At 35.9% G+C, this 115,343-nt stretch carries 116 protein-coding genes, 6 tRNA genes and 4 pseudogenes (2 of these 126 running past the window's edge); 30 read left to right on the forward strand and 96 right to left on the reverse strand.

The genetic code is table 11. The features are described 5' to 3' along the window. From gltX to O99_RS01845, 6 genes are all read left to right on the forward strand, one after another. A protein-coding gene (gene gltX, locus O99_RS01820) for a glutamate--tRNA ligase (RefSeq protein WP_035006686.1) crosses the window boundary here: on the forward strand, positions 1-281 show its 3' portion. 1,135 nt of this gene lie to the left of the window's left edge; only the last 281 of its 1,416 coding nucleotides appear in the window; its start codon lies beyond the left edge, outside the window; it ends in the stop codon at positions 279-281. 261 nt (positions 282-542) lie between these two features. After that, positions 543-1,847 carry a citrate synthase gene (gene gltA / locus O99_RS01825; RefSeq protein ID WP_035005979.1) on the forward strand — a complete coding sequence of 435 codons (1,305 nt, stop codon included), beginning with the start codon at positions 543-545 and terminating at the stop codon, positions 1,845-1,847. A gap of 712 nt (positions 1,848-2,559) precedes the next feature. Next, positions 2,560-3,312 carry a transporter substrate-binding domain-containing protein gene (locus O99_RS01830; protein ID WP_035005980.1) on the forward strand — a complete coding sequence of 251 codons (753 nt, stop codon included), beginning with the start codon at positions 2,560-2,562 and terminating at the stop codon, positions 3,310-3,312. A gap of 81 nt (positions 3,313-3,393) precedes the next feature. After that, on the forward strand, positions 3,394-4,107 hold the full coding sequence (locus O99_RS01835; protein ID WP_035005981.1) for an ABC transporter permease: 714 nt from the start codon (positions 3,394-3,396) through the stop codon (positions 4,105-4,107). Between the two features lie 4 nt (positions 4,108-4,111). After that, entirely contained in the window at positions 4,112-4,819 is a 708-nt protein-coding gene (locus tag O99_RS01840) for an ABC transporter permease (protein ID WP_035005982.1), read from the forward strand. An 80-nt stretch (positions 4,820-4,899) separates the two neighbouring features. After that, positions 4,900-5,679, forward strand: a complete 780-nt coding sequence (locus tag O99_RS01845) for an amino acid ABC transporter ATP-binding protein (protein ID WP_035005983.1) — start codon at positions 4,900-4,902, stop codon at positions 5,677-5,679. Between the two features lie 9 nt (positions 5,680-5,688). Here the strand turns inward: O99_RS01845 and lpxB are convergent, their stop codons facing one another. The 14 genes from lpxB to O99_RS01910 form a co-directional block, all read right to left on the reverse strand. Then, entirely contained in the window at positions 5,689-6,882 is a 1,194-nt protein-coding gene (gene lpxB, locus O99_RS01850; protein ID WP_035005985.1) for a lipid-A-disaccharide synthase, read from the reverse strand. Next, on the reverse strand, positions 6,875-7,747 hold the full coding sequence (locus O99_RS01855) for an LpxI family protein (protein ID WP_035005986.1): 873 nt from the start codon (positions 7,745-7,747) through the stop codon (positions 6,875-6,877). Before O99_RS01855 ends, lpxB begins: the two co-directional genes overlap by 8 nt. A 9-nt stretch (positions 7,748-7,756) precedes the next feature. Continuing rightward, complete coding sequence (gene lpxA, locus O99_RS01860; RefSeq protein WP_035005987.1) at positions 7,757-8,572, reverse strand: acyl-ACP--UDP-N-acetylglucosamine O-acyltransferase; 816 nt, start codon at positions 8,570-8,572, stop codon at positions 7,757-7,759. 22 nt (positions 8,573-8,594) lie between these two features. After that, positions 8,595-9,062 (reverse strand): 3-hydroxyacyl-ACP dehydratase FabZ, encoded by a 468-nt coding sequence (fabZ, locus tag O99_RS01865; RefSeq protein WP_035005988.1) that lies wholly within the window; start codon positions 9,060-9,062, stop codon positions 8,595-8,597. 1 nt (position 9,063) lies between these two features. Further along, positions 9,064-10,110 carry a UDP-3-O-(3-hydroxymyristoyl)glucosamine N-acyltransferase gene (gene lpxD, locus O99_RS01870; protein WP_035005989.1) on the reverse strand — a complete coding sequence of 349 codons (1,047 nt, stop codon included), beginning with the start codon at positions 10,108-10,110 and terminating at the stop codon, positions 9,064-9,066. Positions 10,111-10,177: 67 nt separating this feature from the next. Next, positions 10,178-12,574, reverse strand: coding sequence for an outer membrane protein assembly factor BamA (gene bamA / locus O99_RS01875; protein ID WP_035005990.1), 2,397 nt, complete (start codon positions 12,572-12,574; stop codon positions 10,178-10,180). A gap of 169 nt (positions 12,575-12,743) precedes the next feature. Then, a complete protein-coding gene (locus tag O99_RS07205) occupies positions 12,744-12,968 on the reverse strand; it encodes a site-2 protease family protein (protein ID WP_407636707.1) in 225 nt (74 codons plus the stop codon). A 522-nt stretch (positions 12,969-13,490) separates the two neighbouring features. After that, a complete protein-coding gene (locus tag O99_RS07210) occupies positions 13,491-13,793 on the reverse strand; it encodes a site-2 protease family protein (protein WP_407636702.1) in 303 nt (100 codons plus the stop codon). 139 nt (positions 13,794-13,932) lie between these two features. Beyond that, positions 13,933-14,742 carry a phosphatidate cytidylyltransferase gene (locus O99_RS01885; protein WP_035005991.1) on the reverse strand — a complete coding sequence of 270 codons (810 nt, stop codon included), beginning with the start codon at positions 14,740-14,742 and terminating at the stop codon, positions 13,933-13,935. Positions 14,743-15,205: 463 nt separating this feature from the next. Then, entirely contained in the window at positions 15,206-15,766 is a 561-nt protein-coding gene (gene frr, locus O99_RS01890; protein WP_035005993.1) for a ribosome recycling factor, read from the reverse strand. Positions 15,767-15,803: 37 nt separating this feature from the next. Then, positions 15,804-16,523, reverse strand: a complete 720-nt coding sequence (gene pyrH / locus O99_RS01895) for a UMP kinase (protein WP_035005994.1) — start codon at positions 16,521-16,523, stop codon at positions 15,804-15,806. A 145-nt stretch (positions 16,524-16,668) separates the two neighbouring features. Continuing rightward, the gene (gene tsf, locus O99_RS01900; RefSeq protein ID WP_035005996.1) at positions 16,669-17,592 is read right to left on the reverse strand and encodes a translation elongation factor Ts; all 924 of its coding nucleotides are present in this window, start codon (positions 17,590-17,592) and stop codon (positions 16,669-16,671) included. Between the two features lie 103 nt (positions 17,593-17,695). Continuing rightward, a complete protein-coding gene (gene rpsB / locus O99_RS01905) occupies positions 17,696-18,496 on the reverse strand; it encodes a 30S ribosomal protein S2 (RefSeq protein ID WP_035005998.1) in 801 nt (266 codons plus the stop codon). Positions 18,497-18,669: 173 nt separating this feature from the next. Further along, positions 18,670-19,506 carry an EipB family protein gene (locus O99_RS01910; RefSeq protein WP_035005999.1) on the reverse strand — a complete coding sequence of 279 codons (837 nt, stop codon included), beginning with the start codon at positions 19,504-19,506 and terminating at the stop codon, positions 18,670-18,672. 136 nt (positions 19,507-19,642) lie between these two features. Between O99_RS01910 and O99_RS07215 the strand changes: the two are divergent. The 4 genes and pseudogenes from O99_RS07215 to O99_RS01925 all read left to right on the forward strand — a co-directional run bounded on the left by O99_RS07215 (position 19,643) and on the right by O99_RS01925 (position 23,272). Further along, positions 19,643-20,068: pseudogene (locus O99_RS07215) on the forward strand (RidA family protein). Positions 20,069-20,228: 160 nt separating this feature from the next. Beyond that, a complete protein-coding gene (locus O99_RS01915; protein WP_035006002.1) occupies positions 20,229-20,663 on the forward strand; it encodes an HIT family protein in 435 nt (144 codons plus the stop codon). 952 nt (positions 20,664-21,615) lie between these two features. After that, a complete protein-coding gene (locus O99_RS01920; RefSeq protein WP_035006003.1) occupies positions 21,616-22,965 on the forward strand; it encodes a D-alanyl-D-alanine carboxypeptidase in 1,350 nt (449 codons plus the stop codon). Between the two features lie 31 nt (positions 22,966-22,996). Beyond that, positions 22,997-23,272 (forward strand): hypothetical protein, encoded by a 276-nt coding sequence (locus tag O99_RS01925; RefSeq protein ID WP_035006005.1) that lies wholly within the window; start codon positions 22,997-22,999, stop codon positions 23,270-23,272. A 364-nt stretch (positions 23,273-23,636) separates the two neighbouring features. Here the strand turns inward: O99_RS01925 and O99_RS01930 are convergent, their stop codons facing one another. The 15 genes from O99_RS01930 to O99_RS02000 form a co-directional block, all read right to left on the reverse strand. Continuing rightward, positions 23,637-25,034, reverse strand: coding sequence for an L-serine ammonia-lyase (locus O99_RS01930; protein WP_035006007.1), 1,398 nt, complete (start codon positions 25,032-25,034; stop codon positions 23,637-23,639). Between the two features lie 316 nt (positions 25,035-25,350). Further along, complete coding sequence (locus tag O99_RS01935) at positions 25,351-26,037, reverse strand: nitroreductase (protein WP_035006008.1); 687 nt, start codon at positions 26,035-26,037, stop codon at positions 25,351-25,353. Between the two features lie 1,150 nt (positions 26,038-27,187). Next, complete coding sequence (locus O99_RS01940) at positions 27,188-27,574, reverse strand: MerR family transcriptional regulator (protein WP_035006010.1); 387 nt, start codon at positions 27,572-27,574, stop codon at positions 27,188-27,190. A gap of 470 nt (positions 27,575-28,044) precedes the next feature. Next, positions 28,045-32,256, reverse strand: a complete 4,212-nt coding sequence (rpoC, locus tag O99_RS01945; RefSeq protein ID WP_035006011.1) for a DNA-directed RNA polymerase subunit beta' — start codon at positions 32,254-32,256, stop codon at positions 28,045-28,047. 172 nt (positions 32,257-32,428) lie between these two features. After that, on the reverse strand, positions 32,429-36,577 hold the full coding sequence (gene rpoB, locus O99_RS01950) for a DNA-directed RNA polymerase subunit beta (RefSeq protein WP_035006013.1): 4,149 nt from the start codon (positions 36,575-36,577) through the stop codon (positions 32,429-32,431). 282 nt (positions 36,578-36,859) lie between these two features. Further along, a complete protein-coding gene (gene rplL, locus O99_RS01955) occupies positions 36,860-37,228 on the reverse strand; it encodes a 50S ribosomal protein L7/L12 (protein ID WP_035006015.1) in 369 nt (122 codons plus the stop codon). A 113-nt stretch (positions 37,229-37,341) separates the two neighbouring features. Then, positions 37,342-37,851 (reverse strand): 50S ribosomal protein L10, encoded by a 510-nt coding sequence (rplJ, locus tag O99_RS01960; protein ID WP_035006016.1) that lies wholly within the window; start codon positions 37,849-37,851, stop codon positions 37,342-37,344. A gap of 359 nt (positions 37,852-38,210) precedes the next feature. Next, complete coding sequence (gene rplA / locus O99_RS01965; protein WP_035006018.1) at positions 38,211-38,915, reverse strand: 50S ribosomal protein L1; 705 nt, start codon at positions 38,913-38,915, stop codon at positions 38,211-38,213. 4 nt (positions 38,916-38,919) lie between these two features. Then, positions 38,920-39,348: a 50S ribosomal protein L11 gene (gene rplK, locus O99_RS01970; RefSeq protein ID WP_035006020.1), complete on the reverse strand. Its 429-nt coding sequence runs from the start codon at positions 39,346-39,348 to the stop codon at positions 38,920-38,922. 171 nt (positions 39,349-39,519) lie between these two features. Then, positions 39,520-40,050: a transcription termination/antitermination protein NusG gene (nusG, locus tag O99_RS01975; RefSeq protein ID WP_035006021.1), complete on the reverse strand. Its 531-nt coding sequence runs from the start codon at positions 40,048-40,050 to the stop codon at positions 39,520-39,522. A gap of 20 nt (positions 40,051-40,070) precedes the next feature. Continuing rightward, on the reverse strand, positions 40,071-40,283 hold the full coding sequence (gene secE / locus O99_RS01980; RefSeq protein ID WP_035006022.1) for a preprotein translocase subunit SecE: 213 nt from the start codon (positions 40,281-40,283) through the stop codon (positions 40,071-40,073). A gap of 215 nt (positions 40,284-40,498) precedes the next feature. Continuing rightward, positions 40,499-40,571: transfer RNA gene (locus tag O99_RS01985), tRNA-Trp, on the reverse strand. 48 nt (positions 40,572-40,619) lie between these two features. After that, on the reverse strand, positions 40,620-41,795 hold the full coding sequence (gene tuf / locus O99_RS01990) for an elongation factor Tu (RefSeq protein WP_035006025.1): 1,176 nt from the start codon (positions 41,793-41,795) through the stop codon (positions 40,620-40,622). A 168-nt stretch (positions 41,796-41,963) separates the two neighbouring features. Then, a tRNA-Gly gene (locus O99_RS01995) sits at positions 41,964-42,037 on the reverse strand. Between the two features lie 23 nt (positions 42,038-42,060). Beyond that, positions 42,061-42,144 (reverse strand) — tRNA-Tyr (locus tag O99_RS02000). 220 nt (positions 42,145-42,364) lie between these two features. Here O99_RS02000 and O99_RS02005 point away from each other — a divergent pair. Next, positions 42,365-43,183 carry a TrmH family RNA methyltransferase gene (locus O99_RS02005; RefSeq protein ID WP_035006026.1) on the forward strand — a complete coding sequence of 273 codons (819 nt, stop codon included), beginning with the start codon at positions 42,365-42,367 and terminating at the stop codon, positions 43,181-43,183. A gap of 34 nt (positions 43,184-43,217) precedes the next feature. Here the strand turns inward: O99_RS02005 and O99_RS02010 are convergent, their stop codons facing one another. Beyond that, positions 43,218-44,003 (reverse strand): ATP12 family chaperone protein, encoded by a 786-nt coding sequence (locus tag O99_RS02010; protein ID WP_035006028.1) that lies wholly within the window; start codon positions 44,001-44,003, stop codon positions 43,218-43,220. A gap of 838 nt (positions 44,004-44,841) precedes the next feature. After that, positions 44,842-45,825, reverse strand: coding sequence for an RluA family pseudouridine synthase (locus O99_RS02015; RefSeq protein ID WP_035006030.1), 984 nt, complete (start codon positions 45,823-45,825; stop codon positions 44,842-44,844). A 200-nt stretch (positions 45,826-46,025) separates the two neighbouring features. Between O99_RS02015 and O99_RS02020 the strand changes: the two genes are divergently transcribed. Next, entirely contained in the window at positions 46,026-47,813 is a 1,788-nt protein-coding gene (locus O99_RS02020) for a glucan ABC transporter ATP-binding protein/ permease (RefSeq protein WP_035006032.1), read from the forward strand. A 94-nt stretch (positions 47,814-47,907) separates the two neighbouring features. Here O99_RS02020 and alaS read toward each other — a convergent pair whose 3' ends face one another. From alaS to rpsL, 35 genes are all read right to left on the reverse strand, one after another. After that, positions 47,908-50,571: an alanine--tRNA ligase gene (alaS, locus tag O99_RS02025; protein ID WP_035006034.1), complete on the reverse strand. Its 2,664-nt coding sequence runs from the start codon at positions 50,569-50,571 to the stop codon at positions 47,908-47,910. Between the two features lie 204 nt (positions 50,572-50,775). Next, positions 50,776-51,819 carry a recombinase RecA gene (recA, locus tag O99_RS02030; protein WP_035006036.1) on the reverse strand — a complete coding sequence of 348 codons (1,044 nt, stop codon included), beginning with the start codon at positions 51,817-51,819 and terminating at the stop codon, positions 50,776-50,778. 372 nt (positions 51,820-52,191) lie between these two features. Further along, positions 52,192-53,511, reverse strand: a complete 1,320-nt coding sequence (locus tag O99_RS02035; protein ID WP_035006038.1) for a replication-associated recombination protein A — start codon at positions 53,509-53,511, stop codon at positions 52,192-52,194. Positions 53,512-53,520: 9 nt separating this feature from the next. After that, complete coding sequence (locus O99_RS02040; RefSeq protein WP_035006039.1) at positions 53,521-54,915, reverse strand: DegQ family serine endoprotease; 1,395 nt, start codon at positions 54,913-54,915, stop codon at positions 53,521-53,523. 295 nt (positions 54,916-55,210) lie between these two features. After that, complete coding sequence (gene rplQ, locus O99_RS02045) at positions 55,211-55,639, reverse strand: 50S ribosomal protein L17 (RefSeq protein WP_035006041.1); 429 nt, start codon at positions 55,637-55,639, stop codon at positions 55,211-55,213. Positions 55,640-55,662: 23 nt separating this feature from the next. Next, positions 55,663-56,676: a DNA-directed RNA polymerase subunit alpha gene (locus O99_RS02050; RefSeq protein WP_035006046.1), complete on the reverse strand. Its 1,014-nt coding sequence runs from the start codon at positions 56,674-56,676 to the stop codon at positions 55,663-55,665. Positions 56,677-56,771: 95 nt separating this feature from the next. Then, positions 56,772-57,161, reverse strand: coding sequence for a 30S ribosomal protein S11 (rpsK, locus tag O99_RS02055; protein WP_035006048.1), 390 nt, complete (start codon positions 57,159-57,161; stop codon positions 56,772-56,774). 134 nt (positions 57,162-57,295) lie between these two features. Beyond that, positions 57,296-57,664: a 30S ribosomal protein S13 gene (gene rpsM, locus O99_RS02060; protein WP_035006050.1), complete on the reverse strand. Its 369-nt coding sequence runs from the start codon at positions 57,662-57,664 to the stop codon at positions 57,296-57,298. A 183-nt stretch (positions 57,665-57,847) separates the two neighbouring features. Further along, positions 57,848-58,426 carry an adenylate kinase gene (locus O99_RS02065; protein ID WP_035006051.1) on the reverse strand — a complete coding sequence of 193 codons (579 nt, stop codon included), beginning with the start codon at positions 58,424-58,426 and terminating at the stop codon, positions 57,848-57,850. After that, a complete protein-coding gene (secY, locus tag O99_RS02070) occupies positions 58,423-59,769 on the reverse strand; it encodes a preprotein translocase subunit SecY (protein ID WP_035006053.1) in 1,347 nt (448 codons plus the stop codon). The genes O99_RS02065 and secY overlap by 4 nt, the downstream gene beginning before the upstream one ends. 152 nt (positions 59,770-59,921) lie before the next feature. Continuing rightward, positions 59,922-60,389, reverse strand: coding sequence for a 50S ribosomal protein L15 (gene rplO / locus O99_RS02075; protein ID WP_035006055.1), 468 nt, complete (start codon positions 60,387-60,389; stop codon positions 59,922-59,924). A gap of 20 nt (positions 60,390-60,409) precedes the next feature. Beyond that, positions 60,410-60,616 carry a 50S ribosomal protein L30 gene (gene rpmD, locus O99_RS02080; protein WP_035006056.1) on the reverse strand — a complete coding sequence of 69 codons (207 nt, stop codon included), beginning with the start codon at positions 60,614-60,616 and terminating at the stop codon, positions 60,410-60,412. A gap of 30 nt (positions 60,617-60,646) precedes the next feature. After that, a complete protein-coding gene (gene rpsE / locus O99_RS02085) occupies positions 60,647-61,195 on the reverse strand; it encodes a 30S ribosomal protein S5 (protein ID WP_035006058.1) in 549 nt (182 codons plus the stop codon). 116 nt (positions 61,196-61,311) lie between these two features. Further along, positions 61,312-61,674 (reverse strand): 50S ribosomal protein L18, encoded by a 363-nt coding sequence (gene rplR / locus O99_RS02090; RefSeq protein ID WP_035006059.1) that lies wholly within the window; start codon positions 61,672-61,674, stop codon positions 61,312-61,314. Between the two features lie 12 nt (positions 61,675-61,686). After that, positions 61,687-62,220: a 50S ribosomal protein L6 gene (gene rplF / locus O99_RS02095; protein ID WP_035006061.1), complete on the reverse strand. Its 534-nt coding sequence runs from the start codon at positions 62,218-62,220 to the stop codon at positions 61,687-61,689. A gap of 39 nt (positions 62,221-62,259) precedes the next feature. Further along, a complete protein-coding gene (rpsH, locus tag O99_RS02100; RefSeq protein ID WP_035006063.1) occupies positions 62,260-62,658 on the reverse strand; it encodes a 30S ribosomal protein S8 in 399 nt (132 codons plus the stop codon). Positions 62,659-62,672: 14 nt separating this feature from the next. Then, a complete protein-coding gene (gene rpsN, locus O99_RS02105; protein ID WP_035006064.1) occupies positions 62,673-62,978 on the reverse strand; it encodes a 30S ribosomal protein S14 in 306 nt (101 codons plus the stop codon). Between the two features lie 24 nt (positions 62,979-63,002). Then, positions 63,003-63,560 carry a 50S ribosomal protein L5 gene (rplE, locus tag O99_RS02110; RefSeq protein WP_035006066.1) on the reverse strand — a complete coding sequence of 186 codons (558 nt, stop codon included), beginning with the start codon at positions 63,558-63,560 and terminating at the stop codon, positions 63,003-63,005. Continuing rightward, positions 63,553-63,867 (reverse strand): 50S ribosomal protein L24, encoded by a 315-nt coding sequence (rplX, locus tag O99_RS02115; protein ID WP_035006067.1) that lies wholly within the window; start codon positions 63,865-63,867, stop codon positions 63,553-63,555. Before rplX ends, rplE begins: the two co-directional genes overlap by 8 nt. A gap of 12 nt (positions 63,868-63,879) precedes the next feature. Then, positions 63,880-64,248: a 50S ribosomal protein L14 gene (rplN, locus tag O99_RS02120; RefSeq protein WP_013545242.1), complete on the reverse strand. Its 369-nt coding sequence runs from the start codon at positions 64,246-64,248 to the stop codon at positions 63,880-63,882. Positions 64,249-64,395: 147 nt separating this feature from the next. After that, positions 64,396-64,635, reverse strand: coding sequence for a 30S ribosomal protein S17 (rpsQ, locus tag O99_RS02125; RefSeq protein WP_035006070.1), 240 nt, complete (start codon positions 64,633-64,635; stop codon positions 64,396-64,398). An 11-nt stretch (positions 64,636-64,646) separates the two neighbouring features. Continuing rightward, positions 64,647-64,847, reverse strand: a complete 201-nt coding sequence (gene rpmC, locus O99_RS02130) for a 50S ribosomal protein L29 (RefSeq protein ID WP_035006072.1) — start codon at positions 64,845-64,847, stop codon at positions 64,647-64,649. A 12-nt stretch (positions 64,848-64,859) separates the two neighbouring features. Further along, positions 64,860-65,273: a 50S ribosomal protein L16 gene (gene rplP / locus O99_RS02135; RefSeq protein WP_035006073.1), complete on the reverse strand. Its 414-nt coding sequence runs from the start codon at positions 65,271-65,273 to the stop codon at positions 64,860-64,862. A 36-nt stretch (positions 65,274-65,309) separates the two neighbouring features. Next, the gene (gene rpsC, locus O99_RS02140; RefSeq protein ID WP_035006075.1) at positions 65,310-66,020 is read right to left on the reverse strand and encodes a 30S ribosomal protein S3; all 711 of its coding nucleotides are present in this window, start codon (positions 66,018-66,020) and stop codon (positions 65,310-65,312) included. Then, positions 66,020-66,409, reverse strand: a complete 390-nt coding sequence (gene rplV, locus O99_RS02145) for a 50S ribosomal protein L22 (RefSeq protein WP_035006076.1) — start codon at positions 66,407-66,409, stop codon at positions 66,020-66,022. The genes rpsC and rplV overlap by 1 nt, the downstream gene beginning before the upstream one ends. 2 nt (positions 66,410-66,411) lie before the next feature. After that, a complete protein-coding gene (gene rpsS / locus O99_RS02150; protein ID WP_035006078.1) occupies positions 66,412-66,690 on the reverse strand; it encodes a 30S ribosomal protein S19 in 279 nt (92 codons plus the stop codon). 15 nt (positions 66,691-66,705) lie between these two features. Continuing rightward, entirely contained in the window at positions 66,706-67,539 is an 834-nt protein-coding gene (rplB, locus tag O99_RS02155) for a 50S ribosomal protein L2 (protein WP_035006080.1), read from the reverse strand. A 20-nt stretch (positions 67,540-67,559) separates the two neighbouring features. After that, entirely contained in the window at positions 67,560-67,853 is a 294-nt protein-coding gene (locus O99_RS02160; protein WP_035006081.1) for a 50S ribosomal protein L23, read from the reverse strand. Next, positions 67,850-68,470 (reverse strand): 50S ribosomal protein L4, encoded by a 621-nt coding sequence (gene rplD, locus O99_RS02165; protein WP_035006083.1) that lies wholly within the window; start codon positions 68,468-68,470, stop codon positions 67,850-67,852. Before rplD ends, O99_RS02160 begins: the two co-directional genes overlap by 4 nt. Beyond that, complete coding sequence (rplC, locus tag O99_RS02170) at positions 68,470-69,210, reverse strand: 50S ribosomal protein L3 (RefSeq protein WP_035006084.1); 741 nt, start codon at positions 69,208-69,210, stop codon at positions 68,470-68,472. The genes rplD and rplC overlap by 1 nt, the downstream gene beginning before the upstream one ends. 27 nt (positions 69,211-69,237) lie before the next feature. Next, positions 69,238-69,546, reverse strand: a complete 309-nt coding sequence (rpsJ, locus tag O99_RS02175; RefSeq protein WP_007477064.1) for a 30S ribosomal protein S10 — start codon at positions 69,544-69,546, stop codon at positions 69,238-69,240. Positions 69,547-69,613: 67 nt separating this feature from the next. Beyond that, positions 69,614-70,789, reverse strand: a complete 1,176-nt coding sequence (tuf, locus tag O99_RS02180) for an elongation factor Tu (protein WP_035006025.1) — start codon at positions 70,787-70,789, stop codon at positions 69,614-69,616. 75 nt (positions 70,790-70,864) lie between these two features. Next, positions 70,865-72,949 (reverse strand): elongation factor G, encoded by a 2,085-nt coding sequence (fusA, locus tag O99_RS02185; RefSeq protein ID WP_035006086.1) that lies wholly within the window; start codon positions 72,947-72,949, stop codon positions 70,865-70,867. A 31-nt stretch (positions 72,950-72,980) separates the two neighbouring features. Then, positions 72,981-73,451, reverse strand: a complete 471-nt coding sequence (gene rpsG, locus O99_RS02190; protein ID WP_035006087.1) for a 30S ribosomal protein S7 — start codon at positions 73,449-73,451, stop codon at positions 72,981-72,983. Positions 73,452-73,472: 21 nt separating this feature from the next. Further along, complete coding sequence (gene rpsL, locus O99_RS02195; RefSeq protein WP_035006089.1) at positions 73,473-73,844, reverse strand: 30S ribosomal protein S12; 372 nt, start codon at positions 73,842-73,844, stop codon at positions 73,473-73,475. A gap of 453 nt (positions 73,845-74,297) precedes the next feature. Here rpsL and xth point away from each other — a divergent pair, with 453 nt between their 5' ends. From xth to O99_RS02220, 5 genes are all read left to right on the forward strand, one after another. Continuing rightward, the gene (gene xth / locus O99_RS02200; protein WP_035006091.1) at positions 74,298-75,080 is read left to right on the forward strand and encodes an exodeoxyribonuclease III; all 783 of its coding nucleotides are present in this window, start codon (positions 74,298-74,300) and stop codon (positions 75,078-75,080) included. Positions 75,081-75,205: 125 nt separating this feature from the next. Beyond that, positions 75,206-76,111, forward strand: coding sequence for a transporter substrate-binding domain-containing protein (locus tag O99_RS02205; RefSeq protein WP_035006092.1), 906 nt, complete (start codon positions 75,206-75,208; stop codon positions 76,109-76,111). A gap of 140 nt (positions 76,112-76,251) precedes the next feature. Then, entirely contained in the window at positions 76,252-77,004 is a 753-nt protein-coding gene (locus tag O99_RS02210; protein WP_035006094.1) for an amino acid ABC transporter permease, read from the forward strand. Between the two features lie 2 nt (positions 77,005-77,006). After that, positions 77,007-77,714, forward strand: a complete 708-nt coding sequence (locus tag O99_RS02215; protein WP_035006096.1) for an amino acid ABC transporter permease — start codon at positions 77,007-77,009, stop codon at positions 77,712-77,714. 14 nt (positions 77,715-77,728) lie between these two features. Next, positions 77,729-78,475: an amino acid ABC transporter ATP-binding protein gene (locus O99_RS02220; RefSeq protein WP_035006097.1), complete on the forward strand. Its 747-nt coding sequence runs from the start codon at positions 77,729-77,731 to the stop codon at positions 78,473-78,475. A 475-nt stretch (positions 78,476-78,950) separates the two neighbouring features. Here the strand turns inward: O99_RS02220 and O99_RS02225 are convergent, their stop codons facing one another. The 5 genes from O99_RS02225 to O99_RS02245 all read right to left on the reverse strand — a co-directional run bounded on the left by O99_RS02225 (position 78,951) and on the right by O99_RS02245 (position 84,926). After that, positions 78,951-81,674: a valine--tRNA ligase gene (locus O99_RS02225; protein ID WP_035006099.1), complete on the reverse strand. Its 2,724-nt coding sequence runs from the start codon at positions 81,672-81,674 to the stop codon at positions 78,951-78,953. A gap of 163 nt (positions 81,675-81,837) precedes the next feature. Continuing rightward, complete coding sequence (locus O99_RS02230) at positions 81,838-82,392, reverse strand: DUF2497 domain-containing protein (protein ID WP_035006101.1); 555 nt, start codon at positions 82,390-82,392, stop codon at positions 81,838-81,840. Between the two features lie 242 nt (positions 82,393-82,634). Then, complete coding sequence (locus tag O99_RS02235) at positions 82,635-83,936, reverse strand: TolC family outer membrane protein (RefSeq protein ID WP_154655482.1); 1,302 nt, start codon at positions 83,934-83,936, stop codon at positions 82,635-82,637. 50 nt (positions 83,937-83,986) lie between these two features. Then, complete coding sequence (locus tag O99_RS02240) at positions 83,987-84,661, reverse strand: protein-L-isoaspartate O-methyltransferase family protein (RefSeq protein WP_035006104.1); 675 nt, start codon at positions 84,659-84,661, stop codon at positions 83,987-83,989. Between the two features lie 191 nt (positions 84,662-84,852). Next, positions 84,853-84,926: transfer RNA gene (locus O99_RS02245), tRNA-Cys, on the reverse strand. Between the two features lie 183 nt (positions 84,927-85,109). On the opposite strand from O99_RS02245, the gene O99_RS02250 reads away from it, so the two are divergent. After that, positions 85,110-85,184 (forward strand) — tRNA-Asn (locus O99_RS02250). Positions 85,185-85,943: 759 nt separating this feature from the next. Here O99_RS02250 and O99_RS02255 read toward each other — a convergent pair. Continuing rightward, entirely contained in the window at positions 85,944-87,191 is a 1,248-nt protein-coding gene (locus O99_RS02255; protein ID WP_035006107.1) for a DEAD/DEAH box helicase, read from the reverse strand. Positions 87,192-87,456: 265 nt separating this feature from the next. Further along, positions 87,457-87,987 carry a hypothetical protein gene (locus tag O99_RS02260; RefSeq protein ID WP_035006109.1) on the reverse strand — a complete coding sequence of 177 codons (531 nt, stop codon included), beginning with the start codon at positions 87,985-87,987 and terminating at the stop codon, positions 87,457-87,459. Between the two features lie 1,122 nt (positions 87,988-89,109). Between O99_RS02260 and O99_RS02265 the strand changes: the two genes are divergently transcribed. Beyond that, positions 89,110-89,195: transfer RNA gene (locus O99_RS02265), tRNA-Leu, on the forward strand. Positions 89,196-89,496: 301 nt separating this feature from the next. On the opposite strand, the gene O99_RS02270 is transcribed toward O99_RS02265, so the two are convergent. From O99_RS02270 to O99_RS02295, 7 genes are all read right to left on the reverse strand, one after another. Further along, positions 89,497-89,763 (reverse strand): helix-turn-helix transcriptional regulator, encoded by a 267-nt coding sequence (locus tag O99_RS02270; RefSeq protein ID WP_035006111.1) that lies wholly within the window; start codon positions 89,761-89,763, stop codon positions 89,497-89,499. Positions 89,764-89,849: 86 nt separating this feature from the next. After that, entirely contained in the window at positions 89,850-90,473 is a 624-nt protein-coding gene (locus O99_RS02275; RefSeq protein ID WP_035006113.1) for a lambda exonuclease family protein, read from the reverse strand. Between the two features lies 1 nt (position 90,474). Then, the gene (gene bet, locus O99_RS02280; RefSeq protein ID WP_035006115.1) at positions 90,475-91,266 is read right to left on the reverse strand and encodes a phage recombination protein Bet; all 792 of its coding nucleotides are present in this window, start codon (positions 91,264-91,266) and stop codon (positions 90,475-90,477) included. Positions 91,267-91,345: 79 nt separating this feature from the next. Further along, positions 91,346-91,660, reverse strand: coding sequence for a hypothetical protein (locus O99_RS02285; RefSeq protein WP_035006117.1), 315 nt, complete (start codon positions 91,658-91,660; stop codon positions 91,346-91,348). 112 nt (positions 91,661-91,772) lie between these two features. Beyond that, positions 91,773-91,910 (reverse strand): hypothetical protein, encoded by a 138-nt coding sequence (locus O99_RS07185; protein WP_328286234.1) that lies wholly within the window; start codon positions 91,908-91,910, stop codon positions 91,773-91,775. 69 nt (positions 91,911-91,979) lie between these two features. Continuing rightward, positions 91,980-92,153, reverse strand: a complete 174-nt coding sequence (locus O99_RS07190; protein ID WP_328286235.1) for a hypothetical protein — start codon at positions 92,151-92,153, stop codon at positions 91,980-91,982. Between the two features lie 192 nt (positions 92,154-92,345). Beyond that, a complete protein-coding gene (locus tag O99_RS02295) occupies positions 92,346-92,657 on the reverse strand; it encodes a helix-turn-helix domain-containing protein (RefSeq protein ID WP_035006118.1) in 312 nt (103 codons plus the stop codon). 447 nt (positions 92,658-93,104) lie between these two features. Between O99_RS02295 and O99_RS02305 the strand changes: the two genes are divergently transcribed. Next, positions 93,105-93,323 carry a hypothetical protein gene (locus O99_RS02305; protein WP_035006120.1) on the forward strand — a complete coding sequence of 73 codons (219 nt, stop codon included), beginning with the start codon at positions 93,105-93,107 and terminating at the stop codon, positions 93,321-93,323. Positions 93,324-93,330: 7 nt separating this feature from the next. On the opposite strand, the gene O99_RS02310 is transcribed toward O99_RS02305, so the two are convergent. Further along, positions 93,331-93,759 (reverse strand): hypothetical protein, encoded by a 429-nt coding sequence (locus tag O99_RS02310; RefSeq protein ID WP_154655484.1) that lies wholly within the window; start codon positions 93,757-93,759, stop codon positions 93,331-93,333. 358 nt (positions 93,760-94,117) lie between these two features. Between O99_RS02310 and O99_RS02315 the strand changes: the two genes are divergently transcribed. The 7 genes and pseudogenes from O99_RS02315 (at position 94,118) to O99_RS02340 (ending at position 97,584) form a co-directional block, all read left to right on the forward strand. Further along, positions 94,118-94,450: a dATP/dGTP diphosphohydrolase domain-containing protein gene (locus tag O99_RS02315; RefSeq protein WP_035006123.1), complete on the forward strand. Its 333-nt coding sequence runs from the start codon at positions 94,118-94,120 to the stop codon at positions 94,448-94,450. Then, a pseudogene (locus O99_RS02320) lies at positions 94,440-94,902 on the forward strand (crossover junction endodeoxyribonuclease RuvC). Before O99_RS02315 ends, O99_RS02320 begins: the two are co-directional and overlap by 11 nt. Before the next feature lie 22 nt (positions 94,903-94,924). Beyond that, complete coding sequence (locus tag O99_RS07035) at positions 94,925-95,287, forward strand: DUF1376 domain-containing protein (protein ID WP_235692186.1); 363 nt, start codon at positions 94,925-94,927, stop codon at positions 95,285-95,287. Between the two features lie 164 nt (positions 95,288-95,451). Then, the gene (locus O99_RS07040; protein ID WP_235692187.1) at positions 95,452-95,982 is read left to right on the forward strand and encodes a hypothetical protein; all 531 of its coding nucleotides are present in this window, start codon (positions 95,452-95,454) and stop codon (positions 95,980-95,982) included. 23 nt (positions 95,983-96,005) lie between these two features. Further along, positions 96,006-96,392, forward strand: a complete 387-nt coding sequence (locus O99_RS02330) for a hypothetical protein (protein WP_035006688.1) — start codon at positions 96,006-96,008, stop codon at positions 96,390-96,392. Positions 96,393-96,545: 153 nt separating this feature from the next. Continuing rightward, the gene (locus O99_RS02335) at positions 96,546-97,004 is read left to right on the forward strand and encodes a hypothetical protein (RefSeq protein ID WP_035006125.1); all 459 of its coding nucleotides are present in this window, start codon (positions 96,546-96,548) and stop codon (positions 97,002-97,004) included. A 47-nt stretch (positions 97,005-97,051) separates the two neighbouring features. Further along, positions 97,052-97,584 (forward strand): annotated as a pseudogene (locus O99_RS02340) (hypothetical protein). A gap of 9 nt (positions 97,585-97,593) precedes the next feature. Here the strand turns inward: O99_RS02340 and O99_RS02345 are convergent. Beyond that, the gene (locus O99_RS02345; RefSeq protein WP_035006126.1) at positions 97,594-97,887 is read right to left on the reverse strand and encodes a HigA family addiction module antitoxin; all 294 of its coding nucleotides are present in this window, start codon (positions 97,885-97,887) and stop codon (positions 97,594-97,596) included. 16 nt (positions 97,888-97,903) lie between these two features. Continuing rightward, positions 97,904-97,987: a type II toxin-antitoxin system RelE/ParE family toxin gene (locus O99_RS07220; RefSeq protein WP_407636708.1), complete on the reverse strand. Its 84-nt coding sequence runs from the start codon at positions 97,985-97,987 to the stop codon at positions 97,904-97,906. 401 nt (positions 97,988-98,388) lie between these two features. On the opposite strand from O99_RS07220, the pseudogene ssb reads away from it, so the two are divergent. Together ssb and O99_RS02360 are read left to right on the forward strand one after the other, a co-directional pair. Beyond that, a pseudogene (gene ssb, locus O99_RS02355) lies at positions 98,389-98,834 on the forward strand (single-stranded DNA-binding protein). Positions 98,835-98,941: 107 nt separating this feature from the next. After that, the gene (locus O99_RS02360) at positions 98,942-99,385 is read left to right on the forward strand and encodes a hypothetical protein (RefSeq protein WP_407636703.1); all 444 of its coding nucleotides are present in this window, start codon (positions 98,942-98,944) and stop codon (positions 99,383-99,385) included. A gap of 3 nt (positions 99,386-99,388) precedes the next feature. On the opposite strand, the gene O99_RS02365 is transcribed toward O99_RS02360, so the two are convergent. Further along, positions 99,389-99,811 carry a hypothetical protein gene (locus tag O99_RS02365; RefSeq protein ID WP_035006129.1) on the reverse strand — a complete coding sequence of 141 codons (423 nt, stop codon included), beginning with the start codon at positions 99,809-99,811 and terminating at the stop codon, positions 99,389-99,391. 20 nt (positions 99,812-99,831) lie between these two features. Further along, positions 99,832-100,014, reverse strand: coding sequence for a type II toxin-antitoxin system HicA family toxin (locus O99_RS02370; RefSeq protein ID WP_019220217.1), 183 nt, complete (start codon positions 100,012-100,014; stop codon positions 99,832-99,834). A 348-nt stretch (positions 100,015-100,362) separates the two neighbouring features. Here O99_RS02370 and O99_RS02375 point away from each other — a divergent pair, with 348 nt between their 5' ends. Then, complete coding sequence (locus O99_RS02375) at positions 100,363-100,560, forward strand: hypothetical protein (protein ID WP_035006131.1); 198 nt, start codon at positions 100,363-100,365, stop codon at positions 100,558-100,560. Here O99_RS02375 and O99_RS07050 read toward each other — a convergent pair. The 11 genes from O99_RS07050 to miaA all read right to left on the reverse strand — a co-directional run. After that, complete coding sequence (locus tag O99_RS07050; protein ID WP_328286244.1) at positions 100,540-101,037, reverse strand: DNA adenine methylase; 498 nt, start codon at positions 101,035-101,037, stop codon at positions 100,540-100,542. The genes O99_RS02375 and O99_RS07050 overlap by 21 nt on opposite strands. A gap of 21 nt (positions 101,038-101,058) precedes the next feature. Next, complete coding sequence (locus O99_RS07055; protein WP_235692188.1) at positions 101,059-101,412, reverse strand: DNA adenine methylase; 354 nt, start codon at positions 101,410-101,412, stop codon at positions 101,059-101,061. A 769-nt stretch (positions 101,413-102,181) separates the two neighbouring features. Next, entirely contained in the window at positions 102,182-102,835 is a 654-nt protein-coding gene (locus O99_RS02390) for a hypothetical protein (RefSeq protein ID WP_035006134.1), read from the reverse strand. Between the two features lie 279 nt (positions 102,836-103,114). Then, the gene (locus tag O99_RS02395) at positions 103,115-104,299 is read right to left on the reverse strand and encodes a tyrosine-type recombinase/integrase (RefSeq protein WP_235692189.1); all 1,185 of its coding nucleotides are present in this window, start codon (positions 104,297-104,299) and stop codon (positions 103,115-103,117) included. Between the two features lie 1,247 nt (positions 104,300-105,546). Then, the gene (locus O99_RS02400) at positions 105,547-106,461 is read right to left on the reverse strand and encodes a YopJ/AvrA family T3SS effector serine/threonine acetyltransferase (RefSeq protein WP_035006135.1); all 915 of its coding nucleotides are present in this window, start codon (positions 106,459-106,461) and stop codon (positions 105,547-105,549) included. A 2,010-nt stretch (positions 106,462-108,471) separates the two neighbouring features. Further along, the gene (locus tag O99_RS02410) at positions 108,472-110,097 is read right to left on the reverse strand and encodes a BID domain-containing T4SS effector (RefSeq protein ID WP_035006139.1); all 1,626 of its coding nucleotides are present in this window, start codon (positions 110,095-110,097) and stop codon (positions 108,472-108,474) included. A gap of 413 nt (positions 110,098-110,510) precedes the next feature. Next, a complete protein-coding gene (locus O99_RS02415) occupies positions 110,511-111,362 on the reverse strand; it encodes a YopJ/AvrA family T3SS effector serine/threonine acetyltransferase (RefSeq protein ID WP_035006140.1) in 852 nt (283 codons plus the stop codon). 152 nt (positions 111,363-111,514) lie between these two features. After that, complete coding sequence (locus O99_RS02420; RefSeq protein WP_035006142.1) at positions 111,515-112,318, reverse strand: outer membrane protein; 804 nt, start codon at positions 112,316-112,318, stop codon at positions 111,515-111,517. A gap of 486 nt (positions 112,319-112,804) precedes the next feature. Further along, on the reverse strand, positions 112,805-113,539 hold the full coding sequence (locus O99_RS02425; RefSeq protein ID WP_035006144.1) for a pyridoxine 5'-phosphate synthase: 735 nt from the start codon (positions 113,537-113,539) through the stop codon (positions 112,805-112,807). Positions 113,540-113,619: 80 nt separating this feature from the next. Continuing rightward, positions 113,620-114,741 (reverse strand): ATP-dependent DNA helicase, encoded by a 1,122-nt coding sequence (locus tag O99_RS02430; RefSeq protein WP_035006145.1) that lies wholly within the window; start codon positions 114,739-114,741, stop codon positions 113,620-113,622. A gap of 275 nt (positions 114,742-115,016) precedes the next feature. Next, positions 115,017-115,343 carry the end of a tRNA (adenosine(37)-N6)-dimethylallyltransferase MiaA gene (gene miaA / locus O99_RS02435; protein ID WP_035006147.1) on the reverse strand. 549 nt of this gene lie beyond the right edge of the window, so the window shows 327 of its 876 coding nt (coding positions 550-876); the start codon falls outside the window, past its right edge — the gene reads right to left on this strand; its stop codon occupies positions 115,017-115,019.

Below are 115,343 nucleotides of genomic sequence, written 5' to 3' on the forward strand. Positions count from 1 at the left end.
TGCCTCTTAATGAACAAGCAAAAACACTCTTAGATGAAAATGGTCAAACTATTTTAAAAGGAATTTATCCTATTCTAATGTCATGCCAAAAATGGGATGCAAAAACTTTGGATGAAACCATCCGACATTATGCACAAATACAAAAACTTAAATTTGGAGCTGTTGTTCAACCACTTCGAGCCGCCCTCACAGGACGCGTAACATCACCAGGAATTTTTGATATGCTTATCTTATTAGGAAAAGATGAGTCCCTGAACCGCATTAATGACCAAATTACCTGAACAGTATATTAATTTAATATATAAAACTAGAAAATATTAAAGTATAATTCTCTCAATGAAAAATAAATTTGTTTTTTAATTTAAAAAATTGAAATAAATATTAAAAAAAACTATGCTAAACAATATTTCAGATTGCATAAACAAAATTTTAGATTCAATCTATTCTTAAAATAGGTAGGAAAAGCTTTAACTATAAATTGCTATAGCTAATAAAACAGCATATCAATTTAAAAAAATGGAAGCACTGAAAGGAAATATTTAATGTCCGAAAATAAAGCATATATGACTGTCAATGGTAAAAAAATAGAATTACCTGTCCGTAAAGGTACCATTGGCCCTGATGTCATTGAGATTGCATCTCTTTATAAAGAAACTGATACCTTTACTTATGATCCTGGCTTTACCTCAACTGCCTCTTGTGAATCAAAAATCACGTATATCGATGGTGACAAAGGAGTCCTACTTTATCGCGGTTATTCTATTGACCAACTTGCTGAAAAAGGTGACTTTCTCGAAAGCTGTTATCTTTTGCTTTATGGAGAACTACCAACCAAACAAGAAAAAATTGATTTTGACTACCGTATTATGCAACACACGATGGTGCATGAACAATTTGCAAGATTTTTCCATGGCTTTCGTCGTGATTCTCATCCTATGGCTGTTATGGTTGCTTGCCTTGGAGCAATGTCTGCATTCTATCATGATTCCATTGATATTACAGATTCCCAACAGAGAATGATTGCTTCTATTCGTCTTATTTCCAAAGTACCAACCCTTGCTGCGATGGCATATAAATACAGTATTGGGCAACCATTTATTTATCCCCGTAACGATCTCAGTTATGCTGCAAACTTCCTTCATATGTGCTTTTCTGTTCCTTGCCAAGAATATAAAATTAATCCAGTACTTGCTCGAGCTATGGACCGAATTTTCACCCTTCATGCAGATCATGAGCAAAATGCATCTACATCAACGGTACGTCTTGCTGGTTCATCAGGAGCTAATCCATTTGCGTGTATAGCAGCAGGTGTAGCATGCCTTTGGGGACCAGCGCACGGTGGTGCTAATGAAACATGTCTAAAAATGCTGCAAGAAATAGGCACTGTTCAAAAAATTCCTGAGTTTATCGCACGTGCAAAAGATAAAAATGATCGTTTTCGTCTTATGGGTTTTGGTCATCGTGTCTATAAAAATTATGATCCACGTGCAAAAATCATGCAACAAACCTGCCATGAAGTCTTAAAAGAACTCAATATTCAAGATGATCCACTTCTTGATATTGCTATGGAACTTGAAAAAATTGCTCTAAATGATGAATACTTTATTGAAAAAAAGCTTTATCCTAATGTTGATTTCTATTCTGGTATCACATTAAAAGCCTTAGGTTTTCCAACTGAAATGTTTACTGTTCTCTTTGCGTTAGCACGTAGTGTTGGCTGGGTTGCACAATGGAAAGAAATGATTGAAGATCCAGCACAAAAAATTGGCCGTCCACGCCAACTGTATACAGGTCCTTCAACACGTGAATATATTCCGATAAACGACCGCACAAATTCAAAAAAATAAAAAATCAATTAATAAAGCCTTAATTTATTGGGGCTTTATTTTTTTTTGGTATTTCCTTCCAATTACCAATCTCATTTTTATCAGATAGAGTATATTGATCTTTCTATTTTTAAAAACATAAAGACGTCATATTAAGTTAAAATAAGGTCTTATATTACATTTAATTCTTCCTAGCCGCGGCTTAACTTGCATTCTAATAGACCATGCTCTTTAAAGATATGTTATGTCAATAACAAATAAAGAGGCTATAGAAACTACTTCAAACCGTGAAAGATTTAATCATTTTACTAAAAAATGACGTTAAGCTAGTAAATCTATTCTATCACTACTTTTTATCGATATTTTACCATTCTTAAAATTATTTATCATGTTTTCTATGCTTGATATGTTTCTTACTAAATGCAAACTGACGACATTAAAACATGTTTATTGCAACATAATAGAACAGTGCCCAGCCATTCCCAAAATATTAAACTATAGCATCATTAATTTAAAATAATGCTTATATAGAGATAATGAAAATACAACTCATATTTTACTTACTGTGAATTTCTTCCTGTACAGATATTATATACTCCTAACATGATAAAGACTTGTTATGATTATAATTAAATCAATACCAATAAATTTTTGTATTGCTCTTCATAAAGCTTACAGATTATAAAATATGTCATAGCATAGTATCTCTTTGTGCACTTCATAGGAGAGGATAATGAAATTATTGGCTGCAGCTTTCATAATAAGTGCAACACTATTTTCCCAATTCGTTAATGCTAAAACGTTGACAATTGCAACTGAAGGCTCCTATCCTCCATTCAATTATATTGACTCAAATAATAAACTTCATGGTTTTGATATTGATATAACTCATGCGCTTTGCAAAAAGATGAAAATTGAATGTGTTATCACTATTCAAGATTTTGATGGAATTATCCTAGGCCTTCTTGCTAAAAAATATGATGCTATTATTGCATCTCTATCCCCTACACAAGAGCGACTAAAAAAAATTGACTTTACAGATGCTTATTACAGTACAGAATTAGCTGCAATTGTTCCTAAAGATTCACAAATTAAAGAAATCTCAGTAGAAGCATTTAAAGGAAAAAATCTTGGTGTACAATTAAACACAACACAAGCTATATATGCAGAAAATCATTATGCATCTAAAGGGGTGAATATTAAACTCTATCCCACAACAAAAGAAGTAATACGTGATTTGTTAAGTAACCGCCTTGATGTCGTTATTCTTGATAAATTACAAATATTAGATTGGTTTAAACACAAAGGAAAAGATTGTTGCCATTTTTTAGGAAGTATTGAAGGAACTGAACTTCCTATTGCAATTGCTATACGCCAAAACAATGACGATCTTAAAAATCAGTTCAATAAAGCCATAAAAGAAATCCGTAATGATGGAACATATGATAAAATTACTAAAAAATACTTCCAAATTGATACTTATTAAGTATAAAATTAATTACAAATTGAGCAAATGATTTACGTTTTCAGCAAATAATTACTTTAAACCTTTATTAGGAGAATGGAGATGATTGACAGTTTATCATTGCTATCATTTAGCAATGGTGGGTGGGGTATGGTAATCCTGACAAGTGCAGGAATGACATTATCATTAGCTCTATGCTCCATAATTTTAGGTCTTCCTTTAGGGCTTATGAACGCAACAATGATTCAATCCAATATCAGGATACTTAAAGCTATAGCAACTTTATTTTCATCCGTATTTCGCGGACTACCAGAAATTTTAACATTGTTTTTCGTTTATTATGGCTTACAAAACTGTATTCAAGCTATATTTGATTTCTTAAATATTGACATAATATTTAGTATTAATGCTTTTATTGCTGGTGTTCTTGCATTCAGTATGGTTTTTGCAGCTTTTTCTTGTGAAGTTTGGCTTGCGGCATTTAAGATGTTTGATAAAAGCCAATATGAAGCAGCGCAAGTTCTAGGTCTCTCACGCTCAACAACATTTTTCCGGATTGTTTTTCCTCAACTTCTCCACAATGCTTTACCAGGCCTGTCTAACAATTGGCTTACTCTGCTTAAAGATACATCCCTCGTTTCAACTATCTCACTGCTTGATCTCATGCGACAAACTAATTTAGCTGCTACAGCAACCAATGAACCTATTTTGTTTTATCTTGTAGCATGCTTACTCTATCTATTATTTTCAGCAGTTTCTTCAGCAATTTTACGTTATCTAGATAAAATGCACTCAAGTAGGAATAAAAGGTACTAATCTAATGATTTCTGATGCGCCCTATTTTCTTTTTAATCCTGCACTTTTAAACCGTTATAGCCTAAAATTATTTGATGGCTTTATTGTTACTTTAAAACTTGTTTCTATTTCTTGTTCAATAGGACTTCTTCTTGGCATATTGATCACATTCATACGTTTATCTAATAATAAACCCTTACAATATTTGGCGCGTGCTTATATCTACTTTTTTCGCAGTTCTCCTTTATTGGCACAGCTCTTTCTCTTCTACTATGGACTTGGATCGTTGAGTAGCTTCTGGCAACAAATTGGCTTATGGTGGTTTTTTCAAAATGCTTGGTATTGTTGTCTTTTTATTTTTTCGCTTAATTCTGCTGCCTATCAAGCTGAAATCTTTAGAGGCAGCTTATTAGCAGTAGCAGCAGAACAGCGAGAAGCATCAAAAGCTTTAGGACTGAATCGCTCTACAACATTTTTCAAAATTATTTTTCCACAAGCGATGGTAGTAGCATTACGCCCCTTAGGAAATGAATTTATTTTAATGACTAAATCTAGTGCTATTGCTTCACTCGTAACTGTCTATGATTTAATGGGTACAACTAAACTAATTTACTCACGTACTTTTGATTTCCAAGTTTATGTTTGGGCTGCTATTATTTATCTTATTATCGTCGAGCTTATTCATCGAGTTATTATTTTGATTGAACACTATCTAACCCGATATTTACGATAGATAAAAAATCATTATAAAAGCTTTTCGCCCAATCAAAATGCTAAATTAATCTATTTATTTATCAATTGAGAAAATGAAAAATGAATCTAGAAAATAAAAATAATCATCCTATTGATAATACAAAAAGTTTGATTATCTCTATCCGCCACTTAAATAAATGGTATGGGGATTTTCAGGTACTATGTGATATCAACTTAGATATAGAAACTGGCGAACGTATTGTTATTTGCGGTCCGTCAGGATCAGGAAAATCAACTCTAATTCGTTGTATTAATCAATTGGAGCAAGCACAAGAAGGTTCAATTTTAGTCAACAATGTTGATATTAATACAGCTCCCATACAACAACAAAAAAATATTTTACGTACAATAGGAATGCTTTTTCAAAACTTTAATTTATTTCCTCACATGACCGTTATACAAAATTGTATCTTAGCACCTATAACCGTTCACAAACTTTCTAAACAACAAGCAACAGAAAAAGCAATCCATTACCTTACACAAGTTGGTGTTGAAAAACACTGTAATAAGTATCCTTTACAACTATCTGGTGGACAAAAACAGCGTGTAGCTATAGCACGTGCTCTTTGTATGGAACCTCAAATAATGCTTTTTGATGAACCAACGTCAGCACTTGATCCAGAAAGCGTTGGAGAAGTCTTAGAGGTTATGGCTCAACTAGCAAATACCGGAATAACAATGCTTTGCGTTACCCATGAAATGGGGTTCGCTCACAAAGTTTCAGAGAGGATACTCTTTTTAGAAAACGGAAAAATTATTGAAGACACAACATCGAGCACATTTTTTACTAATCCTAAAAGCCAACGTGCTCGTGATTTTCTAGCTAAAATCAAACATTAGCCATAAACATTATGGTATCAGCAATTTTTTATGCTCTGTTTTTTCCTTAAGAAAGCGTATAATCGTTTGAGCAGCAATATCTTCTGATGGCACTTCTGTTTTCATTTTCGTCTCTATTATATCAAAGGAATCAAATTGTACATGCCGTAATAAATGGTTATGTAAAAGTTGTTCTATCTGCCTTGCTAACATGCCAGGTCGCAAAAATTCATTAAAATATTCGGACACAACAGGCTTATCAGCAATAATATTCGGAAGAGCAGAACTCCATAGTAATACTTTTGAAAAAAAAAATAATTTAAAAAAATAATCAAGCTTATAGCAAAGAATCATCGGAATTCTTGCCAGCGCTAATTCAAGTGAAACTGTTCCTAACGCTGCAAGTGCAACATCAGCTTCTGCAAAAGCAGACCATTTCTCATCTTCACCAACAACAATCTCAACCTCATTTTTCCAATCTTGCGTTAAAAGATGAATCTCATTTATTAAATACGGTAAAGTTGGTAAAATAATACGTAAATGAGGAATACGTTGTTTAACAATTTCTATTGCTTGTCCAAAAATAGGCATCAAACTGCGTATCTCTGACCTCCGTGATCCTGGCAAAACGACAATTGTAGGTTGCAATATTGGTTCATTACGTAAACGCTTTTTTTTCGATTGAACAGCTAAAAGCGGGGGATAGGTTAAAAGACGATGCCCAACATAAGTTGTATCTGGTCCATTCAAATCTTTTATAATCTTTTCTTCAAACGGAAAAATAGCCAATATATGATCAACAAATTTACGCATAATTTTAGCACGTTCTGGCCGCCATGCCCAAACAGTTGGCGCAACATATTGAATAATAGGAATAGAAGGTGCTAAAGTGCGTACTCTTTTTGCAACACGATGAGTAAAATCAGGACTGTCAATAATAATTAAACAATCAGGTTGTTCCTGTACAATGAACTTAGACAAATTACGAATATGCATCAATAGTAATGGCAGTTTCTTTAATACTGCTCCTAAACCTATTAAAGCAATATCATTAAAGTCAAAAAAACTTTTCAAGCCTAATGCTTCTAAATGTCTGCCTCCAACACCAATCAAATAAATATTGCATTCTGTCTGTTTAGATAAAGAAGAAATCAAGTCTGCTCCAAGTAAATCACCAGATTCTTCACCTGCAATAACAGCAATTTTTAAAGAACTATTATTCATTATCCGTTGTCCTAAATGTTTCTATAAACAAAGAACGTTTATTTGCTTCCTCTATCGTTTTTTCTAAAGATAATATCAAACTTTTCTTTGCTTCCACTGCAATACCAGACAATCCACTTTTAGCAGCATTAATTACTGTTGTAGGTCCAATTGATGGCAAATCCACCCGATGATCTTGTTGTGGTTTTACACATTTCACAAGAACACCACCTTGCGGGACAATTTTCTGCCTTTCCCGCATTTCCTGAACTCGCTTTAACATATTATCAGTTCCCTTTGAATCTTCTACTGCTACCACTCGGCCATCAATAGCTACAGCTGCTTGTCCAATATCTAATCGACCTAAGCTTCTTGCTGCTTCAGCCGCCAAAAGAATATCAGCATTCTGCTTGGAATTAGCACGTTGCACTGTTAAATTAAATTCTATTGGAGCGAGTAAATCTGGTACAACTTCATGAGCACCAATAACACAAAAACCATAGTCTTCCAAAATACGGATAAAAGCTCTTAATAATGTATCATCTCCACTTCTCAATGCCTTAAATAACTTTGATAAAACCGACAAAGTTGTCCAATCAGGCCGTAATTGCAAAAGAGATGGACGCTTTTTCACACCACCTGCTAAAATAATATTGTGAATTTCAGCCGCTTTTAAAATTTTAAATAATCGTGCTAATTCTACAATTGATAGTTCACAATGCTCATAATCATAAAGTGCCATATCAGCTTCACCACGCAAAAGAACAAGAAAAGGATTTTGTCCACGTTTTTCAAGTTCTTGAGCAACTACAGTAGGTAAAACACCGTTTCCAGCGATTATGGCAGTTCTACCGGAAAGAAAACTTCTGGCATTAGAAGAAGGCACTTTTAGTCCTTATGAATCTATCACGTTATCTTCAAATTTAGGCGTACAATAAAAACGTTTTCCCTTTTCTTGAATAAAATTAATTACATCAATTACAGATTGCGAAGTAGAATAAGAAGAAAAAACGTCATTAACACGTTCTTTAAACGGTTTATTGCGATCAAAAAGCATAGAAACTGCGTGACGTAAAGCGTGAATCTCTTTACGTGCAAGACCAGCACGCTTCATACCAATAATATTGAGTCCAGCAAGTCTCGCTTGTACACCAACAGCCGTTCCATAAGGAATCAAATCTCCAACCAATGCAGATACACCACCAATAAATGCATGATGTCCGATACGAACAAACTGATGAACAGCTGCACCACCACCAATAATAACATAATCACCAACTATAACATGACCGCCAATCATTGCATTATTTGCGAATGTCACATGATTTCCTACACAACAATCATGTGCAACGTGAGAATAAGAAAAGAATTGACAATTATCACCAACAACTGTTGTTCCTGAGCTTGAATCCGAGCCTCTATGCATCGTAACACCCTCACGAATCATACAGTTTTTACCAATAAAAAGAGTTGTATGCCCCCCTTTATGTTTATTATTCTGTGGCTCTGCACCTAAAACTGCATGAGGAAATATCTTACTATTCGCACCTATCACTGTCTCGCCCATTATGACAACATGACTCATTAAATGACATCCATCATCAATTACAGCTTTTGGACCAATATGACAAAACGGCCCTATTGATACATTTTTACCAAGTTGCGCTCCTTTTTCTACAAAAGCAGTTGGATGGATTTTTGTATCAGACATTCCCACATTCCTATTACATTATTTACTTTGATTCAACAATCATTGCAGAAACTTCTGCTTCAGCAACGCGAACATCTTCTACTTTTGCAATACATAAAAAACGTCTAATATTTGACCGTTTTTTTAATAATCGGACATGAATTTTCAGTTGATCACCGGGTGTAACCGGTTTACGAAATTTCGCATTATCAACAGTCATAAGATAAACTAAGCCTAATTCCTTACTATTTAAACTTAAAAGTGAAATCGCTCCCGCTGTTTGTGCCATAGCTTCTAAAATCAAAACACCAGGCATAACTGGCTTTTCAGGAAAGTGTCCCGTAAAATGGGGTTCATTAATTGTTACATTTTTAATGCCGATAGCTTCTTGATCACCATCAATTTCGATTATACGATCGATCAATAAAAATGGATAACGATGTGGTAATATTGACAATAATTTATCAATATCCATAGATTCTAGACTTTTAGTTTCTTCAGTATCGGTCATATCACCGTTTCTCCCTTTTTACTTTTCCGATACTACGCAATGCTGCCACTTCGCGAAACCATTGTTTAAATGGCCGTGCTGGACTGCCTCCCCATTTTTCTCCATCTGGAATATCATTCATAACACCACTGCCAGCAGCAATTTGAACACATTCACCTATTGTAATATGATCCGCAATGCCAACACTTCCCCCCAGCTGAGACATATCTCCTATAGATGTGCTTCCAGCGATTCCACATTGAGCAGCAATAAGGCAATAACGACCAATTTTCACATTATGAGCAATCTGCACCAAATTATCAATTTTGCTCCCCTCGCCAATAATTGTATCATCAAATGTACCGCGATCAATCGTTGTGTTTGCACCAATTTCTACACCATCTTGAATGATCACACGGCCAAGATGAGGAATTTTTTCAACACCAATAGCACTTCGAACGTAACCAAAACCATCCTGCCCAATACAAACACCAGGATAAATATAAACTCTATCACCGATTAAAGAATATTGAACTGTTACCTTAGGAGCAATATAGCAATCACGTCCAATACGACAATTTTCTCCAATAACAGCTGTTGATGAAATAAGAGTACCCGAACCAATTTCAACGTTTCTACCAATAACAGCTCCTGCCTCAACACACACATCATTTTCAAGTTTAGCACTTGGATGAATATGAGCATGCAGTGAAATTTCTTTTTGACCGAACCAAGGTGTTGGCCTAACAGAAGCAGGAAATAAAATACGTCCTACTTGAGCAAAATCACGTTGCGGTGTAGATGTCACCAAAACTGCAATAGTTTCAGGCACTTTAAAAACAATATCACTCGTACAAAAGACAGCAACCGCAGAGCTCCCTAATAAAGCATCAGAAAACTTTCGATTCTCTATAAAAACAAGAGAGCCCTCCCCAGCACTCTCTACAGAAGAAAGAGTATTTATAACTGTATTAGAAAACTCTGGATTAAGAAGCTTCGCACCTGTCAACTTTACTACGTCAGCAACTGTCAACCGCCGAGACGGCGTAAAAAAAAATGTATCCGCCATCAAAATACTCTCTCTCCCGGTCTAATGTAATTTCCCTTAAAGTTTACTCTCCTAGAGAAAATCCAAATTAAAACTTAGTAGAAATACCAAAGTTCAGATTTTGTACATTATCGCCTTCTTGCTTAGTTAATGGCCAAGCATAATCAAAACGCAACGGACCAAATGGAGATTCCCACATTAAACTAATACCCGCAGATGTTCGCCATGAACTATGAGAATTTGTAACTGGCGTTTCATCTTTCAAAACAGGCTTATAATTATTACCATAAAGTGTCGCAGCATCTAAAAATACAGCACCACGGAATCCTAAACTATCAGGAACAATAGGTATAGGAAATTGCACTTCAGCAGTTCCATTCATATATGTTGTACCACCTAAGAAATACACTTCACCCAACTGAGAAACCTGACGCGGCCCTATTCCATTATATTTAAAGCCTCGAATCATATCATTGTTGCTTTTAAACATATCAAAAATACGAAGACCATCATCTCCTATTCCATATATATAACCCGCTCCAACAGAAAATAAACTGACCATATCCATTCGATCAGAGAGTGTCTTGTACATCATTGCCTTACCAGTTGTCTTCAAGAACTGCGCATCTCCACCAAGCCCTGCATATTCCTGAAGAAGACGAGCATATATACCATCATGGGGATTTTTCATATCATCGATGGAATTATAAGTTAAACCATAACTAATAGACGAGCGATGCCAAGGGCTATGCTTAGCAGCTTGAACGATTGCACCAGAATATTTTCCGTACAATTCTTTTACGACTTGGTCATCAGTTAAATCATATTGTGCACCAAAATCATATTCTTCTTGTACATAAGAATAAGCTAAATTAGCAGATAATTTATCATTAATTGGCAACCCAAATCGAAGCGAGCCACCTGTTTGCCGTACATCATATGCTTTATCAGCGCGATAAGTACTGCGAAAAATATCAAGACCCGCAGATGAACGATAACCTAAGAAATGAGGATCAACAAACGATAAATTATAATTACGAGATTTTTCTTGACCAGCCCCTAACCCCAAACGTACATATTGACCACGCCCTCCAAGGTTACGCTCAGTGACAGATACTTCAAGTGACATACCTGGACTCGTACCACCTGTCGTATACCCTCCAGAGAAAGAAAGATCTCCTGTTGGAACTTCTACTACATCTATAACCAATGTAACCTGATCAGGTTGATCGGTCGTAACCATTGAAATATTAACTGATTTAAAAAATCCTAGAGATTCTAGTCGACGTTTTGCACGTTGCACCATTGTTTGATTGTAAGCATCGCCTTCATTTAAATCAAGTTCACGCCGAATAACATAATCACGAGTCTTTTCATTACCACGTATCTCAATTCGCTGGACATACGCTCGAGGACCTTGCTCAATGTTATAAACAATTGAAATTGTATTATTCTTAAAATTACGGTTTCCTCTTGGATCAACTTTAGCAAAGGCATATCCAGAGTCAGCAACTTTATTATTAATAATTGCTACAGACTGCTCAACATGTTCCGCATTATAAACATCGCCTGTACGAGTTTTAATAATCTTTTTCAGAGACTGAGTATCAACTCCAGCAATATCACTTTCAATCTGAATATCACCAATTTTATAGCATGCCCCTTCATCAAGAATAAAATGAATTTTATAGGCATTATTTTTTTCATCATAAACTGCCTTAGATGAAATAACGCGAAAATCAGCATAACCACGACTATAATAAAAACGGCGAAGGGCCTCTTCATCTGCAGCTAGACGATCCTCTGTATAAACGTCACCCTTCAACAATAACGAAAATATTCCTGAAGGCTTCGTTAAAATCACATCACGCAAACGACGCACTCCAAATGTATTATTCCCTTGAAACGTAATATCGGCAATCTTTGTCCTCTGGCCTTCAACGATATTGAAAACCACATTTACACGTCCTTTACCCAAATTAATAGTTTGAACTGTAACAGAAACATTGTTGCGACCAACAGTCTTATATGCTTCACGAATCACTTTTATATCGGCTGAAAGCTTATCAGAACTGAAAGTTTCATTTTGTTTTAGAGTAATGAAACGTTTAAGATCAGGATCTTTAAATGTTTTATTCCCTTGAAAGAGTATCCGATTAACAACCTCATATTCTTTAACGGCTACAACAAGCTTATTGCCTACCTGATTTATTTTAATATCATAAAATAATCCTAGCTCAAAAAGACGTTTCACTTCAGCATCAATATCGCCTTCAGAAAAATTTCTTCCAGCTTTAATTCTCATATTATCTCTAATAGTCTGAGCAGCTACATACTTGTTACCACGAACTTCAATAGAATGAACAATTGATGCTTGTGTTTCCTCAACCATTGCAATTGACATAACAGCTGCTGCTGGAACAACTGCAACTATAGCTAGCACCAATGCAGATGTTGCGTTTAAAAATCTCGAATTCGCAGTCATTAGCCTCTTCACCTTAATACTCTCTTTGTTTTTAGGCACATATCCCTATAAGTTAAGTTACAGCAACTTCTTATTAGGAACTATTTATGCACTTAATTACCATCCCTAGCTTACTACGCCACAATATCTTGCGAATATAGTAAACAACCTGCTAATCTTTAATTATTCCTCAATTTATACAATATTCTCCATAAATAATAGCAAAACCAACAAAATAATCATTAAATAGCGCAAAAATCATAAATACAATGACAATAAAAAATCCTATACGAAAAACAATTTCCTGAATTTTAGCTGGAACTGACTTACCAGTCATAGCTTCAGCAATATAAAACAATAAATGTCCACCATCAAGCGGTGGAATAGGAAAAAGATTAATAAGCCCAATGCGAATTGAAAAAAAGTTGTAAAATGCAACATAGAGGACAAACCTGTTTCACTAATTTTCCAAGCAATCTAAACAGTTTTAGAGGGACCGCTTAATTGGCAATGGTCTTCCTTACACACCGATTAAACAACTAAAAAAGATTTTTTTTGGATAATAATCAATGTTGTACTCTTTAATGACTCTGCTATTGATTCTATCCAATTATAGCAAATATGTTTCTTATAAATTGGATCTAAACGCTCAGAATTATAGAAAACAATAGAAACTCTCACACCAATCATATCGACCTAAACCTGATTGCCAAATCCATCATCTCGCTTGATTACTATAGGTTTAATTAATACCGTTAAAATTTGATCTACATACTCTATTTTAATTCTATAGAATCTCTACCATGTAAAATTACATAAGCTACTAAATCTCCAAAACTTTCAATCTGTTTACCATCCATTTCAACCAAAATGATTCCCCCGTATTAAAACAGCTTGAATAACTGAAGAATCTTTTTCTAGATAACCAAAAACCGGTTCAACAACTACACGTCCATAAAAAAGAAAAAAATGTTAAAATAACAACAGTAAAAAAAACCTTGAATAAGGGACCAGCAAAAACAGTCATTGCTCTTTTCCAAGCATGAGCGCCCATAAATGAACCAGGTGTAAATGAAGATGATTTGGACGATGATGTTAGTCCATTATTATCTTCAATGAATTTTACATATCCTCCTAATAAAAAAAGCTCTAAACACCACCTTGTACCTCTCTTATCTGTATAACTCAGAAATTCTGATCCAAATCCAATCAAAAAACAGACACCCGAATACCACACCATCTTCCAATAAGATAATGTCCCATCCCATGTACAAAAACGATAATTAAAATGGTTAAAATAACATTTAAGCCTCTTAAAAAGAGACCACCCACATTAAGTATATGACCTAAAAATTCCAAAGTATCATTTTCCAATAAAATCACATAAAAAAGATTAAAGGAGTATTCATATCAAACATAAACGAGCCAATTATATAAAAAAGAGAAGTAGCACCCACCAACCCGTCCATACGATCCATAAATCCTCCATGTCCAGGTAATAAAAAACCAGAATCTTTAACAGAGAATCGCCTTTTTAGCCATGATTGCCATAAATCACCTATTTGTGAAATAATGGATAATATTAAAGCAAGGAAGAATACAAAATAATTCACTGCACTGATACCAAAAACATAAATCACAACCACTATGCCACTAGAAAGCCCAGCAAGTGTTCCAACGATTGCCCCTGACCATGTTTTGTTAGGAGAAAATCGTGGTGCTAACTTCGGGCCACCAAAAACACGACCACCGAAATACGCAGCGATATCTGTACTCCACACTACTGCAAATAAAAAAATCACTCTCCAAAAACCCAATAAATCGTAGCCTCGTAAACAAGACAAAGCCACTACTGGAAAAGATGCGTATATAAATCCTCCAAAAATCCAACCAGCATTCCCAATAGACAGGAGAGCTAACAATACTGCTAGAATCATTAAAACACTGAACACTAATGAAGCAGATGTACTAAAAATCAACAAGAAACCACAAACACAATAAAAAACACTAGCTAATATTTTTTGTAAGAGGCCCCATTTCTCTTCAGTGATATCAATCCACTCATAAAGAATAAAACCACCAATTCCCCACGTAAACAAAAAAAACAAAGTTCCGCCACACCACGTTAGATACAAAGTAATAGTACCCAAAATAATGGCTGTCAGAATGCGAGACATAAGATTAGACAAAACAATCTCCAAACGATAAAAAAAGAAGAATCAAGTGAAGAGATAATATCCAAAATTTTCTATGCAATATTTTATACCCGTACTTTTCTAAGATTTACTAATAATGATAGTAAAATTCGATAAAAAATGACACTTATAAAACTAACATCATCTATAATTACTTCAAAATTTTATCGATTAAAATTAAAATAAAAACAAAAAGAAAAGAGAGTTAAAATATGTTACCCAATTTTAAAAATCAGAAAACTTCTGCTCATTACTCATGAAAAATTTACGCAAATAATTAAATTTGATATCTATATTCTGTTCACATAAGATATTTTATTATTACAATCGTAAGTCATTTACTGAAGAATTAAAAGATTATCAAAAAAATTGCGAAATAATATATTTTTACCATTCTCTTAATCTATAGTAAATGGCAGATAACAAGAATATGATATCCTTGTCCAATGATAAAAATCTAAACCTGCATAATTTCAGTTTCTTTCAAAACCAAAATTTTATCAATCTCAGCTATAGTTTCATCCGTAAGCTTTTGAACTTTCTCAGACAAACTACGTGCTTCATCTTGTCCAATTTTTCCTTCCTTTTCTAACTTCTTTAAATTATCCATACCATCACGACGAACATGGCGAGCAGCAATACGAGCTTGCTCTGTATATTGATATGCAATTTTTACTAATTCCTTTCGACGCTCTTCATTTAATTCAGGTAAAGGAATACGCAAATTCACACCATCAGTAATAGGATTTAAACCAAGACCAGAATCACGAATAGCACGCTCAACAGCCCCAACCATCGTTTTATCCCATACAGAGACTGACAGCATTCGTGATTCCGGAACAGAAATATTGGCAACTTGATTTATTGGAACAATAGAGCCATAAGCCTCAACTGTCAAATGTTCTAATAAACTAGCCGATGCTCGCCCAGTCCGCAAACTACCTAATTCATGTTTAAAAGATGAAATAGCACCTTCCATGCGACGTTTCAGATCATCCATAATTAGTGTTATATCCATATTTATGCTTCCCTTCATTGTATCCTGAAAATCACTTTCATTCTGATACTATCGTAAACTGTCCCTCTCCATTCAACACCTTAGCCAAGCCACCCTTTTCATGAATAGAATATACAATAATAGGTAAATTATTCTCACGTGCTAAAGTCACAGCTGTTGTATCCATAACAGATAACCCCCCTTGTAAAATCTCAATATGCGTTAATTTATCAAAACGCTTAGCCATGGGATCTATTTTAGGGTCTGCAGAATAAATACCGTCCACTTGTGTTCCTTTCAACAACACATCTGCACCTATTTCTGCTGCACGTAAAGTAGCTGCAGAATCAGTGGTAAAAAATGGATTACCTGTACCACCAGCAAAAATAACAACTTTTCCTTGATTCATATAGCTTATTGCTTTGCGCTGCGAAAAACTTTCGCAAATTTGCGGCATAGCAATTGCCGATAAAACAACTGATTCAATCTTTAATTTCGTCAATGATGTCCATAATGCCAGAGAATTAATAGCAGTTGCAAGCATTCCCATATGATCGCCAGTTACACGATCCACACCACGTGAAGCAACAGCAACGCCACGAAAAATATTACCTCCACCTATAACAATAGCAACCTCTACGCCCATTGCTCGGACTTCAGCAATATCAGTAGCAATACGATCTACAACTGAAACATCAATGCCAAAACTTTGTCCTCCCATAAGTGCTTCACCAGACACTTTCAATAAGACACGTTTATATCGAAGAGCTAATGTCATTATAATCTCCCAAAAAGCATTTGTACTTTTTGTCTTCGATACACTAAGGGCACCATCTTGTCACGTAATACCCCTGAAATAATTACAATTTTTAATATTTATTGTGCTATAATTTGATGTTTCTAACAAATAATTCGGAAAATAACTAGCTCTTAACTACAGCTGCAACTTCTGCAGCAAAATCAGACTCTTCTTTCTCTATACCCTCGCCTAAAGCAAAACGGATAAAGCCTGTGATTTTAGCTGGTGCGCCAATGGATTGCTCTGCATTTTTCAAAGCAGTTTCAACAGTAATATCGGGATTCATAACAAAAGCTTGAGAAAGCAAAACCACTTCTTCATAAAACTTGCGCATGCGCCCTTCCACCATCTTTTCAATGATATTTTCAGGCTTTCCAGATTGACGTGCTTGATCTGAAAAAATCGACTTTTCCCGTTCAATAGCACTAGCATCAATATCTTGCGCTGTTAATGCTAATGGGTTAGTTGCAGCAATATGCATAGCAACTTGACGACCAAAAGCAGCAGCAGCTTCTTTATTCCCAGAAGTCTCAACAGCAACTAAAACACCAAGCTTACCAAGACCATCAGCAACAGCATTATGCATATAGGAAGCAACAACACCATCAGTAACAGATAATTTAGCTGAACGACGAAATGTCATATTCTCGCCAATTGTACCAATTGCATCTTTAATAACTGTCTCTACAGTCTCTTTAGAACCTGGATAAACAGATACAGAAACAGACTCAGCATCTCCTTTCGTATCTAAAGCAGCAATTGCTACATTGCGCACTATTTCCTGAAATGCATCGTTACGAGCAACAAAATCTGTTTCAGAATTAACTTCAACCAAAACAGCACTTAAACCTTTTGATAAAACGCCAATCAACCCCTCAGCTGCTGTACGGCTAGCCTTTTTGTCTGCTTTGGCTATTCCTTTTTTACGAAGCCAATCAACTGCAGCCTCCATATCACCATTGCTTTCTGCTAAAGCTGCTTTACAGTCCATCATACCAGCACCTGATAATTCTCGAAGTTCTTTCACTTGTGCAGCGGTAATACTCATATTTTCCTCTTTAATTTGATAATAATGAAAGCGCGTACAGAGAAATCCAACGCACACTCAAAACCTTTTCTATAAAAAAAGTGCTTTAACAGAAGTTTTCAAATTATTCTTCAGTAACAGTAGCCGAATCTTCTAAAACAGGCTCCACAGGCACATCTAACACAGGCTCCATAGGCGCATCAACTTGAGCTCCTAAATCAACTCCCATCGTACTTTGCTGACGAGCAATACCGTCAAGAGCAGCACGCGCAATAAGATCACAATAGAAAGTAACTGCACGCGAAGCATCATCATTACCCGGAATTGGATAATCAATATTATCAGGATCACAGTTAGTATCAATAACAGCAACAACTGGAATACCTAAACGCTTCGCTTCTTGGATAGCAATATTCTCTTTATTCGTATCAATGATAAACATAAGATCTGGAACAGATCCCATATCTTTAATACCACCAAGCGCTCGATTAAGTTTTTCACGATCACGTTCAAGATTTAAACGCTCTTTTTTAGTAAAGCCCTGCACCCCAGAAGAAAGAGTTTTATCCAACTTTCGTAAACGATGGATCGAATTAGAAATTGTTTTCCAATTTGTTAGCATACCACCAAGCCAACGTGCATTAACATAGTATTGTGCAGAGCGATTTGCTGCATCAGAAATAATATCAGATGCCTGCCGTTTAGTGCCAACAAATAAAACACGCCCTCCACGTGCAACTGTATCTGAAACAACCTTAAGCGCTTGATGTAAAAGTGGAACAGTCTGAGAAAGATCAATAATATGAATATTATTACGCTGACCATAAATATAGGGAGCCATCTTTGGATTCCAGCGATGCGTCTGGTGACCAAAATGCACACCCGCCTCTAAAAGCTGGCGCATAGTAAAATCTGGTAATGCCATAATTTTATCCTTTCCGGTTTGACCTCCGCGGAAAAAGTAAGCAAGCCTACTACCGGTGGACATTTTCCAGAATCACTCTGCACTAGAATCACTCCGTAAACACCCAAAAATCCGCGTGTGAGATAATGCTACCATAATAACATTTGATTTTTTTTCAAGTTATTTTCTGCACATCATTTAATGTTATTAAGTTTGCAGTTATGCAGATCATTTTTCTCATCGAGAAATTGAAGACTCTTCAATTTTAAACGTATTGAGAAATCCCCATAATCTATAAGCAAGTGACGCACTACACCATTTTCATATAAATGAAAACTCTGACGATAAATCGGTAAACCATCCTTGTTTTTTGTATCATCAAAATGAGAAACTATAACATGCCAATAGCCACTCTCATCTAATTTTTTCAATTCCTTTATCTCAGAATCAGATACTGACTTTTTCTTTTCTCCAATAACAACACTTTCTTTTATCACTCTATCGCCACCATTATCTCCATCAAACAAAGTTGTATTATAAAAACGATGACCAGCCTTTGCGTGTCGAATAATATTTTTCAGGCTTGTAATTGGAAAATCAGCTTTCTCAAGCCTATACACATTTTCTTCTGGTTTCTTTAATTTAACTAAAGTTCCATTTTTAGTAAGCTCAGCAATTCCTTCGGTACTCTTTCCCACATTTTTTTCCATTACCTTTTTTATGTCAAAGTGGAATCTGTGACCATCACCTGTTGTATAAGTTTTTACCTCCTGACTCATTAAACGAACAGGCATACCTTCCGTATAAACGCGAACACCAAGGCTAGTATGTGTTGTATATCCCTGACATGCAGACCCCTTGATCTCATGAACCATGCGCCCAGACATTCCTATAACGACCGGATCCCAAGAAGCATTATCCATCTGAAAATCATAAACTACTCGATGAGGAGCTAAAAAAATAGCTTCTTCAGCTCTTACAGAACATAAATAAATAATATAAAAACCTATTATAAACAACAACTTAAGCATTCTTAACTTCCAGACTTATCTCATACCCATCAAATAATCAAAAATCAAGAAAAGCTTCTATCTTAATTAACGACAGCATTTTCATTAAATCAAAACTATGCAGCAGGTTATTATATAATAATCATGAGACTAAAATATGACCGAATCAATTGAAAATCATTTAGAAAAATTCAACACTATTATTCTTGAAGTATTACAACCTGTTACAAACTGTAATAGTATTACAAAATGGTAATCAGCTTTTTATCTCTAGTCAGTTACCTCTTACTAATGAAAACCAGTAGAAATTGGGAAAATTGCTGCAACTGTCAACAATAAACAAGCCCAAAACTCAGCACAAGTGTAAGCTATTCCCTGCACAAATAAAAACAGCCCTTGGTAATTTAAATAAAATAAAAAAGTACTTAAAATCAGCGTCTTTGTTGCAGCAGATTCCAACTTTACCAATATTTCTCTCGTTGCTAATGGAGCTTCTGATCTACTTGTAAACCTCCTTGGTGATGAGCCTGGAAAACATGCTTGCTCTGCTATTGGGGTTGCTGTTCTTCCTATGATCGAGTAGAAATAGAAGCCCTTCTTTATAGAAATCTAATATCTTAGATAAAAACAAAAAATTCATTCATATTCTACCAAGTTTTCACATTTCTTCTTTTGCTTTAAGATCTAAACCATTGTAACTAACACTCTTTCTGGATTAAGGACGCTATCAAAGGAAATGCTTCATGCAACAAATTTATGATAATAATAATATTTTTGCTCGATTAATTCGTAATGAAATTCCATCTATTAGAGTCTATGAAAATAAAGATATTATTGCATTTATGGATATCATGCCTCAAGCGGAAGGTCATACGCTAGTCATTCCTCGAAAAAGCTGTAGAAATCTATTGGATGCAGATCCTGAAATATTATTTCCAGTTATTAAAGCTGTTCAAAAAATCACCAAAGCAGTAAAAAAAGCCTTTGAAGCAGATGGAGTAACCGTTATGCAATTTAATGAAGCAGCTAGCAAACAAACAATTTACCATCTTCATTTCCATATTATACCGCGTATGGAAGGAGTAGAGCTCAATGCCCATACTAATGTAATAACACCCACAGAAATACTTGAAGAAAATGCAAAAAAAATCCGAGCAGCCCTTTTAATGCACCCTTAGATTGCAAAAGTTCCTCTGATCTGTCTCTTTGACAGAAACAAATGAAATACTATCAACTTTTCCCACTTTGAGACAAGTAAACATACTAGAAGGTGAAGTTTTAGCAACAGCTCCCCTTCTCCTCCATCCAATTTGAAGATAATTATACTGATTGTACTATTATTTCATAGTTTACCAAATAAAATTTCACCAGTTATTATAAAATTAGTTATTTTAAAATTGGCGTCTCGATCCATCAACTGTGCCTTAAGCTAAAAAGTAGATTTTTGCACAGTCTAACTGATGATTAATTGAGATAAATTTCAAATAAAACAATAGTATCGGACTAATTATGAAATTTCGATATAGATAACTAATTAGTTGCTTATATATTAGCATCGTTGCGATACATTTCAACAACTTCAACGACCTGATTGTGCTATATTTGAGTTAAGCACTAATAGCATAATTAAAATATACAATAATCAAATTTTCTTACTATTCTATTCTGTTAATTGACTATAATGTACCATCGACAATAAAATATTAAATAATTTTAGATGAATCTTCTCAACATCATTTAATAATGATAACTGTTTAAAAATTTTGGTCAATGATCTTTATAAAAAGATCCTTAAATATAATTAATTTAAACCTTTAAAATTTTGAATAATATAATGTATAATAGCGACAATTTTTTTATTCCCCAATTTTTGCCTTTTTCATTATTATAATCTTTTTATTTAGATAATTTCATTATAAATTTAAATTACAATTATTGTAATGTGATTACACATAGAATAAAAGCCCTCTCTGACGGCGATATTTTTTATAATTAGATTAAATTGGGTATAAAAATTCATAAAATGATGTTTATAAATAAATTAGTAATATCATTCGTTTAAATTATATAAAATCAACTAAAAATGTAAATATTAATAAAAAATTTTTAGCATAAATAGGATGTTATTAAGTGTATATCAACTGGTCAGAAATTGTGCATTGCTATAAAAAAGTAGGAATTGCTCTCACTGTTTTAGTTATTTTTTGCTCTTGGGCAATAGCCACTCCTAAAGAAGCTTATCCTGATAAATATGCAGCTATTGTTATAGATGCAAATACAGGAAAGACATTATTTCAAGCCAATGCAACTTTAAAGCGTTATCCTGCTTCTTTAACAAAAATGATGACAGTATACATGATCTTTGAAGCTATAAAAAACGGTCGCGTAACACCAAATACACCCATTCCTATTTCTAATTATGCAGCAACACGCCCACCAACAAAAATTGGTATTAAGGCAGGACAAACAATTTCTATAGAAGCCGCTACTAAAGCTCTTATTACAAAATCAGCAAATGATGTAGCTACCGCTATTGGCGAATATCTTGGTGGAAGTGAACAAAAATTTGCTCAAATGATGACAATAAAAGCGCGCACACTTGGTATGAAAAATACTCATTTTGCCAATGCTTCAGGCCTCCCAGATACACGTAATTATTCTACAGCGCAAGACATGGCCACCTTAGCGTTAGCCTTACGTAGACATTTTCCGGAACAATACAAGCTATTTAAAACAACACATTTTACATTTCGTGGACAGACAATTAATAACCATAATACATTAATCAAAACAATAAAAGGTGTTGACGGAATCAAAACAGGCTATACACAAATGTCAGGCTCTAATTTAGCAACATCAATGCGTATCAATGGACGTTCTGTTGTTGCTGTCGTTATGGGAGGAAAATCATCTAATACACGTAACATTCACATGGCTAATTTATTAAAGCAGTATTTGCCAAAAGCAAGCCGTGTAGAGAGTAATGAACATTTGGTGGCTACTGCTCGCTATAAATTACCTACTGGAGCTGCTACACCTATACCTCTTACAAAAAACAATTTAATTAATTCTGATGATGAAATTTCTAGCCTTTTAACAGCACTTGCAGAACAGCCTAACGATTCTAATACAGCTGTAGCTGCCGTAAACCAGGTTATTATACCAATTCCTAATCCTCACAAAACTGAGACTGTTAAAATGAATACAGTTATTTCTGCTTCTTTATCTAAAAATAGTGGATGGGCTATCCAAATTGGCTCTCTTCCTAGTGAAAAGCAAGCTAAGATCATGCTTTCAAAAGCAACAAATGCTGCTCATTCTACCTTACGATATGCATCTCCGCAGATGCAACCTTTTCAAAAAGATGGACATCATTATTATCGCGCTCGATTTATTGGCTTTCCATCAAAAAAAGCTGCACTGAATACTTGTATGGCTTTAAAGAAAGCAAATTTTAACTGCTATACTGTAGCTTATTAAAAATTTTGAATTCCATGTTAAGGATAGTGCTATGACACATAATGCTACTAACCAATCTGAAAAAGAAAAGCTTTTCAAACAACCATCTCTTCTTTCATTACGATCACTTCACGAAGCTGCAACAAAACTAGCTAATTTAAAACATAACTCAACTACATTGAATACTCATTCTCTTGTCAGCCTTCTCATTTGCCAAACAACTCGAAATCGTCGTTTAGCCATGCCTTCTGTACATATCCACTTACGTGTCGCAAGTAAAACTGGCAATGTACCTATTAAACTCCGCCTAGGAGCAACAAATAAATAGTTTACAATTAAATTTCAGAAAAATATTTTATAAATTTGAATAATTCTTATCTTAAAATCTATAAAGATTATAATGAGCCTGACATTTTTTACTGTCAGTTTTAAAATAATATTATCCTTACAATAAAAGCTGAGAATAGAAAAATATTATATTTCCTTAGTCTATTAAGACCTAAAAAACTCAATTGTATTTTTCATTATCAGAAAAGAAAATCCTATAGAAATTAACAAAAATATTCAGTATTTCTGCTCAATAACTTAAAAACTTTCTTAATAGTGCATTACTGCTTAAGTAAGAAAGCATACATTACTGATATTATTGAATTTCTTTACTAGGTTGATGACTTTCTTACACACTAAATGATTTAACAAGATAAAACATTCAACGCAAGACCACCTTTGCTTGTTTCTTTATAACGTTCACTCATATCATGCCCTGTCTGACGCATTGTTTCAATACAAGTATCAAGAGAAACAAAATGGTTTCCATTACCGTGCAAAGCAAGAGAAGAGGCTGTTACAGCTTTAACAGCACCCATCGCATTACGTTCAATACAAGGAACCTGAACAAGACCAGAAACTGGATCACACGTCATACCTAAATGATGCTCAAGAGCAATCTCAGCTGCGTTTTCAATCTGCGCTGGCGTTCCACCCAATGCAGCTGTCAACCCTGCTGCTGCCATAGCAGACGCTGCTCCAACTTCACCCTGACAGCCGACTTCAGCACCAGAGATAGAAGCATTATGTTTAATAATACCACCTATAGCTGCTGCTGTTAATAAAAAATTATGAATTCCCTCTTTATCTGCACCATCATGAAATTGAGTATAATAGCGCAAAACAGCAGATACAACACCAGCTGCACCATTTGTCGGAGCCGTAACAATACGACCACCCGCAGCATTCTCTTCATTTACTGCCATAGCATATACAGAAAGCCAATCATTTGCTAAAAGTGGTTTATTGCAATTTTTTTTCTGATCCTCCAACAGCTTATCATGAAGTCTTTTAGCTCGTCTTGGGATACATAATCCACCTGGTAACTCACCTTCTTGTAAAAGCCCCCTATCAATACAATTTATCATAGCAGAAAAAATCTCATCAAGTGCAGTATTCAAAGCAGCACGGTCCATTTTGGTTTCTTCATTTATACGTTTCATTTCAGCAATTGAAAAACCCGAAGCTTTAGCCATTGATAACATTTTATCAGCCGAATCAAAGGGATATGGCACCTGTGATGTTTTTACTTTTGTGTTATAATCTGCACGATTTAATTCATCCTCAGTTACAACAAAACCACCACCAATAGAATAATAAATCTGTCGTAAAAGAACACTTCCCTCAGCATTAAGCCCTTCAAATGCGAGACCATTAGCATGTCCAGGCAAAATCCTTTTTCTTTCAAAAATGAGATCACTTTCTAAATCAAAGCGATAAACAGGATGACCTTCTGGCCATACTTTTTTTTCACGTTTCACTTGTTCAAAAAGCAACCCTATACAATCAGGATCAACAGTAGATGCTTTTTCCCCTAAAAGCCCTAATACAACAGCTCTATCGGTAGCGTGACCTATTCCTGTAAAAGCTAATGAACCATGAAGATAAACTCGAATATGAGAAATCTTAAGACGCGATGGCTGAGAAAGATTCCTTGCAATAATCTCCTGCAAAAACATATTAGCAGCTAGCATTGGACCCATTGTATGAGAACTAGAAGGACCAATGCCAATCTTAAAAATTTCAAAAACAGATAAAAACACCGCCCACCTCAAAATCAAACGCGGATCTTGAGTACACGTTTTTCATTAAAATTAAATTGTAAAGTAAATAAAAAAAATAATAGCTACAAACATAAACGTAGCACGTCTTGCTACCATCCAGCAATCCTTTTCTATAGCATTTTCCATATCTAACCCTTAAGGAGTAAACAATAACCTAAAACACCCCCATCTCACTATATGAAATATAGTAAAATAAGTATTAAGACGCAATATTAAAATAAAATGTAAAATGAAAAGTTTCATAAAACATTTTGTGTAATTCTTCATTTTATACTCAAACAAATAAAAATAACTCCTAACATGACTGAATAAAACGCACAAAGTTTCTGATCGGTTCGCGCTCAGTCTCAAAATTATTTTCTGGAGCATTTGCATCACGATAACCAAGAGCCATACCACAAATAATACGCTCTTCGGAAGGTACTGACAAAAGTGCACATAATTGCTTATGATAATCAGCAAATGCAGCTTGGGGACACGTATCTAATCCAAAGCCACGCGCAACTAACATAATGGTTTGCATAAACATACCTAAATCAAGCCAACTCCCAATCTCCATATCTTGGTCCATTGTGAATAAAAATCCAACAGGTGCACCAAAAAATGAAAAATTCCGTGCTTGTTGGCGTAACATTTTTTCTTGCTCACCTTTTTGAATTCCAAGACTTTTATAAAGATCTAAACCAACTTTTCTACGTCGAGAAAGATAAGGCTCACGCCATTGACGTGGATAATATTGATATTCACGCTCCCCTTTTATACCCGATAATACCAATTGTGAAAGCTCCTCTCCAACTTTCTGCAACGCTTCCCCTGTCAAAACAATCACTTTCCAGGGTTGAAGATTTGTTCCAGATGGAGCCCGTGCTGCAAATCTTAATATTTGCTCAATTACTTCTCGCTTAACAGGTTGATCAGTGAAAGCTCGAATTGATTTTCGTGATAAAACAGATTGAAAAACATCAACAATAGAACCCTTCATTGTACTTACTTTCTCTTATATGAAAGATAATTTAAATGCCGCTCTTCTTTAATGAAAAAAAAACTCTTATACTTCCTAATTTAGGATCTCTAGTACACTGGATAAGGCAAATTTGTTGGTTACATGCTTTATCTGCTAATCTTATCTCTTTTTTTCTGCTTACTATGGCTTTCTCTCACCAATGAATTATATAAAAATGGGATAAAATCAATAGATTCTATATTTTTAAAATCATTTGCAGAAACTATACTTTAATGCATATTTCAATTGCCTAATCTTTATAAAATATAAAAACTCACCAAGCTTTAACAAAAACAATAAGGAAAAAATAGCGCGAGTATCATAATGCACATAAATATTCAATAAAGCATAAAATAACCTTTATTATTACAACATTAAACCGCATAATCTGCTCTTATTATGGTATTAAGAAGAACTCATTAAAATTATCAATAAAATCAACTATATGTATTTCTGAAAATCTTATTTTATTTAACAACGGGAACCATTAATTGCAAAAAATATGATTATGTAAAAATTTATAAACACATAGAATATTAAATAAAGAACAAGACAAAATACATCGTACCAAACATAAACAGAAATACGGTGGTATCTCTTGAATGCTTATTGTTTACATTATTTTGCGAAAAAATCCTATCATAAAGTATGATAACTGCATTTAAAATTGTTATTTGACTGCTATAATCTCTACAACTTCTCTTGTAAGTTTTTATTTCCTTACAAAAATATTATAATACATAGAACAGATAGTAATTCTATGATATAATTTCCGTGTTTATACAACAAATTAATTTTTGATACTGTAATCAATAATTTAAGTGTTTCATGCACTATATCAATATGTATTACTTATTCTTGAAAAGACATAAAAATTGTTCACACTAAGTTTGCTCTTATTCCTAGATCAAAAAAAGAGGATAACCGTCTGCCCCAATTCCGGCTACTGCAACAGCTAAAATTACTCAAATCAATTTTGAGTTTAGTGTTTCTCAATCCAAGTTTTGATATTTAGTATTTTAGTGTTACACGTAATTTCTTTTTATATTAGTATAAATATCACTAAAAGACACCTTAATTTTGAGATAGAATTTTACTAAGTTTTTAGTCAAACTTATAAAACTTAAAGTTAACGATTAACTCCTAATTCAGCTAAACTCTCAAAAAAAGTCTCTTCGATACATTCTAAATCATTTAATAAATCAGTAATATCGCTCTGCATCTGCCGCAAATCAGCACGTTTTTTATTGATAGTTTCAATTAATTCTTTAAGTTTTTTTTCATTATCAGGTGGTTTTCTATCTATTGCGAATATATTGGATATCTCAGATAAGGAAAAATTAACCCTCCTAGCCTGTAATATTTGCTTCAATTTACAACGGTCCATTTGCGTATACAACCGCTTACGCCCACGCCGAAAAGGCGTAAGTAATCCTTCTTCTTCATAATAACGCAAAGTCCGAGCAGTTATTGAAAACTCTTGAGTTAAATCATCAATTGAATAATATCCTTGCATTCTAATATCTGTTCAATAAATCAACTACATTGTTATCCAAAACGTATAGGCTTTTTATCAAATCTTAGTTAGAATTTTCTTATTGTTTTCTTTTGAAAGATAAAAAATATAAACTGAAGAAAACTTTCTAAAAAGAATACCTTTTTTATCAAATAATCTAACTTCTTTATCTTATCCCTTGAAAGGTAACAAACAACTACCATTTATTTTATAGATCTTTCAATTTTCAATATACAAAAATAAATTTCTCTTCCTAATTACCTAAATATCGCAAACTTATAGTAGAACAATCAAAATACTAAATATTATAATTAAAAATTTTAATTTACATTAAAATTTCTTAAATCTAAGATCACCTTATAAAACTTTTATAAAAACACATTTATCAGAAATGCTATTCTGAATTTTAAAGCCTAATAAAAATGCCTAATTTTATTTCAGGCGCTTTACATCTTTCTTAGCATTATTAATCATTCTGCAACAGTACTAGTTGTCATATTTGTTAACATAGCTTTCGTGGTTTCGTCATCACTGGATTTTCGGCGCTCATTCATAATCAAATCATCACGAACAGTAGCAATACGACGAATTTGGGCAATCGCACCACCTGTACCTGCAGGTATAAGCCGACCAACAATAACATTTTCTTTAAGCCCTTGCAGAGTATCAATTTTTCCAGAAACTGCCGCTTCAGTAAGCACACGCGTTGTTTCCTGAAATGACGCTGCTGAAATAAAAGAGGGTGTCTGAAGAGATGCTTTTGTAATTCCAAGAAGTATAGGATTACCTACTGCAGGTTTTTTACCTTCCGCAATTAGATTATCATTGATTTCGTCTAACTCAATACGATCAACATGATCACCTGCAATATAACCAGAATCACCAGCTTCAGTAATTTCAACTTTTTGCAACATCTGGCGAACAATCACTTCAATGTGCTTATCATTAATCAAAACACCCTGTAAACGGTAAACTTCCTGAATCTCATTAACAAGATAAGACGCCAAAGCTTCAACACCTTTAATTGCCAAAATATCGTGAGGCGCTGGATTACCATCAAGGATATAATCACCTTTCTCAATCTGATCACCCTCTTGCAAATGAAATAATTTACCCTTTGGAATTAAATATTCTATTGGTTCAAGGGATTCATCATGTGGTTCAATAATAATACGGCGTTTATTTTTATAACCACGACCAAATCGAACTGTACCACTAATTTCAGCAATAATAGCATGATCCTTTGGACGACGTGCTTCAAAAAGCTCAGCTACACGTGGCAAACCACCGGTAATATCCTTAGTTTTAGCGCTTTCCATTGGCAAACGTGCAATAACATCGCCTGCCTTAACATAAGAACCAGGCTCAACAGAAAGAATTGTCTCTACCGACATCATATAACGGGCCTCGCCACCTTTATACAATTTAGCAATAGTTTCGCTTTTCTTATCTGTATAGATGATAATCGCTGGTTTTAGCTCAGCACCACGTGGGTTAGCACGCCAATCAATCACCAAACGCTTAGTAATACCTGTAGATTCATCAGCTGTTTCAGTAACTGATAAACCATCAACCATATCTTCAAAACCTATATAACCATCGACTTCAGTCAGAACTGGCCGTGTATAAGGATCCCACTCTGCTATACGTTGACCGCATTTTACAACATCACCATCATCAACAAAAATACGTGCTCCATAACTAATACGATGTACAACACGTTCTTTACCAGCTTCATCCTTAATAATAATAGCCATATTGCGCCCCATAACCACCAAATGGCCTTCAGAATTCCTAACCACGTTGCGGTTACGAATTTCTATTGTACCCTCATAAGACGCCTCAAAATAAGATGAATCAACAACCTGTGCTGTTCCACCTAAGTGGAAAGTACGCATCGTAAGTTGAGTTCCTGGCTCACCAATTGATTGAGCTGCAATAACACCAACTGCTTCCCCCTGATTAACCAATGTTCCACGTGCTAAATCACGACCATAGCACTTAGCACAAACACCAAGACGCGTTTCACAGGTCAAAGCAGAACGTATTTGAACAGACTGAATCCCTGCCTCTTCAATCTTAGCAACATCAGATTCTTCAATCATTGCACCACCTTCAAGAATAACCTCACCAGAAACTGGATGCAAAATATCAAGAAGTGCCGTACGACCAAGAATTCTCTGACCAAGAGAAGCAACAATTTGTCCTGAATCAACGATTGGCTGCATAGTAAGGCCTTTCATAGTACCACAATCAACCGTTGAAATAATAGCATCTTGCGCAACATCAACAAGACGCCGCGTTAAATAACCAGAGTTAGCAGTTTTTAAAGCAGTATCAGCAAGCCCTTTACGTGCACCGTGCGTTGAATTAAAGTATTCATTAACAGTCAAACCTTCTTTAAAATTAGAAATAATTGGTGTTTCAATAATTTCACCCGACGGTTTTGCCATTAACCCGCGCATCCCAGCCAACTGCCTCATCTGATTAGCAGAACCACGCGCACCGGAATGTGACATCATATAAATTGAATTCATTTGCCGTTTACGACCTGTCTTAGGATCAAATTCAATTGCTTGAATACGCTTCATCATCTCATCGGCAACACGATCGGTACATTTACCCCAAGCATCAACGATTTTGTTATATTTCTCACTTTGGGTAATTAAACCATCACTATACTGCTGCTCATATTCCTTAGCAAGAGCTTCCGTTTCTGCTACTAAATGAGACTTACTATCAGGAATAACCATATCATCTTTACCAAATGAAATTCCAGCACGACAAGCATGAGAAAAGCCAAGCTGCATGATACGATCACAGAAAATCACAGTTTCTTTTTGCCCACAATGTCTATAAACTTGGTCAATCATTTTAGAAATATTCTTTTTAGTCATTTCTTGATTAACAATATCAAACGAAATATTCGGATTTTTTGGTAAAAGTTCACCAATAATTAAACGACCAGGTGTTGTATCATAGAGTTTCGAAACAACTTCACCATCCTTATTAAGATCCTTAAAACGGCCTTTAATTTTTGTATGCAAAGTTACAATTTTATTTTCTAGAGCATGATGCAATTCACCCATATCTGCAAAAGCCATCCCTTCACCTGGTTCTTTTTCAGAAACAATTGAAAGGTAGTAAAGACCAAGAACCATATCCTGTGATGGAACAATAATCGGTGCACCATTAGCTGGATGAAGAATATTATTGGTTGACATCATCAAAACACGAGCTTCAAGCTGCGCTTCAAGAGAGAGAGGGACGTGAACAGCCATCTGATCACCGTCAAAATCTGCGTTAAATGCTGTACACACTAACGGATGAAGTTGTATAGCTTTCCCTTCAATCAAGATAGGTTCAAAAGCCTGAATTCCTAAGCGGTGAAGTGTCGGCGCACGATTCAGCAACACAGGATGTTCACGAATAACCTCATCTAAGATATCCCAAACTTCTGGATGTTCCTTTTCAACAAGCTTCTTGGCCTGCTTTACAGTAGATGAATATCCCTTTGCATCAAGTCGCGCATAAATAAAAGGCTTAAATAACTCAAGAGCCATTTTTTTCGGAAGACCACATTGATGTAATTTCAATTCAGGACCTGTTACGATAACAGAGCGACCTGAATAATCAACACGCTTCCCAAGTAGATTCTGACGGAAACGTCCTTGCTTACCTTTTAGCATATCTGAAAGGGATTTTAATGGACGCTTATTTGCGCCAGTAATCACACGCCCGCGACGACCATTATCAAATAACGCGTCAACGGCTTCTTGCACCATACGCTTTTCATTGCGGATAATAATTCCAGGAGCACGCAACTCAATTAATCGCTTTAAGCGGTTGTTCCGGTTAATAACACGTCGATAAAGATCATTCAAATCTGAGGTAGCAAAACGACCACCATCTAATGGAACCAATGGACGCAAATCTGGTGGAATGACTGGAATAGTTTTCATAATCATCCACTCTGGTTTATTACCAGATTCAAGAAAATTCTCAACGATCTTAAGCCGTTTAATCAGTTTTGCCTGTTTTAATTCTGAAGTTGTTTCCGCTAACTCCATACGCAAATCATTAGCAATTTTATCCAATTCCATTCCCGCAAGAAGCTCATAAATAGCCTCTGCACCAATCATAGCTGAAAATTGATCCTCTCCAAATTCATCAACAGCAAGCATATATTCTTCTTCTGATAAAAGCTGATGTAACTTAAGAGATGTCAATCCTGGTTCTGTAACAATATAATTCTCAAAATAAAGAACTCTTTCGATATCTTTTAAAGTCAAATCTAAAAGAGTAGAAATACGACCAGGTAATGACTTAAGAAACCAAATATGAACTACGGGAGCTGCAAGCTCAATATGACCCATACGCTCACGACGCACCCGTGAAAGAGTGACTTCTACACCACATTTCTCACAGATAATACCCTTATATTTCATACGTTTATATTTACCACATAAACATTCATAATCTTTAATAGGGCCAAATATACGAGCACAAAAAAGACCATCACGCTCTGGCTTAAATGTCCGGTAGTTGATAGTCTCTGGTTTTTTAATTTCACCATATGACCAAGACAGAATCTTCTCAGGACTCGCAATAGAAATACGAATAGAGTCAAATGTCTGCACTGGTGCCTGAGGATTGAAAAGATTCATGACCTCGTGGTTCATGCTGTTCTCCTTCAAAGATTCTAAAACTAGCCACAATAGCTTTTCTCTTTGTTAAAGCTTTATTTGAGACTTGTTTTCACTTTTAAAATGTTCCGCCATCTAATAGAAATTTCTCTATTATAACTTTATAAAAAAATCAGAGCATACTATTTTAAAATATGCTTCCTCAAAATTAACCTTCTGAATCAGATATTACTCGTTGTGCAATAAGTTCACGTGCATCATCAAGCTCTACATTAAGACCAAGAGAACGCATTTCCTTAACTAATACATTAAAGCTTTCAGGAATACCTGCTTCAAATGTATCATCACCACGAACAACAGCTTCATAAACTTTCGTTCGACCGGCCACATCATCTGATTTAACCGTCAACATCTCCTGCAAAGTATACGCAGCACCATAAGCTTCAAGTGCCCAAACCTCCATCTCACCAAAACGTTGACCACCAAATTGAGCCTTACCTCCTAACGGCTGCTGTGTAACAAGTGAATAAGGTCCAATTGAACGCGCATGTATCTTATCATCAACAAGGTGATGCAATTTAAGCATATAGATATATCCTACAGTCACTGGACGATCAAAAGGCTCTCCAGTACGACCATCATAAAGCGTAACTTGTCCTGAACTATCTAAGCCTGCATCTTCCAACATCATATTAATATCAGCTTCATGGGCTCCATCAAAAACAGGTGTTGCAATCGAAACGCCTTGCTTCATCTGAAGTGCTAACTTAATAAGACTTTCATTATCATAGTGGCGAACCGGCTCATTACGATCATCATCAGGAATGAGATTTTCAATACGTTGACGCAAAGGCAATATATCTCCGGTTTCCTGATAAAGCTTTATTAAATCACCAATTTTTTTACCCATACCCGCACACGCCCAACCAAGGTGTGTTTCAAGAATTTGGCCAACATTCATACGACTTGGCACACCCAAAGGATTCAAAACAATATCGGCATGCGTTCCATCCTCAAGAAATGGCATATCTTCTACTGGAAGAATACGTGACACAACACCTTTATTACCGTGACGTCCTGCCATTTTATCTCCTGGTTGAATTTTGCGCTTCACTGCAACAAAAACCTTCACAATCTTCATAACACCAGGAGGCATTTCATCGCCTCTTTGAACTTTTTCAACCTTATCCATAAAACGACGTTGCAGTGCTTTTTTTGATTCATCATACTGCTTATGCAAAGCTTCAATTTCATTCTGAAGTTTCTCATCCTCAACAGCAAACTGCCACCACTGATATCGTGGATACTGTTCCATCACTGTACTATCAAGAGTCTTTCCTTTGGAAAAACCTTTTGGACCTTCTATCGCAACTTTACCCGTTAATATATCCGCAAGACGTGCATAAACACTCCGATCCAAAATTGATTGCTCATCATCACGATCTTTAGCCAAACGCTCAATTTCTTCACGTTCAATTGCCATTGCGCGCTCATCTTTTTCTACGCCATGGCGGTTAAAAACACGAACTTCTACAACAGTACCAAAAGTTCCAGGAGGCATTCGCATAGAAGTATCACGAACATCCGAAGCTTTTTCACCAAAAATCGCACGTAAAAGCTTTTCTTCCGGCGTCATTGGACTTTCACCTTTTGGTGTAATTTTACCAACTAAAATATCACCTGGATGAACTTCAGCACCAATATAAACAATACCTGCTTCATCAAGATTTCTTAATGCCTCTTCTGCAACATTAGGAATATCGCGGGTAATTTCTTCTGGCCCAAGCTTTGTATCACGTGCAGCAACCTCAAACTCTTCAATATGAATCGAAGTAAATACATCATCAGCAACAATGCGCTCAGAAAGTAAAATAGAATCCTCATAATTATAACCATTCCAAGGCATAAATGCCACAAGAACATTTCTCCCAAGAGCTAAATCACCAAGATCTGTAGATGAACCATCAGCAATAATATCACCCTTTTCTATCCGATCTCCTACGTGTACGAGAGGACGCTGATTAATACAGGTAGACTGATTGGAACGCTGAAATTTCTGCAAACGATAGATATCAACACCAGACTTTGAAGGATCTAAATCCTCTGTTGCACGAATAACAATACGCATTGCATCAACTTGATCAACAATACCACCACGTTTTGCACCAATAGCAGCACCCGAATCACAAGCAACTATTGCTTCCATACCTGTACCAACAAGAGGTGCCTCTGCACGCAAAAGTGGAACTGCTTGACGTTGCATATTAGATCCCATCAGCGCACGATTTGCATCATCATTTTCTAAAAATGGAATAAGGGCAGCAGCTACAGAAACTAACTGTTTTGGCGAAACATCCATCAAATCTATATGATCACGCGGCGCCATTAAAACTTCACCAGCATGACGACAGACAACAAATTCTTCCGTAAAACGTCCTTCTGCATCCAATGAAGAGTTTGCCTGAGCCACATAATGTTTTGATTCTTCCATAGCAGAAAGATAAATAACTTCTTTCGTTACCTTACCATCAATAATCTTTCGGTATGGACTTTCAATGAAGCCATATTTATTAACCCGAGCAAATGTTGCTAAAGAATTAATCAGACCAATATTCGGTCCTTCCGGTGTTTCAATCGGACAAATACGACCATAATGCGTAGGATGCACATCGCGTACTTCAAAACCTGCCCGCTCACGGGTTAAACCACCTGGACCAAGAGCAGAAAGACGACGCTTATGGGTAATTTCTGACAATGGATTGGTTTGATCCATAAATTGCGATAATTGTGAGGACCCAAAAAACTCGCGAACTGCAGCTGCTGCTGGCTTTGCGTTAATCAAATCCTGTGGCATAATGGTATCAATTTCAACCAACGACATACGTTCTTTGATTGCACGCTCCATACGAAGTAAACCAATCCGATATTGATTTTCCATCAATTCTCCAACCGACCGAACACGACGATTGCCAAGATTATCAATATCATCAATCTCACCACGACCATCACGCAATTCAACTAACATTTTAACAACAGCAAGAATATCTTCTTGGCGCAAAATGCGAACTGTATCTGGACAATCAAGCCCCATACGCAAATTCATCTTAACTCGCCCAACAGCTGAAAGATCATAACGCTCTGGATCAAAAAACAATGAATGAAACATAGCCTCTGCTGTATTAATTGTTGGCGGTTCACCTGGACGCATTACTCGATAAATATCAAATAAAGCATCCTGCCGGCTTTCATTTTTATCCACTTTTAAGGTATTACGAATGTATGCACCAACATTCATATGATCAATATCAAGAATATTAATCTGATCAGCACCAACATCAGACAAAATCTTTAATGTTTTTTCATCAATTTCATCTCCAGCTTCAAGATAAATCTCACCTGTTTGATAATTTACGATATCTTCTGCAAGATAGGATCCCAACAAATCATCTTCACTAACTTCAATCGCTTTTAAACCTTTTTCTTCTAAAAGCTTTGCAGCGCGAACTGTTAGTTTTTTACCAGCTTCTGCTACAACCTCACCACTATCTGCATCAACAAGATCAGAAACCAGTTTCATGCCCCTAAAACGATCAACTGAATAAGGAGTACGCCACCCATTCTTAGTACGTTCATAAGAAACTTTATTATAAAATGTCGACAAAATATCTGATGCATCCATACCCAGTGCCATTAAAAGACTTGTCACTGGAATCTTTCGCCGCCGATCAATACGAACATAGACAATATCTTTAGCATCAAACTCAATATCAAGCCACGAACCACGATAAGGAATCACACGAGCTGCAAAAAGAAATTTACCTGATGAATGAGTTTTTCCTTTATCATGATCAAAAAAGACACCTGGAGAGCGGTGCATCTGCGAAACAATAACACGCTCTGTACCATTAATTACAAACGTACCATTATCAGTCATTAAAGGCATGTCCCCCATATAGACACCTTGCTCTTTAATGTCTTTAATATCTTTTGAACCAGTATCTTCATCAACATCAAAGACAATTAAACGCAATATCACCTTTAATGGCGCTGCATATGTCAAATCACGTTGATGACATTCTTCTACATCAAATTTAGGTGGATCAAATTCGTAACGAACAAATTCAAGCATAGCTGTTCCGGAAAAATCCGAAATAGGAAACACCGATTTAAAAACAGCCTGCAAACCTTCATCTAAACGCCCGCCTTCCGGTTCCTCAATCATAAGAAATTGATCATATGAAGCTTTCTGAACTTCAATAAGATTCGGCATTTCTGCTACTTCAGGAATCTTACCAAAAAATTTACGCACACGTCTACGGCCATTAAATTGGGACATCATCGCTAAAGTCTGAGCCATTGTTGCTCCTCGATCTTTACTGCTCAAGGTAGACTAAACCTTGATAGCTTTATGTCATCAGTCTGCATACATACAGACCAGCTCATTTGATACCCTTTTAAGTATCTCTAATTTTTATATATCTAAACAACCAATATATCTACTTAATTTGACTTTACCATTAGGCCGTTTACAACAGCCCATTCCCTTACAGCTACTAAACTGTAAGGAAAAGGATTATCTCAATCAAGCCCCTTTTCTCAGGGAAATTGGCACACATCAATATTTACCAATAAAATAAACTTACTTAAGCTCAACCTTAGCACCAGCAGCTTCAAGTTGGGCCTTAATTTTTTCTGCTTCTTCCTTAGAAGCACCTTCTTTAATAGGCTTAGGCGCTCCCTCAACTAAGTCTTTTGCTTCTTTAAGTCCAAGCCCCGTAAGAGCCCGAACTTCTTTAATAACATTAATCTTTTGAGCACCACCATCTGTAAGAATAACATCAAATTCTGTTTTCTCTTCGGCAGCTGGAGCAGCAGCACCAACAGCAGCAACCGCCACAGGAGCAGCAGCAGAAACACCCCATTTTTCTTCAAGTAATTTTGAAAGCTCTGCAGCCTCCAAAACAGTAAGGTTAGAAAGATCTTCTACGATCTTTGCTAGATCAGCCATTTTAAAATTCCTTCACTTAAAAGATTTGAATTATTGTTTAGAAATTATCCAAAAAAACAGAAAACTATCAAGAATTTCTGTAAGCTTAGATTACAAAAAACAGCATAGCTGCTTCATCCTCCTCGAGCATATGCACCAATAACACGCGCAACCTGACCAGCAGGCGCATTAATAACCTGAACAATACGGGTTGCAGGAGTAGAAACCATACCCAAAATTTTTGCCCGCAATTCGTTCAATGAAGGCAATGAAGCCAAAGATTTTATAGCATCAACACTTAAACTTGTTTCACCCATTGAGCCACCAAGGATAACAAATTTATCATTAGCCTTTGCGAAATCAACAGCAACTTTCGATGCTGTAATTGGATCTTCTGAATAAGCAATAAGTGTTTGCCCAGTGAACAGATCCATCATTTCTTCAGATTTTGTACCCTGAAGAGCGATTTTAGCAAGACGGTTTTTGGCGACTTTAATAGCACCACCTGCTTCACTCATTTTTGAACGAAGATCGCTCATTTGCGAAACAGTCAAACCAGAATAATGTGCAACAACAACAGAACCTGACTCTTGAAAAGTCTTGTTAAGCCATGCAACAAATTTTCCTTTTTCCGCTTTATTCACTGTCTTTCTCCATTTAACAGATCTATTAAAACAAATCTGTTGGTTACCTTTGATAGCATGAAATTCTTCTATGCTAACGATGAGGATCCTGCCCCCTTCTTCACGCATAAACGATCAAAGGCAATCTTGGCTCAAACCTTTTAAGTTTATTAACTTCAAAGTTCTTACCCCAATCTCATGCAGGCCTTTTCTAATTAAGACACCTAAACAAGGTATCACCTACAATCTCGGACAGGACATTCCGGAATTTCTCCCGGTATGACCTGAGCTTAATAAAGCTCAGATAACTGAATGCCAACTAAAACTGATAACTAAAATATAATCTCAGCCATCAGATACACAATAAAACCACAAGTTTTTCATATTGTCTCTGAACGAACTGTTGCAGGATCAACCTTTATTCCAACACCCATAGTTGAAGAAACTGCAACTCGCTTAATATATTCTCCCTTTGCACCTTGCGGCTTAGCTTTATTAACGGTACTAACAAAAGCTCTAATATTTTCCACTATTTTCTCAATTCCCAGAGAAGCCTTACCGATGCCAGCATGCACAATACCAGATTTTTCAACACGAAATTCAACAGCACCACCTTTAGAAGCCTTAACAGCACTAGCAACATCAATTGTTACAGTACCAACTTTTGGATTCGGCATCAAACTCCGTGGACCAAGAATTTTACCAAGACGACCAACAAGAGGCATCATATCTGGTGTTGCAATACACCTATCAAAATTAATTGTTTCACTATTAACAGTTTCAAATAAATCTTCAGCCCCCACAATATCTGCACCAGCAGCTTTAGCCTCTTCGGCTTTAACGCCACGCGCAAAAACAGCAACACGAACATTTCGACCTGTTTCATTAGGCAAATGAGCAACACCCCGAACCATCTGATCTGCATGACGAGGATCAACACCCAAATTCATCGAAATCTCGATTGTTTCATCAAATTTAGCAACAGCGCGTTCTTTGACCATTGAAATAGCATCTGTTAAAGCGTAAAGCTTATTAAAATCAACACCTTCACGAATTTTATGTATTCTCTTTGCTATCTTTACCATAATATTAGCCTAACACCTCTAAGCCCATAGAGCGAGCAGAACCTTCAACCATGCGCATTGCTGCTTCAATATCATTTGCGTTAAGATCTTTCATCTTTGCCTCCGCAATCGAATGAATCTTATCACGAGAAATCGTCCCCACAAACACTTTACCTGGCTCTTTAGAACCACTTTTTAAATTTGCTGCCTTTTTCAAAAAAAAAGATACCGGAGGCGTCTTCAATGAAAACGTAAAAGACTTATCTTGATAGTAAGTAACAACTACTGGAATCGGCGCACCTTTTTCCATTTCCTGCGTAGCTGCATTAAAAGCCTTACAAAACTCCATGATGTTAATACCACGCTGACCAAGAGCAGGACCAATCGGAGGTGATGGAGTAGCCGCCCCTGCAGGAATCTGTAATTTCAACTGACCTACACTTTTTTTTGCCATAATACCCTGCCTCTAAATTTATACTGGTAAATTGGCTACTTAAATTATGCCAAAAAACCACTGCAGTTTGATAGTCTGGATCATTAAGCTGGCAAAAGCCATAAATCACCTTCTATCTTAATACATTTCTCTATATTTTTAAAGTGATCAAAAAAATCACTTTAAGCCCAATCAAAGCTTTTCAACCTGATCAAACTCTAAATCAACAGGCGTAGGACGCCCAAAAATTAACACTTCAACCTTAAGGCGAGAGCGCTCTTCTTCAACCTCTTGAACGATACCATTAAAAGAAACAAAAGGCCCATCTGCTACTCGAACCTGCTCACCTACTTCAAATGACATAGAAGATTTTGGAGACTCAACCCCTTCCTTAACCTGTTTAAGAATTTGCTCAGCTTCGCGATCAGAAATAGGAACAGGACGCGCATCTGAGCCTAAAAATCCTGTCACTTTAGGAGTATTCTTAATGAGATGATAAACCTCATCTGTCAACTCAGCACAAACAAGAATATAACCAGGAAAGAATTTACGCTCAGAATCGACCTTACGACCACGACGAATTTCAACAACACGCTCAGTCGGAACAAAAATTTTTTTAAATAAATGATCAAGCCCTTTTTGCTTTGCTTCTTTATCAATAGCTTCCGCTACCTTTTTTTCAAAGTTTGAATATGCTTGAACAATATACCAACGAGCAGCCACAGTCACATTTCCTTGCACTATCAACTAAAAAGATACTTTAGAAGATCAATACCCTGCCATACACCAAAATTTACCGTCTGATCCACAACAAAAAAGAAAACTGAAGCCAATGCAGTTACCACTAACACCATAACAGTAGAAATCACTGTTTCACGACGCGAAGGCCATTTTACTTTAGCTGTTTCTGCGCGAACTTGTTTTAAAAAGGTAATAGGATTGATTTTAGATACCATTAATCACACTACATTCTTTCTAATCTTATTGCAAACTATACAATAAAAAACATGACAAAAATGCGAAAAGTTACAACAATCCTTACGCAATCCCATCATCTTTTACTCAATACAGATTCATGTATAAAAAAACAAGCCCTATATAAAAAAAAGAAAATAAACATAACTAATCTGTCTATCCTCTCTCTAACTGTGATTCAAATCACAATCCACGGCAGGGGCAGCAGGACTTGAACCCGCGACCTGCGGTTTTGGAGACCGCCGCTCTACCAACTGAGCTATACCCCTAATCTTTTAGAAAAATATTTTAAATATATCCTAAGTAATTTATCTCACCTATTCAATAATTTTAGATACGATACCGGCCCCAACGGTGCGACCACCTTCTCGGATCGCAAAACGAAGCTTCTCTTCCATTGCGATTGGAACAATCAAAGAAACATCCATTGCAACATTATCACCCGGCATAACCATTTCCGTTCCTTCAGGAAGCGTAACTATACCTGTAACATCGGTCGTACGAAAATAAAATTGAGGACGATAATTTGTGAAAAACGGTGTGTGACGTCCCCCCTCATCTTTCGTTAAAATATAAGCCTCAGCTTTAAATTTAGTATGAGGTGTAACAGAACCAGGTTTCGCCAATACTTGACCACGTTCAATCCCCTCACGATCAACTCCACGAAGCAAAGCGCCTATATTATCACCAGCCTGACCTTGATCTAAAAGTTTCCGAAACATTTCAACCCCGGTAACCGTCGTCTTAGATGTAGGACGAATTCCAATAATCTCTATCTCTTCACCAACTTTAATAATGCCACGCTCAACACGACCTGTAACAACCGTACCACGACCAGAAATAGAAAAAACATCCTCGATAGGCATCAAAAACGGCTGATCAACTGGACGCTCAGGGGTCGGTATATATTTATCAACTTCACTCATCAAAAGACGAACAGAATCTTCACCTATACTCTTATTTGAATCCTCAAGCGCAGCCAAAGCCGAACCCTTAACTATAGGAATATCATCTCCCGGAAAATCATATTTCGATAAAAGCTCACGAACTTCAAGCTCTACAAGCTCTAAAAGCTCGCTATCATCAACCTGATCAACTTTATTGAGAAAAACAACAATCGCTGGAACTCCAACCTGGCGGGCCAACAAAATATGCTCACGCGTTTGAGGCATAGGTCCATCTGCTGCAGAAACAACTAATATCGCACCATCCATTTGGGCCGCTCCTGTAATCATGTTCTTAACATAATCCGCATGACCAGGACAATCAACGTGAGCATAGTGACGGCTCTCCGTTTCATACTCAACGTGCGCAGTAGATATCGTTATACCACGTGCCCGCTCCTCAGGCGCCGCATCAATTTGGTCATACGCTTTAAATTCACCAAAATACTTCGTAATCGCTGCTGTCAATGAAGTCTTCCCATGATCAACATGACCAATCGTACCTATATTAACATGCGGCTTCGTACGTTCAAATTTGCTCTTTGCCATCGCCGTCAATCTCTTGTCTTAAATTAGTTAGTATAAAAAGGTTCTCAGAACCAAATCAAACCGGACAAATACCTCAGTCCGGCATAACAGCTATAAAACGAAAATATTCGTCTCTTTATTATGATGATGGAAAACACCCACCATTTTACTCAATCGCCAGCTTATGTCTGGAGCGGGTAGCGGGAATCGAACCCGCGTATTCAGCTTGGAAGGCTGCTGCTCTACCATTGAGCTATACCCGCACATATCAGCTCTATTTGATGAATGGTGAAGGGGGTTGGATTCGAACCAACGTAGCATACGCAACGGATTTACAGTCCGTCCCCTTTAACCACTCGGGCACCCCTCCATTACATCGGTAGAGCTGGGCGATAAAGCATCACTACAACCAATCTCTTTCTACTAAGTTTAGACTGGCTGAGGGTTGGTTATGGCGTTTAGTATTGCATCTGTCAACAAAATAAATATGGTTCTTTACAAATTTTCTATTAAATAATTTAAAATTTTATATTTTTTCTATATACAAATTTCTATATACAAATCCATTATAAACATAATATGAAAAAAATATGCCTAAAGACTCTCATTATGCTCGTCTTCGTCGCCGATATCGTGATACAAAAGGCTCTTTTTTTCAATCTACAACATATGTAAAACAACCACCTATCCCATTACAAAAAGAACAAATTTACCTTTATGGTATTCATCCAGTTCATGCAGCATTGAAGAATCCTAGAAGAATTTTAAGACATCTGTATACTACACCAAATGCTTTAAAGCGTCTTGATATAAACGAATCAAATATAGCGTGTCCTATAACACCATGCTCACCGAAAAAACTGGAAATGTTTGTAGGAAGGGAAGCAGTTCATCAAGGAATTGTATTAGAAACTGAACCTCTAAAATCACGTTCTTTATCGGAACTGACAAATACCGATCTTATCATTATCATGGATCAAATTACTGATCCACATAACGTTGGTGCTATTATGCGCTCTGCCGTAGCCTTTAAAGCTGGAGCAATCATTACTACTAATCGCCATTCACCACAAGAAAGTGGTGTACTTGCCAAAGCAGCGTCTGGAGCTTTAGAACTCATTGAATACATTACTGTACGCAATCTTTTTAAAGCACTTCAAGAACTTCACCAAATGAACTTTATTAGTTTTGGACTTGATTCAGAAGGTAAATTTCCTTTAGAAACAGCGTTAACAGGGACTAAAATCTCCCTTATTTTAGGAGCAGAAGGTAAAGGCTTACGTCAAAAAACACGGGAAAATGTGTACTCACTAGCACGCCTTGATCTGCCTGGAGATATTAAGTCATTAAACGTTTCAAATGCTGCAGCAATCGCGCTCTACGCAGTACACAAATACCTTAGACAGTAACTTTATTCTCCTATAGTAAATTGAAATGAGAATTTCATTTTGAGCAAACAGTAATAATTGTAGCTGCTGCATTAAACTCAGACTTTTTATAAGCACGACGTGTTATTGTTTCCTCATCTTTTCCCCATTGTTCCATTGTCCAATCTTCATCTAAATGTGCTATAGCCCAAGCATCATCTATACAAATCTTCCCCTCAGCTACAGCAAAAGCAATAAGAGCTGATCCTGTCAATGTAGTCATTGCATGAAGTGCAGCTAACGTATAAGGAGATTCTATCTTGCGTAAATAATTGCTCACCGCTTGAATAGACTCAGGTGGTTGTTCAACATGCATAAGACCTTCTACTAAATTAAAATGTGTACCTAATCTTTCTTCTGCCCAATCAAGTAAAAAGTCCCATTTTTCAGATTGTCGTTTCACTAATTCTTTTGGTGTTTGTGCTCGATAAAAAATCATATCACATGCAACAAAACGCAACAGATCTTCAAAAATAATTTGCATATTATCAATTATACCGTCAATAACAGTATTAACCAAACGCGTAATTGGCATTTTTGCTGGATCAATCACCGCTTTTTGGGCAGTAAATTCTTGTGCTACCAATCCAGCAAGCATTTCTACCGGTAGAAAAAAATCACGTTTTGCAGGTGTCTTTAATAGTTTCCCATCTAGTAAAATAAAAAATTTTCCTTCTTTACAGGTGACGTCTACTTTTTCGTAAAACCGCTTAGGCAATGGCCGACATGATAATTTTTGAGGATGATGAAAAGAATTACCTTCATTCAATAACGTATCAACATCACCTAAAATTTCACGCATTTTTTTCTACCTTTAATATTTTCAACAAGCCTAATAAGGTTTCTAGAATAAAATTTGCAATTATTAGCTACAAAAATACTGTACAGCAATTTTAAAACATATCAACTACAGTCATTCCAACAAATACTAAAGTATTATGCCATTTAACTATCAACAATCTTATACTATATCTCTGTATGATAATCTCAACATCAGCTCATAAGCTCTTATAATCATTGATTTATAAATCAATATCCTTAATTTTCATGGAACAATAAATGCTAAAGCAATGTCTTATAAAGTAGAAAAGGTTCATCCAATATTACTTATAGTAATAATATCACCATCTCATAGGAAAATAAGGAAGAGTTTAATTTAAAAAGCAATGTAATTTCAATCGACAATATAATACTCACAACACCATAATATATCAGTTATAGGAGATGTTTTATAAACATATTGAGTATTTAAACTGCATATTGCTTTTGATGCTTTTCAGTAAGTACCCGCTAGTTTTAATAAGATAGATCATTCATTCAAAAGATAATTTTTAAAAATCCTTCCACACGATCTTTCTTCTGGATTTTTTATTAATTTTTATTTAAGAATCAATATATTAAAAGACTTTTATCTAATATCTTGATATCATTACTGCTTCTAGAGTTCTTAAAGGATTTTCATTTATATGTTAACTATTTTTGTAACACATAAATGATTTTGTATTTGTTTTAAAATGAGATAGGTTGAAATAAGAGAATGTTACTCTATTTTAAACTTTAATTCAAAATAAAGTAATATATTACCTTTATAAATCAATTAGTTATAAATATTAAAGAAAAAAAGTACAGTATTGTTTCTATTATTCTGTATCACCATCGATTTCGTTAAAAGCGAAAAGATTAAAACTTTGCACCATATGAGGTGGTAAAGGTGCAGTAACATCTAATATGCCTCCTGAAGGATGAGGTATACGGATACGACGTGCATGAAGATGAAGCCGATTTTGCATTCCTCCTGGCAAGTCCCAATTACTATCAGAAAAAAAATATTTTGAATCGCCAATAATCGGATGATTTATATAAGCAGCATGAACACGTAATTGATGTGTTCTTCCTGTATAGGGTTCCATTTCAAGCCAAGAAAGAGCTTTTCCTCGCGTATCCAAAACACGATAATAAGACACTGCATGATTGGAATCTGGTTGTCTACGTTCACAAACACGCATTTTATCACCTTGTGCAGTTATTTCTCTGACCATCCATGTCGAAATTTTATCCTGCTTTTTTCTAGGCACCCCCCGGACCAATGCCCAATAAGTTTTCTTTGTTTCTCGTGTTCTAAAAGCAGCAGTCAAAGCCTGCGCAGCTCCTCTTGACCGTGCCACAACAAGAACACCAGATGTCTCACGATCAATGCGATGAACCAATCGCGGTTTTTCGCCTTTTTTATTGCGCCATACTTCAAGCATACTATCAACATGACGCGTCAAGCCAGAACCGCCTTGTACCGCTAAACCTGCTGGTTTATTAAAAACAAAAATTTTTGAATCTTCATAAAGAAGCATATCTTTTAAGATTATGTCATTGTCCTGTCCACAAACGATTTTATTGATTACAGGAAAGCTATCCTCTTTATCTATAAGTAAAGGGGGCACACGAATAGATTGCCCCATAACAAGGCGCACATCATTTTTAACACGTCCACCATCAACCCGTATCTGTCCAGAACGTAGAAGTTTTTGTAAATATCCAAACCCAACATCTGGATAGTACACCTTAAACCAACGATCTAAACGCATTCCATTTTCATCTGCTTCAACCTTTTTTATTTTTACGCCCACCATAATAATTCTCTTATCATAAAATTTGTTATTAACATTCTCATCCTACTGTATATAAACACAAAAAATGATTTTATAAATTGACGTTATCACGCTGCGTTACAATCCGTATTCAAAATTGCATTCTCCTACTGCATAAATTTTATTAGTTTCAAAGACCAATCGCTAAGAGAATCTTGAGTGAGAATTGGAGATAATCATCTGTGTCTTTATTTAAAATTTATGCTCGTGTTCTTTCTTATCTCAACAAAGAAAAAAATGCATCCATTTTAATCTGCTCAGCTAATGTTACTTTAGCTATAATTACGATTATAGAACCTATTTTATTTGGACACGTTATTGATGCAATTGCAGATAAATCTGGCATTATTTCGACCCTCATAATGTGGGTAGGCTTTGGTGTTTTTAATATTATTGCTTACGTATTCGTAGCACGTAGTGCTGACCGCTTAGCACATAGACATCGCTTGACTGTTTTAATAGAATCTTTTGAACGTATCATTGCTATGCCATTAATCTGGCATCAACAACGTGGAACTTCTAATGCTCTTCATACACTACTACGTGCAATAGATTCTATGTCAACCATATGGCTTGACTTTATGCGTCAACATCTCTCAACTCTTGTTGCATTACTTGTTCTCGTGCCAATAGCTTTCAAAATGAATTGGCGTCTTTCAATAGTCTTGCTTGTCCTCGCTATTATCTATGTATTAATTGCACGTTTAGTAATGCAAAAAACAAAAGATGGACAAGCAGCCGTAGAACGCTACCACCATAATCTTTTTAAGCATGTCAGTGACTCAATTTCTAACGTTTCGATTGTACAAAGTTATAATAGAATATTAGAGGAAACCTCCATACTTCATCAACACGCAGCTGATCTTCTTAAAGCCCAAAATCCTGTTTTAAATTGGTGGGCTCTCGCTAGTGGCTTAAATCGAATGGCCTCAACAATTTCAATAGTGTGTGTCCTGATTCTAGGCGCCTTTTTTGTAACAAAAGGCCAAGTGCGAGTAGGAGAAGTTGTTGCTTTTGTTGGATTTGCTCAATTAATGATTAATCGTCTTGATCAAATTAGCAATTTCATCAATTTAGCTATATCTTCACAAGCAAAACTAAAAGATTTTTTTGAAATGGAAGACTCTACTGTTCATATCAATACACCAGAAAATCTTCCTTCTCTTCAAAATGTTAAAGGTGAAATTCAGTTTCATCATGTGTCCTATAAATTTCTTAATTCCTCTCAAGGTGTTTTTGATATTTCATTTAAAGTTAAAGCAGGACAAACCGTTGCGATTGTAGGGCCAACAGGTGCTGGAAAGACAACATTAATCAATTTGTTACAACGCGTATATGATCCTACAATTGGGCACATCAGTATTGATGAAATAGATATACGCACAGTTAATCGTGAATCCTTGCGCAAAGCTTTAGCAACAGTCTTTCAAGATTCTGGTCTTTTCAACCGTAGTATTCGCGATAACATTTCAATAGGCAAAACAACCGCAACAGATGAAGAACTTTATGAAGCTGCAAAGATAGCTGCTGCTCATGACTTTATTCTAGAAAAAAATGATTGTTATGATACATTAGTTGGTGAGCGCGGTTCACAATTATCAGGTGGAGAAAGACAACGATTAGCAATCGCACGTGCTATCTTAAAAAATGCACCCATCCTTATTTTAGATGAAGCAACAAGTGCTCTTGATGTTGAAACAGAAGCTCGTGTTAAAGATGCTATCGATTGTGTAAGTCAAAACCGCACCACTTTTATTATAGCACACCGTCTTTCAACAGTTCGCAATGCTGATCTTATATTATTTTTAGATCATGGCCGTTTAATTGAAAAAGGTAGCTTTCAAGAACTGATTAGCAAAGGCGGTCGCTTCTATAAATTATTACAAACTGGCGGCTTAATGAGTGATCAAGAAACAACGAAAACAGAAAATGAAAACATAGTGCCATTACACAAAGCTATTGCATCATAAAATTTTTGTTTTCTACGCTTTTACACAAAAATTTAATGTAACGATATACAGTTTAAGCTTTCTTAAAAACTGTAACATACAACAAGAATAAAAATTACCCTTTAAGAAAAGCTTTTAATGCCGTAATCGCTTCATCAGCTTTATCTCCTTTGGAACCACCAGCCTGTGCCATATCAGGACGGCCACCACCACCTTGGCCACCAAGAACAGTGGAAACAACACGCACTAAATCAACAGCATTCAACATATTTATTAAATCATCAGTAACCCCAACAACAGCGCTTCCTTTGCCATCTTCCGAAACACTAATAAAAGCAACCACCCCAGATTTAATTTGCTTCTTTCCAGAATCTACCAACGCTTTAAGATCCCGCACCGCAATGTTTCTAAGAACGCCCCCCATAAAAGAAATACCATTAATAATTGTAATGTCCTCTTTTCTACCCTGTAGAGCTCCACCATTCAGCGCAACATTTTTACGTGTATTATTCAACTCTTTTTCAAACTTACGACGATCATCAAGCAAATTCCTTATACGTTCTTCCAAATTAGCAGGAGAAGTTTTTAAAAAACTCGCCATTTCATAAATTCGCTTATCTTGTTGACGTAAATAAAGGCGTGCAGTTGTACCCGTTAAAGCTTCAATACGACGAACTCCAGAAGCTACAGAACTTTCACCAACAATATGAATCAAACCAATATCACCTGTTCTCTGCACGTGCGTGCCCCCACAAAGCTCAATTGACCAATGCCTTGTTAATTCTGTTGGTTCACATCTCTCTCCCATAGAAACAACACGAACTTCATCACCATATTTTTCCCCAAACAATGCCATTGCTCCTCCCAAAATTGCATCATCCAGCGCCATCAAACGGGTTGTGACCTTACTATTTTGCAGCACAATATCATTTGCCAAATCTTCTACTCTTTTTAATTCTTCTGATGAAATTGGCTTTGGGTGAGAAAAATCAAAACGCAACCGACTAGGAGATACTAAAGATCCCTTCTGTGCAATATGCGGCCCTAATATACAACGCAAAGCTTCATGCAATAAATGGGTAGCAGAATGATTAGCACGAATTTTTCTACGACGTTCAGAATCAACGGACAGTTCCACACAATCAGATATCTGTGCTTGGCCAGATTTTACTTCTCCAATGTGAATAAAAACCCCATCACCCCTTCTCTGGGTATCATGCACTTCAAAAACAAAAGACTCACCAGAAATAACGCCACTATCACCTACCTGCCCACCAGACTCAGCATAAAAAGGTGTTTGATTCACAACAAGCATAGCATCTTGTCCTGAAGAAATATGATCAACAATTTCACCATCACAAACAAGAGCTGTAATAACGCCCTCAGCTTTTTCTGTTTCATAACCTAAAAATTCTGTAGCGCCTACCTTATCACGAATAGAAAACCAAATTGTTTCTGTTATTGATGCGCCAGAACCAGACCAATTGGCGCGATTTTCGGCTTTCTGAAGCTCCATTGCTTTTTCAAAAGCATCAATATCAACAGATATTCCGCGACAGCGAAGGGCATCTTGCGTCAAATCAAGTGGAAAACCATATGTATCATAAAGTTTAAAGGCAACTTCACCGTCCAAATGATCACCTTCTTTAAGATCAATGCTTACTTCATTTAATAAACTAAGCCCTCGTTCAAGAGTTTTATGAAAACGCGTTTCTTCTAGCTTTAAGATTTCTGAAATTAAGGACTCAGCACGCACTAACTCGGGATAAGCTTGCCCCATTTCGCGTATTAAAACAGGCAAAAGTTTCTTCATTAATGACTCTTTAGCACCAAGAAAATGAGCATGACGCATAGCACGACGCATAATACGACGTAAAACATATCCTCGTCCCTCATTGGAAGGAAGAACACCATCAGAAATCAAAAACGCAGAAGAACGGAGATGATCAGCAATAACACGATGGCTGGCAACAAACTCACCCGTTGCCTTTATACCTGTTATCTCCTGTGAAGCGTGAATTAATTTACAAAAAAGATCAATATCATAATTATCATGAACACCTTGCAAAACAGCTGCGATGCGTTCTAATCCCATACCAGTGTCAATAGAAGGACAAGGTAATTCAGTTCGCTCTTCTTTATTAACTTGCTCATATTGCATAAAAACAAGATTCCAAATTTCAATAAAACGATCACCATCCTCATTAGCACTTCCAGGAGGCCCACCAAAAATTTCATCGCCATGATCATAAAAAATCTCTGAACAAGGACCACATGGACCTGTATCTCCCATCGACCAAAAATTATCATTGGTTGCAATACGGATAATTTTTTCGTTCGGAAGCCCCGAAATTTTACGCCATAATTCAGCTGCAATATTATCAGTATGATAAACTGTGACCAACAATTTATCTTGCGAAAGACAAAACTCTTTGGTTAAAAGATTCCATGCAAAAAAAATGGCTTCTTCTTTAAAATAATCACCAAAAGAAAAATTCCCAAGCATTTCAAAAAAAGTATGATGACGCGCTGTATAACCAACATTATCAAGATCATTATGCTTTCCACCCGCACGAACACATTTTTGCGCTGTTGTTGCTCGTTTATAAGGGTATTGTTCAAGTCCAGTAAAAACGTTTTTAAACTGAACCATTCCTGCATTTGTAAACATCAATGTAGGGTCATTGCGTGGAACCAGTGGACTCGAAGAAAGAATTTCATGTCCATTACGACGAAAATAATCCAGAAAAGCTGACCTGATACTATTAACACTATTCATATTTACACCTGTAGAATACAGTAAAAAATCGCAAAACCAAATAACTACCTAATACAGCACTCTTTGCTCGCTTTAGTGCTTTAATCAAGACAAAAATATTCTCTGCAAAAAAATAAAAAGTAAACGATCTTGTACTTCAAAATTCTAACAAATAAAAACAGAATAAACTTTAAATAAAGGAATCCTATTCAAACTAATATTATATCAGATTGTTTCCTCACCCTCTGTACTTTCTACTCCAGAATTTTCTAGCAATTCAATTGCGATTAGACCAGCATTCTGTCGTAAAGCTGTTTCAATCTCAGCCGCTATCTCTGTATGTTCACATAAAAACTGCTTTGCATTTTCACGCCCCTGCCCTAAACGCTGAGAATTATAAGAGAACCATGAACCAGATTTTTCTACAAGACCAACTTTAACACCTAAATCTATTAATTCTCCTAATTTAGAAATGCCCTCACCATAAATAATATCAAACTCAACTTGCTTGAATGGAGGTGCTAACTTATTCTTTACAATTTTAACGCGAGTCTGACTCCCAATAATTGTATCACGATCTTTAATAGCTCCAATGCGACGAATATCCAAACGAACAGAAGCATAAAACTTTAAAGCATTTCCACCTGTTGTTGTTTCAGGAGAACCAAACATCACACCTATTTTCATACGAATTTGATTGATAAAAATAACCATACAGTTAGAGCGAAAAATCGATGCTGTTAATTTTCGTAATGCTTGACTCATCAACCTAGCTTGTAATCCAGGTAAAGAATCGCCCATTTCACCATCAATTTCTGCACGTGGTGTCAAAGCTGCAACTGAATCAACAACCAGTACATCAACGGCACCAGAACGAACAAGTGTTTCTGTAATTTCCAATGCCTGTTCACCAGTATCTGGCTGAGAAATAAAGAGATTTGCTAAATCAACACCAAGTTTACGTGCATAAATAGGATCAAGAGCGTGTTCTGCATCAACAAAAGCACAAACTCCACCATTTTTCTGCGCTTCAGCAATAGAATGAAGAGCTAATGTTGTTTTCCCAGAACTTTCTGGCCCATAAATCTCAATAATGCGCCCTTTTGGTAGTCCACCTACCCCCAAAGCAATATCCAAAGATAACGAACCAGTCGAAACGGTCTCAATTTCAACAACTTGCTCTTTCTGCCCAAGACGCATAATCGAGCCTTTACCAAATGAACGTTCAATCTGTGAAAGAGCAGCCTCTAGAGCTTTTGTTTTATCCACAACTATATCCTTAGTGAGTTATAACAAATTTAATATACAGTATATACTGTTCTCTTCGCCTAATTAAAGCCTCGAATTTGGATGTTCACAGACTATTTCTTTTATTCTTAGTTAGATTCAACAAAATCCAATTCCCTCCACTTAAAAGAAACTACGTTTTCTTCAAGAGATAACATATTAGAGAGAGTCGCTTACACACTAAATTTATATACCGTTAATACCTTTTTCTTTAAATAAATCAAATACCCCCTACTCTATAGAACAGCAGTAAGTTCTTTTAGTTTAATCTGAATCTTAATTAAAATTATAATAATTATGACTAAATACAAAAAAACAATCAAAAATACATTCTCTCTTACTCTCTCTAAAATTTTATTTTTGATTAACTCGTTTTTGTCGTAACTTCTTCCACCAATCAAGACGCTTTATAATTTCCCGCTCAAAACCACGTTCTTGTGGCTGATAATAGATCTGATGCCCAAGTTCTTCAGGAAAATATTCTTGCCCTGAAAACGCATCTTGTTCGTCATGGTCATAACGATAACCATGCCCATATCCCTCTTCTTTCATAAATTTTGTAGGAGCATTACGAATGTGCTTAGGAGGAGATAAAGAACCGTTTTTGCGAGCACTATGCATTGCCGCTTTATAAGCAAGATAAGTTGCATTTGATTTTGGTGCAGTTGCAACATAAAGACATGCTTGCACAAGAGCTAACTCTCCTTCAGGTGATCCTAAATAACTATAGGCATCTTTTGCTGCATTACAAATTACAAGAGCTTGTGGATCTGCTAAACCAATATCTTCAATAGCTATGCGAACCAACCTACGCCCAATATATAAAGGATCTTCACCCGCATCAAACATACGTGCAAGATAATACAGTGCAGCATCAGGGTCAGAACCACGAACTGACTTATGCAGTGCTGAAATAAGGTTATAATGACTATCTCGTCCTTTATCATAAATCGGAGTTCGACGCTGAATTATGGCTTGCAGAGTTTCGGCATTAAAAACTTCTTCTGACTGTGCAGCACGCCAAATATCTTCTGCTAATGTTAAAGCTGCTCGTGCATCACCGTCAGATATCCTTATTAAAACTTCTCTCGCGTGATCATCTAAAGGCAGTGATCTTCCCTCTACTTTTTCAGCGCGTTTCAAAAGTATGTCCAAACTTGCATTATCATGCGCGCGAAAAGTTAAAACACGTGCACGTGAAAGAAGAGCAGCATTAAGTTCAAATGAAGGATTCTCAGTTGTTGCTCCTACAAGAATTATAGTTCCATCTTCCATAAAAGGTAAAAAACTATCCTGTTGAGAGCGATTAAAGCGGTGAATTTCATCGATAAATAATAATGTTTGACATCCAGACATCAAACGGGCTCGGGCTACTTCAAAAATTTTCTTTAGTTCCGATATTCCAGTAAAAATAGCAGAAACTTGTTCAAAGGCAAAATTTGTTTCAAGTGCCAACAAACGTGCTACCGTCGTTTTACCTGTGCCTGGTGGTCCCCAGAAAATCATAGAACTAAAAGAGCCAGACGCAACCATGCGCGAAAGAAAGCCCTCCGCTCCAATTAAATGGTTTTGCCCTACCACTTCATGAAGAGAGCGAGGACGCATCTTTTCTGCAAGGGGACGATTTTGATTAACACAAGAATCAAAGGGTAAAGTATAAAAATCTTTATTCAAATAAAACTCTCAACGAATCAATTGACGAATATGTAAACCATTGCGCTCATATTCTATTTCCCAAATATGTGAGTGTTTTTGCATAAGCACTTTTTTTAACTGACTTACAGTTTGAATTTTATGACCATTAACAGTATGCAAAATATCTCCAGGACGAAAAATACCCGCAGCATTACTTCTTTGGTCAACCTCAGTAATTATCACACCTTTCACAGTAACAGGAAGATGAAATCGTCGACTATTGTACCGCGTTAAATCTAATACTTCAGCACCAGAAAGGGGATTTTCTCCCACAATTTTTTCAGATTGTGCAAATGCAGATTCTGGTGTTGATAATACAGTTATTTCTGTTTTAAAAATTTTTCCATCCCGTAAATATTCTAAAACAAGGCTCTGCCCAATCCTAGTTGTCATCAAACGATATCCAAGACTATCTGGACTCTCAATTTGCATCCCTTGCACACTCAAAATAACGTCACCCACTTTCAAACCAGCTTTCTCAGCCGGACTACCTTTGATAATCTCAATAATGAGTGCACCATACGAATGTTCTAAACCCAAACCACTTGCAATATCAGGTGTAATACTTTGAAAAGATGCCCCAATATAAGGGGGCACAAGAAACTTTTCACCACGCTTCACTGTATCAAGCACAACTTTAATAAGATTAACTGGGATAGCAAATCCAATCCCTACAGAACCACCTGAACGTGAATAAATAGCCGTATTAATCCCAATTAATTGACCTTTCATATCAATTAAAGCCCCACCAGAATTACCTGGATTAATAGCAGCATCTGTTTGAATGAAAAAATCAAAATCAGAAATACCTATACGCGTACGTGCTTGTGCTGAAACAATGCCACTTGTAACCGTCTGACCAACACCAAAAGGATTACCAATTGCTAGAACAAGGTCTCCAACTTCCACTGCATCAGAATCTCCCAAAGGGAGAACAGGAAATTGAGCATCTTTTGAATTAATTTCAAGTACTGCAATATCTGTTGTTTCATCCTTTAATATAACTTTACTTTCAAATTCCCGGCCATCAGAAAAAGCAACTTTAATTTCGCTAGCATCCTTAATAACATGGTAACTAGTAACAATCAAACCACGTGCATCAACAATCACCCCAGATCCTAATGATGACTGAGTACGCAAAGATCGCTTACCTTGATAACGACCAAAAAATTGTTCAAAAAATGGATCTCCCTCAAAAGGCGAACGTACTCTAACTTTTCGTGCAGCATAAATATTCACAACGGATGGAACAGTCTTTTTCACTAAAGGAGCAAATGAAAAAGTAATATCTGACTGTTTTTGTGGAATTTGAGCATTCGCATAACAAAACGTTATTTGTGCCATAATCACAAAAAAAAGCCCTATTAAAATAGAATATTTCATTATTAGCTCCTTCAAAAACAAAAGCTTACTTCTTAATAAGATAAGAAGACCTCCTTACTTACCTTGAAAATCGGTGATCATCACTAAATAATCAATGATTTAGGCACAAAAAATTTATCCAAACAACAAACAATATAGAAATTAAACAACTCAACGAATAAAGTCACCTCTCTCCTTTTTACATAATAGAAAAAATTAGCTCTACAATTTTAATGAAAAAACGCCCTTAAAATTTAATAAAAAAACCGCCTTTAAAAGACGGTTTTTAAAAAGCTAATAAGAAAAATTGCTCCTTTTATGAAGCAGCTTCTTCTTTAACAGCTGTTGTTTCCATACGTGCACGATCAACAGCACCTTTTGCGTCAACATCGCGATCAACAAACTCAATAACAGCCATAGGAGCATTATCACCGGTACGAAAACCTGCTTTCATAATACGCAAATAACCACCTTTACGTGATGCATAACGTACCGCTAACGTATCAAACAATTTCGCAACATGCTTCGCATCACGAAGAGCTGAAATCGCTTGCCGACGTGCATGCAAATCTCCACGCTTACCAAGCGTAACTAATTTTTCAACGACAGGACGAATTTCTTTAGCCTTTGGAAGCGTCGTCATAATCTGCTCATGCTCAATAAGCGAAGCCGCCATATTTGCAAACATTGCTTTACGATGACTAGCAGTCCGGTTCAGCCTACGACCTGATTTACTGTGGCGCATAAGCCTTCTCCTTCAATGTTAATTTAATACTGATCTTCATAACGTTTCGCAAGATCATCAATGTTATCAGGAGGCCACGCAGGAATTTCCATCCCAAGATGGAGTCCCATACATGCGAGAACTTCCTTAATTTCATTCAATGATTTCCGTCCAAAATTTGGTGTCCGAAGCATTTCAGCTTCTGTTTTTTGTATAAGATCACCAATATAAACAATATTATCATTTTTAAGACAATTTGCTGAACGCACTGAAAGTTCTAATTCATCCACCTTTTTGAGCAAGGCTGGATTAAAGGAAAGTTCAGAATCCGGCTCTTCCACCAATTCTTTTTGTGGTTCTTCAAAGTTAACAAATACCAACAATTGATCTTGAAGAATACGAGCTGCAAAAGCAATCGCATCTTCACCATTAACAGCGCCATTCGTTTCGATTGTTAATGTCAATTTATCATAATCTAGAATCTGTCCTTCACGTGTATTCTCTACTTTATAGGATACTTTACGAACTGGCGAATAAAGGCTATCAACAGGAATAAGTCCTATTGGTGCATCATCAATACAATTTCTCTCCGATGGAACATAACCCTTTCCTGTATTGACAATAAGTTCCATGCGAACTTCTGCGTCCTCATCCAATGTGCAAATCACATGCTCCGGATTAAGAATTGCCATATCTCCAACTGTTTGTATATCTCCAGCTTTAACCACTCCGGGTCCCTCTTTACAGAGAATAACCCGCTTAGGCCCCTCCTCTTCCATACGTATAGCAATCTCTTTGATATTTAAAATAATATCTGTAACATCTTCACGAACACCCGGAATTGAGGAGAATTCATGTAAAATACTATCAATTTGTACAGCAGTAACTGCAGCACCACGAAGTGATGATAACAACACACGACGCAATGCATTTCCTAATGTCAAACCGAAACCACGCTCAAGAGGTTCTGCAACCACACTTACAATATTCGGATCATTATGCGCGTGAAACTCAACTTTACTGGGTTTAATTAATTCCTGCCAGTTTTTCTGGATCATATTTTTATTCCTGTTCTTTAGTTCCGTTACCATTCAATCGCAACGGCCAGCGTGAACATCGGAGAAACCTCCGACAATGAAAAACAATACCCAAATTAAACACGCCGCCTTTTTCGCGGACGACATCCATTATGAGGAATTGGTGTCACATCACGAATGGAAGTAATTAAAAAACCAACAGATTGCAATGCACGTAAAGCGGATTCACGACCTGCTCCGGGCCCACAAACTTCAACTTCCAACGAACGCATACCATGTTCTTGTGCTTTTTTGGCACAATCCTCTGCAGCAACCTGTGCAGCAAAAGGCGTAGACTTACGTGATCCCTTAAATCCTTGAGCTCCAGCAGATGACCATGCAATTGTATGTCCCTGAGAATCAGTAATAGTAATCATTGTATTATTAAATGTTGAATTGATATGTACAACACCTGATGAAATATTCTTACGCTCGCGACGACGAATACGTGTGGCTTCCTTGGCCATAGCCTTCCTTTCAACGATCTCTTTACTGCCGTAATACCAGCAGCTCCACCTTATTCGCTCTTGTTTTAAATATTCAACAAAAACAAAATATCTAAAATAAAACCTTCATAATCAATTAAAGCAATTAAAGATTTTTACTTCTTCTTACCAGCAATTGCTTTAGCAGGACCTTTACGTGTACGCGCATTTGTATGCGTACGCTGCCCACGAACGGGCAAAGAGCGACGATGGCGTAAACCACGATAACAGCCAAGATCCATCAAACGCTTTACACTCATCGCAACCTCCCGACGGAGGTCCCCTTCAACCTGATAGCTTTGGTCTATTGTCTCACGAATCTGTAAAACTTCTGCATCCGAAAGCTCATGTACACGACGCTCTGGAGAAATACCAACTTTCTCGATAATTTCCTGAGCAAATTTTTGTCCAATCCCATAAATATATTGAAGCGCAATAACTACACGCTTATTTGTCGGGATATTGACGCCAGCAATACGGGCCACGCCTATTCTCCTTGAGTATGTTAACAGTTTACCATAAAATACTTGAAGCATTTTATAGAAAAAAATGGCTTCGGTTCAAACATATTCCGAATCCTGTTATTCCTACTGAAATGAATCAAAGCGATTTCTGATAGATTTCATTATAAAAGTCAACTCTTTTCAATTTATTTCTGATAAAGTCCTTCATTTAAAAAGCTCTTTAATTGCGCGCGATACATCAGAAATATCAGCCATTCCATCAACCGTTTTTAGTAATCCAATATCTGAATAAAACTTTGATACAGGAGCTGTTTTCTCACGATACTCAACTAGTCGTTTTGCAAAAGCACCAGGATTATCATCTGAACGAACCTGCCCACCAGAAACAACCGTTTCCTGTACACGCTTTTTTATACGCTCAATCAACGCATCTTCATCAACAACAAGCTCAATAACCGCATCAAGTTGTACATTTTTTGATTTTAAAATTTGCTGCAATGCCTCTGCTTGTGCCAAGGTCCGCGGATACCCATCCAATATAAAACCACCCACGCAATCACTTTCACTAATACGATCTGATACAATTCGATTAACAATATCATCAGAAACCAAAGAACCAGATTCCATTATTGCTTTAGCTTCTTTACCAACTTCTGTTTCTTTCATAATAACTGCACGCAGCATATCACCGGTGGACAACTGAGGAATATTATATTCCTCTGTAAGCATTTTAGCTTGCGTACCTTTGCCAGCACCAGGAGGACCTAAAAGAATCACCTTCATCGTCTTCTTCTACCTCCACGAAGTTTTGATTTTTCAATCAATCCCTTATATTGGTGCGCAACAAGACTCCCCTGAATTTGAGCAACTGTATCAAGTGTAACAGTAACAACAATGAGTAAAGATGTACCACCAAGATAAAAAGGAATATGCAATGTTGATATCATAAACTCAGGAAGTAAACAAATCAGAATAATATAAATAGCTCCAATAACAGTAATACGCGTTAAAACGTAATCAATATACTCAGCCGTACGCTCACCAGGGCGAATCCCTGGGATAAAACCAGAATGCCTTTTTAATTGTTCAGCTGTATCACTTGGACTGAATACAATAGCTGTATAGAAAAAGCAAAAAAATGCCATCAAAGCAGCGTAAACAATCATATAAAGTGGTTGTCCATGACTAAGGAAAAAAGAAATATTTTGAACCCATTGCGGCATTTTATCAGAAAAATTATTAATAGTTGCAGGTAATAATAATAAAGATGAAGCAAAAATTGGCGGAATAACACCAGCAGTATTTAACTTCAAAGGAAAATGAGACATATCACCTTGAAACATCTGATTTCCAACTTGACGCTTTGGATACTGAATAATAATCCTCCTTTGTGCCCGCTCTACAAAAACAATAACTCCAATAATAAGAACAGCAACAACAACAATTCCTATTAATAAAAAAGTTGATAAATCAGCTTGACTATGAGCAGTTAAAAGTTGAGCAAACGTAGAAGGAAAATTTGCTACAATACCTGTAAAAATAATGAGAGAAATTCCATTACCAATGCCACGTGATGTAATCTGCTCACCAAGCCACATCAAAAATATTGTGCCACCAACTAATGAAATAACTGCTGAAATACGAAATATTATACCTGGTTCTATAACTATTTGGAGACCTGTTCCTATGCCAGTTTCAAGCGCAACTGCAATACCAAAAGCTTGTAAAATTGCCAATATAACAGTCATATAACGAGTATATTGATTGATGATCTTACGACCGAATTCCCCCTCTTTTTTGAGAGCTTCTAATGAAGGAACAATCGATGTTAATAACTGTACAATAATTGATGCTGATATATAAGGCATTATACCTAAAGCAAAAATTGCCATACGCCCAACAGCACCCCCAGCAAACATATTAAACAGCCCTAATACACCAGATGCATGATGTTCAAATGTTTGTCGTAAAACATCAATATTAATACCCGGTAGAGAAATATAAGTACCAAAACGATACACAAGAAGCGCAGCCAAAGTAAACCAAATACGTTTTTTTAATTCAGTTGCACGCGAAAAAGCGCCAAAATTCATATTGGAAACCAATTGCTCTGCAGCCGATGCCATAAATTTTCTCCAGTTTATAGGCTAAATCTTTAACTTAAATAAACATAACCTTTAGAATTCATACCACCATATAAAAAACGAAAGGCTCAATATTCTTTATAAATAATGAAGTAAAAGAGAGTTCATATTTCCCTGCATTATTTAGTCCGTAATTATTGAGTAACTTTGCAAAAATTAACCTGACCACCAGCCTTTTCAATCTTTTTACGAGCCATTTCAGAAGCCCCAGAAACATTAAATGTCATCTTAACTTTTAGCTCTCCATCAGAAAGAAGGCGCACACCATCTTTTACCCGACTAATAATACCAGCTTCTTTTAATGTAACAACATCAACTGATTTCTCAATATCCAATTTACCCGCATCAACTGCTAACTGAATACGGCCTAATGAAACTTCATTGTAAGCTTTAGAAAATAAATTCTTAAATCCGCGCTTTGGTAAACGGCGATAAATAGGCATTTGCCCTCCTTCAAAACCATTAAGCGACACACCAGAACGTGACTTCTGACCTTTAACACCACAACCACCAGTTTTACCGGTTCCAGAACCAATACCACGCCCAATACGCTTACGGCTCTTTGTTGCGCCCTCACGATCACGTAATTCATTGAGCTTCATTTTATATACTCCTGCAACCTTTAATTTTTTTCTATAACGCGAACAAGATGCTTAACCTTAGCAATCATACCCCGCACACAAGGTGTATCTTCCAAAACACGACGACGATGCATTTTATTTAATCCAAGTCCCTTTAATGTTGCACATTGAACTCGCGGTTTTCGAATCGCACTTCTAATTTGTTCTACCGTCACAATCTTGCTAATCTGAGATTTTTTTTGAATCATTTTTAATTCCCTTTTCGACAAGCCTAGACATTATTCTTCCGAATCAATCATATTTTGACGACGCGACTGCAATACTGAATACTTAATACCTCGCTGGGCCGCAATACTTTTAGGATGCACTTGGCGCTTTAACGCATCAAAGGTAGCACGTACCATATTATAGGGATTTGATGACCCTAATGATTTCGCAATAACATCCTGCATACCAAGTGTCTCAAAAATAGCACGCATTGGCCCGCCAGCGATAATACCAGTACCAGCAGAAGCTGCGCGTAACAAAACATAACCAGCACCATGACGACCTTCAACATCATGATGTAATGTACGTCCAGACCGCAGCGGTACATGAATCATTTCACGTTTTGCAGACTCTGTAGCCTTACGAACTGCCTCAGGCACTTCACGCGCTTTACCATGACCAAAACCAACACGCCCCTTTTGATCTCCAACAACAACAAGAGCAGCAAAACCAAAACGCCGACCACCCTTCACAACTTTAGAAACACGATTAATATGAACAAGCTTATCAACAAACTCACTATCACGTTCATCCCGATCACTACGCTCTTTTTGTGCCATTCCTCATTCCTTTTTTCTTTTCCGGAAGCACGCTAACAAAGTCCCAGCACGAAATCAAAGGAACTTGTATGAAATATCCTAAAGATCTCCTTACTAAACTTTCTAAGCTATACACTTTAAAAATTTAAACCACCCTCACGAGCAGCTTCAGCCAAAGCTTTTATTCTACCATGATAAACATATGGCCCACGATCAAAAACAACTTCATTAACACCAGCTTTTTTCGCACGCTCAGCAATTAACTTACCAACAACAAAAGCAGCTTCTTTATCAGAACCACTTTTTAAAGAGTTCTTTAAATTCTTTTCAAGAGTACACGCAGAAACAAGAGTATGTCCACGTGTATCATCAATAATTTGAGCATAAATATTCTGATTTGAGCGATAAACACTAAGCCGTAGACGACCATTATCAACCGCTTTAATTTGACGACGAACACGTTGGGCTCTACGTTGAACAATCCGCTTAGAAGAAACCATGTCATGAAATCCTTATTTCTTTTTACCTTCTTTACGAACAATATGCTCATCTGCATACTTCACACCTTTACCCTTATAAGGTTCAGGCGCACGATATTTGCGAATTTCTGCCGCTACTTGTCCAACCTTCTGTTTATCAATTCCGAAAACAACAATTTCTGTCGGCTTAGGAACTGTTATAGTAACGTCAGCTGGTACTTTATAAATGACATCATGAGAAAAACCTAATGATAACTGAATATCTTTACCCTGCAACGCAGCACGATAACCAACACCATTAATTTCCAGTTTCTTTTCAAAACCATCTTTTACACCACAAAAAATATTCCCAATCATTGAGCGTGACATACCCCACTTAGAACGAGCACCCTTTGATTGATCACGTGGCTCTACTAATACAACATTTTCCTCAAGCTTAACTAAAACCTCATCATTAACGACATAACTCAGCTCACCTTTCGGACCTTTTACCTTAACCAACTGGCCGTCAATGATAGCGGTAACTCCAGAAGGAACTGGAATGGGTTTTTTTCCAATACGAGACATTATTCTTAACCTGTTTTTCTTCCATTTTCTTTAAATTAATCAGAAAACACGACAGAGAAGCTCTCCACCAACATTTTGTTTACGCGCCTCATGATCCGCCATCACTCCGTTAGGAGTTGATAAAATTGAAATACCAAGACCATTCGCCACTGGAGGAATAGCTTTAGCAGAAACATAAACACGACGACCTGGCTTTGAAACACGCGAAATTTCACGAATAACGGCTGAACCTTCAAAATATTTTAGCTCAATTTCAATTGAAGACTTTCCATTACCTAAATCAACCTGATTATATCCACGAATATAACCTTCCAATTTCAGAGCATCAAGAACCCCTGCACGAAGTTTAGATGCAGGAGTAATGACCTTTCCTTTTTTACGACCAAGCGCATTCCGAATACGGGTTAACATATCACCAAGAGGATCTGACATAGACATCTAATAACCTCTCCCTACCAGCTAGACTTAACAATTCCAGGAATATACCCCAAAGACCCAAGATCACGCAATGCAATCCGTGACATCTTTAATTTACGATAATAAGCACGCGGACGACCCGAAATTTCACAACGGTTACGAATACGAACTTTTGCAGAATTACGAGGCAACTGTGCCAACTGAATAGAAGCTTTAAAGCGCTCTTCAAGCAAAACTTCCTGATTCATCACTATTGCTTTTAAACGCGCACGACGTGCAGCATAACGCTTCACCATCCTTTCACGACGTTTATTTTTTTCAACGGCACTCACTTTAGCCATAACTTCACCTCGCTATATTTGCCGTTACGAACGAAACGGAAAATTAAAAGCACGTAATAACTCACGCGCTTCATCATCCGTTTTCGCTGTCGTACAAACAATAATATCCATACCCCAAATCTGATCAACTTTATCGTAGTCAATTTCTGGAAACACAATATGCTCTTTAATACCCATAGCAAAATTGCCACGACTGTCAAAACTTTTTGGATTCAAACCACGAAAATCACGAACCCGTGGAAGCGCAATTGTAATAAGACGATCCAAAAACTCAAACATACGATCTTTACGTAGTGTTACCTTAGCTCCAAGAGGCATCCCTTCACGTACTTTAAAGGTCGCAATAGAATTACGTGCACGGGTAACAATAGCTTTTTGACCCGTTATCAATGCCAAATCTCCAGCTGCAATAGAGGGCTTTTTTGAATCAGCCGTCGCCTCACCGATCCCCATATTAATCACAATCTTATCAAGACGGGGTATTTGCATTTCATTTTTATAATTAAACTTTTCTTGAAGTATTTTACGAACCACTTCAAAATAATGCGCCTTCATACGCGGCTTTTGTTTTTCCTCAGCCATTAATTAATTCTCCTGAACGCTTGGCAAAGCGAACCTTATCACCATCCGCATTCAAACGAAAACCTACACGAGTAGGCTTACCATCTCTAGGATCAGAGAGTGCTAAATTAGATAAATGAATAGGAGCCTCCTTAGAAATAATTCCAGCTTCTTGCTTTTGCGTTTGACGTTGATGACGTTTAACCATATTAAGCCCAAGCACAAGAGCATTATTCTCCTTTGGATTCACCTTGATGACTTCACCTTTACATCCCTTATCCTTACCGGACAAGACAACCACTTTATCACCTTTTCGAATCTTTTGCATAATATCCACCCCTTATAATACTTCAGGAGCAAGAGAAATGATCTTCATATGGTTTTTACCACGAAGCTCACGGGGAACCGGCCCAAAAATACGTGTACCAATTGGTTCTTTCTTATTATCAACTAAAACAGCAGCATTCCTATCAAAACGAATTACACTACCATCCACGCGACGAATATCTTTGGCAGTACGAACCACTACAGCTTTCATCACATCTCCTTTTTTTACACGTCCACGAGGAATAGCGTCCTTAACCGAAACAACAATAATGTCGCCGACCAAAGCATACTTCCGCTTTGAACCGCCTAACACTTTGATGCACATGACACGACGTGCACCAGAATTATCTGCAACATCGAGGTTTGTTTGCATCTGAATCATGAATGGCCACCTTTTCTTAAACACCCATATCCGGATAAATATTTGATATACCTGAACTCACCCGCCAAATAACGATAAAGTTTTTATTTCAAAACCCACCAATGAATATAAACCAAAATTAAATTTTAAAACAACCCACCTAGTTAACTACGCTACACTATCTTTAACGACAATCCAACGCTTATCTTTCGAGATTGGCTTAGATTCCTGAATAAAAATCCGATCTCCAATTTTGAACTGATTATTCTCATCATGTGCTTTATATTTTTTAGATTGCCGAACCGTCTTTTGAAGCAACGGATGAGAATAGCGACGCTCCACCTTAACAACAACAGTTTTATCACTCTTGTCACTAACGACAACACCTTGCAAAATGCGTTTAGGCATATCTTACTTCCTTAAGCCTTGTTTTCGTTCATTTTCTGACGAAGAAATGTTTTAATACGTGCAATATTACGACGAACTTGTTTAACCCGTGTAGTCTTCTCTAACTGACCTGTTGCTTTCTGAAAACGCAAATTAAACTGTTCTTTTTTTAATTTAGCCAATTCATTTTTCATTTGCTCGAGCGTTTGCGCTCGTAATTCTGCAGCTTTCATTGCCTAACCTCTTTATTCAGAAATACGCTGTACGAAACGAGTCTTAACAGGAAGCTTTGCTGCACCTAACCTAAGTGCTTCACGCGCCACATCCTCAGGAACCCCATCAAGCTCAAACATAACACGCCCAGGTGCAACACGCACCGCCCAATAATCCACACTCCCCTTACCTTTACCCATACGAACTTCAGTTGGCTTAGACGTAACAGGAACATCCGGAAAAATACGAATCCATACACGACCAGAACGCTTCATATAACGTGTAATTGCACGACGCGCTGCCTCAATTTGACGGGCAGTAACACGCTCTGGCTCAATAGCTTTCAAACCATAAGCACCGAAATTCAAGCTTGTTCCTCCCTTTGAAGAACCATGAATACGCCCCTTAAATTGTTTACGGAACTTTGTGCGCTTTGGCTGCAACATTGCTCTCTACTCCAAATTTCTAACTCAACCACAAAATTAAACATTTTCGCGGCGACGATTCAATAAAGAACTCGAATGATCACCCTCTACAGCACGACGCTCCGAAGCCATTGGATCATGTTCAAGAATTTCACCCTTAAAAACCCAAACTTTAACACCACAAATACCATAGGCAGTTTTAGCTTCTGCTGTACCATAATCAACATCAGCTCGCAATGTATGAAGTGGAACACGACCTTCGCGATACCATTCCATACGAGCAATCTCAGCCCCTCCAAGACGACCAGAGCAATTAATACGAATCCCTTCAGCTCCAAGACGCATAGCAGACTGAACAGCACGCTTCATTGCACGTCGAAAAGCAACACGACGCTCAAGTTGCTGAGCAATAGACTGAGCAATAATTGTGGAATCAATTTCTGGTTTACGAATTTCAACAATATTCAGTGAAGTTTCAGCATCAGTCATTTCTGAAAGCTTGCGACGCAATTTCTCAATATCAGCACCTCTTTTACCAATGATTAAACCAGGGCGTGCTGAATGAATAGTTATACGACACTTTTTATGAGGACGCTCAATAACAACCTTAGAAATGGCAGCTTGCTTTAATTCCTCAATTACATACAAGCGAATTTTTACATCTTCATGAAGAAGACGCCCATATTCACCACTATCAGCATACCACCGTGAATCCCAGGTCCGATTAACTCCAAGACGAAGTCCTATTGGATTGATCTTCTGTCCCATTATGCAACCTCCCCTTTTTCTACAACTTCACGAACAATAATAGTGAGATGAGAAAATGGACGCTTCACTCGACTAGCTCGACCACGCCCTCGAACATGAAAACGCTTCATTACAATAGATTTACCAACATATGCTTCTGCAACGATCAAGGAATCAATATCAAGATTATGATTATTTTCCGCATTAGCAATTGCCGATTCAAGAGCACTTCGAACAGTACCAGCAATACGCTTACGCGAAAATGCCAAATCAGCCAATGCCATATTAACTTTTTTACCACGTATCATTTCAGCAACCAAATTAAGCTTCTGCGGACTTACACGAACTGTTCGGGCGACAGCTTTTGCTTCAATATCTTTAAGTTGGCGTGGAACCTTAGCTTTGCCCATTCCTACTTCCTCTTCGCTTTTTTATCTGCACCATGCCCATAATAGGTCCGGGTGGGAGCAAATTCACCAAATTTGTGCCCGACCATTTCTTCAGAAACAGAAACAGGAATATGTTTATTGCCGTTGTAAACACCAAAAGTCAAACCAACAAATTGTGGTAAAATAGTAGAACGGCGACTCCACATTTTAATTACCTCATTACGTCCACTAGCGCGAACTTTCTCTGCTTTCTTAAGAAGATAGCCGTCAACAAACGGACCTTTCCAAACTGAACGAACCACTTTAGACTACCTTTCCTATTTCTTACGCTGGTGACGAGAACGCATAATAAACTTGTCAGTGGCTCTATTGGAACGTGTACGCCTACCTTTCGTAGGCTTTCCCCAAGGAGACACTGGATGACGACCACCTGATGTGCGACCTTCACCACCACCATGCGGATGATCAACTGGATTCATAGCAACTCCACGAACATGTGGACGCTTACCACGCCAGCGTGACCGACCAGCTTTACCATCACTAATATTCCCATGATCAGGATTTGAAACAGCACCAACCGTTGCAAAACAATTACCTGAAACCAAACGTTGTTCACCAGAATTAAGACGAAGAATAGCCATCCCTTCATCTCGCCCAACCAATTGCACATAAGTCCCTGCTGAACGCGCAATCTGACCACCTTTTCCAGGCTTCATTTCAACGTTATGAACAATAGTACCAATAGGCATATTACTAAGAGGCATCGCATTGCCTAACTTAACATCAACATTTGAACCAGCAATAACAGAGTCACCAACATCAAGACGCTGCGGTGCAAGAATATAACTCAAGTGCCCATCTTCATAATGAATCAACGCAATAAAAGCCGTACGATTTGGATCGTATTCCAAACGCTCAACTTTTGCAAACATATCACGCTTGATACGCTTAAAATCAATAAGCCTATAACTACGCTTATGACCACCACCTTGAAAACGAGCAGTAATTCTGCCACGATTATTGCGACCACCTTTTGACGGCAAGCCCTCTGTTAATCTCTTTACAGGTTTACCTTTATAAAGATCAGAACGATCCACAATAACGAGCTGACGCTGTCCGGGCGTAGTCGAATTAAAATGCTTAAGTGCCATTCTTCTAACCTCTGAACCTTCTATAAGCCTGCTAAAAAGTCAATTGATTGATCTTTGACAAGCGTTACAATTGCTTTTTTAACATCACTTTGCCGACCAACAATACCTTTGAAACGCCTCATTTTGCCCTTACGAACTATTGTATTCACTGCCTTAACCTTTACACTAAAAAGTGCTTCAATAGCAGCTTTAATTTCAGATTTTGTTGCTTTCTGAGCAACCTTAAAAACAACTTGATTATACTCAGAAAGCATAGTCGACTTCTCAGTAACAACTGGACTTAAAATTATATCATAATAACGAAGATCCGTCATTTGAAACGCTCCTCAAGTGTCTCAACAGCCTCTTTTGACAAAACAAGCTTGCTGCGACGCAAAATATCATAAACATTAATCCCCTGAACTGGTAAAACATCAATATTAGGAATATTAGATGCTGCACGAAAAAAATTCACATCAACTTCTTTTCCACCAATTAACAAAGCATTATTGAAACCAAGTTTAGAAAAATTCATATTCAGCATTTTTGTCTTTGCGTCTCGAATACTAAGCTCATCAACGATAATCAAATTATCTGTTTTTAATTTGACCGATAAAGCTAAACGCAACCCAAGAGCACGAACCTTTTTAGGAAGGTTATGCGCATGACTCCGCATCACCGGACCATGTGCTTTACCACCACCTCGGAATTGCGGTGCCCGAGCAGAAGAATGACGGGCACGTCCAGTTCCTTTTTGTTTAAACATTTTCGCCCCTGTTCGCGATACATCAGACCGCCCTTGTGACTGATGCGTACCTTTTTGACGACGTGCAAGCTGCCAACGAACAACACGTTGCAAAATATCCTCACGAGGAGTAAGACCAAAAATATTTTCAGAAACTTTCAATTTACCGGCTTCTTTACCATCAAGAGTTTTTATAACAAGGTCCATCATTCGGCTCCCTTAGATTCAGAAATTTCCGCCATTAAGGGAGTTGATCCCTTTTCCTCTTTAACAAGTCGGCGAATACCAGCAGGTTTTGGTGCATTATCAGGAAGACGCTTTTTTATAGCATCTCGCACTAAAATCCAAGACCCTTTAGAACCAGAAACAGAACCACGCACTAAAATCAAACCACGATCAACATCCGTAGAAACAACTTCAATATTTTGAGTTGTTACACGTGCTTGCCCCATATGACCAGCCATTTTTTTGCCTTTAAATACTTTTCCAGGATCTTGACATTGACCTGTTGAACCATGAGCACGATGTGTAATAGAATTACCATGGGAGGCACGATGCCCACCAAAATTATGCCGCTTCATAACACCGGCAAACCCTTTACCAATACTTACACCTGTTACATCAACCCTTTGACCTGGCACGAAATGTTCCACTGTAATTTCAGTACCAACATCAAGTAAATTATCAGGACTAACGCGAAATTCTGCTATTTTAGCCTTTGGCTCAACTACAGCTTTAGCAAAATGCCCACGAAGAGCTTTAGATGTATTTTTAATTTTAGCAAATCCTACACCTAATTGAACAGCAGTATAACCATTTTTTTTAACTGTACGTTGAGCAATAACCTGACATTTATCTAGACGAAGCACAGTTACTGGCACATGCTCACCAGCATCATTATAAATACGGGTCATACCTAACTTCTGTGCTATTACACCTGAACGCATTGGGGCAGTTCCTTCTGTCTTCAAACCTCAGAGCTTGATTTCAACATCTACACCAGCAGAAAGATCAAGCTTCATCAGCGCATCTACCGTTTGTGGTGTTGGATCAACAATATCAAGAAGACGTTTATGCGTACGCATTTCAAATTGTTCACGACTCTTCTTGTCAATGTGTGGGCCACGATTAACCGTAAACTTCTCAATCCGTGTTGGAAGCGGAATAGGACCACGGACATTAGCACCAGTACGCTTAGCGGTTGACACAATTTCACGCGTCGATGCATCAAGAATCCGATGATCAAATGCCTTTAAACGAATACGGATATTCTGGCCATTCATGCTCTTTATTTCCTTAACATATGAAATGTCCTCAACAATCAAAGACATTTCTCAATGATTATCTCACCTATTCAATAATTTTAGATACGATACCGGCCCCAACGGTGCGACCACCTTCTCGGATCGCAAAACGAAGCTTCTCTTCCATTGCGATTGGAACAATCAAAGAAACATCCATTGCAACATTATCACCCGGCATAACCATTTCCGTTCCTTCAGGAAGCGTAACTATACCTGTAACATCGGTCGTACGAAAATAAAATTGAGGACGATAATTTGTGAAAAACGGTGTGTGACGTCCCCCCTCATCTTTCGTTAAAATATAAGCCTCAGCTTTAAATTTAGTATGAGGTGTAACAGAACCAGGTTTCGCCAATACTTGACCACGTTCAATCCCCTCACGATCAACTCCACGAAGCAAAGCGCCTATATTATCACCAGCCTGACCTTGATCTAAAAGTTTCCGAAACATTTCAACCCCGGTAACCGTCGTCTTAGATGTAGGACGAATTCCAATAATCTCTATCTCTTCACCAACTTTAATAATGCCACGCTCAACACGACCTGTAACAACCGTACCACGACCAGAAATAGAAAAAACATCCTCGATAGGCATCAAAAACGGCTGATCAACTGGACGCTCAGGGGTCGGTATATATTTATCAACTTCACTCATCAAAAGACGAACAGAATCTTCACCTATACTCTTATTTGAATCCTCAAGCGCAGCCAAAGCCGAACCCTTAACTATAGGAATATCATCTCCCGGAAAATCATATTTCGATAAAAGCTCACGAACTTCAAGCTCTACAAGCTCTAAAAGCTCGCTATCATCAACCTGATCAACTTTATTGAGAAAAACAACAATCGCTGGAACTCCAACCTGGCGGGCCAACAAAATATGCTCACGCGTTTGAGGCATAGGTCCATCTGCTGCAGAAACAACTAATATCGCACCATCCATTTGGGCCGCTCCTGTAATCATGTTCTTAACATAATCCGCATGACCAGGACAATCAACGTGAGCATAGTGACGGCTCTCCGTTTCATACTCAACGTGCGCAGTAGATATCGTTATACCACGTGCCCGCTCCTCAGGCGCCGCATCAATTTGGTCATACGCTTTAAATTCACCAAAATACTTCGTAATCGCTGCTGTCAATGAAGTCTTCCCATGATCAACATGACCAATCGTACCTATATTAACATGCGGCTTCGTACGTTCAAATTTGCTCTTTGCCATTTGAGCTCTCCATTTTCTGTTCAAATTATGAACTAAGTTTAAAATTAATATACGATTATAAATTACGTATATTGATTATGCATATTTTTTCTGAATCTCCTGTGCTACAGCTAAAGGAACAGGCTCATAATGATCAAATTGCATTGTATATTGAGCTCGCCCTTGACTCATCGACCGAAGTGTATTCACATAACCAAACATATTCGCCAAAGGAACCATTGCATTCACAACTGTCGCAATACCACGAGCTTCCGTACCTGAAATTTGACCTCGACGAGAATTTAAATCACCAATCACATCACCAACATAATCTTCTGGCGTCACAACCTCTACCTTCATAATTGGCTCAAGGAGCTGAGCACCAGCCTTTTGCGCCCCTTCCCGAAATGCTGCACGCGCAGCAATCTCAAAAGCTAAAACAGAAGAATCAACATCATGATAGCCCCCATCAATCAAAGTAGCTTTTACACCAAGCATAGGAAATCCTGCAAGAGGGCCTGACCCCATAACACTTTCAATACCTTTTTGAACACCTGGAATATATTCTTTAGGAACGGCACCACCAACAATCTTTGACTCAAAAACGAAGTCATCACCATCATGAGGCTCAAAAATAATTTTTACACGAGCAAATTGTCCAGCACCACCAGATTGCTTCTTATGGGTATAATCAATTTCAGCAACTTTTGTTATTGATTCACGATAAGCTACTTGAGGCTGCCCAACATTAGCTTCAACCTTAAATTCACGCCGCATACGGTCAACAATGATATCAAGATGAAGCTCACCCATTCCAGCAATAATTGTCTGACCAGATTCTTCATCCGATTTAACACGAAATGAAGGATCTTCTGCAGCCAAACGACTAAGAGCAAGCCCCATTTTCTCTTGATCTGCCTTTGTTTTCGGCTCAATAGCAATCTCAATAACAGGTTCAGGAAATTCCATCCGCTCCAAAATAACAGGCTTCAAAGGATCACAAAGAGTATCACCTGTTGTTGTCTCCTTAAGACCAGCAAGAGCAACAATATCACCAGCAAATGCTTCTTCAATATCCTCACGAGAATTAGAATGCATCTGAAGCATACGCCCCAAACGCTCTCTCTTTCCCTTCACAGTATTCTCAAGAGAAATACCTTTTTGGATTTTGCCAGAATAAATACGACAAAAAGTCAAAGACCCAACAAATGGATCATTCATAATTTTGAAAGCAAGCATAGAAAGCGGAGCTTCATCTGAAGATTCACGCGTTGTTTCAGATTCAGTCTTAACATCAACACCACTAATAGCGGGAACATCAACAGGAGAAGGAAGATAAGAAACAACAGCATCTAAAAGCGGTTGAACACCTTTATTTTTAAAAGCTGTACCACAAAGAACCGGATGAAACTGAACCTCCACTGTTCCTTTACGAATAAGAGCCACAAGCTGTTCATTGGTTGGCATAACCCCTTCCAAATAAGCTTCTGTCGCAGCCTCATCGACTTCAACAGCCATCTCGACCAATTTTTCTCGATATTCCTCCGCCTTCTCCTTTAACTCAGCAGGTATCTCACCTGCTACGGCCGAAGCTCCAATGGAACCATCCCATGTCAATGCCTTCATCTCAACAAGATCAACAACACCTTCAAAATCATTTTCAGCACCAATCGGTAACTGCAAGACAAGAGCCTTAGCTCCCAATCGAGAAGCAACCATTTCTACACTACGATAGAAATCAGCCCCAATCTTATCCATTTTATTAACAAATACCATACGGGGCACACGGTACTTCTCAGCCTGCCTCCAAACAGTCTCCGTCTGAGGCTCCACACCTGCATTCGCATCCAACAACGCTATCGCACCATCAAGAACACGCAAAGAACGCTCAACCTCAATTGTAAAATCAACGTGACCAGGCGTATCAATGATATTAAAGCGTCGTTTTCGACCATCACGACCTTCCCAAAAAGTCGTCGTAGCAGCAGATGTAATTGTAATACCACGCTCTTGCTCTTGCTCCATCCAATCCATTGTAGAAGCACCATCATGCGTTTCACCAATCTTGTGATTCTTACCAGTGTAGAATAAAATACGCTCAGTCATCGTGGTTTTACCGGCGTCAATATGCGCCATAATACCAAAATTACGATAATCCTCAATTTTATATTCGCGAGCCATTCTTTTTGCCTTAGATCTTTTCTAAACACACCTACCAGCGATAATGAGAAAATGCACGATTAGCCTCAGCCATACGATGAACATCTTCTCGCTTTTTCACTGCAGAACCACGATTATTAGCAGCATCAACCAACTCACCAGAAAGGCGACCAACCATTGTTGTTTCATTCCGCCCACGCGCCGCTGCAATTAACCAACGAATAGCTAAAGCCTGCCGACGATCAGGACGAACATCAATTGGAACTTGATAAGTCGCACCCCCAACACGACGTGACCGAACCTCAACATGTGGAGCTACATTTTCTAACGCTTGATGAAACAGAGCGACAGGATCTGTCTTAACTTTATTCTCAACCAAATCAAGAGCGCCATAAACAATACGCTCAGCCACTGACTTTTTACCATCAAACATAATGGCATTCATAAATTTTGTAATAACCAAATCACCAAATTTAGGATCTGGATTAATTTCACGTTTCTCTGCTCTATGACGACGGGACATTGGCTTTGTCTCTCAAAATATTTATTTCGGACGCTTCGCGCCATATTTAGAACGACGCTGTTTACGATTTTTAACACCCTGCGTATCAAGCAATCCACGAACAATGTGATACCGAACTCCCGGTAAATCCTTTACACGACCACCACGAATCATCACAACAGAGTGCTCTTGAAGATTATGCCCTTCTCCAGGAATATAACCAATCACTTCAAATCCATTTGTCAAACGAACTTTAGCAACTTTACGAAGAGCAGAATTTGGCTTCTTCGGTGTCGTTGTATATACACGAGTACAAACACCACGCTTTTGCGGATTTGCCTGAAGAGCAGGAACCTTATTGCGTTTAACTGGCACTACACGTGGCTTTCTAATCAACTGATTTACGGTAGGCATGCAACCTTCCTTTTTAACAATCTGCGTTCGTCATTCCCACTTGGGCTTCTATTATCTATTCCGATAATATTCAGAATAAATATATATTCATAATACAAAATCGGGCATGACTGCATAAACAGCTTACCCGACTACTAGCATAGGAGGTTACAACCTCTTGCATTAGCATTTGTTTTTAGATCTTACAAACTTCTCTTAAGATGAACTAGATCATCTTAAATCTCAATGCGCTTTCGTACTGAACATGATAGTTTTTAATAGCGAGAACATACACATTCGTCAAGTACTAAACATCAGAAAAGTTTCTAAAAGTAAAAATTCAAAAAACAAAAAAAGCTAATACACAAAATAACAAACTCATAAAATAAAAATAGCCCAATATATTGGGGGTAATTACGTAATATTTAACAGAACAACTTGCTAATTACAATTCTGATACTTAAAACTAACAGTATGAAAATAGCAACGTGGAATATAGCCGGTATAAAAGCAAGACATGAAACATTATGTAAATGGCTAAAACAGAATCAACCTGATGTAGTTTGCTTACAAGAAATTAAAAGTGTTGATGAAAATTTCCCACGCGATACAATTGAAAATTTAGGTTATCATATAGAAACGCATGGACAAAAAAGCTTCAATGGTGTTGCAATTCTTTCTAAAACAGTACCTGATGAAGTTATTCTTCAATTACCAGGTAATAATAATGATATGCAAGCACGTTATATTGAAACTGTTTATTCAACAAATACAGGAAGCATTCGTGTTGCTTCTCTCTATCTTCCAAATGGCAATCCCATCAATAGTGAAAAATACTTGTATAAAATAGAATGGATGAAAAGATTGTACACACATGCAAAATCATTACTTGCATATGAAGAACCTCTAATCCTTGCCGGTGATTATAATGTTATTCCAACCCCATTAGATGCAAAAAATCCCCAAGAATGGAGTAACGATGCTTTATTCCTTCCACAAATAAGACAAATATTTCAATGTATTACTCATTTGGGTTTTTATGACGCTATCCGAAATGTAACAGATGCTCCATCATTCAGTTTTTGGGATTTTCAAGCTAACGCATGGAAAAAAAATAATGGTATACGCATTGATCATTTATTATTATCACCAGAAGCTGCAGATCAGCTGATTTGTGCCTATAGCCAAACAGAGGCAAGGGGATATCAAAAACCATCAGATCACGTTCCCATTTGGATCGAGCTCAACTGCAATTAATTAAGATATGATAAGATATATAAAAAAAATCCCACCTAAAACAATAAATATGCTACATCATACATTGAAATATATCCTGAATACAGCAAACAATAATAAAAAATTATATAAAAACGGAGGAAATAATGAGAAAATCATTTGTAATATTTATTGCAGCAATTTTTATGGGATTAACAAACATTGCTCACGCTACAAACGATACACTGGAGAAGATTAAAAGAACGGGAGAAATCACTTTAGGTGTTCGCGAATCATCAGGTTTGGCCTACGCACTTGGTAACGGTAAGTATACAGGCTTCCATACTGAAATGGCAGAACGTATTATTAATGATATCTCAAAAAAAATTGGTCAACCAATCAAAGTTAATTATCAGCCCATTACATCACAAAACCGAATTCCTTTGCTGAAAAACGGTACTTATGATTTTGAATGTGGATCAACAACAAATGATTCTGCTCGCAATAAAGAAGCTGCTTTTGCATACACAACCTATGTTGAATCAGTTAAAATCGTTGTAAAGAAAAATTCTGGCATTCAATCTATTGATGATTTAAATGGTAAAAAAGTCGCAACAACTACTGGTACAACAGCTGTGCAGCTTATCCGTAAAAATAAACGTCAAAAAAATATTCATTTTGAAGTTGTGAACGGTAAAGATCACGGAGATAGCTTCTTATCACTAGAATCTGGTCGAGCTGACGCATTTGTTATGGATACATCAATTCTCTCTGCGCATATCGCTAAATCAAAAAATCCATCCGATTATATAATTCTTGACACTACACTTTCTGTTGAACCTATCGCTTGTATGCTCCGACTAAATGACAAAAACTTTGAACAAACCATTAACGATAGTATCGTACGCCAAATCAATGATGGATCACTAGAAAAACTTTATAATAAATGGTTCATGGAACCAATCCCTCCTACAAATACTATCATTAATCTTCCTCTCTCTAAAGAAACCCAATATGCTTGGGAGCACCCAAATAATAAGCCACGGGAAGCCTATATAGAAAATAATCTATAAAATCATTATAAGAGAATGACTATACTCTTTATAAATTAGGTATAGTCATATTCTAAATTTTTCAATACACTTAGCCTGTATCAATATAGCTGATCTATTTTCTCTACTTAGCAGCTAATTAACTTGAGGAAAATCAATTAATGGACTTTTCGTTCCTTTGCACAGATGATCTTAATCATACACTGGTCGCCGGATGTCTCGGAACTCCTGGCATAAGTCATACCTATTTGGATACACTCCTCGATGGTTTTAAAAATACAGCCATATTATCTATCTATTCATTGGTACTAGCTGTATTTATGGGTGTTATTATAGGAATGATACGTACTCTGCCTAAAACTTCTATCATTAATAATTTTTTACGTGCTGTTGGTACTTTTTGGGTAGAAATTATGCGTAATATTCCTTTACTTGTTCAAGTATTTTTATGGTATTTTGTCGTACCTAAAATTTATCCACCTGCAATGAATTTTCCACCCATTTTATTAATAATCTGCGCTTTAGGTTTTTTTACATCCGCGCGTATCGCAGAACAAGTTCGCTCCGGTATTGAATCTATTCCTTCTGGACAACGTTATGCTGCAATGGCAATGGGATTTAACACTTACCAGAGCTACCGTTACATCATATTGCCACGTGCTATTCGCACAATCATGCCCCCACTCACTTCAGAAGCAATGGGTATCGTAAAAAATTCATCTATAGCATTCGCTGTTTCTATTAATGAACTAATGCAATTCCAATATCAAACAATTGAAGAAGTAAGTCATGTTTATGAAAACTATCTACTTGTTACACTCCTTTATATTGTCATATCTCTGTTCATATTCATCCTTATGACCATAATTGAGAGAGCAATTAGGATTCCTTGTTTTCAAACAGAGGGGCGCTAAATATGATAATAGAATTTATAAATACCTATTCTCCTTTTAATTTTTCAGAATTTGATTTTTCGTTTTTTACTTTTGATATATTCTGTTCTTATATTTTATCAGGTTTGCTTTTTAGCATTTTTCTAACGATTGTTACGACGGTATTTGGTCTTATCTTTGGCGTATTATTAGCAATGATGCGTCTTTCTTCTATTAAATTGCTTTCTACACTTGCTATAATTTACATTACTGCCATGCGATCAATACCACTTGTAATGGTTATTTTATGGTTTTTTGTGCTTCTGCCTTTGATAACAGGTACATCAATCGGTGCGAATAAATCAGCATTAATTACTTTTACTGCATTTGAAGCCGCTTATTTTGCTGAAATTATCCGTGCTGGCATACTTTCAATTTCGCAAGGACAAAAACATGCAGGTCAAGCTCTCGGAATGACATACTGGCAAAATATGCGTATTGTGATTCTTCCACAAGCATTCAGAAATATGCTACCAGTCTTTCTAACACAAATTATTATACTGTTTCAGGATACAACACTTGTCTATGCAATCAGTGGCAATAGCCTTTTGAATGGATTTGATATTGTCTCTAACAATTTCGGTGTAAAACAAGAAGCTTATATTTTAGCAGCAATTTTCTATTTCGTGATCTGCTTTACATTATCGCAAATAGTTTTACTCTTGCAAAAAAAAATATCCATTATTCGCTAACAGGGGAGAAAATAATGTCTACTCATATGATCGAAATGAAAAATGTTTCTAACTGGTATGGCGAAGTTAACATTCTTAAAAACTGTACAACCAATATCAATAAAGGAGAAGTAGTTGTAGTTTGTGGACCGTCAGGATCTGGTAAATCAACCCTCATAAAAACTATTAACGCCTTAGTGCCTTTTCAAAAAGGGGAAATTTGGATTGATGGCATACCAGTTCATTCAAAAAAAACTAATTTATCCAAATTGCGTAGCCATGTAGGAATGGTATTTCAACACTTTGAGCTTTTTCCACATTTATCCGTCATGGAAAATTTAACTATTGCACAAATTAAAGTTTTAAAACGCAGTAAAAAAGAAGCGCTTGAGCGTGGCTTATTATATCTTGAACGTGTTGGACTCATCGAACATAAAGATAAATATCCTGGTCAGCTTTCTGGAGGACAACAGCAACGTGTTGCTATTGCGCGCTCTTTAACTATGGACCCATTTGTTATGCTCTTTGATGAACCAACTTCTGCTTTAGATCCAGAAATGGTAGGTGAAGTATTAGACGTCATGATAGGCCTAGCAGAAGAAGGTATGACAATGATTTGTGTTACACACGAAATGAGCTTCGCACAAAAAGTATCAAAACGTATAATTTTTATGGATCAAGGAATGATCCTCGAAGATTGTTCATCTGAAGACTTTTTCTCCAACCCACAAGCTAGAACACCAAGGGCTCAAGAGTTTTTATCAAAAATCCTTAATTATTAATCATTACAGTGTAATTCAGCTTATACATAACCTAAATTTTTAATTATGTGCTTTTATGAATTGTTAATTTTATTCAAAATTAACAATTCATAATGCTATTGTTTATTATATTTAAATTTTCTCTAAAAATAAAAAAGTAAGTTCTTAAATGGACAACCCAATATCGACCTTATACATTAATTGTTTAATAAATCTCAATTAATATTGTTCTACACAGATTGTTTCCTCAAAAAGAGTATATTTCCAAAAATAATGCGAATAAACAAACCGCTTTTTTTAATTACAAACCAAAATTATCATACTTCTGTATAAGATTTTCTTCTTCTATTAATTTTTTCCTAAATAGTATCTAGAATATTTACTAATTTATAAAACTCCACTTAATCATAAATTGAGTGACCAATGTACGCGCATAAGTCACCCACAATACCATTTCAAATCTTTTTTAACTTTCAAAAAATAAGAAAAATCTGAATTAAGCTAGCCGTTCTAAAGCAATAGATACTTTCTTTTTTGCTTCATACAACTCTGTAATTCTTCTACGTTCAAGCTCAATAATTTCCTGCCTTGCATTTGCTATGAATTTTGGATTATCTAATTTAATTGATATTTTCTCAATATCCTGTTCAATTTTATCCATATCCCTTTTCAAACGAGCACGTTCGGCATCTAAATCAATCAACTGCCCCAATGGTAAGCAAAAAGTTGCCTCTCCCAAAATTATTTGAGCTGATATAGCAGGAACCTGATCAGAAAAATGAATCTCTCCGATACGCGCTAATCTTTTAAGAATAGCCTCATAACGATGTACACGTTCTTGTATTACTTGCCCTCCTTCTAAAATTACGAGAGGTGCCAGTGCACTTACTGGAACGTTCATCTCAGCACGCACAGAACGAATACCACTAACTACATCAATAATCCAACTAATATCATTTGCAGCTTCTTCATCTTTAAACGTCATTTGTGGCCATTGCGTTAATGCTAACATATTCTCACGCTTCATGTCTTGCATTGCCGTAAGAGACCACAACTCCTCTGTTACATGAGGCATAAAAGGATGGAGAAGTTTATAAACTTCATCAAGAACCCAAGCTGTACACGCTTGTGCTTCCTTTTTAGAATCTTCATTTGAACCTTGAAACACAGGTTTAAGAAGTTCAAGATACCAATCGCATAATGCATTCCAAACAAACCGATACAACGCGTGAGCAGCATCATTAAATTTATAGTTTTCAATGCCCTTAGTAACTGCCAAAACAGTTTTGGATAATTCTGTTAAAATCCAACGGTTAATTGCAAGTTTCGTTTTTTCTGGTTTGAAAGCCAAATCATGCCTAACACCATTCATTTCAGCAAATCGAGTGGCATTCCACAATTTCGTAACAAAATTACGATAGCCTTCAACACGTGAAGGATCAAGTTTTACATCACGACCTTGCGCGACCATAATAGCTAAAGTAAAGCGTAGCGCATCTGCACCGTATTGATCAATGAGTTCCAATGGATCAACAATATTTCCTTTTGATTTTGACATCTTTGCACCGTACTGATCCCGCACTAGAGCATGTACATAAACAGTTGGGAAAGGAACTTCTCCCATAAAGTGCATACCCATCATCATCATACGAGCAACCCAGAAAAAGATGATATCAAATCCAGTAACCGATAAAGATGTTGGATAAAAAGTTGTTAACTCAATTGTTTTATCAGGCCACCCTAGCGTCGAAAAAGGCCAAAGAGCAGATGAAAACCAAGTATCTAAAACATCCTGATCACGTGTTAATTGAACTGTTTTACCATAATGAGATAAAGCTGAATCTAAAGCCTCTTTTTCACTTTTTTCAACAAAAATCATACCATCAGGACCATACCAAGCAGGTATCTGATGTCCCCACCATAATTGGCGAGAAATACACCAAGGCTGAATATTTTCCATCCAATTAAAATAAGTTTTTTCCCAACTAGCCGGAATAAATTTCGTTTTCCCTTGGCGAACAGCTTCTATCGCTGGCTTTGCTAATTCAACAGCATCAACATACCACTGATTTGTTAAAAGCGGCTCAATGGGTACTCCACTTCGATCACCATGAGGAACGACGTGAAGATGCTCATTAACAGTTACACAATAACCTCTTTCTTGCATCCAAGAAACGATACGATTTCGTGCAACAAAACGATCAACTTTATCTAAATATTCCACCAACGCATTCAATTCATCAGACAAGACTAAGCCATTAAAAAATGCCTCATTATCACGCAAAAAAATCTCAGCTTTTTGCGTCAAAATATTAATTAAGCCTAAATTGTGCCGCTTTCCTACTTCAAAATCGTTAAAGTCATGTGCTGGTGTGATTTTTACAGCTCCACTCCCCTCATCAGGATTAGCATAAGAATCACTAACAATTAACAACTTGCGACCAACGAGGGGGAGAATAACATTTTGTCCTATGAGATCTTTATAACGATCATCTTCAGGATTAACCGCAACACCCGTATCCCCCAACATTGTTTCAGGACGTGTTGTTGCAACTGTTATAAAAGTTGTAGAATCATTCGGATCAAAAACTTTTCCTTCAAGCGGATACCTAAAATGCCACAAATAACCTTTGACCTCTTTCGGTTCAACTTCAAGATCCGAAATAGCCGTCAACAACTTTGGATCCCAATTGACTAAACGCTTGTCCTTATATATTAACCCTTGCTTGTAAAGCTTAACAAAGACTTCACGGACAGCCTGAGATAAGCCCTCATCCATTGTGAATCGCTCGCGTGACCAATCACACGAAACGCCAAGGCGTTTGAGTTGATTAGTGATAATCCCTCCAGCTTCATGACGCCACTTCCAAACGCATTCAATAAACTTTTCTCTTCCCATTTCTTGACGCGTTAGCTCTCGACGTTCTGCAAGTTGGCGCTCAACAACCATTTGCGTTGCAATCCCTGCATGATCCATACCCGGCTGCCACAGCACATTTTTGCCTTGCATCCGTTGAAAACGCACCATAATATCCTGAATTGTCGTATTTAATGCATGGCCCATATGAAGTGAGCCTGTGACATTCGGCGGCGGCAGCATAACGCAAAAAGATTCTGCATCAAGCTCTAAATCTATCTTTGTTTTAAAAGCCCCACACTTTTCCCATTCTTTTGCAATTCGCGGCTCTACAGAGCTAGCATCGTAGTTTTTTTCTAGCATCTTATCCACTTAATTTCACAATACCGCTGAAAAAACAATTCATGATCAAAAACTAGCTACATCACATCAAAATACTATTTACCTAAATAGCTTTATAAAACCACGTCAGAACTCTGATAACCAAGTTAATAAATAGCAGATTATATAACGAATTTAAAAGCTCTTAAGATAAATTCTTAACGGTTTTGACAATTTCTTCACGTAGGATTTTTTCAAGTAAAATAGGCAATTGACATTGTAACCATTCCGCTATAGCGGGACGCAACACATCTCTTGCAACCTTTTCAGCAGAGGAAACAACATACGCAGATAACTCTACACAATCAGAAGATGAATTTCTTTTCTGTGATACAAATGCCTCATCATATTGTTTTACTTTATGAACAGAATTTTGCTCTTCAGAGGAAATATTCATCCCTTGCATATCTATCTTATCTTCCAATCTTGCACCATCCTTAAAAGGAGAAATTCCATCTTCAGCAGAAAAACCAATACGATCAGCCAAAGCCTTCATCGCATCATCGACGGATAAAGTCGCATCATAAATACCTTCTGATGGCTTTACTGAACTCTTTGCAGAAGCATTTGCTGCAATAGACTCACTAGATTCACCTGAGAAATTATCAGACTGAACTGTATTTTCTTCAATTATTTCACGGATAGATGTTAAAATCTCATCCATACTTGGCTCATGTAACGCATTTGAACTCTGTACCATACTTTAAACCTCTCGAAACGCAAAAACAAATGAAACTACCATTTTACTGTAGTAAAAGAACGACAAAGTCAACACATCTCTTTGTCTTAAATATGATACTACACACAACTTTTTTCTAACGTCATATAAAATGTTATTTAGGCAAAACATATTTTCAATATTAACAATTAATTTATGATCTACCCTTTATGCAAACTAAAATTATTTTAATATGTGAAAACTACTAATTATATCCTCGTTTCTCAGCGAATATATTTAACCGTTTTCAAACCCAAATAATTTGCAGTCAATTTACCAACAGAATATTGAACACTATAACTCGCAACAATAACATTACATTCTGCTGTTATTAGCGCAATTTGAGCATTAATTAACTGCATCTGAGAGTTTAAAACATCTAATGTGGTTGCCTGCCCTACACGATTTTCTTGAATACGACCTTTAAAAGCAATGTCAGCAGCACGAACACTCTCACGATAAGCTGCAACAGATGCACGTGCTCCTTCTAACTGAAACCAAGCAGAAGTAAGCGCTTGCTTTACTTCATTTTGAGCCAAATCAAGCTGAAAATGGGCTTGTCTAAATTGTTCTTTAGCCTGACGAATCTGCGCAGATGCACGTCCCCCTTCAAAAATTGGAAAACTAAGCGAAAGCCCTACGGATTGAGAAACTCCATCCTCTCCAGGCCCTCTATAAACCCGATTATAAGATGTTGTCGCAGACAAATCAATTTTAGGAAGCAATGCTCCTTCTTTCGCTTTAACATTGTAAGAACTAGAATCAATTAAATATCTTGCATAAAGAATCGCTGGATGCGTAGCGATACTAATTTCATAACCGGAATCAAGATTCACTGGTAACTCTTTTGCCATCGGTGGACGTTCTAATTTTTCAGGATCAGCACCAATTACTTGCCGATAAATTGCTTCCGCTGATTTTACATTAGCATGAGCAATACTAAGCTCAGAAACAGCAACAGAACGAGCCGCTTGTGCTTGAGCAAAATCAATACGCCCTCCTTCCCCTACCTCAAGTTTTGCTTTATCTGAACGAACTTGCTCTTCAAGGGCAATCAAATTTTTTCGACGCAGTTCAGCAATACGACGTGCTTTGTAGACATTAGTGTATGCTGTCACAACTTCAAGAAACATATTCTGCTCAGCATTACGAAAATATTCATGCTGCGCTTGCATTTTTAATTTAGCTGAAAAAAATGTATTTTGCGTAATAAAACCATCAAATAATCTTTGATTTAATCTTATTCCTATAAATCCAGAAGTACTATAAGGAGCTATAACAGCTTTATTTCGACTATAGCTCCCAATTCCTTCAATTTGTGGAAAAAAGCCTGACCCTGCAATAACCACATCATCATTTGATATGCGCACAGCCGCACGCTCACTATTCAATTTAGCATTATGCAGATAAGCTTTAGCAAAAGCATCCATTAATGTATCAGCACAAGCCAATTCAGAGACAAAAATGCAAAAAATCAGAAATAAACATACTTGAAGTTTCTTGTTTATTTTAAACACAATATAAATCCTAAATTAATTATACTATTCTTTATCTATTCATTCATAAAAAATCAGCATTAAAATACAAAATCAGGCAATTTTAAAAATTCAGGTAAGGGTTTTACAGAAAGATTAAAACTATGACAGACCGAAATAGTACTCTCTTTTTTTACATAGATTCGTGCAATACCAGCATTTCCATGTCCTTCAACCACAATAAGACGCCCACCTTCTCTCATTTGATCAAAAATACCATCAGGAATGAAATCAACAGCACCTTCAACAAAAATTACATCATAAGGACCTTTAATAGGATATCCCTTCTCTAAGGCTCCATGAACAACCATGACATTATTACACTTATTATGCTCTAAAATCTTGGCAGCCTGTTCTGCAAGGATCTTATTGCTTTCTAAGGCAATAACGGATTTCGCAAGTTTTGAAAGCAATGCAGAACAATAACCACTATTTGCACCAATATCCAAAACAATATCGGATGATTTTATAGCTGCCAATTGTAATAATTTCGCTAAAGATGCAGGTCTCATTAAATGACGTACAGATAAATTACTCTGCGCTGGAAATACAACAATATCAGCATCACAATAACTTAAATTTCTAATATTTTCTGGAACGAAATCTTCACGTGGCACTGTTAAAAATGCTTTGAGAACTAACAAATCTGTTACATCTACTGTACGAATTTGATTATCAACCATTTTATGGCGAAGTTCTACAAAATCTATAATCATCACTAATCTTCTCTCCCATACGCAATAAAAGCTCTAACAAAGCAGAAACAGTTTAAGATATGAACATCTTCTACTACTTACTGGTGCGACAAAAAAGTAAGATCCTAATTGCGCCAATTTAATGTACACGGTATTCTACTAAATACGCAAGCAACTCATTTAAGATTTTGAGAATTATCAATCAAATTAGCTGGAGGCCTCGCCCGGAATCGAACCGGGATACAAGGATTTGCAGTCCTCTGCGTAACCATTCCGCCACGAAGCCCCATTAAAATGTAAAGACTGTCAATAAGGGAAGGCAAAGCATCCGTCAAGGCAAAGAAACTTTTTCTAATCTTTTTATTTATTACATTATAATTCGAATATTTAAAAAATTAAAATAATTTTTCTCTTTGCAAATCAATATTGCTTTGCTATAGGCTTTGTAAATTAGATGATTATATACTGTTCCTCGGTAGCTCAGTGGTAGAGCAACCGGCTGTTAACCGGTTGGTCGCTGGTTCGAATCCGGCCCGGGGAGCCATTTTATTTTATACTTCATATAACTTATTGTTTTTATATATCTTTTTTTAAGGTGAGGGAATAGGATTTCACGTTTTCTTCCAAAATCTATTGCGAATCAGTACTTCTTTCTGAATTGTTTTATAGCTTCTATAATCTGCGTAATTTAGCCTTTCATATATATTGCCAACTGGCGCCGACTATTCTGTTTGTTATACTTGAAGATTTATCTTACTAAATTTGAGCTGATGATAACAATGTTTCTTTGCTCTAGGTAAATGAAAAACTATCTTATGCAAAAATCATATTCATGATATCCTACAGCCATTAAACAGAATCAGTATACGCATAGAAATCATTTTTCTTGTTAGTTTTATTTTTTATTTTCAATCGTTTTACGGCTCTTTTTAATAGATTTCTTTATTTAATTTTTTCTGTTTAACTTTCTTCTTAAAGATAAAAAGTTCTTACTAAAATCATAAAAAAGTAACGAAGGCTGTCGTCATTAACAATAAGCACAAATAAAGCTTAAATATCCCTACAACATTATAAAATAAGCTGATTTCACATTAATATACCTATAGTAACGTATTCATCTTGCTTACTACATCTAAATAATAATAGTTTTATATCCAACAATGTATAAAAATAAATTTTAGTAATTCTTTGTAAAGTTCTACTATTTATCTAACTTTGAAAACGCAATAATTCCATATATTTTGTGTTTTTTTATTTTAATCAGATTTTTTACTTTTTGATTGTGCAATTTTATCGATTCCATTCAAGATTTTTTCCGACCTTTAAATCCTTTTAAGCGATGTTTTTTACTACCTTCTCGCTTGTAAATTTTCGGTTCAGATAGTTTTTCAGGCAATGGCGCGAACTGCAGAGGAATCTCTTTTCGTTTTAATTTCATACGAATCAGACGCTCTATAGCACACAAACGTACCTGTTCTATTTTCTCATCAAAAAGTGTAATAGCATAACCAGATGCACCATTACGTCCCGTACGACCAATGCGATGCACATAGCTTTCAGCGTTATCTGGCAAATCATAATTAATAACATGGCTGATTCCAGGTATATCAATACCACGTGCAGCAATATCAGTCGCAACCAGAACTCTTACCAGTCCTTCACGAAAATTTTTTAACGCACACTGCCGAGCATTTTGTGATTTATTTCCATGAATTGTAGCAACAGAATATCCTGTTTTTGCTAAACTACGCGCAACAGAATCAGCTCCATGCTTAGTACGTATAAATACAATAACTGAAGTCAAAGCAGGATTTGTCAAAAGTTTACTCAAAATACTCTTTTTTTCACTTGTAGAAACACAATACAGTACTTGAGTAATCTCCGCAGCAGTGGTTCCTTGAGAAACAACTTCTATTTTTACTGGTTTCCTAAGTAAATTATCTGCAAGCACATTAACTTCTTTTGACATTGTCGCAGAAAAAAGTGCCGTTTGACATTTCTCATGCAAAAAGTTTGCAATTTGTCGCACATCACTAATGAAACCCATATCTAACATACGATCAGCCTCATCTAGAATAAAAAAACGAGACTGAGAAAGATCAACATATTTACTACGGATAAGATCCATTAAACGTCCAGGTGTTGCGATCAAAATATCAACACCCTTTGCCATCCGTCTAATTTGTATCAAGCGTGACATTCCCCCTACAATCAAACATGTTGAAAGATGAGTTCCTTTTGCAACAGCACTAATTGCTTCCTCAATCTGAATAGCAAGCTCACGCGTAGGAACCAAAATTAAGGCTCGCGCAGTTTTAGGATAACGCTTATCACCTAAAGTTAAAATCCGGTTCAAAATAGGTAAACTGAATGCCAATGTTTTTCCAGAACCAGTTTGTGCAATCCCTAAAATATCATGCCCTTTTAACATTACTGGGATAGCTTTCGCTTGAATAAACTTAGGTTTATTCATACCAGCACTAAATAGGTTTTTAACTAAAATAGAGGACAAACCTAGTTCTGTAAAAACATTTTCTTCACTTACACTCAAAATAAAATTTTCCCTAACTCTATAATTATCAATAAATTACAAGTTAAATTGTAGTATTTCTGAAACCATACAATAGAGTCATAATTTTAATTTTGTGGACTAATGCTTGAAATAAAAATAAGCCATCAAACACCATACATGGGCATATTAACCCAAAATAAGATGTATAAAACCTTTTTGTGTAAAAACCTAATTCATCAGCGCAAACACCTTAATAGGCAATATTACTGAATTAACATAAAAAGCAATTACCTTGCAAAATTATTTATTTTTCTATTACTGTTTCCTTTGGCATATTTATTCCCTTAAAATCAGGATAAATCTCCAAAAAAACTGTATTTTGTATAGTCTTCTGTCCCCCATAAACTAAAAACCATTTACCATTATCAAAAATCGCTAAGGTTTTATATTTTATGATACGATCCTTTGTCTCAATAACAGTTGGAATCAAAGCATAAAAAATATCATTATTAATTTGCTGATAGTCTATTTCTTTTTCATCTAAATGATAAGCATCAGTAGACAAATTTGCGAACTGCATATGAAGTTGCTCAAGAAAATTATTACGTAAACTATCCTCTGTTGCATTTAGCCGGCGTGCTATTTCTCTATAAAGCCTATCAGACATATGAGCAGCAATAATAGAAAAATTTTTATTTTTCATGGCTTTATTAATATCAACAACTAAATTTGAAAGCGCATTTTTTTGCACTATTGTTAGCTCAGCCGCTACATTATATGTCCCAATAGCCAATAATAAAGATACACTCAGCATAAAACAAAAAATGGACTTCATTTTCTATATTCCTTCGTTTAAAAAAACTTCAAATGACAAAACCAAGCAACTCTATAACCGTCTGCAATATCGGAACATTTCTAATAAAATTCTTTAATTTATCTTTATAAGTCACTGAAACTAATTTGTTTTAAAATAAAAATAATATAAAAATTTATAACTCATTTCTGAGATACCAAAAATGTATAGTCTCATCATCAAAATAACAATTCGAGCCCAAAACTATGTCCTTTATAAAAGGTCACCAAAAACTAAAATAAAATATTGCTCTACCCCTGAAAATGTGAAATCGTTCTTTAATACCTAGAAAATATTTAAAATCATTACCATTAGAAACAATTAAAAAAATTTTTTCTCTTTATAAAAAAAGACTTTTGAGAGCATCAATCAACAACAACTATTTCAAAAACAATACCTTCAAAATTCAACATTTCAATCATCGTCAAAAAAATTCGATTTTTAGAAGTTATAATAACAGAATACGTAAAAACCGTTCTAATATCCCACAATCTAATTATGCTCGTTTCAGCTATAATAGTCTCATCTACAAATATATTATATTTTCTAATTTTATATGCTTTTCACTACTTAAATAAAGAAATCAACTTCCATAATCTAATAAAAAGAAACTCTGCTTACCAGCCATATTAAAAAATAAATTATTTACATCACTAATCAGACCACTTTTTCATACAGATAAAATCATCAAATCTAGTTTGTTTTTCTCATTAGAGTTTTATTATAAACCAGCTTAGCATCAAACTATCGTTTGCGATCTATCAAGAATTATCAAAATCAAAAAGTACCACAATTTTATATGACCGGAGTTTAATTATCAAATCTTTATATTTTCAATAAACATCTGCATCATATTCTTGACTAAAAAAATCATTTTACTGAAACAACATTTTCAAAAAATTATGTAAAATATCATAGCTTTAGTTATATTATAAACAAGTTCACTCATAGCACAAATTGTTCTCTTTTATCACGAACATCCTACAGATTTTCTGTCATAAAAGTTATAAGTTTTCTGTCAAGAATTCTATTAAAAGTCGAATATCTCAGCTTTTATTATTAATCCTTGATTCAATAGAAGATATAGCTTATGAAAAATTGTCCGCGGACGTGATGAAATCGGTAAACATAGCAGACTTAAAATCTGCCGGCCTAAGGCCTTGCGGGTTCAAGTCCCGCCGTCCGCACCACGACATGTGAATTTTCATTTATTTTTCAGTAGTTTATTAGAAATCAGAAAAAATTAAACCACCTTTTAAAACGCTATAATAACACTCTCAGATGGTACTGAGATAATACTAAATACGAATCATTGCTGCTTTTTTTGAAGCATCTTTTTAGCACTTTCCCCCTCCCCGTCATAAAAAATTAGGAGATAGAATCAACTTTCTAAACTAAGCCGCTTTCATAGCAGATCTTGTTAAATCAAAATGTAGTCTTTTCCTTCTTCAAATGCATACTGATTAACGCGGTTTGTAATTTGGAACCTCTTCAAGATAATTCTACTGAATCTCTCTCCGTTTTTTTTGCTTCAATATAACGATCAATTTCAACAAGATCCCATTTTAAATATCGTCCTTCTTGTATAGGCTTAGGAAAAGCTCCAATTTTTACAAACTCTCTAATGTATGTCATTGACATTCCAAGATAAATTGAGAGATCTTGTATATTGACAAGCCGTTGCAAACGCATCGACAGTAAAGCTTGTTCGAATAAGCTTACTTTTTCTATTGAGGCAGTTAATTTTTCTTCATTCATTTAAAATTTTCCTTATTATCTAAGTGTTGAGAATAATTAAATGGGCGGGGACGCTGGAGGGGGATGGCTGGAGCGTCCCCATAACTTTAAGCCGCTTGAGCTGTAATCTTTTTGATGTCTTGTTCGATTTCTTCTAAAAATGTTTCCACTGCTTGATTGATGGATTCTATCTGTTCATCATTCCGATGGATCCGCTGAACCTTGAGACGTAAGTGAGCAGATTGTCCTGAAAACCCGGGATCATAGCTCACAAAGTCACACCACTGACGTCCTGTACAAGCCATTTGAAATTGCATTTGTGCTAAATATTCTGGTTTGATTTTTTCTGTCATCCAGAAACGAAGGTGGTTTACAGACTGGGGACATTTAATCTCTATGAGCCCATTCTCACCAATGAGACCATCAGGGCTTGCACCAGCCATTTCGATTGTAGGATGTGGGATGAAACCACATGGAGTAACCTCTCTATCATAAACAAAGCTATATTCTTTGAGGGCATCCCCTTCATGTTCAATGCCCCGTTGTATAGCAGATGTTGTATAAGAATGGCTGATTTCACCGACTAAGCATTCTGTCATGAGTTTGATTTTGTATTCCTCATATTTGCTTGTGGGCAAATTTCTAGCGGTTCGACTAAGAATGTTGTAAACATTTGAGGCGGTGACTTTTCCTAAACGTGCCTGAAACCATTCTGCAGTTCTTTGTTCCATCTCACACCGCTCTTTGTTCTTGGTGATGAACACTGTCTTGACTATAAGTTTCATCATAGTCATAGACGAATTCAGCAGGCTGTTGTTCTTGAGGGGATTGTTGTTCTCTTTTTTTCTGTAGGAGATGTAAAACAGTCTGTCCTTCTTGAAGAGAAAGGTCTGTTATATTTCTGACATTGGCGAAGCTCAAAACCTTTGTTTCATCTGTTTGTGTTTCCTGCATGAGGCTTTGGATTTCCATGATCATTTCATCGGATACAAGCTGCCTTTGTGAATTGGCGCCCTGATTAATTCGTTCTGCTTCATCTTCATCGTAAATACCGGAAAATCCGAAAGCATAACGAGCACATTGGATGACTGCTTTGTGACGTAGCATGCGTGCAGGATATTTCTGCCATGGGTCTGTTTTTTGTTTACACTCGTTGAGATATTCCGTGACTTCGATAGGGTCTTTAATTTCTTTCAAGCGAATAGCGCATTTGATTGCTGTCAGATTGCCGTCCTTATCGAGTTGATCTTGAAAGGTCATGCCATCAAATTTAGGGTTTGATTTGATGATCTTGATCCATCCATCAATAGAGACGACAGGAATAATACCGCCGCCTCTTTTAGGAAGAGCATAAATCTCTTTCGTGAGTGGATTTAAGCCATAAGTATTCGCGACGGAAATGAATGCAGCAAACTCTTCATCAGAGAAGTTATGACTAATACATGTTTTAATAATTGTTTTTCGAAACTCTTGTTCTGAGAACCCATATTTTGTGGAGATAAGAGCTAAAGGGGAATTTGTCATAGAAGAAATCCTTGATTTGCACGCACTTTACCCGTGATATGAAACAGGTATGTAAAAGTGAGCTTTGATTATTCTTCCTTCAAAGAAGGGGGTCCATTATGGATATTTTTGTATTTCCAGTTATTTCGGCGTCACCAAAAATCCTTGCATGCCCAAAAATCTTGGCGCCGGCATAAATATTTGCATTGTCATAAACTACAGCATCATCATAAACAGCGGCATTATCATGTATCCAGCAATCGCCATCATGTGATAAGTTGCTTTCCTTTTCAATAAAACCACCTAATTCCCCTACTTTCACATTACCAAAATCTCTCAATGCACGGATACGATAAGTTAACTTATTTCCGTATATCCAAGTTGTCTCATCAGTAATTTCGTATTTCTTTTCCATGTTTCATCTCCTTTTAGTTAGACTCTGCCTTTGTCGTTCTTAGGAAAGAACGGCATTGCATTCTGTTGTAATTTTTTGAGAAAAGAGGCGTTTTTAAAATGTTCCTTAGAGATTAAAGGACATCACTAAGACGCAAACGGTGCTGCTCTTCATAAGTACCGTAGATTTCATCATCAATTTTTTGATCTTCTAGATCTTTTCTAAAAGCCTCATAAGCATCGCTGTATTCTACAAAAGGATGTTCAATCATTTCATAAAAGCAGCTCTCTGCATTTTCTTTGATGTATGCTTCAGCAATTTCTTCAGAGATATCTTCCCATCAATTTGTTGAGAGTTCGACACGAATAATTCTTTCCACATCCTCAATGCCAGATAAAAAGTTTAAGACTTCGGTTTCATCATAAAAAGGTCCAGACCGTGCAGTGTTTTCATTTTCATTCGTGCACATGACCAAAAGAATTTCATCTGGATTAATAAAAATCGGCTTGTCCATATCTACACCCCCTCTAGTGCCTTTCGGCTGTTGATTACGCGTGATTTGTATAATAAGCATATTTCATATTAAATGAAAAATGTCAATTATAAATTTCATAAAAAATGAAATATTTGCATATGGAGGCTAATAGTGGATGAAGAAATGCTAAAAAACTTTGGGATTGTGGGGATAAAAAGGTGATAGCTGCTATTATTTTTTGTCTGATTGGCCAGAATTCTGAAGAATCGTTAAAACAGCTTGTTGAACTTCAGGCTTTGCTTGATAAAAAAGACTAACAAATTGTCCAGATCCCTCGATTAAAAAAGGGGGTACTTCACCGATAAAATTAATAATTTTTATTAACTCATCTGCTTTTATCGAGCGATTTATACCTGAGTTATTTAATATGCTGGTAAGGGTAGAGGGCAATATACCTAAATGCTCAGCCAGCATTTTTTTGCTGCCATGTCCTTTTTTAACTAATTGCTTATTAAGCCATAATCTTAACTGTTCACGTTCCATGATAATAAAGTTCTTTCAGATTGAGTGAAAAATCAATTCAATAAATTCTAAATTTTTCTCTTGATAAAATTCAGAATTTATGAAATTGTGTTATTATGAAACAAGATCCTGCATATACACTTATAAAATATTTAGGTGGAGAGTAGCTAATGTCGCACGCATTTTACATAAATGTAAAGGCGCTGTTTATCGTATAACTTACTCCAAGAAAAAAGGTGGTGCCAGTGGATTGTTTCCTTCATCTTATCAAGCACAGCTGCTCAGTTACGCTAAACTTCACAACATCGACCTGGGTCCAGAAGACTTTTTCTATCCTGAACGATTACAGGCATTAATTCAAGAAAGCTCATCCTCCCCATCTACATTTTGCGATGATTTTTCTGGTTGCAGAGATGTGTGTAAGTGGAACGATATGCAGCAATTACATTATGAAGAAAGGAAATAAAGATGGATTACGGTTTGGCAACGATGATTGTGTTTTTTATAGTCAATGTAGCCATGTTTTTTGCTGGCTTTTACTTTTATAAAATGACGGAAACGCATGAATATAAAATGACGGAAACGCATGAAAAAGAGACAGATAAAAGAATGGACAACATAAAACGTAAACAAGAAAATTTAATTCAAACACAAAAAGATTTAATGGAAAAAATTAACCGCCTTTGAGACTACTCTACTGGAATGGCAGTAAAAAGTTTGGCCCAAAAGTAGTTTCAAGTATTTTCTCTGCATGATTTGATGAAGTGTGTTCAATGATAAAGATTGGTGTACTTACGATATCTGGTTTTAGGTGGCGAACTTTTAAAATAAATTCTATTTCTTCATGTGCATCCAAATTAAAACAATCGAAAATAGTCCCTGTTTCTAAATTTGCTAAAAAAGGATTTTTTAAGGACATACACTTTTCATTTTCTGGTTTGAAACCCATTGGATATTTTCCAAAAATACCACCGTCTTCAAACACAAATAGGTTTTCGTTGTGTAATCGAAAATTATTTATTCTCATTGTTTGTCTTGTGGGATTTTTTATGATGAAATGCGTCTCAATGAAAACGTTTCTTCCAAATTCACTTGCATTTACGTTTTTTACGGTAACGTTCAACTTTGGACCTAAGTCTCGTATTTGTTTTTCTGCCCATAAAATGGAGACGTGCTCTTGTGCAGCTTCAGCTTGTTTTTTTAGCTGTTGGAATTGCCTTTCTAGATTGTTTAATCTTCTTGGCGGATTTTTTCTGCTTCTTTACGGTCTTTATTTCTTAAAATAATCCCTACAGCAAGCGATGTAACAAATGACACTAAACCTGTAAGTAAATTTGCCCATTCTAGCATCTTTTCTCTCCCCACTTTTTTAGAATCGTTGGGAGGCTACTTTTTCACACACATTTTTTCAAGACAGGTAATCACAACACGCTCTGTCATAGCGCACGCATAAATAGGTAACAACCTTAAGGGGGACAATCATGGCTTTTGAAGCCGATAAGAATGATAGTGGTAAACCGCGTGTTGATCTTATTCCACCCCTTACATTGCTTGAGGTTGGCCGTGTTTTAGAGTTTGGAGCAAATAAGTACGGTGCAAGCAATTGGCTTCATGGCATGAATTGGAGCCGTTTGTATGGAGCTGCTTTACGTCATTTATTAGCTTGGTTTGGTGGAGAAGATAAAGATCTGGAAAGCGGATTGCCACACTTGGCTCATGCCGTTTGCTGTCTTCTTTTCCTCATGGAGTTTGAAGCACAACAGATTGGTTGTGATAATCGTCCCAAAGAAAGGCAAAAGTATCATGATCATTAAGGCACAAACCATTCTCTGTTTTGATCTAGGGACAAAGACCGGTTGGGCGATTTGTGGTGCTGATGGTCACATTATCAGTGGTGTTATGAATCAGTGGTGTTATGAATTTCCAGCCCCGTCGTTTTGAAGGGGGTGGGATGCGTTATTTGCGTTTTAAGCAATGGCTTAATGAAATTAAGCTGACAGCAGGGAGAATTGATGCGGTGTATTTTGAAGAAGTCCGCCGTCATATAGGGACAGATGCCGCACATGTTTACGGTGGCTTGTTAGCAACCTTAACAGCATGGTGTGAGTATTATCAGATCCCGTATGAAGGGATCCCTGTTAGTACGATTAAGAAAGAGACAACAGGAAAAGGGAATGCCTCGAAAGAAGAGATGATTAAGGCGGTGTGTGCCAAAGGGCATGCGCCTAAAGATGATAATGAAGCAGATGCTTTGGCAATTTTATAGTTAAGGAAAGAAGGGGGCACACATGCCCAGTAAAATACCTTGGACGAGGCTTGATGCGAGTGAATGGATGAATGAAGTTTCTTATTTATCACCAACAGAAAAATGCATTTACGTGATGTTATGGTTTCAAATGCTTTATACTGGTGAACCACTTGTGAGTGACTTAAAGGCATTAGCTCTTTATGTTGGCTATCCAGTCAAAACATTTATCAAAGCATTGGATCTTTTATTGCTTAAAAATAAAATGATCATTTTAGAAGATGGTCGTTTATGGAATCTAGATGTTGAATCAGAATTAAATGAAAGCAAAGAAAAATCAGAAGCAGCGTCAAAAGCAGCTAATTCTAGATGGCATAAAAAAGTAAAAATGACACTAATCATATAAATGAAGGCGCATATGCGGATTGCATGCAGAGCGCATGCGATGCGCATAGTGTTCCGCAATGCGATCGCAATGCTATTAACAATAACAATAACATATATAAAAAAAACTAATACTATCGTATTAGCAAAAAAGAAATTTGTTCTGAAAGTTTAGAAACGAACGATTTGATTGAAGAGCCAACAGAGGTTGATGCTCTCCAGAGCTCATCAGAACAAAACGCAACGGATGTAGAAAACAAACCTCCCATTCACGAGCAAGAAAACACTCCTAAGGAAGCTAAGCGGGTTAAAAGCGATAGAGGTTGTCGTTTGCCTTCTGATTTTAAACCTGATTACGCTTTTGCCATTGCAGAGGGCTTACCTCCAAAGCGTGTGAACATCGAGAAAGCAAAATTTCGAGATTATTGGAATGCGAAGACAGGAAAAGACGCGACCAAGCATGATTGGCCAGCGACTTGGCGTAATTGGGTTCGTAGGGTGATCGAAAAATTAGAGGAAAGGAAGAACTATGAACAACAACGCTCTCAAGGCCAAAAAAGCATTGGAGAACAGATTGCAGACAGCGTCCTTGATATCGGCTCTGGAGGGTACTTTGGATCAAGTTCACAGCATGATAGCGCCGAGTTTCCCCTTGAGCTTAGTGGATGGTACCCAGTTAACGAAGCAGCAAGAAACGAGAGCTTTAGAGGCTTATGATCGGCTTCAAGAGCTGTTTGCGGGTGAAAGCTAACAAAGAGGATATCTCTAAGGCTCTTCGCATGCTTTCCTGTGGTTTGAAAATCCCACAGCGCTCAGATTATGAGGGTATAGCGCTTGCTTATGGTATGGCTTTAGAAACGGTTTCATCTTGGTCACTGATGAGAACGGTTAAACGGATTTTATGCGGTGAAATTGATGGTTTATCGGATACGTTTTTTCCTAGCACTCATGAGCTTGTAAAGCTGTGCCATGCTTTAGAAAACGAGCTTTTATCTAAAGCTAATTTAGTTCGTAAAGCCGTTATGAGGAGCTGTGAAAGAGGGAAAGCAAGTCCTCTCAGGCTTGTTGAAAGGTTAGAATTTGAAGATGTTTTGAATGGATTTGGAGAGAAGGCTTCAACAAAATAGTGAAGTTTACTGATTGTTTTGTGATTTGACATGCGTTTAAATCGACAAAAACGTACCATAGAAAGAGATTTGATAGTTTTTTGATAATTCCACATTGCAGATACAAAACGCGCTGTGTGATCAAATTTGAGACAAAGAAAGGATAGAGCAAAAATGAGAGAAAACATACTCAGTTTCAAACAATTCTTTTTAGCAAAAAATCAACAGCCTGTGAAGAAGAAAAAGTTCATAGCAACAGCTGTTGGTCATGTTCCATGGGGGCTTGGAGTAGCTGAGTGTTTTTACAATCTGTATGAGTATGATGATGGGACAAGGGAGTATGAAAAGTTTAATGGGGGTCAATATCATGAGATGCCTGAGAATACGGATTACAGTACCAAAGCGCAGGTAAAAGCGTGGCTCTATGGGGGAAATATGCCCCGGGCTATTTTGAATGTTGAGCCTCTCATAAGTGAAGTGAACAAAGAAATTCAACAGTATTCGGCAAAGGTGGTGATGTACGATCAAGAAGATGAACCCATGTTTAAAAAAATGGAGGAGGAAATAAAGAAAGCACTGGATAAAAAGTTTAAGAACAATAAGGAAAACAAATGCCAAAAAACTAAATGTTAGAAGATAATTTAAGAAATTGAGATCATAATTTTCTGCAGGAAATGAGTATGTTTACAGATAAGCAGTTAAGAGCCTTGTTTGGCATTACAGTTTTTATATTGTTATGTTTTTTAGGAATTAAAAAAAATCCTGACTTTGATTCAGGGTATTTTGATATTTGCATTTTTGGGTTTGATAATAGTAACGACTATTTTTGCAATTCTATGCAATTCTCATATTCCTTTTGAGTTGCAGCATAACCCAAAATATAAAGTTGATGATACAACAGGCTGGGTGAAACTAACACTTGATTTAAAACAGTATATGCACCAACTCTTAAATATAATCATTTTAGCGCTTGTCGTTTTAATTTTCCCAAATAGTTATAAAGAAACAGTTTCTTTGCCTGTTATTTCTAGCTATGTGGAACACAAGCTTCCTTTTTCATTAGATACCGTACTTTGGTACTCAGATATTGCTCTTTGGTATTATTTTTTAGTGTGTGTATTGTTTACTTGTGTTGTATATGCGCAGCGTCATAAACATATCGATCCTTACGATACAGTCTTGTGCTAAAAACAAAAGAAAAATTTTCGATTAGACTTTAATTCTAAAGATGTCCTGCTTGTTCTAAGGATAAAATATTAGGGAGTGGATTGTTCTGCCGTGCTTGCCATAAATCATGCTTTTGTTGTAGTTTAAGCCAAAATTCCGCATCATTTAAACCCGCTTTTTCTAAGCGTAAAGCAAGGTTAATACTGATTGCTGCACGACAATTTAAAACACGTGATAGAGTTAAACGTGCAACATTGAGATGATTTGCAGCCTCTGTTACTGTTAACCCTAATTCATCAAGCAATTCTTCTTTTAAAATACCACCAGGGTGTGGGGGATTGTACATCATGATAACACCTCAAACGTTAATGATAGTCTTGGTAATCAACAAGTTCAACATCTGTTCCAATAAAACGAAAAGTAACACGCCAATTTGCATTGACACGCATAGACCAATAACCCTTTAAATCGCCAGTAAGTTCATGTAAACGATATGACTTAATTGTTACTTGTTCGGGTGTAGATTTCGGGTGTAGATATTGTATCTAAAATTACCAAAATATTTGCTAGTTTTTTCGCATGTGCAGGTTGTATTCCTTTAACAATTCCTCTTTCGAAGAATAACTTCAAACCTTTATGCTTAAAACTAACGATTGCCATATATTACCCCTTTATTACTTGATACGATACACCATGCATTTATGTCAATCGATTATTTATTAATTAAGTCATGTTGACCATAATTTAATATGTTAAATTATAATAATATATCATTGAAATAATTGAAAAAATAAGCAAATCATGTTAAGATCTTATATCTATAAAATACAAGTTTAAGGTCAGGAAAAACATGCTCAATAAAGTGACATTAATCGGGTACCTTGGGGCTGATCCCGAAGGAAAAATGATGCCTTCAGGTGCAGAGATTGTGAATTTTCAGTTGACAACTTCTCAGAGCTATACAGATAAAGAAACCCATCAGAAAATAAAAAAACCGAGTGGCATTCCGTGGTGATTTTTAATCCTCAGCTGGCAAAGATAGCTCTCCAATATCTTAATAAAGGAAGTAAAATTTACCTTGAAGGACAGCTTCAGACACGCAAATGGCAAGATAAAAAGGGACAAAATCATTCCACAACAGAAATTGTTCTACCTCAGTACAAAGGCGAGTTAAAGTTGCTTGATGCAAGGAAAGATCAATATACGTCTCCCTCACCCACTACTTCTCAAAATTATGCTACAGCCTCAGGTGCTCAAGATCATGAGGTATCTCTTAACGATAGCATGCCATTTTGATTGAAAAATATGACAAAAAGAAAAAAACGAACAAAACGTGGACGGCCACGTATTAAAAATGTATCCGAGAACCCAATGGACGTATTTCTCGGACTAAAAAGCCATTTGTGGCTGCTGATCAATTAGCGATTGAAATGCGGGCTAAGCATTTTGGTTTGACTATAGAACAGGCAAAAAATTCACTTTCTGGAACTTATATCGGACGGCTTTATCTGCATAGTAAACTCAATCAAGACCAATATGATGCAGCACAAAAATACCTACAAATTAAAAATGATTATCTATGTGCAAAAGGTTTGCCTTATGCTATTTACGATGATTTTTCTCCTTCATCAAATGAAGAAGCACAAAAACAGTGGATTAAAAAAGCAACAAATTGTTATGAAGGGATGAAAGAGGTTATCAAAGAAGCACAATGTTTTTATCATCAATACAACCTGCATTCCGCATTACAATATCTTGTTGTAGAAGATAAAACATTACCACACCTTGTGCCTTCATTGCATATCGTTCTTAATGCGCTTCATAAACATTTTACGCAAAACCGATAAATTTTAAGCGGCATCTTGGATACTAATGGTAATCTCTTTTCCAAGAGTAATAAGAGTGGATTCTAAAGAGTCTAATTTTGTTGCGTGGTTTAAGTCCAACAATCGATCAATTTGTATTGGATTGAGTTTTAAAAGACGCGTAAGATCAGCTTTGCGTAAATTCTTTTCAACCATAGCATTATGTATTGCAATTTTTAAAGTGACCAATGAAGATACTTCAACAAAAGGATAGGCAGTATCACGAGCTCCGAAAGGGACAACTTCTCGATCTTGGAAACGCCCCATAATAACTGTTAAAAGGGCATTTTTAGCGTGTTCTAAAGCCTCTTTTTCGTCGTTACCATAGGTAATAAATTCTTGAAAGTCTTTGCAAACAACAAGAAGAGTATCATTGTCATCTTTGATAAATTTAAGTGCATATTTCATTGACATCTCCATATTCAGACTTACTTGAGATCAAGATCTTTAAGAATCTTTTGAACTAATCCTGTTCCTAACTCTTTCCGCGTGCCATGCATAGGTAAAACGGACTTTTTAGAACCACGTTTTACAAGCAAATGGCCGCCTTTCCCTGAGGTGAAACTGCAACCATGTTTTGTAAGATATCTTTTTAATTCTTGACTGTTCATAAATATAATACAACATCCAAAATGTTTAAATACAACATAAATGTTGTTGATATAAAATTAAAAGAGTAGCTTTTGAAATACTAAATTTTGATCAAAAAATAAAAAAATACAAAATATAGATTTTTTCTATTGACAATACGTGAAAAATCGTATTTAATGACATCGTTGCACTAGTTTTATTGTGTCTAAAGTTCAAAAATATCCCCTAAAATTTGGTAAAATCTTAAGCTTTCAAGATAGCTTAAAGCACTGTTTTTATTGATAAAACAGGCTAATCTATTTTGCAAATGTCAAAAGCCATTAATTGACCAATGATGTCATTAATTAATTGCCTCAAAAGGAGCAAAAATGAAAGCAATCATCACTAAGCCAATGTGTGTTGTTGGCGATAATAAAAGCACTACTCATTTTAAACCATCAACTCCAAATAATCCATTTGTAGAAATTTCCAATCAAGTCTATGCTCGACTTAAACGAGCAAACGCCGCAAAACCCTTTGTTGAAGTATTTTTCTTATGCAAGCAACTAAGCCACATTGCGCAATGATGCCCTATTCAATTCTAAAGATTCTGGAATTTTGATTTTTGGTGAAAAAATCATTAGTTCTTGAGCTTGTCTTTTATTTTGTAGAGAATACCGTATATCAAATTCATACTTTGAATATTGATTATATAATAATCTAATTTCTTCTACGTTGTCATAAGTAATTAACCAAAACGCATTCACATCCTCAGAAATAATACTTTCTAAATCATAGTGATCTTTAGATTTATAAAATGAAGTATAGAGCCCTTTTCCTTTTTTAAAATATGGAGGATCTATATAAAGGAAAATATTTTCATCTTTATTTATTCCATAACGTCGCAAAAATTCTTGCGCATCTAGCTTTGTTAAATATATCCTATCCTTTTGTATACTTATGTTTTTAATCCGACCAATTAAATCTCTTTTATTAAATCTACAGTCTATTTTGTAGTTCCCAACTTGTTGTTTTCCTCCAATAGGACCGGCGTTTTTAATGATTCCTGATCTGTTTGTTCGATTTTAAAAAAGCGCAGCAAATCCAACATTAAGTACATCTGCATTTTCAGGGGAAATTTCTTTTTGTTTATACCATTCTTCTAAGCTAACGGTTGTTGTGTTAATTTTTTCTATTAATTCTTCTGTCTTATGCAAAACGCAATGCCAAAAACTCCAAATAAATGGATCAATATCGTTAATGTAAATATCTTTAACATCATCATTTAAAAGAAGCTTTAGAGCAAGCCCACATCCACCAGCAAAAGGCTCACGATAAGAGCATCCATTTAATCCATTTTTCTCAAGAATTTCTTTGACTTTACTATAAAGTACAGTCTTGCCACCCGGATATCTCAATGGAGAACAATTATAAGCCATCTCTGTTAACCTTCAACATTAGAATAAAATTATGCTATCATATTTTATTCGTATTGGCCAGCAGTAGCTAAAGTATTTTCAGATCTTTATGCACTTTCTTTTATAGATACTTTCTTTACAGATGCTTCTTTGATTAAATATATCAATAATGGCTTTAATACTTTCATATCATTGCAAATCTCCCGATAAGTCAAGGGAGCTGCAATTGTACCGTGTTTGGCCATATTCGCGTTTGTTCTAATTTTCTTTAGAGTCCGCATAGTATTCATTCTATCTTCTGTCATATTTAGTATGGTAGAAAATACGCCTTTTGGTAACATATTTTCTAAAAATTTATCAAATGTTGTATTATCTAGACACCCTAAATGATTTGTCAGCCCTTCGAATAAACAACTAAATGCTATATATAAAAGAGGTGTATCCGAGTTAGTAGATAATCGTTTTACTGAAGAATATATACAGGCGTATTTTACAGCATCTAATTTACTTAAATGATCTGCAATTTCTGTATCATAAATATTAAAAGATGTTTTCGATTTTTGATAATTTTTATCTGTATTCGCATCATTGGGAAATAGGCTATATTGTATCTTAGAAGATTCTATTTCTTTTTTATTCCTGCCTTTGCTAAAACCATTTTTAGGATAAACAAATGTCTTATTTAGACCAAATTTCTGAGATAACTTCTTAAAGTGTTTTTCTCTATTTTCTTTATTATTATAATCACGAGAATTTAACTTTTCTTCAAGTATATCCTATGAGAATTGTTTCAGAAAATATCAAGTGCAGAATTTTTTTCATACGAGCATGAAAAGGCGAGCTTATCCTCCCATTGATTATAATAAATTCCGGTATATTCGAAAAAAGTTGATCCGGAAATGAAACGCGTTAAATTGGTAATCTCATAGAATTGTGAAATATCCTCCAGCAGAAAATTAAATAATAGGTACGCAAATCTATTCTCATTTGATGGAAAATAATGTGCTTTTTGTATAGCATTCCATGGCTTCACACCTTTTCCTTTGTTTTGTCCCGCATGTTTTGCCTCTATCCAATGCTTAGCCTCTTTTCTATCAGAAACAATCAAGCATTCTACAGAATTTATTTGAATTTGACGGCTTGCACTATATTGGCTAAACCTTCGAAAGAGATGCTTTGGAGCTAAATTGGGCTTATTAAGAAGCATAAGTGCTACTAATCGTCGATTACCTTCTGCAACAATATACTTTTTTCCATTTTGCAATACTATCAACTTTTCACATGGAGAAATCCTGTTTTCAGCAATATCTTTAGCCAATTCTGAAATTTGTTCCGCAGCACAAAGAAGATCTATAGCATCCTCTTCAGTTGAGCATGCAGGAATTCTAGGATTTTCTAGATCAAGTTTAAGTTTTTTCAAAGAAATTTTTTTAGTGTTTACCATCACCTACTCTACATTTAAAAACATCGAATCGTAATATCTTGATATGATAAAATGACAAATATTTTATATTATTGTAAAGTCTCATTGTCATATATAAATCACACTTTAGTAAGTTCCTCAGTCTTCTCTGATTTAAAAGCGCGTGATGTTTTCAAACATCGTCTAATCTTTTACTTGTTTTTCAAAGTAAAATAAAAGTAAATGCTGTAATAAGAAGTCTATTTAGATACTGATATAATTTGAGGAAACTCTACAAAAAATTCTCTATTCGTAATTTCGTCAAGTCGTTCCTATTATAAATGCAGCCCACTGTTCCAAAAGAGCATGTCTTTGTTCTAAAAAATCTGTCCGCATATAAGCTTTTGTTACTGAACTCCCAACTGAATGCGCAAGAACAGTTTCGGCAATCTCAAATGGTGTGGATGTCGTCTCTGCTATCCAGTCTCTTAAACTTGAGCGAAAACCATGAGGTCTATAATCAAAACCTTTGTCTTTCATGAATTTAGAAAGTGTTACATCAGATATAGGCTTTCCAGAACTCCCAGCAAATAAAAAACCATTTTTTTCTATTTTTTTTGCTTTTTCAATAACAGCAAGCGCTTCAGCTGTAAGCGGCACACGAAAATCAGAAACCTTTCCAACAATCCCCTTCATATTTTCTTTTGGGATAATCCATATTGATCCATAAATCTCTTCTGACCGAATATGCCTAATTGGCATAGAACGAACACCCGTCAAAATAAGAAGTTTTAAAGCTAGATTTGATACAATCTCATCATTTAAAGATTGAAAAAATTTAGGCACTTCTTTCCACGGCATTGCTGGAATATTTTGGGTATTTTGAATAAACTTTCCTAACAAAGCTTTTGCTTTTGGTATCAATTGCATATCCACATCTATACCAAGTGCCGCCGCATGTTTTATAGCTATATTCAAGCGGGATAGAGCTTTATTTGCTGTTTCGTTTTTTGTCTTCCAAATGGGAGAAATGCATCCTTTTATATCAACTTGCGTCAATTCAGTAATTGGCATATCACCAAGTTTAGGAAAAATATGTAACTCAAGAGGTGTTAACCACCTTGCTGCTTTTCCTTCATTTTTCAATTCGTTTTTTTTCGCTTCAAAAGCGCTAGAGGCAATTTCTCGTAAAGAAATACCACCCCCTGCCCGACGCAAATATTCTTTTTGTTTTTGGCGAATTGGGTCAATTCCTTGATTTAAAAGATCACGACAAGCTGAAGCCTTGAGCCGTGCCTCTTTAAAGATACATTGCGACAGGAACCTAATCCCATTTCTCGTCGTCTTTTGTCGTCTTTTATTGAGATCAAACCTAAAAACCCATCGTCCTTGATCTGGTTCAGTTTTGATAAGCCATAAACCAGCTCCGTCAGCATATTTGCCTTTAGATAGATTTTTTACAGATAAGACAGATAATCTATCACGCGTTCTTATTCTCCGAACCACCTTTTGAACCACCTTTTGAATTGCGCTTGGAGCACTTTCATCTGGTACCAAGATTATATACAAAAGGCAATTTAATAAATAAAATTAAATAAAAACAAATAGTTATTAAATAGAAAAAAAGATAAACCGCGCTATCAGGTGATATTGTAGAGAGTTCTAAGGGAAGAAAAAATTAGTGCAAAAATGGTGCACGCCGTCTGCACCATTTTTCAATAAATTGATTAAACAACAGAGCTCCCTTTGTGAAGCTGTCATAACACTATTAAACAGAATTATAATTCTGCAAAGTTGTAAATCAATTCAAGTATAGTGATTCAGTTTATATTTATCACGTACTGTAGAACATCTTTTATATCAGAAATAGCTTTGAACAATAGTATTCATTTCTAAAAATGAGGGTCTATTGGTTTCGAGGATAACATCACTAGCTTTATACGGTGATCTTTTTATTGCAAAGAATATTTTAATCAAATCCTACTTTAGTATATTGATTATACAAAATCTAATTTTAGTGATATTGTCATAAGTAATCATACAAAATACTTTTGTGTATTGAAAGATGATATCTTTTAAATTTCGTTTGTCCTTAAATTGATAATACAATGTGTTACAATCTTCTCACTTTTTTAAATATAGAGAATCTATATGAGAAGTATTTTTATTTTTTCACAATTTAATAAAAACTTCCTTGTATTTAACTTTATTAAATGAATTTCATATACTTATATCACAAATACATTCAATAATCTTTTCTTTCAAATGAACGAGCATTTTTAATGCTTCTAGATTTATTGTTGTAATTTAAAAGTGCCATAAATTCTACGAACAATAAATAGTTATTTTCAAAAGATTCTTTTGTTCCTAACATTCCTTTAAGTTAATGGAAATTGACTCGATCTTTTCTATTAACTCCTCTGTTTTATGCAGAACGCAATACTAAAAGCTCCCAAAAAACCGATTAACATCATTAATGTAAATTTTATAACATCATTATATACTCAAGCATGCAACGGCTAAACTCTTTAATTTTTTGCAGAAAAGAAATAGTTTCCACAACCCATGCTAATAATTCAGCGTTCCTTAAACGCTTGCTTCTTAGCACCTATATACAGCACCTATATACATTGTGTATACTTTATTAAGTAATAAAAACTACTCTTTAATACGGCAGATATAAACACCCCACAAAAGCCTAATCCTGAATTTATATATTTTTTGAGATTGACAATTTGATCCAAGATTTATATTTACCTTATCAAAGATTTATATTCATAAACTCTTTTTTTATGTAGCGAACAAGATACCCGTTTATTATCTACCACGACTGAATTCTTATCAAACCTCTCCAAAATAACTTCGCCCTTCTTGTTAATAATTGTCCGTTTAGCTTTCGGATTTGATTCTATATATTCATTAAGGCGGTTTACGCTCTGCGTATGTTTGTAAAAAGTGGCTGGAAGATACTTGTCTAGCTCATCATAAGATACAAAAAAATCTGATTTACATAAGACATTGTTAATATTATCTCTGTGTAGTTTTTCTAATTTATCCATTTCACAATAAAGCTTTTTAGCTAGAGCCAAACTAAAAATCCCACATTCAGAAGCACTCCGTTGAATATCCATTTCTACTATAGAAAAATGACAATTAGGTAATTGACTTTCTTCAATGGCCATTTTTACTCTCATTGCTAGTACCGCCGGCTTCATATGCTTGAATGATACAGGCTCAAATAATATCAAAGACATCCTCTCATTGATCATTCGATGATCGAGAACTGCAAAATGGATTTCGTTATCTCCTAAGCTAACTATCAATCTAGAAAATTGAATCTTATTATCTATTGTGTTTTTTATTAATATAGGAACATCCTCAGGTGTTGCAGAAAATTTAAGGTTCATTAGTAGATATTTTTCATTTGCTTTCTTTATCAGAGAAGGCATCATTGCTAAATCAAGCTCTCCATAAAGCATGTCATACCAACTACCATGCATCATGTCGTTTTCTAGACGCATAATAGTACTTTTTAATGGTTCAGCATTCCAAAATATAAAATTATACTTTTTTCTAAATCTAGTATTTTCTTTTTTCTGACACACAACATCGCTTTTATTTTTTTTTGAACAACAAATTATGTTTAGTAAATCTTTTAGTTTGGGCATATATTAATTTCCATATTGAGAATTATCACTAGATAATGAACCTCATTTATGACTTTACAATGTTATGCTTTAATCTCTTTTTCATTCTAAAAAATGAGGCAATGAAATTGTTTTGTAAAAACTAAGCTGCTTTCTAAAGGAAAATCTGAATTTTCAGAACAATCGCTTAGCTTTTACTAAAGAAAGTCCTACCATTATATCTGTATTGAAAATTAAGCCACATGCTAGAGCGTCTTTGTACTCTCCTTCAGGCTCACCTACCAAAATTAAAATCACATTCAGCCAGGCCATATATCGTGTTTTCAAGCCTGTATGAATTTCTTCTTTTCAGCTAAAAGATTTTTCTTGCGTCAGCTATTTCAAGCAGCAGCGCAAAGCTTTTATATTGCAAACAAAACAAACAATTATTATCCTATACTGTTTGAAAAACAAGAACGCATAAAATCCCTCATACGAGCTATAACCACTAAGGCTTTTAAAAAGTCCGTAATTTTATTCATAAAACCAGCCATTCATAATATCGTGACATATAAAATAGAAAATATGAGAATACCTGTACTCTTAAACAGATTTTATTTGCTTATTCAATATCTCAATAGGCCTTTGATATCTTCAACAGAACAATTATTAACTTGTTTATCACTATAATAAACAGATTGTGTTCGTAAATAAAGCCTATCTTCAAACTCTTCATATTGATGTCTTACCAAGAAAGCCTTGTGTGTTTGTTGCTAGCATTTCAAATGCTGATCCTTATTCAAAAATCAATGTTTTTAGAAATTTGGCAGAGCGTTACCATACTAATAAAAGAATAATTTTCAAAATCTTACTCAAAAATGCTAATCATATTTAAATTATGAAAAGCGATTTCATAGTTTCTTAATACAAGTAAGAAAAGAAAAATTCATTGTACAGTTAACTCTTAGAAAACAAAATACAATGCAAAAATTCCATAGAAATAACATGAAACATTTGTTGTAAAGTATTGGAAATAGATAAGCGTTTTATAAATTTTATGAACATAAAGACGGCACAAGAGAGAGCTTAAAAACTATCAACATCATAATATTTATAAGGTTTTAGATTATAATACCAGGTATAGCTATATAAATAAATGTAGATTTATGAAGAAGCAAACGCTTATAAATAAACTTAAATACAAACCACTCATCAATGAAGAAATAAAGATTATATAAAATCAAATTATTATTAATTTATTTTAGTTAGTTATCTTGGAACTGATCTGAAGAGAAAGGCAATAGTATAATTTCTCAAAATAAATAAACTAGCTCACCCTCTTCATTTCATCTAAAAATCTTAAAGAATTATTAGTATTGATACAGCTAAAGATATCATTACTGCACGGTTTAAGAAATCAATTCCTAAAAAATTAGGAATCGCTACATCTCATTTTTACAAAAATCTTGATCAGGAATATTAAAACAACTTACTGTTGTAAAAAAATTATATAATACTTCAAAAACTTTAGATTATAGAGTCTATCCTAATCTCATTGTAATTTTTAAATTCTTCTTCAGCTCGTGTACTGATAAAGTTCTATTTTCCAAGCTAATAATTAATTTGTTCAAATGAGCTTTTAAAAATCTTTATAGAATAATCAACAATGTATGTTAAAGAAAGATCTTCCTAAACTAGTTTAAGTAGTTTTCTCGTCATCAGTGCCATTTTGTATAAATTTTCCCTTAACATAATTTAAAGACTACTTTCAAACTATCTTTTAATGCCACCATAACATCATTAAATGGATTCTAATCATGTAAAATTGCAGATTAACATTCCCCTCCACACTTCTAAATTTTTCTGTTTAAATAAAATCAAGAGCGCTATCTGAATCTTTCAAGCTGTCCAACACTCTTTCTTTGAATTCAACAATAAAAGACTAATCATAGCACTTCTCTTCACATCTGAATGAGATAACACCTAACGCTTAGCCCCCCCCAACTTGAAAGGTCTTAAAAAACTCCTATAAATGAAATGGAAAAACACATTTTAACAAACCATAGCTGTCGCCTTTAAAGCATTCGCTCTAAGTACTTGTATTTTCTTTTGTATTTCTTTGACTTTCCCAATAGTTTTTATAATTGCCTTTGCTTTACTTTCTGATATGCTAATACTTTTAGCAAGTTCTTCATAGTTCTTATCATTGATTGCCTTACATTCACATGGTGAAAGACGGTGATTAACTTTAATGATAAAATCAGAGATACTTTTATTAAGAAATGAAAGACTCCATGATTTCAGAGCTTTTTCCCACATATCTTCTGGCATATCAAGAATGCATTGCACTTCCTTGCTGGGCATTTTTACTACCTGTCCACAACGTTTTTGTCTTTCTTTATACTCCTTTAAGATTTGATTTCTAGAATCTTCTACAATATTTGCATAATTTTTAATTTCATTACTCAGTTTACAAAAACTTTGATTAGTAGCTTTAGTTTTTTTACTTATGAAATACTTTTTGTTATCACAACATGCCATAATTTGTTCAGAAAACACCTCCCCTAAATTCGGATCCATATCAATCATGTTTATTATCTCGTTCAATTGATCCGAATGTCCATAAATAAATCTTGCACAATGCTGGATTTTATCTCGTTGCTCTCGAACAGAACTATATTCTAAAATTTTTTCAATCATTTCATCTTCACTCAAAGCAGCTAATTTTTCTTCTGGGATAAAAATTTCTTTAAGATCTTTAGTATCTAAAGCTGTAAAAATGAAATCACTACCAAGTTTGAATGTCCTTAATTGTTCTGGTGTAAGGGAATCTTTATTGGAGAGGATACAAGTATCTCCCGCTTCTATTACAATAAAATCTGAAGCAAGGAATTTACCAATCCCCTTATAGGTTTCACCTTCTCTCGCTACTGTAATCAACTTTTCATTCGAATCAAAGATATTATATTCTTTGGCATTGCTTATGAATTGCTTTAAAATACCGACCTTTTCTGGATTGGAAATATCTTCAAACAAATGTTGCAAAGGCTTCATATATGCGTTTTTTGTAACCTCAACACTCACATATGTCATGCGCTTTGTTGTTGTAGCGGAAAAGTCAAGTTTATAGCCTACAGATCTGGCTAGCTTTACAAAAAACAATCTTTGTACGCGTCCATTACCTTCCCTAAAAGGATGAATATAATTGATAGAGCCAAATATTTTTGCTGCATTATGAACAAATTCTTCACGCGATAAGCCTCTCAAATAATTCTTCTCAGAGAGTTTTTGATCGATGAAATCTAAACCTTCCTTAATCTCTGAACCAAATGCAAAACCAAAATCGGAATCACACTTTGCCATGGAGGGCATCACAGCCCTTGTACCATCTAAAAATGTAAATGGAACATCACGGGTGCACCCAGCCCATTCCAATGCATGCTGAAATAAACGTTTATGCAAATACTTTAGATAAGAAGAATCAAACCGCTCTGGAGCAGGTTCTTCTAGCACCTTAACAGTTTCTTTTAATGCATCATGCGTCATTCTCTCCTCGAACTTTTGAAGCTCCATGATTCCATATTTATTCTTCAACACTCTACTGTCAGGATAGACATAATTTTTAGGAGAAGGGATGTTAATATCCTCCAACTTTATCATCATTTCACTTTTCTTCATAACAACATTTCTCTAATTTAGATCTATACAATACCCCCTCATATATCTTCATCAAATTTTAAATCTTTTAAGATAAGAAAATACACCTTGTCCATTTACAATAAAAGCTCATGATCTATATTCACTAATTCGTAACACAATTGTAATTTTTTATATTGAAGTGTTAAGAATTATAAAATCATCAGTTAATATTTTCATACACTCTGATTTGCTTTTTAATTCGCTTGTATAAAAAGATATATCTTTATACTTTGCACTCTATACTGTACTAATACTAAACACTTGATTGTAGTAAATATTTTCCTAATTTACAAACAAAACGTATAAAACTAAGTGAATTTTCCAAAATTAATAGGTCTTAATCCATAACTTTTCCTTCATTCATATTAGCTAATAATATCTAAGAAATTTTATCATCTCATTAATGATTTATATTCAGTAATCCTTTTTTTGTGTGCTGATGCAGACATATTTTTACCCCTTTTTACCATTGTATGTCTTTCAAATCTCTCAAAAATGGTTTCATTTTTTTTGTTAACGATTTCTTTTTCAGATCCTGGATTTTTTTTCACATATTCCTCAAGACGCTTCAAACCTTGTACGTGTTTATAAAAGTCGATTGGAAGATATGTATCTAATAAATCATGAGATAAATAAACATCTCTATCCCACCGATCACCTTTAATATTATCTCTATGCAGTTTTTCTAATTTATCAGATCGAAGATAAAGTTTTTTAGCGAGAGCTAAACTAAAAATTCCACATTCAGACATACTTCGCTGAATGTCCATTTCTACAATAGAACAATAAAAATCAGGCAATTGGAAACCTTCAATGGCTTTTTTTACATTTGATATTAGTACCAAAGAAACCTCATTATTACATCTTGTGCACTCAAATAATATAAAGGAAAGTTTATTGTTGATAGTTTTATGATCAATTACTACAAAATGGGGCATAACATCAGTCAGTACATTCACTATAAACCTCGAAGATTGAATCCCATCACCGATTGTTTTTTGCACAGATGCCGCCAAATCTTTAAATGTCGTAACAAGCCTAAGATTCATCTCTGGGTATTTATTGTTTGCCTGCTTTATTAAAGCAGGCATCATTTTAAAATCGATATCTGAATAAATTTCTTCTATCCACTTTCCATTAAAGATATCATTCTCCAAACGAATAATAAGATCTTCTAATGTCTCATTTCCTTCAGCGATTAAGGAGTCATTAGCCTGAGTAATTGGACTTGATGACTGCAACATAACACAAACCTCCATATCAAATAATTGAGTTTTGCACTCAAACTAAAGACATTTCGTATTAAAGCCTCATATGCTGAAAAGTAACAACGACAAAATGTACAGAAACAAAAACGTCATCGTTGATAGAACTGTTCAATGAGCTAATCTAAAATTCAAAATTTACAAGCTACACCAAAATAAAAGGCATTGCTTTTATAGCTAACGTTCATATTATTATTTACAAATTCCTTTTTACCGAAATCTGAATAATTGTATTCTGCACGTAAAATAAAATTATCAGTTATTGCAAAATCTAAACCACCACCAATGGTATAACCATTCATTATCTTTGAATTGGAAGTTGATAATACAGGGGGCGTCTTTTCTAATGAACTTCTTGTCAATGAATTATTTTTCGATGGCACAAAAAACTTTAAATAAGTACTCTGAAGCTTTGTCACAGAAATACCACCAGCAATATAAGGCATAACACGATCAAAACTAAACCCAATACGCCCGCGTATAGCACTAAGCCATTTTTGTTGTAAGCTTTGTTTTATATCAAAATCTATCTGACTCTTCTTATTATTATCAGCTTTTAAAGAAGCAATAATATCAATAACTTTTGTATCCTTTGCGCCAGACCAATTTATATCGGTATCAAAGCCCAAAACAAAACCATTGTTAATATTAATATTTAAACCTGTATAAAGACCACCTACAACACCTGAGAGCTTAGGTGATGATTGATTTTGAAATATAATGTTATGCTTTACATTATTTGAGTCTATAAAACTCGACGTACTCTGACCTGAAAAAACACCAATTTTCCCACCAAAATAAAAACCTGTCCACGAAAAAGTAGACGACAAAACAACAGGTGAAGCAGTATATGATTGATAAGGAATCACAAAGTCTGTTGCCTGAACTATAGAAATTGAGAACAATGTAAAAACAGACGCTGTTAAATATTTCATACAAAACTCCGAAAATAAAACTATAGACATATAATATTACATTTTTCTTTCAACAAATCTGCAGCATAAATAACACAATTATAGAAAATAATTAAAATATTGCTGAATTTATAGCTTTCTATAGTTCTATAATAAAGCCATCAGGCATTAATCAATATTATTTATTAATAACATATTGATTTCTAAAAATATAATATAACTACAAAATGTTTTTAAATGCTTGAGATAATTAAACAAAGCATTACCTATGCTTTTAATTATTAGAAATTAGGAGGTTTTTAATTCAAAATAGATATATTCGAACTGCAACTAACCTACTTTTAGAAAAAGCGTTATCTGTCAGATCTTAATTAAAGCAGCAAGCAGTAATTTTATAACTAAGTAAGAATTCAAATTGTTACACAATAAATAATACTTTTCAATAATGACATAAGAGTATTTAGATACTAAATACAATCGATCGTTACATTGCCTTGAATAGATAACTTATGCCAATAACCGAATGAAACGCTGAACAGTTTCATGCATTCCATATTCTAATGCATCAGCAATAAGTCCGTGTCCAATAGAAACTTCATTAATCCAAGGAATCCGATTAACAAGGGCAGGAAGATTAGCAATTGTTAGATCATGGCCTGCATTAATATGTAATTGTAATTCTCTTGCTTTTTGTGCTGCCAAAGCTAATTTATCTAACTCCTGTGTTTGTTTTTCTTCATCATCAAACGCACCACCATAAGGTCCAGTATAAAATTCTACATAATCAGCGCCAATAGCTTTAGCAATATCGAGATCGTCTAAAACTGTATTAGCAAATAATGACACACGAATATTTTTTGCTTTTAAGCGCTGAATAACAGGCGCTAAAAATTCTGCACTGCTAGCAAAATCCCAACCGTGATCGGAAGTGGACTGATCTGGAGTGTCAGGAACAAGAGTAATTTGATCAGCATATTTTTCTGCTAAATCTAAAAATGTATCACTTGGATAACCTTCAATATTAAATTCAGCATTAGGAAAAGCATTATTCATTAAAAAACGTATTTTTGGTAAATCAACAAAACGGATATGTCTTTCATCCGGACGTGGATGGACCGTCAAGCCTGCTGCGCCAGCAGAAAGCGCTATATATCCAATGTTTTCAATGCTTGGCCATGGAAGATTACGCCTATTGCGCAAAACAGCAACAGCATTAAGATTAACTGAAAGTTTTATTACCACACACTATCCTACTTCTATAATACTCTGATGTTAAGAAGAAACATATCTAAACATAATATCAAACAATAAAATATCTTGTGCTATCGAACAATTGTTAAGCGCTCTGCTGCCCGTGTAATTCCTGTATAAAGCCATCGTGCGTACATATCACGAAATGCAAAACTTTCATCAAACAAAACCACATTATCCCATTGAGATCCCTGAGCTTTATGGACTGTCAAAGCATATCCATAATCAAAATCATCATATCGTTTTTTTAATTGCCATGAAATCTGATTATCAGGATTCTCAAAGATTGCTTTTAAAAGCTTAACTTTTGCTACCCCACGTTCACTATCTTCCGGCTTAATAATAAGATTTATACCTGGTTTAACAGTTTCTTTCTGTGAAGTCATAACTTTCCATAAAGAACCATTCAATAAACCTTTAGTAGGATCATTTCGTAAGCATACAAGTTTATCTCCAGCCTGTGGATAATCCGTTGTAAATCCCTTTAATTCACGTAAACGTTTATTATAAAGATAACGCGTTCGATTAATACCTACTAAAAGTTGATCAGCTTCCAGTACTAATTGTTGGTTAACCTCTTTACGAGTAACAACACGTGCTAAACCATAATCTCCATAAGAAATATCACGTCCCTCACGCACATCCATAGCTAAACGAATAATCGGATTATCACGTGCTTGTCTATGAATTTCTGATAACAGAAAATCTGGCGTGCTTTCAGAAAAAAAACCTCCTCCCGATATGGGAGGTAACTGACCAGGATCACCAAGAACCAGAATTGGTGTTCGAAAACTCATTAAATCACGCGCTAATTGCTCATCAACCATTGAGCATTCATCAACAATAACAAGTTTAGCTTGTGCAACTGGACTTTGTCGATTCAATGCGAATGTTGGTGTAAGGGATGTTTTACCTGTTACTTCATCAGACACTTCTTCTTCACCGCGAGGGCAATAAATTAATGAATGAATAGTGCGAGCATTACTAGCCCCCTTAGAACGTAAAACTTCGGCTGCCTTACCTGTAAAGGCAGTAAATTGAACAGGACCGTCAACTGTTTCAGCAAAATAACGAGCAAGTGTTGTTTTTCCAGTTCCTGCATAACCAAAAAGCCGAAAAATAGGTGATTTCCCATTTTTCAACCACGCGGCTACAGCCTTTAATGCATTATCCTGTTCTGATGAAAACTGCATAACCTATAAAATGAGATTCGTACAAAAAGTGCAAGCACTCTAAAAATTGACATTACTGTAAGTAAAAAAATTTTATACGTATAATATTTGCTAAGCTAAAATCTATTATTGTTACACCTGTATGCATATTGAAATCATTTCTAAATAAAGCAACTAAAATAAAATATTTTAAATCTTAATTGTCACGATTTTCTTTCTTCATATGATTATCTTCAAAAGAAATTTCATCTAAAATACCCTCTTCTCTTTAAGCTATCTTCAAACTTTTAATATTTTTATGCAGCGATAATTTTCCATTCTTCATTTAATTGGTTACGAAACCAAGTCATTTGCCTTTTTGCATATCTCCTAGTTTTTGTCTTTGCTGTCTCAATAGCATTCTCAAAACTTAAATGTCCATCTAAATAAGCTATAAATTCAGGTAAACCAATCGCTTTCATCACTGGTAATAAAGGAGAAAGCATAAGTTGCTTTATAATAAGAACCTCTTCTAAAACTCCTTGTTCAACCATACGATCCAATCTCTTATTGATGTTTTCATAGAGCTGTTGACGCGGTGGAATAAGAAGAATCTTTTCTGAACAATCCTTTGCAATCAAAGA

Origin of the sequence: Bartonella rochalimae ATCC BAA-1498, assembly GCF_000706645.1 — a bacterium.
GTDB classification, from domain to species: Bacteria; Pseudomonadota; Alphaproteobacteria; order Rhizobiales; family Rhizobiaceae; genus Bartonella; species Bartonella rochalimae.

What these genes read in the sequence shown, in the direction of transcription:
- O99_RS02260 (WP_035006109.1), bottom strand. Translation starts at nt 87,987, where the DNA reads ATGAAGTCCATTTTTTGTTTTATGCTGAGTGTATCTTTATTATTGGCT.
- O99_RS02270 (WP_035006111.1), bottom strand. Translation starts at nt 89,763, where the DNA reads ATGAATGAAGAAAAATTAACTGCCTCAATAGAAAAAGTAAGCTTATTC.
- xth (WP_035006091.1), top strand. Translation starts at nt 74,298, where the DNA reads ATGAAAATAGCAACGTGGAATATAGCCGGTATAAAAGCAAGACATGAA.
- rpsH (WP_035006063.1), bottom strand. Translation starts at nt 62,658, where the DNA reads ATGTCTATGTCAGATCCTCTTGGTGATATGTTAACCCGTATTCGGAAT.
- rplX (WP_035006067.1), bottom strand. Translation starts at nt 63,867, where the DNA reads ATGCAAAAGATTCGAAAAGGTGATAAAGTGGTTGTCTTGTCCGGTAAG.
- rplL (WP_035006015.1), bottom strand. Translation starts at nt 37,228, where the DNA reads ATGGCTGATCTAGCAAAGATCGTAGAAGATCTTTCTAACCTTACTGTT.
- lpxD (WP_035005989.1), bottom strand. Translation starts at nt 10,110, where the DNA reads ATGGCGGATACATTTTTTTTTACGCCGTCTCGGCGGTTGACAGTTGCT.
- O99_RS07185 (WP_328286234.1), bottom strand. Translation starts at nt 91,910, where the DNA reads ATGATTGAACATCCTTTTGTAGAATACAGCGATGCTTATGAGGCTTTT.
- O99_RS02365 (WP_035006129.1), bottom strand. Translation starts at nt 99,811, where the DNA reads ATGAAATATGCACTTAAATTTATCAAAGATGACAATGATACTCTTCTT.
- rplV (WP_035006076.1), bottom strand. Translation starts at nt 66,409, where the DNA reads ATGGGCAAAGCTAAGGTTCCACGCCAACTTAAAGATATTGAAGCAAAA.
- lpxA (WP_035005987.1), bottom strand. Translation starts at nt 8,572, where the DNA reads ATGTCTGATACAAAAATCCATCCAACTGCTTTTGTAGAAAAAGGAGCG.
- O99_RS07210 (WP_407636702.1), bottom strand. Translation starts at nt 13,793, where the DNA reads ATGGTGTGGTATTCGGGTGTCTGTTTTTTGATTGGATTTGGATCAGAA.
- secE (WP_035006022.1), bottom strand. Translation starts at nt 40,283, where the DNA reads ATGGTATCTAAAATCAATCCTATTACCTTTTTAAAACAAGTTCGCGCA.
- rpsN (WP_035006064.1), bottom strand. Translation starts at nt 62,978, where the DNA reads ATGGCTAAAGTGAGTGCCGTTGAAAAAAATAAACGTCGTGAAAGGATG.
- gltA (WP_035005979.1), top strand. Translation starts at nt 543, where the DNA reads ATGTCCGAAAATAAAGCATATATGACTGTCAATGGTAAAAAAATAGAA.
- O99_RS02305 (WP_035006120.1), top strand. Translation starts at nt 93,105, where the DNA reads ATGGATTACGGTTTGGCAACGATGATTGTGTTTTTTATAGTCAATGTA.
- secY (WP_035006053.1), bottom strand. Translation starts at nt 59,769, where the DNA reads ATGGCATCGGCTGCAGAGCAATTGGTTTCCAATATGAATTTTGGCGCT.
- rplD (WP_035006083.1), bottom strand. Translation starts at nt 68,470, where the DNA reads ATGGACCTTGTTATAAAAACTCTTGATGGTAAAGAAGCCGGTAAATTG.
- rplC (WP_035006084.1), bottom strand. Translation starts at nt 69,210, where the DNA reads ATGCGTTCAGGTGTAATAGCACAGAAGTTAGGTATGACCCGTATTTAT.
- O99_RS02335 (WP_035006125.1), top strand. Translation starts at nt 96,546, where the DNA reads ATGAGAGAAAACATACTCAGTTTCAAACAATTCTTTTTAGCAAAAAAT.
- O99_RS02400 (WP_035006135.1), bottom strand. Translation starts at nt 106,461, where the DNA reads ATGCCCAAACTAAAAGATTTACTAAACATAATTTGTTGTTCAAAAAAA.
- rpsB (WP_035005998.1), bottom strand. Translation starts at nt 18,496, where the DNA reads ATGGCATTACCAGATTTTACTATGCGCCAGCTTTTAGAGGCGGGTGTG.
- rpoC (WP_035006011.1), bottom strand. Translation starts at nt 32,256, where the DNA reads ATGAACCACGAGGTCATGAATCTTTTCAATCCTCAGGCACCAGTGCAG.
- rpsK (WP_035006048.1), bottom strand. Translation starts at nt 57,161, where the DNA reads ATGGCCAAGGAAGCCACACGTATTCGTCGTCGCGAGCGTAAGAATATT.
- O99_RS02005 (WP_035006026.1), top strand. Translation starts at nt 42,365, where the DNA reads ATGCCTAAAGACTCTCATTATGCTCGTCTTCGTCGCCGATATCGTGAT.
- rplK (WP_035006020.1), bottom strand. Translation starts at nt 39,348, where the DNA reads ATGGCAAAAAAAAGTGTAGGTCAGTTGAAATTACAGATTCCTGCAGGG.
- O99_RS02040 (WP_035006039.1), bottom strand. Translation starts at nt 54,915, where the DNA reads ATGAAATATTCTATTTTAATAGGGCTTTTTTTTGTGATTATGGCACAA.
- O99_RS01915 (WP_035006002.1), top strand. Translation starts at nt 20,229, where the DNA reads ATGCAACAAATTTATGATAATAATAATATTTTTGCTCGATTAATTCGT.
- O99_RS02205 (WP_035006092.1), top strand. Translation starts at nt 75,206, where the DNA reads ATGAGAAAATCATTTGTAATATTTATTGCAGCAATTTTTATGGGATTA.
- rplP (WP_035006073.1), bottom strand. Translation starts at nt 65,273, where the DNA reads ATGTTGCAGCCAAAGCGCACAAAGTTCCGTAAACAATTTAAGGGGCGT.
- O99_RS07035 (WP_235692186.1), top strand. Translation starts at nt 94,925, where the DNA reads ATGCCCAGTAAAATACCTTGGACGAGGCTTGATGCGAGTGAATGGATG.
- O99_RS02390 (WP_035006134.1), bottom strand. Translation starts at nt 102,835, where the DNA reads ATGGTAAACACTAAAAAAATTTCTTTGAAAAAACTTAAACTTGATCTA.
- O99_RS07055 (WP_235692188.1), bottom strand. Translation starts at nt 101,412, where the DNA reads ATGGCTTATAATTGTTCTCCATTGAGATATCCGGGTGGCAAGACTGTA.
- O99_RS02240 (WP_035006104.1), bottom strand. Translation starts at nt 84,661, where the DNA reads ATGATTATAGATTTTGTAGAACTTCGCCATAAAATGGTTGATAATCAA.
- O99_RS02220 (WP_035006097.1), top strand. Translation starts at nt 77,729, where the DNA reads ATGTCTACTCATATGATCGAAATGAAAAATGTTTCTAACTGGTATGGC.
- O99_RS02285 (WP_035006117.1), bottom strand. Translation starts at nt 91,660, where the DNA reads ATGGAAAAGAAATACGAAATTACTGATGAGACAACTTGGATATACGGA.
- O99_RS01910 (WP_035005999.1), bottom strand. Translation starts at nt 19,506, where the DNA reads ATGCTTAAGTTGTTGTTTATAATAGGTTTTTATATTATTTATTTATGT.
- tuf (WP_035006025.1), bottom strand. Translation starts at nt 70,789, where the DNA reads ATGGCAAAGAGCAAATTTGAACGTACGAAGCCGCATGTTAATATAGGT.
- rpsC (WP_035006075.1), bottom strand. Translation starts at nt 66,020, where the DNA reads ATGGGACAGAAGATCAATCCAATAGGACTTCGTCTTGGAGTTAATCGG.
- O99_RS07190 (WP_328286235.1), bottom strand. Translation starts at nt 92,153, where the DNA reads ATGGACAAGCCGATTTTTATTAATCCAGATGAAATTCTTTTGGTCATG.
- rplB (WP_035006080.1), bottom strand. Translation starts at nt 67,539, where the DNA reads ATGGCACTTAAGCATTTTAATTCGACTACGCCCGGACAGCGTCAGCTC.
- O99_RS02420 (WP_035006142.1), bottom strand. Translation starts at nt 112,318, where the DNA reads ATGAAATATTTAACAGCGTCTGTTTTTACATTGTTCTCAATTTCTATA.
- bamA (WP_035005990.1), bottom strand. Translation starts at nt 12,574, where the DNA reads ATGACTGCGAATTCGAGATTTTTAAACGCAACATCTGCATTGGTGCTA.
- rpoB (WP_035006013.1), bottom strand. Translation starts at nt 36,577, where the DNA reads ATGGCTCAGACTTTAGCGATGATGTCCCAATTTAATGGCCGTAGACGT.
- O99_RS01835 (WP_035005981.1), top strand. Translation starts at nt 3,394, where the DNA reads ATGATTGACAGTTTATCATTGCTATCATTTAGCAATGGTGGGTGGGGT.
- tuf (WP_035006025.1), bottom strand. Translation starts at nt 41,795, where the DNA reads ATGGCAAAGAGCAAATTTGAACGTACGAAGCCGCATGTTAATATAGGT.
- O99_RS02215 (WP_035006096.1), top strand. Translation starts at nt 77,007, where the DNA reads ATGATAATAGAATTTATAAATACCTATTCTCCTTTTAATTTTTCAGAA.
- O99_RS02065 (WP_035006051.1), bottom strand. Translation starts at nt 58,426, where the DNA reads ATGAAGGTGATTCTTTTAGGTCCTCCTGGTGCTGGCAAAGGTACGCAA.
- rplE (WP_035006066.1), bottom strand. Translation starts at nt 63,560, where the DNA reads ATGGCTGAGGAAAAACAAAAGCCGCGTATGAAGGCGCATTATTTTGAA.
- rplO (WP_035006055.1), bottom strand. Translation starts at nt 60,389, where the DNA reads ATGAAGCTCAATGAATTACGTGATCGTGAGGGCGCAACAAAGAGCCGT.
- rplF (WP_035006061.1), bottom strand. Translation starts at nt 62,220, where the DNA reads ATGTCTCGTATTGGAAAAAAACCCATTCCAGTTCCTTCTGGAGTTACC.
- lpxB (WP_035005985.1), bottom strand. Translation starts at nt 6,882, where the DNA reads ATGAATAATAGTTCTTTAAAAATTGCTGTTATTGCAGGTGAAGAATCT.
- rpsQ (WP_035006070.1), bottom strand. Translation starts at nt 64,635, where the DNA reads ATGCCTAAACGCATTTTGCAAGGTGTTGTCGTTAGTGACAAGAGTGAT.
- O99_RS02275 (WP_035006113.1), bottom strand. Translation starts at nt 90,473, where the DNA reads ATGGAACAAAGAACTGCAGAATGGTTTCAGGCACGTTTAGGAAAAGTC.
- O99_RS02050 (WP_035006046.1), bottom strand. Translation starts at nt 56,676, where the DNA reads ATGATCCAGAAAAACTGGCAGGAATTAATTAAACCCAGTAAAGTTGAG.
- rpsE (WP_035006058.1), bottom strand. Translation starts at nt 61,195, where the DNA reads ATGGCACAAAAAGAGCGTAGTGATCGGGATGAACGTGATAGTGAGTTT.
- fabZ (WP_035005988.1), bottom strand. Translation starts at nt 9,062, where the DNA reads ATGACCGATACTGAAGAAACTAAAAGTCTAGAATCTATGGATATTGAT.
- rplQ (WP_035006041.1), bottom strand. Translation starts at nt 55,639, where the DNA reads ATGCGCCACAGTAAATCAGGTCGTAGGCTGAACCGGACTGCTAGTCAT.
- O99_RS02315 (WP_035006123.1), top strand. Translation starts at nt 94,118, where the DNA reads ATGGCTTTTGAAGCCGATAAGAATGATAGTGGTAAACCGCGTGTTGAT.
- bet (WP_035006115.1), bottom strand. Translation starts at nt 91,266, where the DNA reads ATGACAAATTCCCCTTTAGCTCTTATCTCCACAAAATATGGGTTCTCA.
- rplA (WP_035006018.1), bottom strand. Translation starts at nt 38,915, where the DNA reads ATGGTAAAGATAGCAAAGAGAATACATAAAATTCGTGAAGGTGTTGAT.
- O99_RS02015 (WP_035006030.1), bottom strand. Translation starts at nt 45,825, where the DNA reads ATGGTGGGCGTAAAAATAAAAAAGGTTGAAGCAGATGAAAATGGAATG.
- O99_RS02225 (WP_035006099.1), bottom strand. Translation starts at nt 81,674, where the DNA reads ATGCTAGAAAAAAACTACGATGCTAGCTCTGTAGAGCCGCGAATTGCA.
- fusA (WP_035006086.1), bottom strand. Translation starts at nt 72,949, where the DNA reads ATGGCTCGCGAATATAAAATTGAGGATTATCGTAATTTTGGTATTATG.
- O99_RS02410 (WP_035006139.1), bottom strand. Translation starts at nt 110,097, where the DNA reads ATGAAGAAAAGTGAAATGATGATAAAGTTGGAGGATATTAACATCCCT.
- tsf (WP_035005996.1), bottom strand. Translation starts at nt 17,592, where the DNA reads ATGAGTATTACCGCTGCACAAGTGAAAGAACTTCGAGAATTATCAGGT.
- rplR (WP_035006059.1), bottom strand. Translation starts at nt 61,674, where the DNA reads ATGGTTTCTTCTAAGCGGATTGTTCAACGTAGAGCCCAACGTGTTCGT.
- O99_RS02210 (WP_035006094.1), top strand. Translation starts at nt 76,252, where the DNA reads ATGGACTTTTCGTTCCTTTGCACAGATGATCTTAATCATACACTGGTC.
- O99_RS01925 (WP_035006005.1), top strand. Translation starts at nt 22,997, where the DNA reads ATGACACATAATGCTACTAACCAATCTGAAAAAGAAAAGCTTTTCAAA.
- O99_RS01845 (WP_035005983.1), top strand. Translation starts at nt 4,900, where the DNA reads ATGAATCTAGAAAATAAAAATAATCATCCTATTGATAATACAAAAAGT.
- O99_RS07220 (WP_407636708.1), bottom strand. Translation starts at nt 97,987, where the DNA reads ATGCGTGTCAATGCAAATTGGCGTGTTACTTTTCGTTTTATTGGAACA.
- O99_RS02160 (WP_035006081.1), bottom strand. Translation starts at nt 67,853, where the DNA reads ATGACGGATCTTCGTTATTATGATATAATTTTAAGTCCAGTTGTTACT.
- rpmC (WP_035006072.1), bottom strand. Translation starts at nt 64,847, where the DNA reads ATGAAAGCTGCAGAATTACGAGCGCAAACGCTCGAGCAAATGAAAAAT.
- rpmD (WP_035006056.1), bottom strand. Translation starts at nt 60,616, where the DNA reads ATGATTCAAAAAAAATCTCAGATTAGCAAGATTGTGACGGTAGAACAA.
- O99_RS02010 (WP_035006028.1), bottom strand. Translation starts at nt 44,003, where the DNA reads ATGCGTGAAATTTTAGGTGATGTTGATACGTTATTGAATGAAGGTAAT.
- rpsL (WP_035006089.1), bottom strand. Translation starts at nt 73,844, where the DNA reads ATGCCTACCGTAAATCAGTTGATTAGAAAGCCACGTGTAGTGCCAGTT.
- pyrH (WP_035005994.1), bottom strand. Translation starts at nt 16,523, where the DNA reads ATGACATTAGCTCTTCGATATAAACGTGTCTTATTGAAAGTGTCTGGT.
- O99_RS02430 (WP_035006145.1), bottom strand. Translation starts at nt 114,741, where the DNA reads ATGCAGTTTTCATCAGAACAGGATAATGCATTAAAGGCTGTAGCCGCG.
- O99_RS02295 (WP_035006118.1), bottom strand. Translation starts at nt 92,657, where the DNA reads ATGGAACGTGAACAGTTAAGATTATGGCTTAATAAGCAATTAGTTAAA.
- O99_RS02370 (WP_019220217.1), bottom strand. Translation starts at nt 100,014, where the DNA reads ATGAACAGTCAAGAATTAAAAAGATATCTTACAAAACATGGTTGCAGT.
- O99_RS01940 (WP_035006010.1), bottom strand. Translation starts at nt 27,574, where the DNA reads ATGCAAGGATATTATTCAATTGATGATTTAACTCAAGAGTTTTCAATA.
- rpsG (WP_035006087.1), bottom strand. Translation starts at nt 73,451, where the DNA reads ATGTCCCGTCGTCATAGAGCAGAGAAACGTGAAATTAATCCAGATCCT.
- rplN (WP_013545242.1), bottom strand. Translation starts at nt 64,248, where the DNA reads ATGATTCAGATGCAAACAAACCTCGATGTTGCAGATAATTCTGGTGCA.
- O99_RS02345 (WP_035006126.1), bottom strand. Translation starts at nt 97,887, where the DNA reads ATGATGTACAATCCCCCACACCCTGGTGGTATTTTAAAAGAAGAATTG.
- O99_RS02375 (WP_035006131.1), top strand. Translation starts at nt 100,363, where the DNA reads ATGAAAGCAATCATCACTAAGCCAATGTGTGTTGTTGGCGATAATAAA.
- alaS (WP_035006034.1), bottom strand. Translation starts at nt 50,571, where the DNA reads ATGAATAGTGTTAATAGTATCAGGTCAGCTTTTCTGGATTATTTTCGT.
- rpsJ (WP_007477064.1), bottom strand. Translation starts at nt 69,546, where the DNA reads ATGAATGGCCAGAATATCCGTATTCGTTTAAAGGCATTTGATCATCGG.
- O99_RS02415 (WP_035006140.1), bottom strand. Translation starts at nt 111,362, where the DNA reads ATGTTGCAGTCATCAAGTCCAATTACTCAGGCTAATGACTCCTTAATC.
- O99_RS01935 (WP_035006008.1), bottom strand. Translation starts at nt 26,037, where the DNA reads ATGAAGGGTTCTATTGTTGATGTTTTTCAATCTGTTTTATCACGAAAA.
- O99_RS02230 (WP_035006101.1), bottom strand. Translation starts at nt 82,392, where the DNA reads ATGGTACAGAGTTCAAATGCGTTACATGAGCCAAGTATGGATGAGATT.
- O99_RS01830 (WP_035005980.1), top strand. Translation starts at nt 2,560, where the DNA reads ATGAAATTATTGGCTGCAGCTTTCATAATAAGTGCAACACTATTTTCC.
- frr (WP_035005993.1), bottom strand. Translation starts at nt 15,766, where the DNA reads ATGGATATAACACTAATTATGGATGATCTGAAACGTCGCATGGAAGGT.
- O99_RS01840 (WP_035005982.1), top strand. Translation starts at nt 4,112, where the DNA reads ATGATTTCTGATGCGCCCTATTTTCTTTTTAATCCTGCACTTTTAAAC.